The 98,140-nt window shown below is 34.7% G+C and carries 88 protein-coding genes, 1 tRNA gene and 5 pseudogenes; 22 read left to right on the top strand and 72 right to left on the bottom strand.

The annotated features are described in order from the left end of the window. Positions 1 to 164: 164 nt before the first annotated feature. Both rarD and SBL15_RS11015 read right to left on the bottom strand, forming a co-directional pair. Entirely contained in the window at positions 165 to 1,070 is a 906-nt protein-coding gene (gene rarD, locus SBL15_RS11020; protein ID WP_016930561.1) for an EamA family transporter RarD, read from the bottom strand. A 247-nt stretch (positions 1,071 to 1,317) separates the two neighbouring features. Beyond that, entirely contained in the window at positions 1,318 to 1,533 is a 216-nt protein-coding gene (locus SBL15_RS11015; RefSeq protein ID WP_037537490.1) for a zinc ribbon domain-containing protein, read from the bottom strand. A gap of 334 nt (positions 1,534 to 1,867) precedes the next feature. Here SBL15_RS11015 and SBL15_RS11010 point away from each other — a divergent pair, with 334 nt between their 5' ends. From SBL15_RS11010 to SBL15_RS10990, 5 genes are all read left to right on the top strand, one after another. Further along, positions 1,868 to 3,427: a PTS mannitol transporter subunit IICB gene (locus SBL15_RS11010; protein ID WP_317955972.1), complete on the top strand. Its 1,560-nt coding sequence runs from the start codon at positions 1,868 to 1,870 to the stop codon at positions 3,425 to 3,427. Positions 3,428 to 3,499: 72 nt separating this feature from the next. Continuing rightward, on the top strand, positions 3,500 to 5,536 hold the full coding sequence (locus SBL15_RS11005; protein ID WP_317955970.1) for a BglG family transcription antiterminator: 2,037 nt from the start codon (positions 3,500 to 3,502) through the stop codon (positions 5,534 to 5,536). An 11-nt stretch (positions 5,537 to 5,547) separates the two neighbouring features. After that, the gene (locus SBL15_RS11000; RefSeq protein ID WP_107612462.1) at positions 5,548 to 5,982 is read left to right on the top strand and encodes a PTS sugar transporter subunit IIA; all 435 of its coding nucleotides are present in this window, start codon (positions 5,548 to 5,550) and stop codon (positions 5,980 to 5,982) included. Continuing rightward, positions 5,982 to 7,085, top strand: a complete 1,104-nt coding sequence (locus SBL15_RS10995; protein ID WP_107612460.1) for a mannitol-1-phosphate 5-dehydrogenase — start codon at positions 5,982 to 5,984, stop codon at positions 7,083 to 7,085. Before SBL15_RS11000 ends, SBL15_RS10995 begins: the two co-directional genes overlap by 1 nt. 531 nt (positions 7,086 to 7,616) lie before the next feature. Continuing rightward, positions 7,617 to 8,375 (top strand): SDR family NAD(P)-dependent oxidoreductase, encoded by a 759-nt coding sequence (locus tag SBL15_RS10990; RefSeq protein WP_107613963.1) that lies wholly within the window; start codon positions 7,617 to 7,619, stop codon positions 8,373 to 8,375. Positions 8,376 to 8,460: 85 nt separating this feature from the next. Here SBL15_RS10990 and SBL15_RS10985 read toward each other — a convergent pair whose 3' ends face one another. From SBL15_RS10985 to SBL15_RS10950, 8 genes and pseudogenes are all read right to left on the bottom strand, one after another. Next, complete coding sequence (locus SBL15_RS10985; protein WP_107612456.1) at positions 8,461 to 9,240, bottom strand: hypothetical protein; 780 nt, start codon at positions 9,238 to 9,240, stop codon at positions 8,461 to 8,463. Further along, positions 9,230 to 9,568 (bottom strand): PadR family transcriptional regulator, encoded by a 339-nt coding sequence (locus SBL15_RS10980; protein WP_033079817.1) that lies wholly within the window; start codon positions 9,566 to 9,568, stop codon positions 9,230 to 9,232. The genes SBL15_RS10985 and SBL15_RS10980 overlap by 11 nt, the downstream gene beginning before the upstream one ends. Positions 9,569 to 9,976: 408 nt before the next feature. Continuing rightward, positions 9,977 to 11,337: pseudogene (gene lpdA / locus SBL15_RS10975) on the bottom strand (dihydrolipoyl dehydrogenase). Positions 11,338 to 11,618: 281 nt separating this feature from the next. Beyond that, positions 11,619 to 12,917, bottom strand: coding sequence for a dihydrolipoamide acetyltransferase family protein (locus SBL15_RS10970; protein ID WP_107612453.1), 1,299 nt, complete (start codon positions 12,915 to 12,917; stop codon positions 11,619 to 11,621). Between the two features lie 18 nt (positions 12,918 to 12,935). Beyond that, on the bottom strand, positions 12,936 to 13,976 hold the full coding sequence (locus SBL15_RS10965) for an alpha-ketoacid dehydrogenase subunit beta (RefSeq protein ID WP_317955968.1): 1,041 nt from the start codon (positions 13,974 to 13,976) through the stop codon (positions 12,936 to 12,938). A gap of 15 nt (positions 13,977 to 13,991) precedes the next feature. Next, positions 13,992 to 14,939 carry a thiamine pyrophosphate-dependent dehydrogenase E1 component subunit alpha gene (locus tag SBL15_RS10960; RefSeq protein WP_011274553.1) on the bottom strand — a complete coding sequence of 316 codons (948 nt, stop codon included), beginning with the start codon at positions 14,937 to 14,939 and terminating at the stop codon, positions 13,992 to 13,994. Between the two features lie 38 nt (positions 14,940 to 14,977). Further along, positions 14,978 to 16,330, bottom strand: a complete 1,353-nt coding sequence (gene lpdA / locus SBL15_RS10955) for a dihydrolipoyl dehydrogenase (RefSeq protein ID WP_107612451.1) — start codon at positions 16,328 to 16,330, stop codon at positions 14,978 to 14,980. A gap of 273 nt (positions 16,331 to 16,603) precedes the next feature. After that, a complete protein-coding gene (locus SBL15_RS10950; RefSeq protein ID WP_107612012.1) occupies positions 16,604 to 17,011 on the bottom strand; it encodes a carboxymuconolactone decarboxylase family protein in 408 nt (135 codons plus the stop codon). A gap of 106 nt (positions 17,012 to 17,117) precedes the next feature. Between SBL15_RS10950 and SBL15_RS10945 the strand changes: the two genes are divergently transcribed. Continuing rightward, complete coding sequence (locus tag SBL15_RS10945; protein WP_107612011.1) at positions 17,118 to 17,528, top strand: Lrp/AsnC family transcriptional regulator; 411 nt, start codon at positions 17,118 to 17,120, stop codon at positions 17,526 to 17,528. A gap of 5 nt (positions 17,529 to 17,533) precedes the next feature. Here the strand turns inward: SBL15_RS10945 and SBL15_RS10940 are convergent, their stop codons facing one another. The 4 genes from SBL15_RS10940 to SBL15_RS10925 form a co-directional block, all read right to left on the bottom strand. After that, entirely contained in the window at positions 17,534 to 17,836 is a 303-nt protein-coding gene (locus SBL15_RS10940) for a hypothetical protein (RefSeq protein WP_313770320.1), read from the bottom strand. A 2-nt stretch (positions 17,837 to 17,838) separates the two neighbouring features. Continuing rightward, positions 17,839 to 18,135 carry a DUF2089 family protein gene (locus SBL15_RS10935; RefSeq protein WP_053016180.1) on the bottom strand — a complete coding sequence of 99 codons (297 nt, stop codon included), beginning with the start codon at positions 18,133 to 18,135 and terminating at the stop codon, positions 17,839 to 17,841. A 184-nt stretch (positions 18,136 to 18,319) separates the two neighbouring features. Next, the gene (locus tag SBL15_RS10930; protein ID WP_107612010.1) at positions 18,320 to 19,516 is read right to left on the bottom strand and encodes a 3M3SH-releasing C-S lyase; all 1,197 of its coding nucleotides are present in this window, start codon (positions 19,514 to 19,516) and stop codon (positions 18,320 to 18,322) included. 95 nt (positions 19,517 to 19,611) lie between these two features. Next, complete coding sequence (locus SBL15_RS10925) at positions 19,612 to 20,124, bottom strand: DUF308 domain-containing protein (RefSeq protein ID WP_107612009.1); 513 nt, start codon at positions 20,122 to 20,124, stop codon at positions 19,612 to 19,614. A 186-nt stretch (positions 20,125 to 20,310) separates the two neighbouring features. Here SBL15_RS10925 and SBL15_RS10920 point away from each other — a divergent pair, with 186 nt between their 5' ends. After that, positions 20,311 to 20,997 (top strand): type 1 glutamine amidotransferase domain-containing protein, encoded by a 687-nt coding sequence (locus SBL15_RS10920; protein WP_011274547.1) that lies wholly within the window; start codon positions 20,311 to 20,313, stop codon positions 20,995 to 20,997. Positions 20,998 to 21,101: 104 nt separating this feature from the next. Here SBL15_RS10920 and SBL15_RS10915 read toward each other — a convergent pair whose 3' ends face one another. From SBL15_RS10915 to SBL15_RS10900, 4 genes are all read right to left on the bottom strand, one after another. Further along, positions 21,102 to 22,445, bottom strand: a complete 1,344-nt coding sequence (locus SBL15_RS10915; RefSeq protein ID WP_317955967.1) for an NAD(P)/FAD-dependent oxidoreductase — start codon at positions 22,443 to 22,445, stop codon at positions 21,102 to 21,104. A 16-nt stretch (positions 22,446 to 22,461) separates the two neighbouring features. Then, positions 22,462 to 22,902, bottom strand: a complete 441-nt coding sequence (locus SBL15_RS10910; protein ID WP_053041693.1) for a MarR family winged helix-turn-helix transcriptional regulator — start codon at positions 22,900 to 22,902, stop codon at positions 22,462 to 22,464. A gap of 178 nt (positions 22,903 to 23,080) precedes the next feature. Next, entirely contained in the window at positions 23,081 to 24,154 is a 1,074-nt protein-coding gene (locus SBL15_RS10905; RefSeq protein ID WP_317955965.1) for an NAD(P)-dependent alcohol dehydrogenase, read from the bottom strand. A 170-nt stretch (positions 24,155 to 24,324) separates the two neighbouring features. Then, positions 24,325 to 25,707: an NAD-dependent succinate-semialdehyde dehydrogenase gene (locus tag SBL15_RS10900; protein WP_107613573.1), complete on the bottom strand. Its 1,383-nt coding sequence runs from the start codon at positions 25,705 to 25,707 to the stop codon at positions 24,325 to 24,327. A gap of 160 nt (positions 25,708 to 25,867) precedes the next feature. Here SBL15_RS10900 and SBL15_RS10895 point away from each other — a divergent pair. Together SBL15_RS10895 and SBL15_RS10890 are read left to right on the top strand one after the other, a co-directional pair. Further along, a pseudogene (locus SBL15_RS10895) lies at positions 25,868 to 27,526 on the top strand (FAD-binding dehydrogenase). Positions 27,527 to 27,676: 150 nt separating this feature from the next. Then, positions 27,677 to 28,075, top strand: a complete 399-nt coding sequence (locus tag SBL15_RS10890; protein ID WP_011274541.1) for a hypothetical protein — start codon at positions 27,677 to 27,679, stop codon at positions 28,073 to 28,075. Positions 28,076 to 28,127: 52 nt separating this feature from the next. On the opposite strand, the gene SBL15_RS10885 is transcribed toward SBL15_RS10890, so the two are convergent. The 11 genes from SBL15_RS10885 to arsB form a co-directional block, all read right to left on the bottom strand. Continuing rightward, positions 28,128 to 29,831, bottom strand: a complete 1,704-nt coding sequence (locus tag SBL15_RS10885; RefSeq protein ID WP_107612004.1) for an ABC-ATPase domain-containing protein — start codon at positions 29,829 to 29,831, stop codon at positions 28,128 to 28,130. Between the two features lie 229 nt (positions 29,832 to 30,060). After that, positions 30,061 to 30,843: a glucose 1-dehydrogenase gene (locus SBL15_RS10880; protein ID WP_016930546.1), complete on the bottom strand. Its 783-nt coding sequence runs from the start codon at positions 30,841 to 30,843 to the stop codon at positions 30,061 to 30,063. Positions 30,844 to 30,857: 14 nt separating this feature from the next. Continuing rightward, a complete protein-coding gene (locus SBL15_RS10875) occupies positions 30,858 to 32,138 on the bottom strand; it encodes an MFS transporter (protein WP_037537468.1) in 1,281 nt (426 codons plus the stop codon). Positions 32,139 to 32,170: 32 nt separating this feature from the next. Then, positions 32,171 to 33,781, bottom strand: coding sequence for a xylulokinase (locus tag SBL15_RS10870; protein WP_107612003.1), 1,611 nt, complete (start codon positions 33,779 to 33,781; stop codon positions 32,171 to 32,173). Between the two features lie 180 nt (positions 33,782 to 33,961). Further along, the gene (locus tag SBL15_RS10865) at positions 33,962 to 34,996 is read right to left on the bottom strand and encodes an SDR family oxidoreductase (protein ID WP_107612002.1); all 1,035 of its coding nucleotides are present in this window, start codon (positions 34,994 to 34,996) and stop codon (positions 33,962 to 33,964) included. 134 nt (positions 34,997 to 35,130) lie between these two features. Then, a complete protein-coding gene (locus SBL15_RS10860) occupies positions 35,131 to 35,658 on the bottom strand; it encodes a YfiT family bacillithiol transferase (protein WP_107612001.1) in 528 nt (175 codons plus the stop codon). 151 nt (positions 35,659 to 35,809) lie between these two features. Continuing rightward, complete coding sequence (locus tag SBL15_RS10855) at positions 35,810 to 36,049, bottom strand: hypothetical protein (protein ID WP_011274531.1); 240 nt, start codon at positions 36,047 to 36,049, stop codon at positions 35,810 to 35,812. A gap of 239 nt (positions 36,050 to 36,288) precedes the next feature. Continuing rightward, a complete protein-coding gene (locus tag SBL15_RS10850; protein WP_053016167.1) occupies positions 36,289 to 37,068 on the bottom strand; it encodes a (S)-acetoin forming diacetyl reductase in 780 nt (259 codons plus the stop codon). Positions 37,069 to 37,423: 355 nt separating this feature from the next. Then, positions 37,424 to 38,818, bottom strand: a complete 1,395-nt coding sequence (locus SBL15_RS10845; protein WP_317955961.1) for a YfcC family protein — start codon at positions 38,816 to 38,818, stop codon at positions 37,424 to 37,426. A gap of 216 nt (positions 38,819 to 39,034) precedes the next feature. Continuing rightward, complete coding sequence (locus SBL15_RS10840) at positions 39,035 to 39,736, bottom strand: NAD(P)H-dependent oxidoreductase (RefSeq protein ID WP_107611999.1); 702 nt, start codon at positions 39,734 to 39,736, stop codon at positions 39,035 to 39,037. Between the two features lie 495 nt (positions 39,737 to 40,231). Beyond that, positions 40,232 to 41,521, bottom strand: a complete 1,290-nt coding sequence (arsB, locus tag SBL15_RS10835; protein ID WP_317955974.1) for an arsenite efflux transporter membrane subunit ArsB — start codon at positions 41,519 to 41,521, stop codon at positions 40,232 to 40,234. 250 nt (positions 41,522 to 41,771) lie between these two features. On the opposite strand from arsB, the gene SBL15_RS10830 reads away from it, so the two are divergent. Together SBL15_RS10830 and SBL15_RS10825 are read left to right on the top strand one after the other, a co-directional pair. Then, on the top strand, positions 41,772 to 43,379 hold the full coding sequence (locus tag SBL15_RS10830; protein ID WP_107611998.1) for a MutS-related protein: 1,608 nt from the start codon (positions 41,772 to 41,774) through the stop codon (positions 43,377 to 43,379). 165 nt (positions 43,380 to 43,544) lie between these two features. Further along, positions 43,545 to 44,726: a DUF418 domain-containing protein gene (locus tag SBL15_RS10825; RefSeq protein ID WP_107611997.1), complete on the top strand. Its 1,182-nt coding sequence runs from the start codon at positions 43,545 to 43,547 to the stop codon at positions 44,724 to 44,726. Between the two features lie 89 nt (positions 44,727 to 44,815). Here SBL15_RS10825 and SBL15_RS10820 read toward each other — a convergent pair whose 3' ends face one another. Both SBL15_RS10820 and SBL15_RS10815 read right to left on the bottom strand, forming a co-directional pair. Continuing rightward, positions 44,816 to 45,367, bottom strand: coding sequence for a DUF805 domain-containing protein (locus SBL15_RS10820; protein ID WP_107611996.1), 552 nt, complete (start codon positions 45,365 to 45,367; stop codon positions 44,816 to 44,818). Between the two features lie 137 nt (positions 45,368 to 45,504). Continuing rightward, positions 45,505 to 46,371, bottom strand: coding sequence for a hypothetical protein (locus tag SBL15_RS10815; protein ID WP_317955960.1), 867 nt, complete (start codon positions 46,369 to 46,371; stop codon positions 45,505 to 45,507). 270 nt (positions 46,372 to 46,641) lie between these two features. Between SBL15_RS10815 and SBL15_RS10810 the strand changes: the two genes are divergently transcribed. Continuing rightward, positions 46,642 to 47,319 carry a M15 family metallopeptidase gene (locus SBL15_RS10810; RefSeq protein ID WP_317955958.1) on the top strand — a complete coding sequence of 226 codons (678 nt, stop codon included), beginning with the start codon at positions 46,642 to 46,644 and terminating at the stop codon, positions 47,317 to 47,319. A 28-nt stretch (positions 47,320 to 47,347) separates the two neighbouring features. Here SBL15_RS10810 and SBL15_RS10805 read toward each other — a convergent pair whose 3' ends face one another. From SBL15_RS10805 to panB, 4 genes are all read right to left on the bottom strand, one after another. After that, positions 47,348 to 48,250 (bottom strand): hypothetical protein, encoded by a 903-nt coding sequence (locus SBL15_RS10805; protein WP_053041719.1) that lies wholly within the window; start codon positions 48,248 to 48,250, stop codon positions 47,348 to 47,350. A 174-nt stretch (positions 48,251 to 48,424) separates the two neighbouring features. Beyond that, positions 48,425 to 48,808 carry an aspartate 1-decarboxylase gene (gene panD / locus SBL15_RS10800; protein ID WP_011274512.1) on the bottom strand — a complete coding sequence of 128 codons (384 nt, stop codon included), beginning with the start codon at positions 48,806 to 48,808 and terminating at the stop codon, positions 48,425 to 48,427. Between the two features lie 6 nt (positions 48,809 to 48,814). Continuing rightward, on the bottom strand, positions 48,815 to 49,666 hold the full coding sequence (panC, locus tag SBL15_RS10795) for a pantoate--beta-alanine ligase (protein WP_107611994.1): 852 nt from the start codon (positions 49,664 to 49,666) through the stop codon (positions 48,815 to 48,817). Then, a complete protein-coding gene (gene panB / locus SBL15_RS10790; RefSeq protein ID WP_107611993.1) occupies positions 49,659 to 50,477 on the bottom strand; it encodes a 3-methyl-2-oxobutanoate hydroxymethyltransferase in 819 nt (272 codons plus the stop codon). The genes panC and panB overlap by 8 nt, the downstream gene beginning before the upstream one ends. A 269-nt stretch (positions 50,478 to 50,746) precedes the next feature. Between panB and SBL15_RS10785 the strand changes: the two genes are divergently transcribed. Beyond that, positions 50,747 to 51,595: an oxidoreductase gene (locus SBL15_RS10785; RefSeq protein WP_107611992.1), complete on the top strand. Its 849-nt coding sequence runs from the start codon at positions 50,747 to 50,749 to the stop codon at positions 51,593 to 51,595. 53 nt (positions 51,596 to 51,648) lie between these two features. On the opposite strand, the pseudogene SBL15_RS10780 reads toward SBL15_RS10785, so the two are convergent. The 6 genes and pseudogenes from SBL15_RS10780 to SBL15_RS10755 form a co-directional block, all read right to left on the bottom strand. Further along, a pseudogene (locus tag SBL15_RS10780) lies at positions 51,649 to 52,566 on the bottom strand (D-ribose ABC transporter substrate-binding protein). 19 nt (positions 52,567 to 52,585) lie between these two features. Next, a complete protein-coding gene (locus SBL15_RS10775; RefSeq protein WP_011274507.1) occupies positions 52,586 to 53,524 on the bottom strand; it encodes an ABC transporter permease subunit in 939 nt (312 codons plus the stop codon). Further along, a complete protein-coding gene (locus tag SBL15_RS10770; RefSeq protein WP_107611990.1) occupies positions 53,521 to 55,002 on the bottom strand; it encodes a sugar ABC transporter ATP-binding protein in 1,482 nt (493 codons plus the stop codon). The genes SBL15_RS10775 and SBL15_RS10770 overlap by 4 nt, the downstream gene beginning before the upstream one ends. A gap of 12 nt (positions 55,003 to 55,014) precedes the next feature. Then, on the bottom strand, positions 55,015 to 55,404 hold the full coding sequence (rbsD, locus tag SBL15_RS10765) for a D-ribose pyranase (protein WP_107611989.1): 390 nt from the start codon (positions 55,402 to 55,404) through the stop codon (positions 55,015 to 55,017). Next, positions 55,397 to 56,278, bottom strand: a complete 882-nt coding sequence (rbsK, locus tag SBL15_RS10760; protein ID WP_053016146.1) for a ribokinase — start codon at positions 56,276 to 56,278, stop codon at positions 55,397 to 55,399. The genes rbsD and rbsK overlap by 8 nt, the downstream gene beginning before the upstream one ends. Continuing rightward, positions 56,278 to 57,246, bottom strand: coding sequence for a LacI family DNA-binding transcriptional regulator (locus tag SBL15_RS10755; protein ID WP_107611988.1), 969 nt, complete (start codon positions 57,244 to 57,246; stop codon positions 56,278 to 56,280). Before SBL15_RS10755 ends, rbsK begins: the two co-directional genes overlap by 1 nt. Positions 57,247 to 57,487: 241 nt before the next feature. On the opposite strand from SBL15_RS10755, the pseudogene SBL15_RS10750 reads away from it, so the two are divergent. Next, positions 57,488 to 58,349, top strand: a pseudogene (locus tag SBL15_RS10750) (hypothetical protein). A gap of 135 nt (positions 58,350 to 58,484) precedes the next feature. Here the strand turns inward: SBL15_RS10750 and SBL15_RS13025 are convergent. Both SBL15_RS13025 and SBL15_RS10735 read right to left on the bottom strand, forming a co-directional pair. Continuing rightward, positions 58,485 to 59,375, bottom strand: coding sequence for a hypothetical protein (locus SBL15_RS13025; protein WP_390894805.1), 891 nt, complete (start codon positions 59,373 to 59,375; stop codon positions 58,485 to 58,487). Between the two features lie 526 nt (positions 59,376 to 59,901). Then, positions 59,902 to 60,765 carry a serine protease gene (locus SBL15_RS10735; RefSeq protein ID WP_317955952.1) on the bottom strand — a complete coding sequence of 288 codons (864 nt, stop codon included), beginning with the start codon at positions 60,763 to 60,765 and terminating at the stop codon, positions 59,902 to 59,904. 234 nt (positions 60,766 to 60,999) lie between these two features. Between SBL15_RS10735 and SBL15_RS10730 the strand changes: the two genes are divergently transcribed. Then, positions 61,000 to 61,089, top strand: a tRNA-Ile gene (locus SBL15_RS10730). A gap of 370 nt (positions 61,090 to 61,459) precedes the next feature. Further along, the gene (gene lip, locus SBL15_RS10725) at positions 61,460 to 63,709 is read left to right on the top strand and encodes a YSIRK-targeted triacylglycerol lipase (protein WP_107611986.1); all 2,250 of its coding nucleotides are present in this window, start codon (positions 61,460 to 61,462) and stop codon (positions 63,707 to 63,709) included. Between the two features lie 232 nt (positions 63,710 to 63,941). Here lip and SBL15_RS10720 read toward each other — a convergent pair whose 3' ends face one another. The 4 genes from SBL15_RS10720 to SBL15_RS10705 form a co-directional block, all read right to left on the bottom strand. Continuing rightward, the gene (locus SBL15_RS10720; protein ID WP_037537441.1) at positions 63,942 to 64,229 is read right to left on the bottom strand and encodes a hypothetical protein; all 288 of its coding nucleotides are present in this window, start codon (positions 64,227 to 64,229) and stop codon (positions 63,942 to 63,944) included. Between the two features lie 250 nt (positions 64,230 to 64,479). Beyond that, positions 64,480 to 65,016, bottom strand: coding sequence for a VOC family protein (locus tag SBL15_RS10715; RefSeq protein WP_317955949.1), 537 nt, complete (start codon positions 65,014 to 65,016; stop codon positions 64,480 to 64,482). A 38-nt stretch (positions 65,017 to 65,054) separates the two neighbouring features. Next, positions 65,055 to 65,720, bottom strand: coding sequence for an MBL fold metallo-hydrolase (locus SBL15_RS10710; protein ID WP_107611984.1), 666 nt, complete (start codon positions 65,718 to 65,720; stop codon positions 65,055 to 65,057). A gap of 227 nt (positions 65,721 to 65,947) precedes the next feature. Further along, positions 65,948 to 66,571 (bottom strand): nitroreductase family protein, encoded by a 624-nt coding sequence (locus SBL15_RS10705; RefSeq protein ID WP_037550884.1) that lies wholly within the window; start codon positions 66,569 to 66,571, stop codon positions 65,948 to 65,950. Between the two features lie 364 nt (positions 66,572 to 66,935). Here SBL15_RS10705 and SBL15_RS10700 point away from each other — a divergent pair, with 364 nt between their 5' ends. Continuing rightward, the gene (locus tag SBL15_RS10700; RefSeq protein ID WP_107612241.1) at positions 66,936 to 68,345 is read left to right on the top strand and encodes an amino acid permease; all 1,410 of its coding nucleotides are present in this window, start codon (positions 66,936 to 66,938) and stop codon (positions 68,343 to 68,345) included. 98 nt (positions 68,346 to 68,443) lie between these two features. On the opposite strand, the gene SBL15_RS10695 is transcribed toward SBL15_RS10700, so the two are convergent. From SBL15_RS10695 to SBL15_RS10665, 7 genes and pseudogenes are all read right to left on the bottom strand, one after another. Beyond that, positions 68,444 to 69,106, bottom strand: coding sequence for an ABC transporter ATP-binding protein (locus tag SBL15_RS10695; RefSeq protein WP_107612242.1), 663 nt, complete (start codon positions 69,104 to 69,106; stop codon positions 68,444 to 68,446). 12 nt (positions 69,107 to 69,118) lie between these two features. Next, complete coding sequence (locus tag SBL15_RS10690) at positions 69,119 to 70,168, bottom strand: ABC transporter permease (RefSeq protein ID WP_107612243.1); 1,050 nt, start codon at positions 70,166 to 70,168, stop codon at positions 69,119 to 69,121. A gap of 87 nt (positions 70,169 to 70,255) precedes the next feature. Continuing rightward, positions 70,256 to 70,783, bottom strand: a complete 528-nt coding sequence (locus SBL15_RS10685) for a dihydrofolate reductase family protein (RefSeq protein WP_233641214.1) — start codon at positions 70,781 to 70,783, stop codon at positions 70,256 to 70,258. A 133-nt stretch (positions 70,784 to 70,916) separates the two neighbouring features. Beyond that, positions 70,917 to 71,674, bottom strand: a pseudogene (locus SBL15_RS10680) (SDR family NAD(P)-dependent oxidoreductase). 149 nt (positions 71,675 to 71,823) lie between these two features. Further along, positions 71,824 to 72,246, bottom strand: coding sequence for a lipocalin-like domain-containing protein (locus SBL15_RS10675; protein WP_107612244.1), 423 nt, complete (start codon positions 72,244 to 72,246; stop codon positions 71,824 to 71,826). Positions 72,247 to 72,286: 40 nt separating this feature from the next. Continuing rightward, on the bottom strand, positions 72,287 to 73,042 hold the full coding sequence (locus SBL15_RS10670; protein ID WP_107613314.1) for an SDR family NAD(P)-dependent oxidoreductase: 756 nt from the start codon (positions 73,040 to 73,042) through the stop codon (positions 72,287 to 72,289). Positions 73,043 to 73,081: 39 nt separating this feature from the next. After that, on the bottom strand, positions 73,082 to 74,392 hold the full coding sequence (locus SBL15_RS10665; RefSeq protein WP_317955947.1) for a GntP family permease: 1,311 nt from the start codon (positions 74,390 to 74,392) through the stop codon (positions 73,082 to 73,084). Between the two features lie 182 nt (positions 74,393 to 74,574). Between SBL15_RS10665 and SBL15_RS10660 the strand changes: the two genes are divergently transcribed. Continuing rightward, complete coding sequence (locus SBL15_RS10660; RefSeq protein WP_317955946.1) at positions 74,575 to 75,501, top strand: LysR family transcriptional regulator; 927 nt, start codon at positions 74,575 to 74,577, stop codon at positions 75,499 to 75,501. A 132-nt stretch (positions 75,502 to 75,633) separates the two neighbouring features. Here the strand turns inward: SBL15_RS10660 and SBL15_RS10655 are convergent, their stop codons facing one another. The 5 genes from SBL15_RS10655 to SBL15_RS10635 form a co-directional block, all read right to left on the bottom strand. Then, a complete protein-coding gene (locus SBL15_RS10655) occupies positions 75,634 to 76,272 on the bottom strand; it encodes an NAD(P)-dependent oxidoreductase (RefSeq protein ID WP_107612247.1) in 639 nt (212 codons plus the stop codon). Between the two features lie 126 nt (positions 76,273 to 76,398). Continuing rightward, the gene (locus SBL15_RS10650; RefSeq protein ID WP_053016131.1) at positions 76,399 to 76,827 is read right to left on the bottom strand and encodes an Rrf2 family transcriptional regulator; all 429 of its coding nucleotides are present in this window, start codon (positions 76,825 to 76,827) and stop codon (positions 76,399 to 76,401) included. 170 nt (positions 76,828 to 76,997) lie between these two features. Continuing rightward, positions 76,998 to 78,014: a hemolysin family protein gene (locus tag SBL15_RS10645; protein WP_107612248.1), complete on the bottom strand. Its 1,017-nt coding sequence runs from the start codon at positions 78,012 to 78,014 to the stop codon at positions 76,998 to 77,000. Positions 78,015 to 78,171: 157 nt separating this feature from the next. Next, positions 78,172 to 78,603, bottom strand: coding sequence for a 6-pyruvoyl trahydropterin synthase family protein (locus SBL15_RS10640; RefSeq protein WP_107612249.1), 432 nt, complete (start codon positions 78,601 to 78,603; stop codon positions 78,172 to 78,174). Positions 78,604 to 78,621: 18 nt separating this feature from the next. Further along, on the bottom strand, positions 78,622 to 79,053 hold the full coding sequence (locus SBL15_RS10635; RefSeq protein WP_011274485.1) for a MerR family transcriptional regulator: 432 nt from the start codon (positions 79,051 to 79,053) through the stop codon (positions 78,622 to 78,624). A gap of 142 nt (positions 79,054 to 79,195) precedes the next feature. Here SBL15_RS10635 and SBL15_RS10630 point away from each other — a divergent pair, with 142 nt between their 5' ends. Continuing rightward, on the top strand, positions 79,196 to 80,521 hold the full coding sequence (locus tag SBL15_RS10630; RefSeq protein ID WP_107612250.1) for an MFS transporter: 1,326 nt from the start codon (positions 79,196 to 79,198) through the stop codon (positions 80,519 to 80,521). 109 nt (positions 80,522 to 80,630) lie between these two features. Here the strand turns inward: SBL15_RS10630 and SBL15_RS10625 are convergent, their stop codons facing one another. The 11 genes from SBL15_RS10625 to SBL15_RS10575 form a co-directional block, all read right to left on the bottom strand. Beyond that, positions 80,631 to 81,491 carry a patatin-like phospholipase family protein gene (locus tag SBL15_RS10625; protein ID WP_107612251.1) on the bottom strand — a complete coding sequence of 287 codons (861 nt, stop codon included), beginning with the start codon at positions 81,489 to 81,491 and terminating at the stop codon, positions 80,631 to 80,633. A 569-nt stretch (positions 81,492 to 82,060) separates the two neighbouring features. Then, complete coding sequence (locus SBL15_RS10620; RefSeq protein WP_011274482.1) at positions 82,061 to 82,285, bottom strand: hypothetical protein; 225 nt, start codon at positions 82,283 to 82,285, stop codon at positions 82,061 to 82,063. Positions 82,286 to 82,439: 154 nt separating this feature from the next. Next, a complete protein-coding gene (locus tag SBL15_RS10615) occupies positions 82,440 to 83,612 on the bottom strand; it encodes a YbfB/YjiJ family MFS transporter (protein ID WP_317955945.1) in 1,173 nt (390 codons plus the stop codon). A gap of 58 nt (positions 83,613 to 83,670) precedes the next feature. Then, positions 83,671 to 84,306 carry an ABC transporter ATP-binding protein gene (locus SBL15_RS10610; RefSeq protein ID WP_107612253.1) on the bottom strand — a complete coding sequence of 212 codons (636 nt, stop codon included), beginning with the start codon at positions 84,304 to 84,306 and terminating at the stop codon, positions 83,671 to 83,673. Next, positions 84,299 to 85,066 carry an ATP-binding cassette domain-containing protein gene (locus SBL15_RS10605; protein ID WP_107612254.1) on the bottom strand — a complete coding sequence of 256 codons (768 nt, stop codon included), beginning with the start codon at positions 85,064 to 85,066 and terminating at the stop codon, positions 84,299 to 84,301. The genes SBL15_RS10610 and SBL15_RS10605 overlap by 8 nt, the downstream gene beginning before the upstream one ends. Beyond that, complete coding sequence (locus tag SBL15_RS10600; protein ID WP_317955944.1) at positions 85,033 to 85,800, bottom strand: ABC transporter permease; 768 nt, start codon at positions 85,798 to 85,800, stop codon at positions 85,033 to 85,035. The genes SBL15_RS10605 and SBL15_RS10600 overlap by 34 nt, the downstream gene beginning before the upstream one ends. Further along, positions 85,800 to 86,756 carry an ABC transporter permease gene (locus SBL15_RS10595; RefSeq protein ID WP_107613317.1) on the bottom strand — a complete coding sequence of 319 codons (957 nt, stop codon included), beginning with the start codon at positions 86,754 to 86,756 and terminating at the stop codon, positions 85,800 to 85,802. The genes SBL15_RS10600 and SBL15_RS10595 overlap by 1 nt, the downstream gene beginning before the upstream one ends. Before the next feature lie 2 nt (positions 86,757 to 86,758). Continuing rightward, positions 86,759 to 88,312: an ABC transporter substrate-binding protein gene (locus SBL15_RS10590; protein WP_317955941.1), complete on the bottom strand. Its 1,554-nt coding sequence runs from the start codon at positions 88,310 to 88,312 to the stop codon at positions 86,759 to 86,761. Beyond that, on the bottom strand, positions 88,309 to 89,001 hold the full coding sequence (locus tag SBL15_RS10585) for a class I SAM-dependent methyltransferase (RefSeq protein ID WP_011274475.1): 693 nt from the start codon (positions 88,999 to 89,001) through the stop codon (positions 88,309 to 88,311). The genes SBL15_RS10590 and SBL15_RS10585 overlap by 4 nt, the downstream gene beginning before the upstream one ends. Positions 89,002 to 89,248: 247 nt before the next feature. Next, positions 89,249 to 90,610: a branched-chain amino acid transport system II carrier protein gene (gene brnQ / locus SBL15_RS10580; RefSeq protein WP_160380533.1), complete on the bottom strand. Its 1,362-nt coding sequence runs from the start codon at positions 90,608 to 90,610 to the stop codon at positions 89,249 to 89,251. Positions 90,611 to 90,834: 224 nt separating this feature from the next. Next, positions 90,835 to 92,034, bottom strand: coding sequence for a GTP-binding protein (locus SBL15_RS10575; protein WP_107612258.1), 1,200 nt, complete (start codon positions 92,032 to 92,034; stop codon positions 90,835 to 90,837). Positions 92,035 to 92,292: 258 nt separating this feature from the next. Between SBL15_RS10575 and SBL15_RS10570 the strand changes: the two genes are divergently transcribed. From SBL15_RS10570 to mntC, 3 genes are read left to right on the top strand one after another with little or no spacing between them, the layout of a single operon-like run. Then, positions 92,293 to 93,036: a metal ABC transporter ATP-binding protein gene (locus tag SBL15_RS10570; RefSeq protein WP_317955939.1), complete on the top strand. Its 744-nt coding sequence runs from the start codon at positions 92,293 to 92,295 to the stop codon at positions 93,034 to 93,036. Then, positions 93,029 to 93,865, top strand: coding sequence for a metal ABC transporter permease (locus SBL15_RS10565; protein ID WP_317955937.1), 837 nt, complete (start codon positions 93,029 to 93,031; stop codon positions 93,863 to 93,865). The genes SBL15_RS10570 and SBL15_RS10565 overlap by 8 nt, the downstream gene beginning before the upstream one ends. Then, positions 93,862 to 94,791 carry a manganese ABC transporter substrate-binding lipoprotein MntC gene (gene mntC / locus SBL15_RS10560; protein ID WP_107612261.1) on the top strand — a complete coding sequence of 310 codons (930 nt, stop codon included), beginning with the start codon at positions 93,862 to 93,864 and terminating at the stop codon, positions 94,789 to 94,791. Before SBL15_RS10565 ends, mntC begins: the two co-directional genes overlap by 4 nt. Before the next feature lie 101 nt (positions 94,792 to 94,892). On the opposite strand, the gene SBL15_RS10555 is transcribed toward mntC, so the two are convergent. Together SBL15_RS10555 and SBL15_RS10550 are read right to left on the bottom strand one after the other, a co-directional pair. Next, a complete protein-coding gene (locus SBL15_RS10555; protein ID WP_107613320.1) occupies positions 94,893 to 96,788 on the bottom strand; it encodes a DUF5776 domain-containing protein in 1,896 nt (631 codons plus the stop codon). A 14-nt stretch (positions 96,789 to 96,802) separates the two neighbouring features. After that, positions 96,803 to 97,870 carry an acyltransferase family protein gene (locus SBL15_RS10550; RefSeq protein WP_107612263.1) on the bottom strand — a complete coding sequence of 356 codons (1,068 nt, stop codon included), beginning with the start codon at positions 97,868 to 97,870 and terminating at the stop codon, positions 96,803 to 96,805. Between the last annotated feature and the right edge of the window lie 270 nt (positions 97,871 to 98,140).

Raw genomic sequence — 98,140 nt, 5'->3', positions numbered from 1 at the left:
TTGCTTGTAGAATTTCTTGATGAAATTCTCTTTGCTGGGGCCCCGCCCGCAAGGATGACTAGAACTGAGAAAAGCTTAATTTAAGCGACTTCTCAGTTCAGTCATCTACTGTGAATTTGTAAAATAGCATCATTATATTATTTATGTCCCAGGCCTTATTGTAATTATTCAGGTCTAGGGTTACGTTTCATTTTCACGTATTGAGAAATGCTGTACAATACGATACCGAACCAAATGAGCGCGAACGTAACTAATTGTTGCGCATCAAAATGTTCTTTAAATGCAAAGATACCTAAGAAGAACATGATAGTTGGACCAACGTATTGAATGAATCCTGTTAGAGATAACGGAATACGTTTGGCACCGGCTGAGAATAAGATTAATGGAATGGCAGTTACTGCACCTGAGAACATCAACCAGAATGTGTCCATATTCAAACCTACTGATGATGTTCCAGTATTCCATAAATAAATCATATATATTAATCCTGCTGGCGCTGTAACGATACATTCAATCGCGATACTGCTTATGGCTTCAATTTTAACAATCTTCTTCAACAAGCCATAAATACCGAATGAGAATGCTAACATTAATGAGATGACTGGGAATTCTCCAACGCGAATCGTCATATACAGAACTCCGATTGTCGCAAAGATGATTGCTAGCGTTTCAAATTTATTGAATCTCTCTTTTAGGAAAATGAACGCCAATAATATACTTACTAATGGGTTAATATAATAACCTAAACTAGATTGAAGTACGTGTCCATTTGACACAGCCCAGATGAACGTTCCCCAGTTGATTGTGATCACATAACCAGCAATAATAATGACGATTAGTTCAATTGGATGTGAGAATAAATGTTTTAAATCACGTTTGAACGTTTGTGATTTCTTTAAAACTACGATCATTAGTATCATAAAGATCATAGATAATACAATGCGGTAAGCTAAGATTTCAAATGCACTAACGCCACCAATTAATTTCCAATAAATTGGCAAGATACCCCATAATACATAAGCACCTAACGCATATAGAATCCCTTTTTTAAATTCAGTATTGGAATTCATCCTAACCCTCCTAACGATATAACCCTGGAAATATGTTTTAATTAATAAAACTATGCTACCAATAGTTAAGAAAGTTAGGTATATAAACTGCTCAAAATCATTCAAATTCTTAGTAATTTAGGTTGAATTTATTTGATTTTAGACATCCTACCCCCTAACATCACACAACCCGAAGTCTCCCTTTTACAAATGAAAAAGAACCAGCGCCTAGAAAGTCGCTGATTCTGACATAAATATTGATATTCAATTATCCACCAAAGAATAAATCGACAATATCACTCGTTCTATTATTATTTGTTTTGTAAAATTCCGTATAACCACAATTTTTACAAGTTATTGTTTTAAAGTTGTTATGCTGCACATCAAACATCTTAGATAGTCCAGATCCTGTTGCTGATAATGTTCCTTCTTCCACTTCCGTATGTCCACATTTCACACATCCGTTTCCTGTGTTTCCAGTCATAAACAACACTCCTTATATTGTTTCTTACTTGTTCTATAACCTGTTTCCTATCATTTAATCTTTAAATAAGTAATAACTTATTGCGCATTTAAAATATAACTAATGACATTTTTTCATTGCCATATTCAAACATTTTCAATGGAATTTCTCACATAATTATCATAAGTAGAAGGTTTTACATTGGGCTTCAATATAGTTGTGAGACTTTCACCATGACCTTGTCACACCGTTGTCACAATTACTGTGACAAAGTCGCATTTTCTTTGTGTTGTAGACGCTTTCTTGTGCCATTACAATTGAATTATCAAATCAGAATAAAAAAAGAGGTGTAGTTATGGCTCAAACAGAGACACAAGAGAAAAAAGGTCTCGGCCGTAAAGTTCAAGCGTTTGGTTCATTCCTTAGTAGTATGATTATGCCAAACATCGGTGCGTTTATCGCATGGGGCTTTATTGCTGCGATTTTCATTGATAATGGTTGGTTCCCTAACAAAGAATTATCTCAATTAGCAGGACCAATGATCACATACTTAATTCCATTACTGATCGCATTTAGTGGTGGTCGTTTAATTCACGACTTACGTGGTGGTATCGTTGCAGCGACAGCAACTATGGGGGTTATTGTTGCATTACCAGATACACCAATGTTACTTGGTGCAATGATTATGGGACCACTTGTTGGCTGGTTAATGAAGAAAGTTGACCAATTCTTACAACCTAGAACACCACAAGGCTTTGAAATGTTATTCAATAACTTCTCAGCGGGTATTCTAGCATTTATTATGACAATCCTTGGCTTCAAATTATTGGCGCCAATTATGCAATTCATCATGCACATCTTATCTGTAGCAGTTGAATTCTTAGTACACTTACACTTATTACCAATCGTAAGTATCATCGTAGAACCAGCTAAAATTTTATTCCTTAACAACGCGATTAACCATGGTGTATTCACACCTCTTGGTACTGACCAAGCAGCAAGTGCAGGTCAATCAATTTTATTCGCAATCGAATCAAACCCTGGACCAGGTATCGGTATCTTATTAGCGTACATGATCTTCGGTAAAGCCACAGCGAAAGCAACTTCATATGGTGCAGGTATCATCCACTTCTTCGGTGGTATTCATGAAATTTACTTCCCATATGTATTAATGCGTCCATTATTATTCATCGCTGTTATTTTAGGTGGTATGACTGGCGTAGCAACTTACCAAGCAACTGGTTTCGGATTCAAGAGTCCAGCTTCACCAGGTTCATTCATCGTGTATTGTTTAAATGCACCTAAAGGTGAATTCTTACACATGGTATTAGGCGTATTCTTAGCAGCACTTGTTTCATTCGTAGTTGCAGCATTAATTATGAAATTTACTAAAGAACCTAAACAAGATTTAGAAGCAGCAACAGCTAAAATGGAATCTACTAAAGGTAAAAAATCTAGCGTGTCTTCTAAATTAACTGGTGCGACAACTGGTACTGGCGCAGCTGGCGTAGCTGCTAACAAAGCTGATGATGAAGATAAAAAAGAAGCTTCATCAGAGGACGAAGAAGAAGACTTACTTGATAACTACAACACTGAAGACGTAGACGCTCACGACTATAGCAACGTAGACCATGTTATTTTCGCATGTGATGCGGGTATGGGTTCTAGTGCAATGGGTGCAAGTATGTTACGTAATAAATTTAAAAAAGCAGGCATTTCAGACGTTAATGTTACAAATACTGCTATTAACCAATTACCAAATAATGCACAACTTGTTATTACACAAAAAACATTAACAGACCGTGCAATCAAACAAGTTCCAAACGCAATTCATATCTCAGTGGATAACTTCTTAAATTCTCCACGTTATGAAGAATTATTAAACAACTTGAAGAAAGATCAAGATAAAGCATAATTAAATAGTTTGGGAGTCGAACATATTATTTCTATCACTTATGTTCAGACTCCTTTCAAGGGGGGACACACCATGTTAATGAGTACACGTGAAAAGGAAATCATTGAACTGCTAATTAAGTATTACGGTCAATACGTCACGATTTATGAAATTGCTCAACAACTTGGCGTGTCCTCTCGTACTATTCATCGTGAATTAAAAGGCATTGAAACCTACCTCCAAGGCTTCAATATGAAACTTGAACGGGCAAACAAAAAAGGGATTAAGTTATCTTGTGATGATGATCAAATCCAGCTATTAAAACAAGAAATGGCGCAACACGATACCATTGACTTGTCTGTTGAAGAACAAAAGGCAATTATTCTGTATGCGCTTATTCAATCTAAGCATGCTGTTAAGCAATACAGCTTGGCGCAAGAAATTGGCGTATCTGTTCAGTCATTAACCAAATTGCTTGATGACCTAGAGAATGATCTCGCTAGCTATCAACTTATACTTTATCGCAAGCGTGGTGAAGGGGTATATCTTGATGGCCCCGAATCAAAAAAACGTGAATTCTTAAGTCAATTGATGGTCAACAACTTGAATAGTACAAGTGTTTACTCAGTTATCGAGAACCACTTCGTCTATCAATCGATTAATCAATCGCAACAAGCTTTAGTCGACCTTGATAGCATATTTAAGATTGAACGTATTTTAATGGATTACCTAGGCCAATTGCCTTATACCTTAACAGAATCGAGTTATCTGACCTTAACCGTCCATATCGTGTTAAGTATTGCGCGTATTCAAAATGGTGAATATGTATCGATTAATGAAGATATTCATAATTCTGTAAAAGACACATTTGAACATCAAATTGCCACAGAAATTGCGAAACGTATAGAGACACTATACGACATCGACTTTAACCAAGCGGAAGTCACTTTTATAACAATTCATTTACGTGGTGCAAACCGTCGAACAACCTCCAAGATGTTTGAGAATAATGAATTTGACGACCGTAAAATACAAGCATTTGTAAATCGTGTAGAGCGCTTATCAGGCCAATCATTCGAAGACTATGCAACACTAGTTCATGGCTTATCATTGCACATTAATCCAGCGATTAATCGTTTGGAAGCAAACATTGAGACGTACAATCCACTTACCGAGATGATTAAGTACAAGTATCCTCGTCTCTTCGATATTGTACACAAGGCCATCGATCAGACATGGCCGGAGTTAGTCTTCCCGGATAGTGAGATTGCCTTCATCGTCTTGCATTTTGGTGGCTCCTTGAAAAGTCAGTCCACCCAACTTCTACATGTTTTAGTTGTCTGCAGTAGTGGTATTGGAACAAGTCGATTGTTGGCAACACGATTACAACAATCTTTTAATGAAATAGAGAAGATTACACAAGCGTCCGTCAGTGATTTAAAAATGTTAAATCTAGAGGATTATGATGGCATTATTTCAACGGTTAAATTGGATATCACAACGCCATTTATTACCGTTAATCCATTGCTACCAGAATCCGATGTGACGTATGTAGCATCATTTTTAAAGACAACCGAGCATAAAGCGAAACAACATGAAGAGAATGAAATGAAGCATTCGATTCAAGACCCTGATCAAGTGGTCAGGAACATCGAACACGGCTTAACATTGTTGAACTCTATGCAATTTGAATACAAAGATGTAACTATTTGGAATTATTATTTAGCTGACTATCTTGAGGAACATGGCGTCATTGCGCCGAATAGTCAGACGTCATTCGCTGAGCTGTTGCAAGATAAATTAAATCAGAATCCCGGTTGGATATTGCAACCCTATCCTGTTGCAATTCCACATATGAAGGATGATTTAATATTACGCCCTCTCATTTTAATCACGATATTAAATGAAAGTTTGGGCATGCAAAGTACTCAAAATGACCTTTTCAAAATTAAATATATGGTTAGCCTATTCATCCCAAATAATGATGAAATGGCACAACTTGTTGGGGAATTATCTGCTGAATTAGGACATCATCTCGAGCAAATTGATGACTTCATGCAAGACCCTGACGCTATGAAACACACATTGAGAGATAGCTTTTTAAAACGAATTCAAAACCAATTAACTTAGGAGTGTATAAAATGACTGAATTATTTAGTAATGACAATATCTTTTTAAACTTATCTGTAGGAAGCCAAGACGAAGCAATTGAAAAAGCTGGTCGTGCTTTAGTAGATAACGGTTCTGTAAACGAAGCGTATATCCAAGCAATGAAAGAACGTGAACAACTTGTTTCAACATTCATGGGTAACGGTTTAGCAATTCCTCACGGTACTGACGAAGCTAAAGGTGATGTATTAGCATCAGGTTTAACATTACTACAAATTCCTGAAGGCGTAGATTGGAACGGCGAAACAGTTAAAGTTGTTGTTGGTATCGCTGGTAAAGATGGCGAACATTTAGACTTATTATCTAAAATCGCAATTACATTCAGTGAAGAAGAAAATGTTGATCGTATCGTCAACGCTAAATCTGCTGAAGAAATTAAACAAGTCTTCGAGGAGGCTGACGCATAATGAAAGCAGTACACTTCGGAGCTGGAAATATTGGCCGTGGATTCATCGGCTATATTCTTTCAGATAACAACATTGATGTAACATTTGCAGACGTTAATGAGGAAATTATTAACGCATTAGATAATGAAGGCGCGTATAACGTTATTCTTGCTAATGAAGAGAAAACAACAACACGTGTTACTGGTGTTAGTGCGATTAATAGTGGTCAACCTTCAGATGAACTGAAACAAGCAATTCTTGAAGCTGACATTATTACAACTGCAGTTGGTGTGAACATCCTTCCTATCATTGCGAAATCATTCGCACCAGTTTTAAAAGAGAAAGAAAATCACGTTAATATCGTAGCGTGTGAAAATGCGATTATGGCGACTGATACGCTTAAAGAAGCAATCTTAGACATCACTGGTCCATTAGGTGATAACATTCACTTCGCGAACTCTGCAGTTGACCGTATTGTCCCACTTCAAAAGAATGACAATATTTTAGACGTTATGGTTGAACCTTTCTTTGAATGGGTTGTTGAAAAAGATGCTTGGTACGGTGAAGAGTTAGAACATATTAAATATGTTGATGATTTAACACCTTACATCGAACGTAAATTATTAACAGTTAACACTGGTCATGCTTTATTAGCATATGCTGGTCGCTTCTATGGTAGAGATACTGTATTAGATGCTGTTAAAGATGAAGCTATCGTTGCAGATTTACGTCAAGTATTAGGTGAAACAAGCGAGTACATCGTGGATAACTTCAGTTTCACTAAAGAAGAACAAGCGGCTTATGTTGAGAAGATTATTGGTCGTTTCGAAAATCCATACCTATCTGACGAAGTAACACGTGTAGGTCGTGGAACAATTCGTAAAATCGGTCCTAAAGATCGTATTATCAAACCTTTATCTTATTTATATGAAAATAATTTACGTCGCAAAGGCTTATTAAAAGCAGCAGCGTTATTATTAAAATATGATGATATGAACGATAAAGAAACAGTTGAAATGCGTGAATACATTGATGCACATGGTGTGAAAGCATTCTTACAAGAATATGCGAAAATCAATGACCGCTTAGCAGATGAAATTGTAGCTGTTTATGAAGAATTGTAATTCATTACTTTAACAATTTAAGTAATTTAATATGAGTATTTTACACAATACTGCGTATTGTTGCTGCTCGCTTGCTCTAGGCATCGCTGGGAGCGAAACAGAATTTAATTATTAAGAATTCGTTTTTTCGCCCCCACAAAGTTGATTAGATGTTAAGCATATGAATGCTTAATGTCAATCAACCACTGTGAAGCCAAGTTATTTATAATTGAAAAGAGTTAAATCACTTTATAAGCCTTTTTCAAAGTCTTGTAGGTTGTGATTTAACTCTTTTTTTATTTAGGTTTTGTCTCAGTGCTAATGCTATTCCTAGTAGCGTCTCGCAGCCAATACTTCGTATTTTTAGCAACTAAACTTTATTATTCTAGCAATCTACAATAATTTAGTTGAACCTATGTTCTTAATTAATAATCATTCAAAGTCTCATAACTTAAAGTTATGAATGCATAAATAAGTGATATGAATACTTTCACAATTTAAAGGAATAGTTAAATAAAGGGTGTTCATGAATATATCTTGGAGGTATTATTAATGGGAAAATTAGATGGTAAAGTCGCATTTATTACAGGTGCAGGTTCTGGTATGGGTAAAGCACAGGCCATTCTTTATGCATCAGAAGGTGCTAAAGTTATAATCGCTGATATCAATGAAGAAACTGTGAACCAAACAGCTAGTGACATTATAGCGCATGGTGGCGAAGCACTGCCAGTTACAATCGATGTATCTAATAAAGAAAGTGTTGACCACGCTGTTAAACAAGGTGTTGAAGCATTTGGTACGATTAATATCTTAAGTAATACAGCTGGTATTCTAGATGATTATAAACCAACGCTAGAAACGTCAGAGGAATTATGGGATAGAATTATTAATATCAATTTAAAAGGTACGTATCTTGTAACGAATGCAGTGTTGCCACATATGATTGACAATGGCAAAGGTACTGTTATTAATATTGCTTCTATCGGTGCATTTGTAGCTGGCGGTGGCGGTGCAGCTTATACTTCAGCGAAACATGGTATTGCAGGTTATACGAAACAATTATCATTTGATTATGGCCTTAAAGGTATTAAAGCAAACGCCATAGCACCTGGTGCTGTTGATACTGGCATGACACATGCGATGTTTGAAGAAGGTTCTGCAGATGTTATGGAAAAAACAAATTCTGTACCTGCTGGTCGTTATGGTCAACCAGAGGAAATTGCACAATTGTCACTCTTCCTAGCAAGTGATGATTCTGATTTCATCCATAGTTCAATTATTCCAATCGATGGTGGTTGGTTAGTCGATTAATGATGTATTCATATTTCAATGATGCGTCAGTAATAAAAGCGTTGAGTCACTATCAATGAAGTGACTCAACGCTTTTATCAATCATTTAAGAATTACGTTTTTTTTCTTTTCGGTTCGTGTAGTAAGCATGGCCGAAGAATGCAATGTTCATCCCGATTATTAGAACGATATAAAGTACAATTGATATCGTTAAAAATTGCTCGTTAGAATGGCTATGTGCTTTAAAGATTTGTCCTATTATATTAGGTAAGCAAACGATAAATAATACGAGTGCAAATAGTTTTTGTTTAACAATGAAACATAGCAACATGACGATTGCTAATAATATGAGCCCAGTAATGATGCTTTGGGTTTGATTTAGTGTCACAAGTGTATATATTGGGTATCTTTTGGCAATAAACGTACTTAAAACCATCAGTGAGAAAAGAATTATTCCTCCTATAAATGCATAGACATATACACGTTTAGCATCGCCATATTTCATAATAGCTTTCTTTATTAAAAATAATGGTACGACAACACTTAATACGAAGATAAAAATTGTATTTAAAATATATCCTAATGTTAGGGTGACGTCATTTTCAAAGAAATCTGGAATTGTGAATATCGCAAACATAAAAAGCACAAAGTACGTTAAATATTTAGGTAGTCCTTTGGTAAAGCTCATTTCTTTAGAAAAGTTATCCGCATAATCTTTAACTGATGTGTTTAAAATATCACTAACATCGTCGCCATTCTCTTCTGCTGTTTCAAAGTGATCTTCTAATTCATCGCCAATTGCATGTACTTCATCTTCATCCTTACCTCTAAACATTAATTCTGCTTTTAATTTAAATATATAGTCCTCTTGTTCTTTAGTCATCATATTCATCACTCCCGAATAAGTTATTCATTCCTGAGTTAAGATAACTCCATTTCTCTTTGAATCTTTTTAACTCTTCTTGTCCACTTTCAGAAATCGTGTAATACTTCCGTTTAGGTCCACCGTTATCCGATTTGCGCGTGGTTGTGTGAACATATCCTTTCTTGCTTAACCTAAGCAATACAGGATAAATACTACCATCGCTAATTTCAGGAAATTGGTTTTCTTTTAATTTCTCTAAAATTTCGTACCCGTATGTCTCACCCTTAGCTATAAGTCCAAGTATTGCGCCATCTAAAAGCCCCTTCATCATTTGATTAGATACTGACATGTCATCACCTTTTATTAACTATCTTATAATATAAGATAGTGTATTTTAAAAAATAAGTCAACTATCTTACGATAAAAGATAGTGACCGCTTAAGTATTGCTAAATTGCATTTTATTAATTTACTTTAATAATTGCAGTTTAAATAATAATGCGTAATGTTAACGAATGAGGTTTATTACTTAAACAATTTAATTTACTTTAACATTTTAATCGCTACGTTAATTAACGAGTTACATAAATAACACATTAAAACGCCCAGCAATTTTGACGAGCCTGGGGATTTTTCATGCTAGTAACTTATATATTATAATTCGTTTTATGTGTTTTTAATCAAAACGCTAATGCGTTAAAAGGTATAGATTATCAATGTATTTTACTAAGACTTTAAAAGATCATAATCGATTTTACTTAATGATATATTGCTTTTCCAAAAGATGCATCTGCACTTTCACCAATCACTTCCGATAGTGAAGGATGTGGTTGTATAATTCGAGAAATATCGTTTAATGTACCGCCCGAAACCTTAATGCCTAAGATTTCACTAATTAAATCTGTCGCATGAGGTCCAACGACAAATCCACCTAAAATCTTACCATCCTGCTTATTCGCTACTATTTTAACCATTCCTTGTGTTTCACCTTTTAAGATTGCTTTAGGATTCTTCTGAAAGGTGCAGTCGTCACTTCAACCTCATAACCCGCCTCTTGTGCTTGTAATTCTGATAAACCTACTGACGCAGATTCCAATCTTGTATAAATACATCTTGGTATATCCTCTTGATTTATCGGTTCTGGTTGTTTGCCTGCAATATATTCTGCCACATATTTACCGTGTGCACTTGCAGTATGTGCTAACTGATAGCCTGGCACTAAATCACCAATCGCATAGACGTGTGCGTAACTAGTTTCATAATGTTCATTAACTTGTAAGCATTTGCCATTTTGTTCTAAATTAAGCGCCTTAGCAACTTGAACATTGGGTTGTCTCCCTGTCGCAAAGAGCAATGTTTCATATAGAATTTCTTTAGGGCCATCTTTTCCATCAATTTCCAAAGTCTTGGCATTCACTTTCTTAGTTTCTGAATTGGTGATGATGTTAACACCTTGTTGTTGCAAATAGGTGGATAGATGGTCACGTATTTCTTTAATTTCACTAGATAGGATGCTATCGCCCTTTTCCAAAATCGTAACATCTACGTCTAAATCAGCCATTGATGAGGCTATTTCCGAGGCAATAACGCCGCCGCCAATAATCACAAGTTGTTTCGGCAGCTGTTCCATGTCGAAAAATGTATCAGCTGTTTCAAAGTGCGCTTTATCTAGCCCTTCGATTGGTGGTACGAATGGCTTTGTTCCTGTCGCTAAAATAATATCTTTCGCGGTATAAATAGTTTGATCGACTTGAACTTTTAATCCTTCTAATACTTCTGCTTCCCCTTCAATAAAATCAACGTTGTGTTGTCTTAATGCGTCTCGAACATCATCAGTCACTGTCTTAACCACTTGATCTTTACGTTGTACGAGACTAGTTACATCAATGTCTATGTGATTCGTTTTAATTCCCCAATTGTTTGCAGAATGAATATCTCTCACTTTAGCACCATATTCTAAAAATATCTTCGACGGTATACAACCTACATTGAGGCATACACCACCAACGTGCTGTTTCTCAACAATCGCTACATTTTTGCCTAGTTGTGCTGCTCGAATTGCTGCGACATAACCTCCAGGTCCTGCTCCAATAACGATCAAATCATACGATTTAGACATCATTTGTACCCCTTTCACCTTTGAAGTTGTTTTCATCCCTTAATAACCTTTGTTATGAACATAACCACTTGTTTAATGTGTAAGCGCTTTTATACCCTTTCAATTATATATTAGAGTTATATTTTTATAATTTCAAATAAACGTAAGTGACAGAATTTTTACTTTTTCAATATAGGGCTTTGTTTTGTGCGAAAGGATTGGAAGTGTGGTTCGAGACATGAAAATACCCCCAGCACTTTTTTGTGTACTGAGGGTCTTAATCAAATTAAATATATTTGTTATTAAAGAATTAATAGATATGGATTTTCAATATATTTAGTTAATACTTTTAAGAAATCAGCAGCGCTCGCACCATCAAGAATTTGATGATCAAACGTTAAGCTTAACGGTATACGTGATACTTGTTTAACACTATCTCCTTCAAGTACAACTTCTTTAGAAAGTGCACCTACACCTAGGATTCCTGTTTCACCCAGGTTAAGAATTGGTGTGAAATATTCGATGCCACTCGTACCCATGTTGGTGATTGTGAATGTAGCACCTGACAGTTTAACATCATTTGTATTACCATCACGTACCGCTTCTGCTGAAGATTTAATCTCTTTAGCTAAAGCACCAATACTTTTAGTGTCTGCATTATTTATAACTGGTACCATTAACCCTTCGTCGAGTGACGTTGCCACACCTAAATGAACATCATCATATTCTGTAAGTTGACCATTTTCATATCGAGCATTCATTGCACCATAATCTTTAAGTGCTAAGACGATGGCTTTAGCTAGCAATGCTGTGACAGTCAATTTAGTATCTTGATTTGCATTCTCAAGTTCAGCTGATAGTTTGTTTTTGAAATCTAACAAACGGTCAGCATCCACTTTACGATGTAATGTGAGTTGTGCTGTTTCGGCCAAGCTTTGACGCATATTCTGTGCTATACGCTTACGCATTGGATTTAGTCCTTCACCGACATTAGCACTGTTAAATTTAGTGTTCTTATCCTCTTTAGATTGCATATCCTCATTTTTTGCTTCAATATCATATCCTTGCTCTTCTACACGTTGAATATCTAATTTTGTTATACGATTATTACCACCTGTACCTTGAATTCTAGTGATATCAAAGTTTTTATCCTCCGCCATCTTGCGTGCAAGTGGTGATATAAAGATACGTTTACCATTTTGGGGTTTAACATTATTAGACATATTTGTATCTTCATCATGATTACTATCATCTTCATTTACAGAAGTTGTATCGTTGGTTTGTTGCTCTTCATCGTCTGATTGTGAGTTATTGAATTCTTCATTATCAGAATCAGTCGTACTACTTGATTCAGTACTTTCTCCTTCATCACCTATAATACCAAGTACAGATTTAACTTCAGTTTCTTCTCCGGCTTGAACTTTAATTTCGAGTAATGTACCACTAGCCGGTGCCTCAACATCTTGCGTTAGTTTCTCAGAACTGATTGTACAGACGCTTTCCCCTTGTTCGACAGTGTCTCCTTCAGCTTTAAACCATTCTTCGACTGTGCCTTCTTTCATCGTCATACCGAGTTTTGGCATAATAATATTTTCGCTCATCGTTCAACACCTCCTTGCCTATGAATTAACTTTTTTCAAGTCTTCAATTAGTTCAGATGCAACATCTAATACTTTATCTACGTTTGGTATATAGGCTTGTTCAAGGTTTGCTGCGAATGGAACTGGTGTATCCGGTGCAGTGACTTTCTTGATTGGTCCGTCTAAATAATCAAAACCAATATCACCAATAACAGATGCAACATCTCCCGCTACATTACATTGTGGATTTGATTCATCAATCACAATTAAACGACCAGTCTTCTTCACTGATTCTAGAACTGTTTCTTTATCCCATGGTGATACAGAACGTAAATCAATAACTTCAACTGAAACGTTATCCTCTGCTAACTTCTCTGCTGTCTCTTCAGCAACAGCAACCATTTTACCGATTACTACAATTGTTAAATCCTCACCTTCACGTGTCACATTTGCTTTACCAATTTCTATTGTGTAAGGTTCTTCAGGCACATCACCTTTTTGTCCTAATAATGTTTTATCTTCTGAAAAGACTACTAAGTTATCATCTTGTACTGCTGCCATTAACAGTCCTTTAGCATCATAAGGATTAGACGGCACAACCACTTTCACACCTGGAATAGCGGCGAACATGTTATATAACGATTGAGAATGTTGTGCTGCTGCACCTGCACCAGCGCCATGAACTGTACGTACCACAAGTGGGATTTTAGCTTTACCACCAAACATGTAACGCATTTTTGCACCTTGGTTCAAAATAGGATCTAAACCAAATCCAATAAAGTCATTGAACATTAATTCTGCAATAGGACGCATACCGGTAGCTGCCGCACCTACAGCAGAGCTGAGTGTAATATGTTCTGCGATTGGTGTGTCAATAACACGATCTCGACTATATTTTTTCGCAAGTCCTTTAGTTACACCAAAAACGCCACCAAATGTATCGTCATCTTTAATATGTTCTACACCTGCACCACCTGAAACGTCCGTACCAATGAGAATAACATTATCATCTTGTTCCATTGATTGATCGATTGCTTCGTTAATTGCACCCATAAATGTTAACTTGCGTTCTTCACTCATAGTTATGACCTCCTTTTAGGCAAATACATCTTCGTGTAATGAATCTACATCTGGTAATTCACTTTCATCTGCATATTTCACTGCATCTTCTACTGCTTGTTCAGCAGCTCGTTCAATTTCATTTAATTCTTCTTCTGTTAACCAACCTTCTTCAAGTGCTTGACGTTTAAAGTCTTCTGTTGCGTTTTTGTCCGCATTACGATCATTTGGCGATTTAACTTTTTGTTCGTCCCCTTCAAAATGACCATATTTACGATACGTGTCACACTCAATTAGCGTAGGGCCTTCACCATTTTTTGCTCGTTCTACAGCTTCTTGTGCTGCTTTATAAACCTCAACGACATCCATGCCATCCACTCTGACACCTGGCATGTTATAAGCTGAAGCACGCTCTGCAATTGTTTCTGAAGCACTGGCATAATCATGTGTTGTACCTTCACCGAATTGGTTGTTTTCACAAACAAAGATAACTGGAAGGTTTAAGATTGAGGCAAAGTTAAGGCCCTCATGGAAATTACCTTCATTGGCTGCACCATCACCAAAAAAACATACAGCAACATTCTTTTTACCTTGATTTCGAATAGAAATACCTGCACCAGTAGCAAGTCCGAAGCCACCACTTACGATACCATTGGCACCGAGCATTCCTTTATCTATTTCTGCAACGTGCATGGAACCACCTTTACCATGACCAAGTCCATCACGTTTACCCATTATCTCCGCCATCATGCCATTAAGGTCACATCCTTTGGCAATTGCATGTCCGTGTCCACGGTGTGTACTTGTAATATAGTCGTCGTCTTCAAGTTGTGACATTACACCAGTTGCTACAGCTTCTTCGCCTACGTATAAGTGAACAAAACCAGGAATCTTACCGTCACTAAAGATTTTATGCACCTTTTCTTCAAAGTATCGAATTTCATTCATCGTTTTATAAATCCAACGTGCTTGTTCTTTTTCCATCGTTAGTTCCTCCTATCATTCATTGATTTGTTCTGTTATCACATATGAATGGCTTTTCCAAAGTATGCATCCGCGCTCTCGCCAATTGCTTCGGATAGAGAAGGATGTGGTTGAATGATGTTAGATAACTCATTCATTGTACCTTCTGAAGCTTTGACACCTAATACTTCACTGATTAAATCTGTAGCATGTGGACCAACAATAAAAGCACCCAAGACCTCTCCATATGCTTTATCAGTCACAATTTTAATAAAGCCTTGTGCTTCTCCTTTTACGAGTGCCTTTGCATTTCCTTGAAAAGAAGATTGTGTAACAGATACGTCATAACCCGCTTCTTTAGCTTGAGACTCAGATAAACCAACTGATGCTGCTTCAAGACGAGTATAAATACAACGTGTAATATTGTTTGGAGATACTGGCATTGGTTTTAATCCAGCCAAAGTTTCAACAACATGTAATCCATGTGCACTCGCTGAATGTGCAAGTTGATAGCCCTTAACAAGGTCTCCAATAGCATATACATGATTAATTGTTGTTTGATAATGTTCATCGACTTGTACAAATTTACCATCCATATCGATATCTAGATCTTCAGCTACCTTGATGTTCGGTTGTCGACCAGTTGCCACTAATAAAGTATCAAATGACACATCTTCATGATTATCCAAAATCACTTTAGAGGTTGTTACTTTAGATATCTTTGCGCCTGTTAAAATTCTTATACTTTGATTCTTCAAATGGTCCTTTAACAGTTCACGTACTTCTTCAATCTCGGTGAGAAGAATATCTTCATTAACTTCAATCATTGTAACCTCGACTCCTAAGTCAGCCATTGAGGATGCTAACTCAGTAGCGATAACACCGCCACCAATAATTGCGAGTTGTTTAGGCAACGTTTCTATATCAAAAAATGTGTCTGTCGTTTCATACTTTATGTCATTTAATCCCTCAATAGGTGGAATAAAAGGTTTACTACCAGTTGCTAGAATAATATCTTTCGCTTGATATGTTTGATTATTAACTTTAACTTCTAAATCTTTTGTTACAGTAGCTTCACCCTTAATGAAAGTAACTTTGTTTTTCTTTAATAATTGCTTCACACCACCTGTGAGCGTGCTAACAATGTGTTGTTTACGTTGCACTAATTTAGAGAAATTCACTTTCATCGCTTGCGTCTCAATTCCCCAATCATTAGCCTTACGTATATCATGTGCTTTCGTTCCATGTTCGAGTAGTGTTTTAGAAGGTATGCAACCTACGTTTAAACAAGTCCCCCCTGCGTTTGTTTTCTCTACAATTGCAACCTTTTGACCTAATTGTGCAGCGCGAATAGCGGCAACATATCCACCAGGTCCTGCACCAACCACAATCAAATCATATGAGTCCGTCATCACTATCACCCACTTCCGTAAGATCATATCGTTGTGCATCCCAAAACATTCTGTAAAAACATAGAAATGAGATATGCCATATTCTTAATGTAAGCGTTTTCTCATTTCTTTAATTACATTCTATACTCATGATTTTGAATTTTCAAATAATTGTAAAATTAAATTTTTATATACTTATTTCTATTATTTCATATAAGTTTTATAAGATTTGGAAGATTATCTTGCTACTCACTCAAATAAAAAAACCTCTAACCAAGTTGGCTAGAGGTTTTTTTATGGCTGCAATTTCATTATTGCGCCAAAGTTTTGTTGTGCGTTTGTGAATGTAATAAATGCAATGAGTTCAACAATTTCTTCTGTTGTTAAACTGTCTTTAAGTACGTTAATAATATTGTCCGGAATTTGGTCACCCATCTTAATAAACACTTCTGTAAATCCTATGCAAACGGACGATTTTTCATCTTTAAGACTGCCGGTAGGTTGACCTTTAGCTTTACAGTACTGACAACCGTTCTTTTGCGCTAACATTCTTCTTAACTCTTCTTTTAATTCTTTGTTAAGTGCGCCGTCATTTTCTAACACATCACTTAGCTGTGTCCATGATTGCATTAATTCTTCTTGATGACCTAATAATTTTTGAAAAGGCGTGTTACCTATACTTGAATCATTAATAATAGACATTATCATTCCTCCTTAACCTATATTTTATTGCTAAATTTTCATTTTAGACTTAATATTTATAAGGAATTTAATTCAATTATTTTAAATTTTTAAGGAGTTAGTGTAGGTGGACCAAACAAATCAAAAGCTGTTAGAAATTTTATTGAAAAATAGTAAAACATCACTTAATGAAATTAGCCAAAAAGTAAATCTATCCGTACCTGCAACAAGGGATCGTATACATAGATTAATTGATATGCGCATTATCAAAAGTTATACAATTGAAATTGATTATGCATTGTTGGGATATGATATTGAAGCACTCATCGAATTGACGATTAAAAATAATTTATACAAAGACTTTAAAGATTATATTGCTCAACAAAAGAATGTTGAATTTTGTTATAGAATCTCTGGAGATAGTTGTTTTATGTTTAAAGCTCGCTTTGAAAACATGAAAAAAGCAGAGAATTCCATCGATTCTCTGCAAACATATGGTCATAGTAAAACACATTTTATCTTTTCAAAAGTGATTTAATAGAACTATTTTAAATCTTTACTTTTCATTTTATTCATTTCATTTTTAGCTTTTTTTTCATTATCTTTCTGGGCTCTATCCCATTCAACATATAAGAATAATAGGAGGATAACGGTTAATATAATTGTTCCAATAAGTTTCAGTTGAAGAAAACCTGTAATATGTAAATAAGTTATTACTATCACGGCTATTACTGGAATAATTGAGCCTATAAATTTATTACCTGTTCTTGAAAGAAAATATTGTGTCGCTACGACAACTGCAAAAAATAGTGCCGGTAGAAACATTTTAATAATTTCCAAGTTCACTTTCATCCTTTCCGTTCTTTGTTATACAAATCTAGAATGGTTTTCGCATCATTTAATTCAAGCTTTTCTTCAATTGCTAAGGTTCTAACGAAACTAACTAAGGAGCTATCTTCTTGTTGCTCTGACATTTTGACTTTTTCAATGACATTGTTCAAACGTTGTCTAACAGTTGGATATGAAACTTCATAATACTTCGCTAACTGTTTTAAAGATCCAGAGTATAGAACTAAATTTTTGATAAATTCTATATCACCCTTATCTAGGTTTAAAATCCAACTTGGTATTTCATTTTGATTCACAATTGCTCCTCCTCACCAATAACTATAACAAATACTTTAATAATATTCAAATTTATTTAAATAATCTTAAATTTTACTTAAATTTATTTAATTATAATTGACTTTTTATTAATGTCTAATTTCTAATTTAACATAAAAATGGTCTATTAAGATGAATTTTTCATCCCAATAGACATTATGATTTTTAAACTAATGCGTCTTTAATCTTTTGCAGTCCTTTTATCATGATTTCACGTGGAACAGCGATGTTTATTCTGATATGTCCTTCTGCATTATGAACGAATTGTTCTTGTCCTTCAATGATAACGCCGGCGTGTTTGATGAAATATTTAGCGATTGGTTCATCTATGTGTTTTGCTTTAATGTAATAGCTTAGATCAACCCATGCGAGGTAGGTTGCTTCTGGAATTTTAAATTCTGCATGTGGCAGTTCTTGTTCTAAAAATTGTGCTAGGTATTTAAAGTTATCGTCTAGATAATCATTCATAGCAGCTAACCACTCTTCGCCCTTTTCATAAGCAGCCTGTGTCGCAACGATACTTAATGGATTCTCAGAACTAAAGTGATGTAACTTCCATGTCTTTAATAATCTTCTATTCGGAATAATAATGTTTGAGAACATTAAGCCTGCTATATTAAATGCCTTACTTTGAGACATTGCGGTAACAATCTTATCGTAATCTGGCACTGCTTTAGCAAAAGGTACATGTGTTTGACCGGCCCGTTTAATGTCGCAGTGAATTTCATCTGAGATGATCCATACGTCATTATCGACCATAATTTGTCCCAATTGCTTTAATTCATCTTCAGACCATACACGACCTGTTGGATTATGTGGATTAGCAAAGATACATACTTTAATATTTTCTGTTTCCACTTTTTGACGGACATCTTCAAAGTCGATTTCATAGTATCCATTATGATTAATCATCGGAGAATATACCGTCTTAATATTATTTTTATCACAAGCCATTTTAAAAGGACCGTAGCTTGGTGTTAAAATCAACGCTTTGTCGTCGTTGTCACAAATATAGCTTACAAGTTCAATTAACCCTGCAACAATCCCATGAGAAAATACAAGGTGATCTTGCGGAAATGTATAACCAAATCGTCGTTCTGTCCATGACACAAAAGCCTCATAATAATCTGTGCCAAATATGTTGGTATAACCTAAAATCTTTTTATCGAGTCTTTCTCTTATCGCATCTAACACAACTTCAGGTGTCGCGAAATCCATATCAGCTACCCACATACGAATCAGTTCATCATGTTCTTCTAAATCTGAAGTATCTGCGTCTCCAAATAAATAGCCTTTATAACCTTCTACATTCATCGCATTTGTAGAACGACGGTCTATGATCTCATCAAAATTGTACGTCACATGAATGCCTCCTAGAATCAATATTTAATATGTTTTATTGTAATACCTCTAATTAATGAATTCACTTTCTCTGATTTCACTTTTAATAATTAAACTTACGCAAGTCCATCAATAACGTAAGTCACACCTAGAATTGCAAATGTGATGGCTATCATCGTTGATACTAGAATCATCCCCATCATAGGGTTAAATAGTAAAATAATTCCTAATAGTAAGCCTAAAGCGTTAACAATGATAGATAGTCCCTTCAAACGGCTTTGTTTTGAAATGGTCATTAGTCCAATAACTGAACTTACAATAAACCATGCGGCAAACATAAATATGAAGAAGGTTGAACTTGCCCCAACGTTAAATATCACAAGTAGTCCAAATATAATATCAATAATTCCTATGACAACAATTAATCCTGAACTGCTACCGGCAAGCGCTCTCGCAGCACGACGGAATAATAGTTGAATCACTCCATTAATAAGAATAAATAAGCCAATAAGCCAAGTAAGTGTGTAGAAATTTTTAACAGGATAACTGAAAATGATAACTGCAACAATTAAGAGTAACGTTCCCATAATTAAGCTTGACCATTTTAATTTTCCTTTGTTTTGTGCCATTCAAATTCCTCCTCTCATTAAAAAATAGTTATTATATAAAGTATATTGAAGTTGCGTTGGACTAACAACGAATACATCTTACATCGTTTTACATGAAACATATTATATTTAATTCACGACCTCTTCAGTTTCTTACTTTTCCGAAAAGGGTAGACTGAACGTAGTATAAAATTAGGAGGCGTATCAATGAATACAAAAAGAGCATTAGTTGTAGTAACAAGTGTAACGAAATATCCTGATATGAATCGTCCAACTGGATTATGGTTTGGTGAGGTTGTTCATTTCGCGGATGTCTTATATAAAAATGGTTATAAAGTACATTATATCAGTCCAGAAGGTGGATATACTGCCATTGACCCTCAAAGTTTACAAGAAGATATGATGACAGATTTAGACTGGGAATATTATCAGAATAAGGACTTTATGACACGTCTTGGTCATACAGTTACACCTGACGCAGTTAAAGCTGAAAATTATGATGTCATTTATTTTGCTGGTGGTCATGGTACAATTTGGGACTTCAAAGATAATGAAGATTTACAAAAGCTAACTCAAGAAATTTATGAAAATAACGATGTTGTTGCTTCTGTTTGCCATGGTGCAATTGGCTTATTAAATGTAAAAGATGCTGAAGGTAAACATATTATCGATGGCAAAACGGTTACTGGCTTCTCAAATAGTGAAGAACAAGCAGTTGGCTTAGCCGACGTTGTTCCTTACCTTACTGAAGATGAACTTAAAAATCGTGGTGCAAACTATGAACAAGGTGATAACTGGACTGAGTTTGCAGTCGCTGATGGTCGCATTATTACTGGCCAAAATCCACAATCTGGTAAAGCCGTAGCAGAAAAATTCTTAGAATCTCAAAAGTAAAATCTTAGTCTACCCGCATAGTAAAATTTATAAAGATGCCTACATGATTGGAACAATAACGCTTTGATTCCAATATGTAGGCATCTTTATTTATCTATATTAAATTACAGCATATTCACTTTTAACATATCAATGACACCGCTAGAGGCACCAGGGAAAGCAAAGATTAATTGATTTAAATCTTGTGCTGTCATGCGTTGATTAATAATAAATACGAGTAAGTTTACTAAATCAGCTGCATCGACGCCATATATATCTGCGCCAACAAGTCGTTTCTCTTCATCTAAAACGACATACATTTCTGCATCCGTTTCATTTTTATATTCAAATACCATTTGTTTACCAAACGGAATGTGTTTAACTGTGTAACGTTCATTTTGCTCAGCTTCTTGAACACTAACACCAATTTGAGAAAGACGTGGTAACGAGTACAATACTGAAGGAATCGCTGGGTATTGTATTTCATCTTGCGTCATTCCTAAAATATGAGCCGCAATATAATTTGATTCAAATGTCGCTGTTGGTGTTAATTTAGGTATAGCTTTATCTAAGACATCGCCACTTGCATAAATATTGCTCACATTTGTTCTTAAATGACCATCTACTGAAATACCTTTCTTACTATATTCAATACCTACTTGATCTAATCCAATACCTTCTACATTTGGATTTCTACCTGTCGCATCTAAGACATAATCTGTTTCAATCGTTAAGCCAGATTCAGTTGTAACTTTGTATCCATCGCCTGCTATTTCTACTTTTTGCGTCTCTTCATTAAAGTAGAAATGTACGCCTTCGTCTTCTAATTTTTTAATAAGTTGTGTTACGTGTGTTTGATTAAAACCTTTAAGTGGTTTATCAGAGTGGTGAATCATAGTCACTTCTATGCCTGATTTGATCATTATTGATGCAAATTCCACACTTATTATACCGACACCTATAAATGTCATACGTTTTGGAAGTTCATCCATAGATAAGAAGTCACGACTATCATGAGTTAATTCTTTACCTTCAATATCTAATTTATTACTATGTTGACCTGTCGCAATGACGATATTTTCAGTTTGTAATTCCTCATCGTTCACTGTCACTGTGTGCTCATCTTTAATTACACCAGCACCCATATAAACATCGATACCTTGTTGTTCAAACATCCCTTTTAACATACCATTCATTGGATTAATCACTTGCTTTTTATAATCCATTAAATTTTCCCAGTTCACATGCAAGTCTTGTGATTGAATAATACCGTTATATTGTGCTGATTCTTCTAACACTTCGTAAGGTCCTTCAAGTAAGATTTTAGCGTTACAACCATAATTTGTACATGTACCTGCAATCGTATCTTTTTCAATAATGGCAACATCTTTACCTGCATGTTTAAGTGTTAGTGCTGCATGCCATGCTGCGTGTCCGCTTCCTATAAATACAACATCGTATTGTTTCATTTAACTCATCCTCTTTTTATTTATTCGTGAGTGCTTTTAAGGACTGTTCTAATTTGCTTAAGACTGCTTTCGTTTCGTTATATTGCGTTTCATCAAATTCTGGAGGTAAACATTGTGCGACTGCTTCAAAGACTGCTTCTTGTTGCTCATACCCCTTTTGCGTTAAAGAGACGACTAATTGACGTTTATCCGCCTCTGAACGTTGTCGTTTAACCCACCCTGACTGCTCTAATCTCTTTAAAAGTGGGGTCAATGTATTACTCGACAAATCCAACTGTTTACCTACTTCATGTAAGGGTTGATTATCGTGTTCCCATAAAGCGAGTAAAACCAAATATTGAGAATACGTTAATCCAAATGGTTTCAATTGTTGTTCATAGAATTTCGCAAATAGACGACTCACATTATAAGCAGAAAAACAAAGCTGATTTGCGAGTTTCATATCTTCGTTATTCATGACATCACCTCTTTTCAATCGTGTGCGATTAATTAAAGTGTAAACAATCGTGCACGATTAATCAAACAATCTGTTTAAACTGACATAAAATAACCTCCATACCTTTGAACGGTAGGAGGCTATGGGGTAATACATATTTATCTTAACTTTAAGATGTAATAAAGTGTATTTAAATTTATTATTTATCTAAGAAACCGTTTGGATACACCATTACTTTCAAGGCATCACCTTTACTTGTACGCGTTAATTCCATGGCTTCTCTCGTATCATTTAATTCGAATTGATGTGTGAATAATGAATCAATATCAGCATCTGTTGTACTTAAAATTTGAATACCTTGAGGGTACGTATTCGCATATCTGAAGACACCCACAATATTAATTTCATGGTTCGCAATAAATGGCACATTGATTTCGTTCATATCTTCTTGAGGTAAACCAACAATAGCTAAAGTACCGCCATCTTTTAATGAATTTAATGCACTTCTTAAGGCGATCGGGTTACCTGCTGTTTCGATTGCATAGTTAACACCTTGACCGTCTGTTAATTCTTTAATGCGTTCCACGACGTCTTCATTTTTAATATTAATTGCTGTTGTTGCGCCTAAACGTTTAGCCGCTTCTAAACGATTATCTTCTAAGTCTGAAACGATAATGTTTGTTGCGCCATAAGCTTTAGTAGCTACAACTGCCATTAAACCAACTGGACCCATACCCATAATCACAACAGTTGATCCTGGCTTAATATCCGCACGTTTACATGCCTGTAAACCTACTGAGAATGGTTCAACAAGGGTTGCTTGTTCATAAGTCACTGAGTCTGGTAAATGATAAAGGAAGTCTGCCGGATGGCTTACATATTCACAGAACGCACCATCGTATGGTGGTGTCGCCATAAATTCCATATGTGGACATAAATTATATTGTCCTGATTTACAGTATTCACATTCACGGCAAGGTTCACCTGGTTCGATAGCAACACGATCTCCTACTTTAAAGTCTATTACTTCATCCCCAACTTGTGCTACCATACCAGCACATTCATGTCCTAATACGATTGGTTTTTCGACTACGAATTCACCAACACGACCATGTGCATAATAGTGAACGTCAGAACCACAAACGCCTACTGCCATCATCTTGATTAAGACATCTTTGGGTCCTACTTTTGGCATATCTCTTTCGACAATTTCAATATCATAAGGTTCATGCATTAATGCAACGTTCATTTTCTCCGGAATAGTTTCACTCATAAATAACATCCTCCTAAGTTTATGTATCTTATATTATTCTTTCACTGAAAAAGATTCATGTAAACGATTTCATAAAAATTTATATAGTAATTTTAAACAAAAATACTGAATTCACAAGAATTTTTCTATAAAAAATGCGCTTCCCTAAAAAGAGAAGCGCACATCATCTACTACATATTACCTATTGATAAATATTTCGTTTCTAAGTATGGTTCGATACCCTCTGTACCACCTTCACGACCATAACCACTTTCTTTCATACCGCCAAATGGTGCGTGAGCTGCTGATGGACCGCCATCATTCCAACCAATGACACCATAATCAAGTGAGTTATACAGATGGAAGCCAGTACGATAATCATTTGTGAAGAAGTAAGCAGCTAAGCCAAATTGTGTATCATTCGCCATTTGAATCGCATCTTCTAAATCTGAATATGTTGCAATCGGTACGATAGGTCCAAATGTTTCTTCTTGCATTGCAAGCATATCTTGATTCGCATTTGAAACGACGACAGGTTTTAAGAAATTGCCACCCATTTCTTGTGCTTCATCTAATGAGCGTGATAATTTAGCGCCCTTAGATTCTGCATCTTTCAATTGATTAACCACTTTCTTCACGCCATCTTCGTTAATCAATGGGCCAATAGTCACGTCTTCATCCATACCATTTCCGACCTTTAATTCGTGGACTTTTTGCGTTAATTGTTTAACAAATTCTGCTTCAACCGCTTCGTGCACGTAAACTCGGTTCGCACAAATACAAGTTTGTCCTGCATTACGGAATTTTGAGGCAATTGTTTGATCTACGGCATATTCAATATCCGCATCTTCGTGAACGATTAATGGCGCTAGCCCACCTAGTTCCATTGTGACATTTTCAACTGATTCAGCAGCTTGTGCGATGAGTTTCTTGCCGACATTTGTTGAACCGGTAAAGGTAACTTTCTGCATTACAAGATGTTTCGTGAATAATTCACCTGCATCTTTACCAGACATAATGACATACTGAACGGCATCTTCTGGGATTCCCGCTTCATGCGCCAATTCAATGAGACGAATAGTAGTTAATGGTGTTTGTGTCGCGGGTTTACACACAATCGTACAACCTGCAGCTAATGCTGGCGCAATCTTACGCGTAATCATTGCGGCTGGAAAGTTCCAAGGTGTTATTGCTCCCACTACGCCTACTGGAAATTTTTTCACAATAATATTTTTATTAGGTGTATTTGCTGGAATTGTACGACCGTAAATACGTTTAGCTTCTTCGGCATACCAAGAAACGTATGAATTCGCATAATCCACTTCACCTTGTGCCTCTTTTAAAGGTTTACCACCCTCTTTAGTAATCAACTCTGCCAATTCATCTTTATGTTCATTAATTAAAGAGAACCATTTATACAACTTATCTGCACGTTCATGTGCATCTACTTCTCTCCAAGATTTGAACGCTTTATGCGCTTTCTCAATTTGTTGTTTGGCTGTTGTTTCACTTGTATATTCTAATGTTTCAATTACTTCGTTCGTCGCTGGATTTAAGACTTCTAATGATGCCATATTCATCCACCCCTTTTAGAATTATTGATATAAGTATATACCCCTAGAAATAGATTATCTATCAAACCGTTTTCTATCATTACTAGTTTCACTTTCCTGTACCTACTTTACTTGATAAAATATGTAGACTACATATAACAATTGATACGAGGAGTTTTTTATGAATAAAAAGATATTTGTCATTGGATCTGGTTTAAGTGGTTTAGTTGCAGCGACAGAACTATTAAAGAAAGGCTATCACGTAACGATGTTAGATCAAGAACCTCGTCAAGCGATTGGTGGACAAGCTTATTGGTCATTCGGTGGGCTATTTCTAGTTAACTCTAAAATTCAACAACGCCTGGGTGTTAAGGATTCATACGAACTTGCACTGAATGATTGGTTAGGATCTGCACAATTTGACCGTCCAGATGATGAGGACTATTGGGCGAAACAATGGGCTGAAGCGTACGTGCGATTTGCCACTTTTGAAAAGGAAAACTATCTAAAAGAGATGGGCGTTCGCTTAACACCTATCTTAGGTTGGGCTGAACGTGGTGGCGCATCAGCTTCTGGTCATGGCAACTCTGTACCACGTTTCCATATTACTTGGGGTACAGGTCCAGGATTAGTGGAACCCTTTAATCGTTTCGTACTTGAAAAAGAACTAGAAGGTCAATTTAAATTCTTGCCACGTCACCAAGTGACTGACATTGGCATTGAACATAATCAAGTCACTCACATTTCTGGCAACATTTTAGAGCCAAGTGACGTTGAACGCGGAGAGAAATCATCTCGTACCGTAATAGATACGTTCCAATATGATGTCGATGAGTTGTTAATTACATCAGGCGGCATTGGTGCCAACATGCCACTTATTCGAAAATATTGGCCTAAACGTTTAGGTAATCCTCCTAAGACAATGATACAAGGCGTACCTGATTCAACTGACGGTCGTTTAATTCAAGTCACAGAAGATGCCGGCGCCAACATCGTGAATAAAGATCGCATGTAGCACTATACTGAAGGCATTCAAAACCATAGTCCCATTTGGTCTAATCATGGTATTCGTATCATTCCTGGGCCATCATCAATGTGGTTCGATGCGACCGGTAAACGTATGGCTGCACCAGATTACCCTGGATTTGATACTTTGCATACGCTAGAAACAATCATGAAGACAGGTTACGATTATTCATGGTTTATATTAACGGAAGATATTATAAAGAAAGAATTTGTACTTTCTGGCTCTGAGCAGAATCCAGATTTAACTGATAAAGATATCAAATTATTACTTCAAGAGCGTTTAGGTAGTAAAGCAACGTCTCCAGTAGAATCCTTTATGGATAAGGGACCTGACTTCATACTTGCCGATGATTTAGGTACGCTAGTTCGAAAAATGAATGACTTAGCAGGTAATGACTTACTTGACTATGAAACAATCAAACATGAAATTAAAGCTCGCGACTTACAAATTGATAATCCATTTACTAAAGATCCACAAGTCGCATTTATCAATAATGCACGTCAATTCTTAGGTGATAAACTCGTTCGCACTGCTAAACCTCATAAAATATTAAGTGGAAGAAACGGACGTTTAATTGCCGTAAAATTAAATATTATTAGTCGTAAAACGCTCGGTGGTATTCAAACGAATCTCGATGGCCAAGCACTTAATCCAAGCATGCAACCAATTCAAGGACTATACGCTGCTGGAGAAGCATCTGGTTTTGGTGGTGGCGGTGTTCATGGATATCGTGCATTAGAAGGCACTTTCCTAGGTGGTTGTATCTTTAGTGGTATTCGTGCAGCTGAAGGCATCCATCATCATATACAGTGAATTTCATAAATATACACTTCTAAAATAAAGTATTTTCAAAATGTATATCCCACCACTTTTTATGCATTTTCTTGTAAAATTATATTAAATATTATTTTTTTTAAGTAATAGTTATCAATTTTACAATTTTTTGCAAAAGAAGGTGATGGTATGCCTCGCGATAGCTTGAAATCTTTGAAAAATAAAACTGTAACCGTAATAGGTCGAATTGAACATATTACTATAACACCTAAAGTAAAAATTCCAAACAAGCCTATTTTCTCAAAAATTTTATTAATAGATGTTAATATCGGCGGTCAGTATTTCGATCATGTTTGGGTTTATGCATCAAAGAGATACTTTCATAACCAAGAACCCTTTTTACAACAAGTTGTAAAGTTTAAGTCTAAAGTAACGCCTTATGTTAAACATGGCCAACGTGGCTACGTCGAAGATTATGGTATTGATTATGTCAAAAGCCTAAGCATTCTGCCGAATACGTCGATGGAAGAATATGACGAAAGATATTATGATGATGATATTACTGTAGACTTTTTCTTAACGAATTAAAAGCACATTGCAAAGCTTGATTAACTATCAAGTGCAATGTGCTTTTGTTATTTTATTTTACTTTTAAACCACGATAACGGTTCAATGTTCCGATAAATTCTTGCTTACGAGGAAGCGCTAAATTACCAGGATGTCCATCAAAGTTAGATATCGCTTCGATGCCTTCTTCGTCAATTAAGTCGTACATTTGATTCGTTGCCTCAATAAGACTCTTATGATTATCTATAAGGTGATGTCTAAAGTAATTCATCATAACGGTCAACGCATTGGTTTGACTGTCATCCACTAATTGTTCTAAACCAGATATATCTATTGCATCTTTGCCGTACATCACTGTGTGTAGCCCTTTGGCTTTCATTCGATCATCTTTCCCTTTTTTAGAGAATGAAGCATCTAAAGGGACACGAGATGGAATCACACCAAATTGTGTACCTGCCTGTAAGTCACGTTGGTATCCATCTGATTGAGCAATGTCTTTCGCCTCAGCAGTTACATCTTTCAAATGATACTCATCCATCATCATGACTTGATCAGCAACGTCAAAATAATCACCAGACCCACCAACAATTAGAATAGTTGAAACTTGATGCGCTTCAAAAAGTGGTCTCACTTTATTAGAAAATGGTGTTATTGGTTCTTTATCAGGCGCAATTAACTTCTGCATACGTCCATCACGAATCATAAAGTTCGTCGCCGATGTATCTTCATCAATAAGTAGCGTTGACGTTTGTGTTTCTAATGCTTCCATGACATTAGCTGCTTGTGATGTGCTGCCACTCGCATTGTCAGTCGAAAAGTGCGTTGTATCTTTCTTGCCAGGCAAGTTATCTATAAATGGACTAATGTTAACATTTTGAATTCCACGTCCATCTTCAGCTCGTATCTTCATAGCGTCATGACGCGTAATAACAAATTCACGACCATCATTTGGAATATGGTCATAGACACTACGTTCAAGCGCTTCTAATAGGGTCGATTTACCGTGATAACCACCACCAACAATCAATGTTATGCCTTCAGGAATAGACATCCCTGTGACTGCCCGACCACTTGGCAAATTGAATGTTGTTTCGAAAGCGTGTGGGCTCGTAAATTGAATGGCACCTTTCATTGGCTTATCAGATACACCGCTTTTTCGTGGTAAAATGGCGTTATTTGCGACAAAAGCGACTAAGTGTTGTTGTTCAAGTTGTTTCCTAATATATGTTTGGTCTAATTTTAATGTTACTTGATGTTGAAGTGCTTGTTGGTCAATATTTTGATACATGATGGCTTGATCTACTATCTTTGATAAGCCATTTATAAGTGTATGGGCCGCAGCTTTTCCAAGAATCTTACGTCCTGCTGCTGGCATACCAACTTCAATGCGCACTTCAATTTCTTTATCATTAATTACGACTGATGTACGTTCTAACATTTCTTGACCACAATGATCGATGAAAATTTTACCGTTTTTACCTGAACCTTTAACGGTACGATTAAATGCCGAAGCTTGATGGCCAAATGCTCTAGTTAAGAAATCTGATACCGCAATACGTTTATCTTTCTCATCTAATAAATCACTTGGAATTTTGGCGATATCACGTTGAATGATAAGACGCATTTTTGAAGGTGGCGCAAAAGGATCCACCTGTACATGATCGATTGCTAAGTGAAATTGATCAAAGGCATATATACCTTTTGTTCGTTTATACGCTCCATATTTTTGTCCATCTAACGATTTTAATGTCTTTCCGAGATCTATTGAGCGCTTCATCATTATTCCTCCGTTTAATAAGTGTCTATTCACAGTTTACCCAACCTAACCGGCACGCATAACTTCATTCAAGAAATTTTTGATTTGAATATAAAAAATGCATCTCAAGCATTGGATTTTCATCCTACAGCTGAGATGCATATCATCGAATTATTAAAACTTCTCAAAAAATTTTTTCACTAATAATGAAAAAGTGCATAGACACATCTCTGCACTTTTCCAAACATAATTATAATGCAGTGTATCCACCATCAATTGTAAATACGCTACCTTGTGCGAATGATGAAGCGTCAGATGCAAGGTATACAACAATGCCACCTAATTCTTCTGGTTCACCTGGACGACCCATTGGTGTCGCACCCATCCAATAATCGATCATTTCGCCTCCAGTATTAAACATTGGTTCAGTTAATGCTGTTTTCATGTATCCTGGCGCAATTGTGTTTACTTTGATGCCATATTTTGACCATTCCATTGCTAAACTTTTCGTTAACATGATAACGCCTGCTTTAGATGCATTGTAAGATGCTTGTTCTTGTGGTTTATTGGCAATTAATCCTGACATTGATGATGTATTAATGATTGAACCATAGCCTTGTTTTATCATTTGACGTCCTACTGCTTGTGCTACTAAGAAGACACCATTTAAGTTTAAGTTAATTACTTTTAACCAGTTTTCGTAAGATACGTCTTCTGCTTTTTCATTAATTGTCATACCAGCATTATTTACTAAGATATCAACTTTACCGTACTCATTCACGACGTCGTCTACCATTTTGCTAACGTCTTCTGGATTTGTAACATCTACTTTTAATGCTGTCGTTTTAACGCCTTCATTATCTGCAATTGCTTTTGCTGTTTCTTGAGCTAAATCTAATTTAATGTCTGCAATAACAATATCTGCACCTGCTTGTGCTAATGCTTCTGCCATAGCTTTACCTAGTCCCATGGCACCACCTGTTACGATTGCTACTTTACCGTTTACTTTAAATTGTTCAATAATGTTTGTCATTTTTATCATCCTTTTTAATTTGATTGTGTATTAACTGTTGTTTTTACTTGTCTTCCAGGCTGTTGTACTTTCATAAAGAATGTAAGAACAAAGCCTAATACATAAATCACTGCATATGCCCAAATCGTTACTTCAGCTGAGGCGAATATAAGCATGACACTTGCAAGTCCATAACCTAGGAAATTACTTAGACCAGCTGCTAAGTTATGTACGGACACTGCCGCCCCTTTATGTTCAGGTACCAACGTTGGGAAGATAGCTGACATTGGAACGAATGCAGCAACAGCGAAGCCGAACATCAGTGCAATTAAAGTTGTCACGAATATATTAGGTCCACTCCATGCAGGGAAATAATAGAACGCTAACGTAGAAACGGCCATACCAATACAGCCAAACCAGCGTACTTGGCGTACCCAACCAATTTTATCTCCCATAATACCCCAGAATAAATTAGTGAAGATTGTAATAATGTACATTAAGCCCCAAACACGTAACCATTCTGACGTAGTGAATCCGAAATCTGCCGTATAAACGTGTGGTAAGAATACAACCAATCCGAATAATGACAGTTGGTTGATGATTCTTACGACAAAGGCAACTGCAACGTTCTTATTCTTAAGAATTGTGATACCTCGGCCAAATTCTCTTAACATTTCTTTCTTAGTCATACGTTGTGCTTCGACATCTTCGCCTTTTTTATCTTTAACTAAGAACATTGCGATTAATCCACCAATTAAGATGAAGATTAATGATGACCATAAAGTACCCATTTCACCAATGATTGGAATTGAAAAGCTTGGTAAATATGAACCTAGTACTCCAATACCGATTGAATACATTGCCCAGAACCAACCCATTGCTGAAGCTAGTTTGTAACTTGGTGAAGAATATGTAATCCATACGACAAAGCTATAAATAAACATTGGATATGCTAAACCACGAATACCATACATAATCATCATCATGGCATAGTTTTGTTGTTCTAGACCAAAGACTAAAAATCCAACATGAAAGATCATCCAAATAATAAACGCGAATGTCATCACACGTCTTGGACTGAAAATCTCAGCCATCACACCTGATAACCATGAAGCGATAGCTACGACTAAACCGTAAACGGTTAAGACATTGCCGGCTTCAGAATTATCAAAGCCAAGACTCATAATATATTTAGATAAAAATGCTTGTTCCATACCGTCACCGGTCATAAAGATCGCTACGGCAATGTATCCCCATATTAATACCATAGGCAATCCTAGAAATTGACGTTCTCGTTTTTCTATCTCGTTCGCCATTTTAATCCCTCTTTCTACCTTTGTTTTATTCATTATTTTTGTTCTGAATTAAATTGTTCATGTGCAAGACGTTCAAGTGGAATGCCTTGTTTAAAACGTTCTGTATATTGCTCAAAGCTTGCAACTTCATCTTTAGTTGGTTCGATTGTCATTGATTCTGTTCCTTTAAACGCAAAGTCATTCAAATATGTTGCTAAATTTGATGTCTCTGTCTCAATCATGTATCTCGCCAATACTGCGATACCCCAAGCGCCACCTTCACTTGCAGTTTGCATAACACGAACAGGACTGTCTAAAGCAGCTGCTAAGAATGATTGCGCAACTTTTTCAGTTTTAAAGATGCCACCATGACCAAACATTGAATCAATATGAATATTTTCTCTTTCTTTTAATAAATCAATACCAATCTTCAACGTACTGAAAGCACTGTAAATATGTGTTTTCATTAAGTTAGCTAAGTTAAAGTTACTGTCTACTGATCGTACAAGCATTGGATAACCATGTTGTACATCTGTGATAAATTCACCAGAAATATAACCATATGACAATAACTTACCTAAATCTTCGTCACCTTTTAAGGCACGTTCAAATAATTTGGTGAACAATTCACCTTTATCGTATTTAACTCCCATTGTTTCAAATACTTCTCCAAACAAATCGACCCAAGCGTTTATATCTGATGTACAGTTATTCGCATGAATCATTGCTACTTCGTAACCGTCTGGTGTTGTAACTATATCTACCTCTGGATAGACATCTTTGATTGGCTTTTCAAGGACAATCATCGAGAAGATACTTGTACCTGCTGAAATATTACCAGTTCTTGGTGCAACACTATTTGTAGCTACCATTCCTGTAGCTGCATCCGCTTCAGGTGCACATAATGGACATCCGGCTTGTAGCTCACCGTTTGGATCAACTAATTTCGCACCCGTGTCAGTAAGACGTCCGGCATACTCCCCTGCTAAAACTACTTTAGGTAAGATATCTCTAACATCTTGTGTGTAACCCTTTTCAGAAAACTTCTTATTAAAGCGTTCAATAATATCGTCACGATAGTCTTGTGTCTCACTATCAATTGGGAACATACCAGACGCATCTCCAATACCTAATACTTTCTCATCGGTTAGATACCAATGTATGTATCCCGCAAGTGTCGTCATATAGCTTACTTTCTCAACGTGTGCTTCTTGATCTAATGCAGATTGATAAAGTTGTGCAATACTCCAACGTTCAGGAATATTCACTTGGAAGTCCTCTCGTAAGATTTCAGCTGCTTTATTAGCATTGTTATTACGCCACGTTCTAAATGGAACGAGTAAATCGTCATTGTCATCAAACGGTAAATAGCCATGCATCATGCCACTAATACCTAAAGAAGCAAGTTGTTTCACGGTTGCATCGTATTTCTCTTTTAACTCTTGAGTCATTGCGCCATATGCTTTTTGAATGCCTACCCATGCATCGTTCACCGAATACGTCCAATAACCATTACGGTAACTGTTCTCCCATTCGAATGAACCTGTTGCGAGGGTTTGACATTGGTCATCAATCGCAATTGCTTTAATACGCGTTGAACCGAATTCAATACCCACTGTTAAATGACCATCTTCAATAAATTGTTTGATTTGTGTATTATTCATCGTTTCACCTTACTTTTTATTATGAAAACGTTATCATAGATTTATCCTAGCATATGTATTTTTCATGAAACAAGAGAAAAGTAAGCGTTTTCTAAATTTTGTAAGTAAAAAGACACCTTTATCTTCTATTTACAACAATGAAGATAAAGGTGTTTGCTTAAATGTATTATTCAATTATGTTTATTTTAAAATGTGATAGTCTCTCATACAGTCAACAGATGCTAGAATGGCTTCTTCTTGAGTGTAACTTGGCGTCCAACCTAAAACATTTCGTGCTTGCTGATTACTAACATTTCTATTCATTTCAAGTAATAACTTACCTTCTTGTGCTTCGCTATTAAATCTAGCGCCTAGCTTAATTGCGAAATCTGGAATGGTCTTAGTTGAAACTTTACTTGCTAATTCAGGGCGTTCTTTTTTAATTAATTGTGCGATTTCAGGCATAGAGATTTGTCCATCTGCAGTGGCGATAAAACGTTTACCATTTGCTTCTGGCGTTTTCATTGCCAAAACATGTAATTGTGCAACGTCTCTGACATCCACGATATTCATTGGTATATTAGGGATTCGTTTCATTTTGCCACTAGCAATATTTTCTACAAATTGAAAACTTAATGACATATGTTGATTTAATGATGGTCCAAGTATAGCAACAGGATTGATTGTCGCAAACTCAATGTGATTTTCAGTAGCATTCACAAAGTCCCACGCTGCTCGCTCAGCAATTAATTTAGACTTCTCATAAACAGAAAGTCCTTTTTCATTTGGATTAGTCCAATGTTCTTCTGTTGTCACACTAGATTTATCTTTATTACTAAATCCTACTGCGCCAAAGTTTGCAGTCATTATTACACGCTTCACATTCGTTTTCTCGGCAGCTCTCAAGATACGCTGAATACCTTCAATGGCTTGTTTATTGATCGATTGTTCATCAGTTAAGCTGACACTACCCATCACTACAGGCGATGCTACACTCATCACATAGGTGCAATCTTCCATAGCATCTTCCCAGTTATCATCTTTAGATAAATCCGCTTCAACAAATGCTAAATTTTGCGTATCAATATTTTGTGACTTTAATGTTTCTAAAATAGTATCTTTCTTAGATAACGAACGAATTGTTGCACGTACACCATAATCTTGCTTTAATAATTCCGCGACAATACGTAAACCTAAAAAACCTGTCCCTCCAGTTACTAAAACTTGTTCCTTCATGAAACTTCCTCCCCTATCTTTCTCTTGGTAGGTACAGATTATAACAGTTTTATCATATTAGTTTGATGAATTACACTTGCTTTTGACAAAGTTCATTCTTAAGTTGTAGACGCTCAACTTTATAACTGTATTTACTACTCTTTTGATATGCCTTGGTCGGATAATGCAATCTTAATGTGCTCTAAATGATGACGCTCATGCCATGATAATTTCGCAAGTAATTCTGAAACCGGTACATTGCTACCATCTGATAGCTTGATAGAATGATTTAATTCACCTTCAGTAACATGATTTCCCATCTCTACAATGCGTTGGTTGAGTCCCTCTAAAATAGTAATTGAAACTTGCATAGGTAATTTAGAGTCTGGCAACTCTGCCCACCGTTCTTGATTAAACATGAACGCCGTTACGTCATCTTCAGTCAATGCCATTTTCAATCTTTCATACAAATTAATCTGAGAATCTGCAATATGATGTACTAATTGTCTAACCGTCCAACTTCCTTTTCGATAACGACGTTCTAACTGCTCATCACTCAATTGATGAACCGTTTTCTTCAACTGATCACTATATGCTTCAATTTCACTCATCCATTGTTTCACATCAACTAATGTTGAATTCGTTGGCGCTTCAAATTCTCCTATTGGAAATCTTACATCCATTATAAATCCCCCTTAGCTATCTTTATCTATACCTTCTATCTACCCTTATTAAGGATAAATAAAAAAGAAGCGAGCACAGAAATTAATCATTACATTAATTTCTATCCCACTTCCTCTGGAAATTTAAGATATATATAATTTTCTCAAAATATTAAGCTAATAATAAAGGACTTGAGAAAATAACTAAAAATACAATATTTAAAATTAACATTGTAATATTTATGGCTTTATTGCCTTTCAAGATGCCTAAGACATTTGCAATAATAGCTAATAACATCACAAACAATCCTGGAAGAAACCAGAACATGCTCGTAAACATGATAGAAACTACTAATAAAAATGATAATAAGCATAAAATACCTGAAACTAAATTAATACTATTTAAGTTCATAAGTTGCTCCTTTCAATTGGTGTTACACAGTATTATATACTAAAACTATTTTGAATTGAGCAAAATTTTTATAACAAAATTGACACATCTTTTTAACTAAAGTTAAAAGCGGCTCACACTTATGCTAGTGCAAACCACTTCAAAATGTTTTATGCTATTGTCTTATGCTAAAAGTAATGGGCTTGATAAAATAATAAATTAAACAATCGGTAAATACTTACTGATTTTGTCGCCTATTCTTAGTGGAATCTCATACCACCATCAACGATAATTGTTTGTCCAGTGATGTAATCAGAATCACTACCTGCTAAGAAACTTACCACATTAGCAACGTCTTCTGGTTTAGACAAACGTTTTAATGTAATTTGATCAGTAAATTGTTTCCAACCCCATTCTTCAGGTTGATTATTTTCTTTAGCTAATTTAATCGCAATACCTTCCATCATTGGAGTTTCAACAATACCTGGTGCATATGCATTAACTGTGATACCTTTTTCTGCTAAATCACGCGCAGCAACTTGAGTTAAACCACGCACTGCAAATTTAGTACTGCTGTATAAAGATAAACCTTTGTTGCCTTCAACCCCTGCTTGAGAAGTAGCGTTAATGATTTTACCACCATGACCCAATTTTTCAAATTGTTCTAATGCAGCTTGGATTCCCCAGAAGACACCACCAATGTTAACGCCAATAACTTGGCTAAATTGCTCAGGTGTTACCGTGTCGATAGGTGTCATTGGTCCTAGACCAGCATTATTAACTAATACATTAAATTCACCGAAATATTCTACAACGCTACGTAATACATTAAAAACATTTTCACGGTCTGAAACGTCTGCTTTAAATGCTATCGCTTCTTGTCCTTCTGCTTTTAATGAAGCAGCCGCTTTTTTAGCTCCTTCTTCATTAAAGTCTACAAGTGCAACACTAAAACCATCTTTAAATAAACGTTCTGCTATTTTGAGTCCAATCCCTTGAGCTGCGCCTGTAACTACTGCAACTTTTTTAGTATTACTCATAAAAAACACCTCTTAAATATTATTCATTTATTATATTATCACTTTTATATATTAACGATTTGAACATTTTATGAATAATAATTGGTGCTTTTATAAGATCGATTTGATTCAGATATTAAATAAATAATTAATACTAATATATTGTTTTCATTGTTTTTTCCTTATGAATTATTGTTGCAAAACATGAAGATTAATAAAAAGTATCCCATAAAGGTATCATCCCTATCAATTTAGAAACCCGCCTTTTCATTGTTATGACAGCGTTTATTAGACGTACTTCCTACTAACTTCAGACAAGCGTCAGTCTTACCCGTCAAGCCTTTAAACAAATTTCCAAGTGCTTCTTGAGAAATTTTTAATAGCCAATTATAAGCGCAATCGACATCGCCACTGCACAAATGATTACCCATAATAGTATCAACTTCCACACAAATTTAATCCATTGAGTATAAGTAATTCGTCCAACAGCTAATGCTCCCATTAAGATTGCTGAAGTTGGGAATAAAATGTTACTGATTGAATCACCATATTGGAAAGCGAGTACCGTTAACTGACGATTAATATGCAGTAAATCTGATATTGGTACCATTAATGGCATTGTTGTTAATGCTTGACCCGATCCAGATGGTATAAAGAAATTAAGTAAGAACTGTAATATAAACATAGCAATAATTACAAATGAAGCTGGTATATCTGATAGCAATGTTGTCATGCCATGAACAATCGTATCGATGATTTTACCATTTTCCAAAATAACGACGATTCCTTTAGCGAATCCAACAATCATTGCGCCAAATAAAATGTTCTGCATTCCTTCAATTAATGCGTCAAATGTACCATTTAATCCAAGTCCGCTTACTAAACCTGCAACAATACCAGCAAGTAAGAAATTGGCGCTCATCTCATTAAACGTCCAATCGAATACAAATATGCCAAATACGTTAAATAGAATTGTAGCAACTATGATAAGTAAGCTAGCTGCTTGTCTCTTACTAAAATGTTGATAGGTGATTTCTTGAGTAATATGACCTTCTTCTTTTTCTAGCTCATACACAATACTTTTTGACTTATCTTTCTTCACTTTACGTGCATATAACATAACTGTAGAAATGGCTGCAGTTAAGATAAATAAATAGATAATTTTACGTAAACCCCAGCCTGAGAACATTGGTAATTCAGCAACGGTTTGTGCCACACCAACTGTAAAGGGATTTAACATACCTCCACTGAAACCACTGGCAGCACCTAAAATAACCATTGCAGCACCTGTTAAGGCGTCGTAACCTAATGTCCGAGCGATTATAATGCCAATCGGAACAAAGATAATTGTTTCTTCTGCTAATCCAATTGTAAATCCTAATATAGAGAATATTGTCATCGTCAATGGAATCATTAGGAAATTGGCCTTTCTTAACATTCTCATTGCTTTGTTTACACCATTTTCGAAAGCACCTGTCTTATGAATAATGCCAAAGGCACCACCTACTAGAAATATATAGAATACGATTTCTCCGCCACTGATTAGTCCTTCAGGAATTGACCTGAATATTTCGAGGAAGTTGACGTTTGCCGATTCCACAGTATGGTAAGTCCCTGAAACGACAAGTGTTTGATCTCCTTTCTTTTCACGCGCATATTCACCAGCTGGAATAATGTAAGTTAATAACCAAGCTAGAAAAATAACAAACATTAATAAAGCATATGTATGAGGCGTCTTAAACTTAAATTTCTTATGCTTCTTTTCTTCCATAACTCATCAACACCTTAAATAGAATAGAATGTATCTCATCAGATGATTATATACATCATACCCTATTTATCAGCTGATATACGATTACAATTTAAATTACATTTGTTATTTTCGTCATTTCAACGATGTGCTAGACCTATAAATACTTACAATTAAAAAAGCATCACCAAAATGAATAAATGATTCATTTTGATGATGCTTGTATTTCAAAAATGTCTATTTTAATTGTCCGTTATCATCGAAATCTTCTAATTTATGATATTGAATTCTAGGAATGTCATCGATATGTTTTAATTTCTCAGCTAATTGTTCAAGATAGTCACGTCTTACCTCTTCGCTATGGCTAACTTGATAAGCAATAAATGGTTCTAATGGTGTCATACCAGAGAAATAAATCATACCATGGTTAATATGGAATAATACTTGCTCATAAATATCTCCTGAAAAACCATTTGCAGCATAGCTTCCTTCGGGTGAGCCAGTCGTAGTTGAAATCATGGCTATTTTATCTGTTAATCGTGCTTTGTCATAACGGTCATATTCTCCGCCATAAATGCCACCAAACATAAAGATTTTATCAAACCAACCTTTAAGTATAGCTGGAACACTAAACCACCATAGTGGAAATTGGAAAATAACTAAGTCTGCCCATAACAGTTTTTCAAATTCTTCCTTAATCACTGATGTTAATTCATCGTTATCATATGCATTTTTTTGTTCTATTGCGTATTTGAAGAATTCAGAATCTGTTAAGTTTTTGAAATCTTCTTTTCTAGCAACTGGATCAAAATCCATTGCGTATAAATCCGAAACTTTAACTTCATAACCTTGTGCTTCTAATGTTTCTACAGCTTTATCTTTTAATGCACCATTGAATGACTTTGGTTCAGGATGGGCATATACAATTAATGCTTTCACATTCTCACCTCAATAGAATTGGAATACTTATACGTTCAAGATACTATGAATTTCTTTTATCACAAACATATATGCTCGTTTAAATGTAATTAGCATATTGTCCTTACAAATCCACTCTATAAACGTAAAAAAGTGAGATAGACGAATCATAGACGAAATATCCGTTACCTCACTTAAGTTATTCTCGCTAAACTAATCAATTATCTTTAAAGAGTATACTTCCAATTAATAGTGGCGAAATATGTATATTCAACTATGTATATATCTAAGCCTTATATTACAAGGAGGTTAGACTGCACGGTGTATAAAAGTTAGCAATTAACTGTTTGAATGGTCGATTTATACATTAACATTTTGGGATGGTGAGCAATCTAACTTTTCTTGAATATACTTTAAAATAGTATCAAAAAATTTAAACCCTATGTTTGTCTATTCTCAAAAGATACGTATGAATGCCTAACTGTTATTCCCATTGCGGATTATGATTTTCTCCTTTTAAAAAATGAGTAATGTAAGAAATAGTCCTAACAACGTGAAAAAGAGTACTGGAATCGTAATGACTATTCCTGTTTTAAAGTAAACGCCCCATGATATTTTGACATCTTTTTGAGCTAAAACGTGAAGCCATAATAAAGTGGCTAATGAACCTATAGGTGTAATCTTCGGACCTAAGTCAGACCCTATTACATTCGCATAAATCATACCTTCTCTAAGGATACCTGTCACTTGTGATTGATGTATTGCTATCGCATCAATTAAAACGGTCGGTAAGTTATTCATGATAGATGATAAAATTGCAGAAATAAAACCTACGCCCATAATACTAGTAAATAAGCCATGCGCAGATATAGATGCAAATATATGACCTAATATGGTTGTAATGCCAACATTTTTAAGTCCAAATACAACTAAATACATACCTAATGAAAAAATCACGATATTCCATGGCGCACCTTTGATTACTTTTCCAGTAGAAACAACATCTGATTGGCGTGCCAAGAGTAGGAAGATAATAGCGACAATTCCAGCAATCAGAGACACTGGTACGTGTATAAACTCACTGACAAGATAACCTATTAATAGTATTGCTAAAACAAGCCAAGATATGCGAAATAGTTTCTGATCTTTAATCGCGGCACCAGGAGTTTGAACCTTTCGAATATCAATGGTCTTTGGAATCGATGTTCGAAAATAAATCCATAATACAATGATACTTGCTAGAAGTGAGAATATATTTGGTATTAGCATACGACTCAAATATTCTACAAATCCAATGTTGAAGTAATCCGCAGAAACAATATTCACTAAGTTACTTACCGTAAAAGGTAACGACGTTGTATCAGCGATAAAGCCACTTGCGATAATGAAAGGAAAGATCACTTTCTTACTAAATCCAAGATGACGTACCATCGCTAAAACGATTGGCGTCAAGATAAGTGCAGCACCATCATTCGCAAAAAATGCTGCCACTATCGCACCGAGGAGCATAATGTAAACAAACATTCTGAAACCGTCACCTTTAGATGCTCGAACCATATGTAATGCAGCCCATTCAAAGAAACCAATTTCATCCAGAATAAGTGAAATCAAGATGACAGCTACAAATGTTAAAGTCGCGTTCCAAACGATATCTGTTACTTCCACGATGTCAGACCAACCAACAACTCCAGTAATAAGCGCTAAAACTGCACCTACAACAGCAGTAATTCCTATATCTAGTCCTTTAGGTTGCCAAACAACAAAAATCAAAGTAATAACAAAAATGAGAATGGCTAAAAAAGTCATCATAAACGTTCACCTACAAAATGTCGTTGATGACGATGTGAAAAATGAGTTATAGATGATATATATTTGTCTTTCATATCAGTCAAATCCTCCTATGTCATCAATAAGCATATCATGAGCTATGATGTGAAATCTATGTGGCAAAGTTACAATGTATGAAGTGAATTTTTTTATCTTATCTACTTTTGTTAATTGCATAAAATTATGAAATAATTGTGTAGATGATTTAATTTTTATAAGGAGTTTAGTTATGAATATTTATCAGACTTATGCATTATTGGTAATTGGTATTATCATTTTAGGCTTGATTGTAAATGTTGTTGTGACAATAGTAGACAAGAGGAAATTGATCAACCACATACATACACTTTGGCGTAATAAGAAGCCTATTGAGAACTTCATACGCCCAAATTCCCGCTTCGATTATCAATTCAAACTCAAACGTGACCAACATAACAACCTCATCGATGATAAAACATGGTCGGATTTAAATATGGAAGAAATCTTCCATCGTAGTAACTTTAACTTCACGGCTATTGGAGAGATGCGTTGGTTTGCCACATTACGCAATATGTTTAAGGTTAATAACAAACAACTATTAGACCAATTTAATAATGATGAAACATTTAGGGTCAATGTATCTTATCATCTCGCTTCTATTGGTAAAGTGGTGTACCCTATCTTCCCTGATCAACTTAAAGCAATAAAGCGAAATAATTTATTTATGATTTGTCCATTTCTACCATTTATTGGACTCATTATTTGTTTCATTTCTCCATCAACTGGAGTACTTATAACTTTATTTTCGATTCTACTAAACATTGTATTATCCGGTACCTTGAAACGTACTTATGATCAAGATTTAAAGTCATTATTCTATACAGCGAAAGTCCTTAAGGAAGGTTATCATCTCGACCAAATTAAAGGCACACCAGAAGTTAATACGAACTTTAGTCACTTTAAAGGGGCACGTTTATTTAGTGGTCTACTAGGTAAAGTGGGCGATCAAGATATCGGCGGCGCATTTATTATGTTACTCAAGATGGCATTCATGGTGGATTATTTCCTCTTCCATATCATCCAGCATACGTATTATCGATATCAAGACGAGGTAATGGCTTGCTATGACTATGTAAGCACCTTAGATAATCACTATTCATTAGCCATGTATCGACGCACATTAGACACTTATTGTGAGCCGACTGCCTTTTCAAATGAGCAAACATTAACATTCACAAATTTGATTCATCCTTTACTGGAAAATGCAGTCCCAAACGATCTCGACATTAACCACAATATTCTACTAACGGGGTCGAATGCATCAGGAAAATCAACATTTATGAAAGCCGTAGCAATTAACCTTATTCTTGCACAAACGATAGAAACTGCGACGGCGGATGCGTTTAGCTATCGTCCCGGCTTAGTTTATACGTCAATGGCTAATGCCGATGATGTTCTGTCGGGTGATAGTTACTTCATGGCTGAGTTGAAATCTATTCGTCGTCTATTCGATATAGAGACGCATATGCCAGTGTACTGCTTCATAGATGAAATCTTTAAAGGCACGAATACAACTGAACGTATTGCAGCATCAGAATCTGTATTATCATATTTGAATCATCAACCAGAGTACAGAATTGTAGCAGCAACACATGATATCGAACTTTCAGAATTATTAAAGGACAATTATCAAAACTATCACTTTAATGAAACGATTGAAAACGATGAAATCCACTTTGATTACAAGATTAAAAAAGGGAAAGCGAATACGAGAAATGCAATTGAATTGTTGCGAATTACTAACTTCCCTAACAAAATTTACAAAAGAGCCAAGGATCAGGTTAAAGATTTGGATTAACATTGTTTCATGTAAAACATTATCAATATAAGTGGGATGATGAGATCCATTTATGATTTTGTCATCCCGCTTCTTTATAGTTTAGTTGATGATTTAAGATAGATTTAAGACGAAATTATGATAGATTTTATCATTATTGTTTACTGTGAGTATTGAGGTGACATTATGAAACGAATTACAATTGCTGATAGTTTAAGAGGTTTCAGCTTATTAGGCATATTTCTTGCTAATCTACTTATATTTCAATTTAGTTTATCTGGCAAAGACTACATCGAACATTTCCATTTAAGTCCTGTAAACCAAGGAATATTCAACCTTATCATCATACTTGTTGAAGAAAGTTTTTTACCTATTTTTGCAATACTGTTTGGCTTTTCGATGGATAAACTGTATCAGTCTATGAAATTAAAAGGATTGCCACGGCCTAGATTACAATTATTACGTCGTGCCATTTTCTTACTTATCTTAGGCTTTATCCATGCAAGTTACATATGGGAAGGCGATATATTAACAGCTTATAGTTTAGCTATGTTATGTGTGATACCCTTTATTTCACTAAGTACGAAAGCTTTCAAATGGTTTAATGTTGTAATTATTTCTCTCATGCTCGTGATGGGTATTTGGTCTATGTTTGATGATTCTCAAGCGTCTACATCATCTGACAAATATGATTCAGCTTCATATATTCATAAAGTGCAAAAGATTTATACAGAAGGTAGTTATAACGATATCCATCACGTAGATGATATAGCGACATCTCCTAAATTTGCAGAATTAGAAGATCAATTAGGCGATAATAAAGGTGCAATCTTCTTGGTAGCTATACTTTTTGAAGTACCATTATTCACTTTAGGAATCTTTCTTTCTAGATGTGGTTGGTTCGAGAAAGATGCAAGGCACTTTTGGTCGTCGAAACTATTTATATACCTTATTCCAGTATCTATTATTGCCAAATCAACCCTACTCTGGTTGGATAACGAGGCTATTTCAGGTACGCTTGTAGCTATATTTGGACCGATTTTATCCTTAGGTTACATGAGTTTATTTAAATATTTATACCAACGTTATGAGACGCATCCAATTTTTAAAGGTTTGGAAAATGCTGGCAAAATATCTCTTACCGTTTACATTACACAAAGTATCATTGGTACACTCGTCTTCTATAGTTACGGTCTAGGGTTATTTGGCAAAGATATACTCATTTACACAAGCATTTTATTCGTAATTATCTATATTCTTTTAGTGTTATTAGCAACATTGCATCAAAGATACTTCCGATACGGTCCATTAGAATATCTCCTGCGCATGTTCACATATTGGAAATGGCATGTAGGTAAACGTAAATAGACATACTAAAAAGGTTCAACGTGGTTAATCATTAACTGCACGTTGAACCTTAATTTATGTTGCTAAGCATATTGAATTAGCACATTGAATTATTCATAATGTCCTTTGAATTTAGGGCTTTCTCCATATTTATTTTTATTAAATTTACTATTTAAGCATGTGATTACTATTTGGTAGATTGAAACAGCAAATTGTACTAGGGAAAATAGGAGAATAAATAACAATGCCCATCCATTTTCACCATTAGGGTCATTAATATTCCAGATTAATTGCACAATAAAAGATATCACACCTAATACAACTGATAAGATAGGAATAAACATCGTACGATCAGTGTCATGGAAGCGTCTGACTGTCATCGCTAAATTAGGAATGAATGTAATAATTGCGTATAAAACCATATAAATGATTGTGATAACTAACATAACTACGCTTAAAATTGATAAGCCTTCAGATTGAAACCCTGCTGCGAACATAATCATGATTAATGCCATAATATAAAGAATCAGAGCGGGTCCATAAAAGATTAAATGCCATAATTGCATAAACCAGAATTCACTTCGTCTTGAACGACCTTTGAAATTAAAATAATTTTTCCAAAACAACTTAAATGCTTCGCCAAAACCTACTTTTGGATTCATAAGCATAAACTCCTTTGCGTAATTTTAATTACCGTCTTTCCCTTACCTTTATCGTATCATACTGGCATAATTATAAAACCCTATAAAAAAAGTTCTCAAGCTAATTTAATTAACCTGAGAACTTGAGTATGAACTTATTAATTTTCTTGCTTAATGACTTTACCATTAGCATCTAACTTAATAATTTTATTATTTTTAGTTTTATATGTACCTAAAATTTCGCCATCTTTATTTCGATAATTCACAATCCAATCGCCACTATGACCGACCATTTTAACATCGTCCCATAAATAGTTTGTCTTACCTACTGCAATACCTTCGAAATCCGAAATCATTTGATACACTTGGTTACGGAAATGCGTATTAACTGTTCCTGATTTCTCTAAGTATTCTGCAGATAATGGATTGTTATTTTCTTTATCTTTTTTAGATAAATTATCTACAATATTTATCTTATCAGTTAATTCTGGTAAAGCTTTGTTGTCTTTATTCGCTTTATAGACATCAATTAATTTTACTTCTTTACCTTTTCCTAATAAATCTTTGTAATCTAATGAACCAGATTGCATGCGTCCGATAAAGATTTTATCGTTACTAACTCCGATTAATGCTTCAAAGTTCCCTTTATTAGGTGATACATTATAGAAATTCATACCTTTTGGAGCATTTTTGATGCTATCATCGTACTTCACAAATTTGAAATCAACTAGTTTAAAGTTTTTATTTCCAGTCGCAAGTTTGTATTCATAAATTCCAGTTAGAATTTCATTCTTAGTCAATGTATATCGGTCAACATCCTCCACACAGAAGGCAAGTGCTAATTTTTGTTTTTCAGAAAGCTTTGCTACTTCCTTTTCCAGCTTTTGGTCTTTTTTAGACTTCTTAGATTTTGTTTGTTCCGCGTTAGATTTCGTTTTAGCACTATCTTCTTTGGAACCATCATTAGAACCACAAGCTGCAAGTAAAAGTAAAAACACCCCACACATAAATAATAGTTTCTTCATATCTTACCCCCCTTAAACACATATTTAATCTCTATTAAAAAATGTAAATGTTTCCTTCGTACCGAATTATTATACTATAAAATAATTATATGTTGTTCATATATTTTTACAAGTTACACTATAAAATTGGGATTGTTGTAATAACCATGTATTTAATTAAACTATTAAACAATTTTACTGTTTTTCATCTTATTTCATTTGTTTTTTATGCTAATCTTACATTGTAATGAATAATATGATATTAAAATATTTTTGGAAAGGAATTATATTGTGAAGAAGTTTCTTACAATTTTAATTTTGAGTACCTTAATTTTATGTGCATGTAGCTTTGAACAAGACATAGAAAATAAGAATAATCGTAATGCATCGACTAAAACTACTGGCAATGAACAACAGAAGAAGGAAGTCATAAACGGTAAAACATACTATGACGGCATTTTAATCGTTAATAAAACAACTAAACTACCATCTGATTACAATCCTGGTGAGAAGCCTAAAGCACAACGTGCATTACAACAAATGTTTACTGATGCTGAAAGAGATGGTGTGAGTCTTTATAAGATTAGTGGATTTAGAAGTTACGAAACACAAGTGAATTTATATAATCAATATGTTGCGCGTGATGGTGAAGAAAATGCAGACCGTTATAGTACACGTCCTGGCACTTCTGAACATCAAAGTGGGTTAAGTTATGATGTGGGTGCTATTGAATCAGATGCTAATTTACGCGAATGTTTTGGAGCAACAAAGGAAGGACAATGGATTGCGCGAAATGCGCATCGTTATGGTTTTATCGTGCGTTATCCAAAAGGTAAAGAACAGATCACAGGCTACCAATATGAACCGTGGCATTTGCGTTACCTAGTAAAAAACAATGCGACTAAAGTACAACACTCTGGTCAATCCTTAGAGGAATATGTTAAATATAAAGATCGCTCAGAAAGCTAATATATTGCACTCTGAGCGTTTTTATATACTATTCAACCTTTTTTTCTTTAACTACATTTCCATTAGCATCGAGCTTTTGAATTTTGTCATTCATATTTCTATAAGAACCAACGATTTCTCCATCTTGATTGCGATATCGTACCGACCAATCTCCATTTGAATTAAGTAGCTTCACATCTTCCCATAAATAACCTGAATCTTTTAAGCTAATACCTTCAAAGTCTGCAATAATTTGATAGATTTGATTTCTAAGATGTAAACCTACTACACCCGATCGTTCTAGCTCTTTATTAGACATTCCATTCTCGTCATAACTTATTTCAGGATACTTATTATCAATATGCATTTTACTTACTAATTCTGGCAAGGCTTTATTATTTTTATTTTTTAAATAGACATCTTTTAAATTTACTTCTCTTCCATGTTGCATTAATTCATTATAATCAATGATTGCAGCTTGCGTTCCTCCTAAGAATATCTTCTCATTATTCACACCGATGATGGCAGCGAAACTTCTTTTGTCAGGATATACGGTGTAAAAATGCATATCTTTTGGCGCATTTGCAATAGGTTTATCATATTTAACTAACGTAAAATCAACTAATTTATAGTGTTCCTCTCCAGCTGGAGCTATAGCTAAATAAAATCCAGTTAAAATTTCATTTTTCGTTAATGTATATTGGTCAACATGGTCGACACAAAAAGCTAAAGCCAATTTTTCCTTTTCAGAAAAGTTAGGTATAATATCTTTGTTTTTTTCTTCATCCTTCTTTTTATTATCATCCTTGTTTTGCTTTTTATTGTCTTTTGTTGTTTTAGTATCCGTTTGTTTCGTGTGAGATTCCGTTTTATTTTCTTTAGATGGTTCATGTGTACTGCAGGCTGTTAACACTAACATAAATGTGATACTAAGTGATAGAAATTTTTTCATTAACGATCCCTCTAATCTTATAACAATTTTTGTATAATATTATTATACTATACAAATGTTATAATTTTAGGTGATGTTTATATCACTATGATACACAGTCCACACAAAAATCCGATAGCTTTTAAGCTACCGGATAAAATCAATTTTACTATTTTAGACTGCCGTCACACTTAATTATTTGATTATTGTTCCTTCTTTCTCATGAATCATTTGAATAATTTCATTCTTTTCATTCATAACAGCCACTTTAGGCGCATGGTCAACTAATTCACGTTCATCTAATTGGACATAGGTCATAATAATCACCACATCGTCAACTTCAACTAATCGAGATGCTGCACCATTAAGACAAATCTTGCCACTACCTCGTTCACCAGCAATAACATATGTTTCAAAGCGGGCACCATTATTGTTATTTACGATGGCTACCTTTTCATTAGGTAAAATATCGACTGCGTCTAAGATATCGGCATCAATCGTAATACTTCCAACATAATTTAAATTTGATTCAGTCACACGTGCTCTATGGATCTTACCGTTCATCATCGTTCTAATCATAACTTACTATTCACTTCCTAAAATTATATTATCTATCAATCGTGCTTTCGAAAACTTAACAGCTAATGATATAAAAATTTGTCCTTGTATTTCTGTCGCAACTTCTAAATCAGGGTAACTATAAATTGCAACTTCATCAATATGACCACTTGTATGTTCCGATAAATATGTCTTAATCTCACCAACAATAATATGGCTACGTCGCTCTCCTTGTTTATACAATGTTTGAGCTATTTCCAAACTTTTACTCAAGTGAACAGCTTCTTGTCTCTCGTCGTCAGTTAAATATACATTTCGCGAACTACGTGCAAGTCCATCCGCTTCACGTACAATATCAATACCTACAATTTCAATTGGATGATTAAAATCTTCTACCATTTTTTCAACAATTGCGAGCTGTTGTGCATCTTTCTTACCAAAGTATGCTTTATTAGGACTCACAATATTAAATAACTTGTTTACGACCGTAACTACACCATCGAAATGACCTGGACGTTGTGCACCTTCTAAGACTTCCGCTAGACGTCCTACCTTTAACGTGACACTTAGCTCGTTTGGGTACATTTCTTCTACTGCTGGATGGAATACATAATCAACATTAATTGCCTCAACTAAGGCTACATCTTGATCAATTTGACGTGGATAGGCATCGAAATCTTCGTTTGGACCAAATTGTAGAGGATTTACAAATACACTAATTACAGTAATATCATTCTCTTCAACTGAGCGACGCATCATACTCAAATGACCTTCATGTAAGGCTCCCATCGTTGGAACGAAGCCAATCGTTTTACCTGTACGCTTCAATTCCTGTGTAATTTGTTGCATCTCAGATACAGTTTGAATCACTTTAGTCATTGCTGTTTACCTCATTCAATATCTTTTTCTTATATGTGTGGGCTTCAGCTGGAAAAGTCCCTGCCTTAACTTCTTCATCATAATGTTTGATGGCATCAATTCCTACTGAAAAATCGCCAAATTGTTGTACAAATTTAGCATAGCGATCAACGCCATAATTTAACATATCGTGATAAACCAATACTTGACCGTCTGTGTCTTTTCCTGCGCCAATACCAATAACGGGTATATCTAATTGCTCACTAATTAAACCAGCTAAGTCACTTGGAATCGCTTCTAATACTAAAGCAACTGCGCCTGCTTCTTGAACTGCATGTGCCTCTTGAATTAACTGTTTAGCCGCATCTTTCGTGCTACCTTGTAATCGATATCCCATAACACCAACGCTTTGTGGCATTAATCCTAGATGCGCTACGATTGGAATTCCAATTTGTGTTGATTTCTTAATGAAATTAACTAAATGTGCACCTTCTGCTTTTAACGCATTGGCATTTGTTTCCTGATAAAGTGTTATCGCATTTTTCAAATCATGTTCATCACTTACACCAACTGCGCCAATTGGTAAGTCCACTACTACAAAAGTATCATTAGCACCTCTACGTACCGCTTTGCCGTGATGAATCATGTCTTCTAATGTCACTTGTGTTGTTGTTTCATAACCTAGTACCGTCATTCCAAGTGAATCACCAACTAAAATCATATCTATATTTGCATCCTGTGCTTGTTTGGCACTTGGAAAGTCATATGCTGTAATCATCGAAATTTTCGTTTTGTCTTGTTTCATTTCAACTAATTTTGCTAAATTTTTCATTTTAAATTAACTCCTATTATTTATGTCCACATTTTTAAACAAAACTTTATAAGTTGCTATCCCATTATTTCAACTCAATATTATATATCAACTTCCATATAAAATCATATCATTTTCTGTTCTAATATTTATCTTTGCTTATCCATCTTTTTAATTAAAAGATTAATTTACATATAAAAGTAAAATGATTATACTATATGATTATATTTATAGTGCATAGATACTTCTATACATATATGTTTGATTCTAATCAGAAAGGAAAGTTTAAAATGAAAATTGCTGTTATTGGACCTGGTGCGGTTGGTACGACGATTGCTTATGAACTGCAACAATCACTGCCAAACGTTACATTAATCGGTCGTTCTAATAAGATAATGACCCTCCAACCTGCAAATGAAACTATCAAAGTCAAAAGTATTGATGACATAAATACGCAATTTGATGTTATTATCATTGCGGTTAAAACGCACCAACTTAATTCACTAATTCCAAAATTACATCACTTCGCACATAATGAAACGTGCTTTATTTTAGCTCAAAATGGTTATGGCTTATTGCCGCAACTTCCTTTCAATCACAAATATCAGGCAGTCGTATACATAAGCGGCCAAAAATCCGAAAGCGAAGTCGTTCATTTTCGAGATTATCGTTTACATTTGCAGAAAGATGATACCACAACGCATCTAAAATCCTTATTCGATACAACCAAAATAGAAATGGTTTTAGAAGACAATATTGAAGAAAAAATTTGGTATAAATTATTAGTGAATTTAGGTATTAATTCTATAACTGCACTTGGTCACAATACTGCTCAAATCTTAAAAATTAACGAAGTCAAACATCTATGTCGTCAACTATTAAAAGAAGGACATCAAGTAGCCGAAGCATCAGGTATACAGTTTCCAAATACAATCGTCGATGACATTATGCAAATTTATGCTGGCTATCCTGATCATATGGGCACGAGTATGTATTACGATATAATCAATCATCAGCCATTAGAAGTCGAAGCAATACAAGGATTTATCTTTAGACAGGCAAAATCTCATAACGTGAACACACCACATCTAGATACAGTTTATGCATTGTTACGTTCTCATCAATCACTTATTAATTAAAAAAGATTCTGAGATGATTTACCGTCTCAGAATCTTTATTATTTCAAGCATATTTAGTTCTTACTTTGTTTCAATTTTAATGGTACTTTGATTTGTTTATTTACAGAGTCGCCTTTCATTAATCCATTGACCACTTTAATTGCTTCTTTACCCATAAGTTCAGGTTGTTGAGCTATTGTCGCATCTAGTTTGCCATTTTTTATTGATTTCATTGCATCTTCGTTGCCATCAAATCCAATGACTTGAATATCCTTATCCCCAATTGCTTCGATTGCACCAAGTGCCATTTCATCATTTTGAGCAAAGATGGCTTTAATGTCAGGATGTGCTTCAAGCATATTTTGCGTCACGTTTAATCCTTCTGCTCTATCAAACTTCGCACTTTATTTAGCAATTACTTTTAACTGTTTATCTGCAATTTCATGGAACCCTTTACCTCTTTCTCTCGTTGCACTTGCACCTGGAACACCTTCAAGTTCTCCAACTTTTGCATTTTTACCCACTTTATCAACTAAGTAGTTGCCAGCCATTTTACCGCCTTCAACGTTATCTGATGCAATAAATGACGCAACTTCGCCTTTATCTACAGATCTATCTAACGTGATTACTGGAATACCCTCATTGTTCGCTGACTCCACAGCACTTGAAATCGCACTTGAATCTGTTGGGTTAACAATTAAGTAATCAACTTGTTGTTGAATTAAATCTTCAATGTCATTCGTTTGTTTAGCTGAATCATCTCGAGCATCTACAACTTTAACTTTCATACCTTGTGCTTTAGCATCTTTTTCAATTCCATTTTTAATTTTAACGAAGAATGGATTATTTAAAGTTGAAATACTTACGCCTATTGTAATTTCTGATTTTTTCTTATTTGTTTTACCATTTTTATCATTTTTCAAGGGTGATTCTAAGGAACATGCTGCTAAAAATAGGACAAGTGCTAATGTAATGGCTAATAATTTTTTCATATTGTTATCCTGCTTTCTCTTATTTTTTACGATCAATTAATACCGCAATTAAAATAACTACACCTTTAACGACTTGTTGGTAAAATGAAGAAACACCAAGTAAATTTAATCCATTATTTAAAACACCTATAATAAGTACACCTATTAATGTTCCAACAATTCGTCCTTTACCACCTGTTAATGACGTACCACCAAGTACTACGGCAGCAATGGCATCTAACTCATAAGAAGTACCTGCTGTTGGTTGTGCAGAATTTAAACGTGATGTTAATATGCCTCCAGCTAACGCTGACATTAGCCCTGAAATTCCATAAATTAAAATTTTAATTTTATTAACTTTAATACCTGAAATTTTAGCAGCTACCTCATTCCCACCAATCGCATATGTATGACGTCCAAATGTTGTTTTTTGAAGAATAATAAGCAAAATCACAAACACGATAATCATTGTTACTGCTGGTACTGGAATACCGATAAAGTAGCCTTTACCAAATAATTGGAATAAATAACTATCACCTAAATTTGTTATTGGATTTCCGTCAGTAATAACTAATGTTAATCCACGGAAAATCGTCATTGTCGCAAGTGTTGCAATAAATGGCGCCATATTTCCTTTAGTAACTAATAAACCATTTACTGCACCTAAAACAAAACCAATCAGTACGCCAATAATTAATGCAATTATTGGGTCAACACCACTCGTAATCATTAATGCAATAAACGCCGATGATAATGCAAGAATTGAACCAACTGATAAGTCTATACCGCCAGTTAAGATAATGAATGTCATACCAAAGGCAATCAGACCATTGATAGAAATTTGTCTTAATAAATTGAGTAAATTAGATAAATCTAAAAATGATGGGTTTAAAATACTCACTACAATAATTAATAAAATCAGACCAATAAATGGAATAATCTTTTCCATGAACGATGTTTTAGCTGTTAACTGTTTCATTTAAAGTTCCCCCCTGTAGCTAAAGTCATAATATTTTCTTCTGTAATTTCATTTCCTGTAAGATCCCCTTTGATATTACCTTCGTGAACGACCATCACTCTATCGCTCATACCAATGACTTCAGGCAATTCAGATGAGACCATAATAATAGACACACCACGATCCGTAAGTTCATTCATAAGTTGATAAATTTCCCTTTTTGCTCCGACATCAATACCTCGTGTAGGCTCATCTAAAATAATGATTTGCGCGCCGGTACCAATCCACTTTGCTAATACGACCTTTTGTTGATTACCACCTGATAATGAGCCGGCCGGCAGTCTACCTGGAGATTTAATATTGAGTCTTTTACGCATCGTATCAACAAATTGCTCAGAACTTTTATCGTCTACGATGCCATGTTTTGAAAAGCTAAATAATGAAGGTAATACCATATTATCTTGAATGGAGAAGTCTAAAATTAACCCTTCTTCTTTACGATTCTCAGTTATAAAAGCAAGTCCATGTTTCATCGCTTCGATTGGAGACGTTATAGATACTGTTTGTCCTTTAATTTCAATTTCATTATCTGCTTTATCGACACCGAACAAACTTCTCATCATCTCAGTACGACCTGCCCCCATTAGACCACTCACGCCTAATATTTCACCTTCTTTAAGATAAAATGATTGATTCTCAATATGATGTAGCGGATTATTGAGACGTTTTACGTTTAAAACAACATCTTGTGGTTCATACGTTCTATGTGGGAACTGTTCATCTAATTCACGTCCAACCATTGCTTTAACAATTTGGTTGTATGTTAGATTTGCCGTTTCATCATACATAACAGAAACGCCATCACGCATCACCGTTATTTCATCCGAAATCTCAAAAATTTCAGCCATTCTATGTGAAATGTATACAAATGCCACACCTTTAGCTTTTAAATTAAGAATCATGTCGAACAAACGTCGAATTTCTTTATCTGTTAATGTTGCTGTTGGTTCATCCATAATAATGATTTGTGCTTTAGTCATCATCGCTTTAGCTATTTCTATCATTTGTTGCTCACCAATTGAGCAATCTTTGACCACTTTGTTTAATGGAATATAGAAATCTAATTCTTTAAACACTTGCTCAGCTTGTTGCTTCATTTCTTTTTTATTTAGTATTCCTATTTTGTTTCTGATTTCTTTTCCAACGAATAAATTATCAAGCACTGTTAATTCTGGATATAAATTCAATTCTTGGTGAATAAATGTTAATCCTTTTTCTTCCGCTTCTTTAGGATTGTTATAGTCGATCTCAATATCAGAATTAGTGATAACACCTTGATCTTTTTTATGAATCCCGACTAGAATTTTCATGAGTGTTGATTTACCAGCCCCGTTTTCTCCCATTAGTGCATGCACTGTACCTGGCTTTAGAGTAAAATCAACACCCTTTAGAACCTCGTTGTCCCCGAAGGCTTTATGGATATTAGTCATTTGAATCATTAATTTCACCCCTTAAAATATGACACCACTTTGAAGTATGATGTTTGCATATGGCGTTGCTTCCCCTGTGCGAATAATTGCTTTAGCGTTTTTAGTTAATGCTTTAAATGTTTCGTGGTTAACTTGTTCTAATTCTGAAAAGTCCTTTGTCACTTGTTCAAAGATAGGTGCATTGTCTACTTCCATTTCTTTAGCTATCGTTACGTGTTCAATTTCCATGTGTTGCTTAAGTACTTCATAAACTTCTAGAAAACTTGGCTGTCCTAATGTTAAAGCAAGGTCAATCTTCTTAACGTCTTTAGGAACGGGTAACCCACAATCAGCTATTACAATTTGATCTGTATGTCCTAAATCACTGAGTACTTTTGAAATGTCGCTGTTTAATATGCCTGTTTTATACATCTAATTCACCTGCAATTTCTGAAAAGGTTGGCATGCCACCTTGAGCGCCCATACCTGTTACTGAATGACTTGCTGCTAAATTCGCAAGTTTAAGTGCTTGTGCAATTGAATATCCTTTTTGTAATCCTACTGCGAAAGCACCATTGAATGTATCCCCAGCACCTGTTGTATCTTTAACTTCTCGCTTAAATCCATCAATTTGAATCTTTTCAGTGCCGTTATGATACATAGCACCTTTATCTCCTAATGTAATTATTAACTTGTTAGGGTAACGCTCTAATGCTTTATCAATGTCAGTCTGGAACATCGCATTGCTTTCTGTTTCATTAGGTGTAATGTACGTCGCTTTTTCAATAACATCTGCCTCTACTTCTCGGAATGGCGCTGGGTTAAGAATTGATATCATATCGTGTTCATCGCAATATAATACGACATCTCTTACTGTTTCAGCGGGAATTTCTTGTTGAATTAAAACAATGTCACCTGCTTGAGCTTGACTTAAAGCTTCCAACGCGTAATCTGACGTAACATAGTTATTAGCTGAAGGTACAACGATGATACTATTATCATTGTCAGATAAAGTGATATGTGCCGTACCAGATGCAGAATGTGTAACGGGTTTCAGAAATGTCGTTAAAACATGATTGTCTTCTAAGTTTGTAAAAATTTGATTCCCGAAATCATCATCACCGATGCGTCCTACCATGTAAACATCATCACCGAGTCTTGCAGCTGCTACTGCTTGGTTTGCCCCTTTTCCACCAGGTGTTGTAAAGAATGACTCACCTAGAACGGTTTCACCTTTACTTGGTACTTTATTTGTAGAAACTACTAAATCAATAGATAAACTTCCAACTACATATATACTTGTCATTATTTCTTCCTCCTTGTAGATTCTCTATGTATGACATCAACATCTAATACGACTTTCGTTGTTACGTCATTGTGTTCTAATTGATTTATCAAACCTAATGCTGCTTGTTTCCCAATTTCATACGCAGGTTGTTCTATCGTTGTCAGACTTGGATAAAATAACTTAGCTAATGGAATATCATCATATCCAATGACTTGTACATCATCTGGAATATGGAAGTGTAAATCATGTAACCATTTCATGATTTTAAGCGCAGATACGTCGTTACTACATATCACACTATCGATATGGTTATGGTTGACATATGCTTTCAGTTTATCAATTGTGATGTCATGCTCATCCTCAACCCATAATTGAATGTCATGATTCTTTAGAGTAGTCCTTGCACCATTAAATCGTTCTTCAAAAGAGCGATAATTCAAGTCTTGATGCAACAATAGTACACGCTGTGCATTTCCTTTAATAATTGTCTCAGCTTGTAGTTTCCCACCTTTATAATGGTCCGCTTCTATACATTGCTGATTATCTGTTACACGGTCAATTAGTACATAGGGTAATTGATATGAATTAAACTGATCAAAGGCAAATTGAGTTGATAACTGTGAAGCAATGACGCCACTACAATTATTCACTTTAAAAGTGGTTAGATAGTTTAGTTCTTTATGTTCTCGCATTTCACCATTGCCAATCATGACGTGGTACCCTTTTTGAATTGCTGTGTCTTCTACACCTTTAGCAACAATCGTAAAGAACGGGTTACTCATATCTGGTAAAAGCAGTCCAATTGTTTTTGATTTTTTAGTAAATAAAGTTCTTGCAGTCTCATTAGGATAATAATCTAATTCTTTGATGACTTGCTCAATTCTTTTACGTGTTGCTTCTTTCACATAACCACTTTTATTAATCACTCTTGAGACTGTGGCTACTGACACATTTGCTTGTCGAGCCACTTCTTTAATCGTTCTCACTTTGCCACTCCTTTTGTGTAACCGCTTACATAAAAATTTATCACTTTTTTCTTTTAAATGCAATATTAAATAAAACATTTATAAATTAACTCTTTTGTGAATGGACGTCGTCCTAATATTTATGTTTATTGATATATCGCTACTTTTTAATTTTGGAATTATACACATCGTAAAAAGAATATGATGCTATATAATTAATTTTCAAAGTAAATATAGAATTGATGCAAAGGGGACCCAATTCTTGGATAAATCAACTCGTATACTAAATATTTTAACTTTGCTTCTTAAAGGTCACGTTGTTACGCAACACGACTTAAATCAATTTACTGATGTGAGTAAGAAATCGATACAGCGTGATATTAATACTATTAACACATTCTTTTATGAAAATGAGTTTTGGAGTCATAGTAATACTAGAGTCGTTTATAATCATCAATTGGCAGGATATGAACTTAAGCAGAAAACACAAAGTAAACACAGTTTAGGCATTCTTAGTTTACTCATTAAACTTCAAAGTTTAACACCCATATTGCATCACGATATTCACAAATTTTTACTTAGCTCAATTAGTTCAATGAAGGTTTCAGATAAACACGTTTTAATGAGTACGTTAAATCAATTTAAAATTAGACAGGAATTATTGCCCGGGAAAAATCTTATGATTTTACAAAAAGCGATTGTGAATAAAGATATTGTTCGCATCGAGCTTGAAGATAAAAAGATAGTCATTAAACCATTATCTATTTTGTATATGCATTATGATTATTGGTTTACGTACGAAGAGGATCATGAAATTGAGACGATACTACTTCGTGATATCTTGTCTGTGAAAGTTTTAAATTTGAAATTCAAGAAGGATGGCACTTGTAATCCTGTTTTATTCCAAATACACACACTTTTGGAACCAATTCCAACAGCAATTTTCTATTAAAGAAGTTGTTGAACGAAGTGAGGATTATATTACAGTATGGGTGAATTGTACGCGTTTCGATGCGTACTATATCGCTTATCAATTAGCGCCACATGCTAAGATTCTGAAACCACAATCATATATTGATAGTTTTGTAGAAAGATTAGATGAGATTAAAGGTATTTATAAATAATGAAAGTGTTCGATAAAGTAGTTCATCTATGTATCTACAAAATACAATAAAATTAGGCACCTCGTTAATTTATTGAACATCACTAAGCTAAATTAACGAGGTGCCTTATACATTGTTATCGTTTATTTTAAAGGTTTATTCTTCTTCGCCGTTTTCATCATATTTCGTAACGCTACCGTCTGAGGTTACAATATATGATCCAGCTAATTCACCATTTTTATCAGTAAATGAGAAGCCCCAATCTCCGTCAGAATTTTTTTCTGGTTCTTTATATGTGTATGTGTCCGTATCTAAAGTATGCCCTTCGTATTCTTCAACTTTATCAATGACATTATCACGTGTCACCGTTTCGTCACTTGAACTACTATCAGAGTCTTCTGAGCTACTGTCATCTGAATTTGAACTATCATAATGTTCAGGTTGTCTAGGCGTATCAGATGTAATGTAACTTGCTACTTTTTCAATATTTGAATCTGAAGCATTCTTAATCTTCTTCGTTTGACCATTTTTCAAAATTCGAGCTGTTTCTTGTTTAGAGTAGCCATCTTCGGTCCAACGATGGTCTTGGAAATGACTTGGTACATCGTAAAATGTGACTGTCCCATCATTATTATCTTTAAAAGTAATGTGACCTAACGCATTAACAGACGGTGCTAATACTATCGTTCCCTCAGGGTACACTTCTGATGCATCTTCATTATACGAATTAATCGGTTTACCCGACATATCTACAGGTTCATACGTATGGTCGTCTCCGTTAAATATGTCATCTGCGTCATTTCGTGCTGTCAGCCATATTTTAGCAAAGTATTCTTTCGTATTTTTATCATTACTATTAGCAGAATGTGCACTATTAGAACCACCACTAATAGAAATTTGTTTTGCGACTTTTTTATAATCTGAATCTTTGCCATATTTATGATATAAATCTTTAACATCAAGTTCATGTCCTAAGTCAGATTGAATAAATTGTCGATATTTGCCTGTATTTTGCGTACCTATTACTGCTACTTTATCATCACTCACACCGATTAACGTCGCAAAAGATCCTTTGCCAGGTGAAGCACTATAAAATGTCATCCCTTCTGGTGCGTCTTCAACTGCTTCTCCAGTTGCTTCTAATTCGTATTTATCTATACTTTGTTGCCTTTTCCCAGTATTACTATTTTCAATGTATGAATGACGCTTTAAATCATCGGCAGTTATAGTTACATTAGATACACTGTCATCACTTAGCGCTAATGCGACTTTCTCAGCTTGATTTAAATCTTTAACACTGTTTACTGAATTCGCATCATTATTTTTCTTATTATTAGTACTATTATCAGATTTCGAATTACTATCTTTATTCGATTTATCCGTTTGTGATGATTTGTTATTATCGTCGGATGTTCCATTTCCAAGTCCAAAGTCACTTAAACTACAACCAGCTAATAACATTGTTCCAGTAAGCACACCAATAATTAAATAATTTCTCTTCATTTCTCTCCACCCTTTATTCCCTTTGTAAAATAAATTGCGAAACGCTTGTAATTCAATTTATTCAATCAAATTACTTAATATGTTGACGAACAAATTTACCAGCATATCCTTTGAAAGACTCTCCTCCAGAAGCTTCTTGCTTAGCATACATATCGGTCGCAGTACCACCTAAATTGTGTCCATACGTTCTCATACCGTACATTGTAGTATATTTGCTATTTAACATAGGCGAACCTGACGCACCTGATCTAAAAATGTCTTTCGTTTGAATTTCTGAACCATTAGGAGAAAATTGTGTTACGCGAAATTTACTAAGATATGGTTTCGTATTGTCACCATTAATTTTTGAGTAACCTAATGAATATAGAGGTGTATTAAATTTCAATTTCTTAATTTCAGAATCTGTCGCAATACGCATTGGTTTAGCATACTTCGACATATTTTCTTTAGTGTGGACTATCGCAATATCATATTGCGGTACCTTAATGACTTCATTTGCATGAAAAGTATAAGGTATTGATTTACCATTACGATTCAATTGAAATTTTATATATTTTGGTGCTGCAGCTTTACCATATTTATCATCAATAACATGTCCATTTGTGACAAAGGTATGCGCACCAATAACCGTACCAGTACCCACTGAGTCTTGACCTTTATATTCTGGAATCCCCACTTTCCAACCATTTAAATTCGAAACACGACCAATAGATTTCAAATTACTTTGAGATGCATTTGGATAATATTTGTTTGAAATTGAACTGTTACTGATCTTTTTAGCTTTTAAATATCCTGAGTACTCACCTGCATGTAAGCCATCATAATAATAGTTACCAACAGCTTGCGCTTCATCATGATGACCGGCATAACCAAACATCGTTGTTCCAATCACTACACTTGCAATAAATGTTTTACCAAATTTTGATTTCCACATATTATTCTCCTCAATACCTTTCTTTTATAAAGCTATGTCACGACATACATCGCTCAATATAATAATTTTTCAATATTATTATATAATATTAGTCGGACAATATACGTCTTTAGACGTATTAATTAATAAAACTTTAGACTTATTTTTTAATTTAATAACAAAAGTAAAGTATTTTTTGTTTACAAAATAAATTGTTAGAGGTAAACTGTAAAACATATTAAAAAAATATTTTATGGAGGGGTACTCAAGCCTGGCTAAAGAGGCCAATCATTTATGATTGGTAGGAGCTTTTTGCTCGCGTTGGTTCAAATCCTTCCCTCTCCGCTATTTTACGACTGGAACGATTATCGTTTCAGTCTTTTTTATGATTTAAAGACCGTCCCAACTCGTTGCCATATAAAAACGATTCCTACTAAGTCATTGACATTTGCTAGTGAGCAAGGTTACTATTTGTTTAAATTACTTTGAAAGAGATACGTTTTTTCACTTAAGGTATCCTCGCAATACATATTTTTTTACCTAATTTTGTAAACGCTTTCTCTTTTAAAATGAAAGGGAGGTCATTATGGAAGCTATTAAAGCGATCTTTAGCAAATTGTTTGAATTCTTGCCACGAGCAATCATTAATTTATTTATCTAATATGGATTCATAGATTTTCATTTTCAAAAATTAAATAAAATAGAGGTGCTGTTTATGAAAACAAGAGAGAACAGATTTAGTATTCGTAAATTGAGCGTAGGCGCGTCATCAGTTGTAGTAGCAACGTTGCTATTCATGGGAGGTGGCTCAGCACAGGCAGCCGAGAAACAACAGGGGGTGGGAACTCCTGAAACGGCGTCAGCACAATCTATTGGGGATAAAGACACACACGCGACTCAAAAGGGACAAGTTCAATCAACTGAACAAGATAAGTCGCAAGCGTCTCAAACTGAAAATAATACAAATAATTCACAAACTAGCTTACATAATGAACATAATCAAACAGACGATGCATCTACAACGAATGAAACTACTTCAACTTCAGATGAGACGCATCAAAGTACCACTGTAAAATCTGAGAAGCCAACTTCAAATAGCGATAACCAACAAACTGAAGCTAAACAAACTTCTCAACAATCACTTTCAACTGATACACAAACTTCTAAACCAACTACTAACGACGGCATAACAACGCAACAATCTGAATCATCTAAACAGGAAAAACCGTCAACACAATCAACTGATACAGCTTCTAAAGAAGACGACACAACTAAGAAAACAACTGCACATACGCAATCACAAACTGATGAAACGTCTGATAATAAAAAAGAAGCATTAAATCAACCACATTCAAATGTTGTTAAATCTGAAGATGCAAATACTTCTTCAAATGAAATTAATCCAAACACACTTAAATCAACTGAACAACAACAGTCAACAGAATCAAATACGTCAGATAAACCAAAAGTCGACAATCAACAAGCACAATCACAACCAAAGGATAATGACGACAATCAAGGTGACGCACTTAAAACCGCAACACAAGCTCAGCAACAAACGTTAACTAAGAAGGAAGCGACAACTTCTGAAGTAACGAATCGTCTTAATACACAAAATAGCGATAATAGTAATATTTCAATTGATGGGCAAACTAACCCTACTTTAGATAGTGATAAGTCTTCTAAACAAAATAAAGATGCACAATCTGGGTTAAATACACTTAAAAATAACGCAGTCGCAACGACAAACACTCAATCTAAATCACAAGCTGCAACTGGAACGAAAGATCAAACCAATAAAGTTGCGAAACAAGCTCAGTATAAAAATCAAGACCCTATTATTTTAGTTCACGGATTTAATGGTTTTACTGATGACATAAACCCATCCGTACTAGCACACTATTGGGGTGGCGATAAATTAAACATACGCCAAGATTTAGAAGAGAACGGCTATGAATCTTATGAAGCGAGTATTAGTGCGTTTGGTAGTAACTACGATCGTGCTGTCGAACTTTATTACTATATTAAAGGCGGAACTGTGGATTATGGTGCTGCACACGCTGCCAAATATGGTCATGAACGTTACGGTAAAACTTATGAAGGCGTATATAAAGATTGGCAACCAGGCCAAAAAGTACATCTTGTCGGACATAGTATGGGCGGTCAAACGATTCGCCAATTAGAATCCTTATTAAGAAATGGTAATCCAGAAGAACAAGAATATCAACGTGTACATGGTGGCGATATTTCACCTTTATATCAAGGTCAAAACGATAATATGATTTCATCAATTACGACACTTGGAACGCCACATAACGGCACACATGCGTCAGATTTATTAGGTAACGAAGCGCTTATTCGTCAAGTTGTCTTTGACGCAGGAAAAGTACTTGGCAATAAAGATTCACGTGTAGACTTCGGTCTGTCTCAATGGGGTCTAAAACAACAGCCTAACGAGTCTTACGTTGACTATGTCAAACGTGTTAAAGATTCAAAACTATGGCAAACCAAAGACAATGGCTTTTATGATTTAACACGTGAAGGTGCGACAAACCTTAATCGTCAAACATCATTAAACCCTAACATTGTGTATAAAACTTACACAGGAGAATCAACACATGCATCGTTGTTCGGACGTCAAAAATCTGATTTAAATTTATTCTTCCCATTCACCCTTACTGCTAATGTAATTGGTAAGGCAGCTGAAAAAGAATGGCGAGAAAATGATGGCTTAGTGTCTGTTATTTCATCACAACATCCATTTAATCAAGCTTATACACAAGCAACGGATACAAATCAAAAAGGTATTTGGCAAGTAACACAAACAAAACATGATTGGGATCATGTAGATTTTGTCGGCCAAGATAGTACTGACACAAAACGTACTAGAGCTGAATTACAACAATTTTGGCATGACTTAGCAGATGATTTAGTCCAAAGTGAGAATTTAACACGAAACGCTTAATACATTTCAAGTTTAATCAAGAGGAGGTCTCGTTATGTCTGGTACTTTTCTTCAATTAATAGGTTCTCTATTTAACATCTTAAAAGTATTATTCTCATAAATGCGTCATAACATGATAAGCACCACCTATTAAAAGCATTCGCTTTTCATAATAGGTGGTGCTTATTTTTATTCGTATATTGCTGTTGAAATCAAAAGTTCTTGCGCTAACATTTTTAATAATCACTAACGTTTATTCCGCGCCTTTATTAACAAATTGCGAGCTACTGGAGGCACTGCCTGCAGCAGATAAGGTCACTTTAATTGCGTCATTTGATTCATCGACTTCGTGCTGCAACTCACTATTAAGTCCTAACAAGTTATTCGCTTGTGTTTCATCACTATTAAGCTCTTCCAAACCATTTACAATCTCAGTCGCTAAAAATTCACATGCATCGTCACTTTCAACATACACTTTTTCTTTTACAATACTTTCAATTACATCGATTAATTCTGATTTTTCAATTTGAATATCAATCATGAAAATTACTCCCTTAAATTGTTGTTGACATAAACAAAATTTTATGTCTTTAATTTTATACCCTTTTTAAGCATAGATATTCAAAATTGCATACATCTAATAACCCTAAACCCCTTATAATATCTAGCTTAACAAGCTACTTGGAAGGCTTGTTAAAGGCATTATACATTAATTTAAAAGGAGAAAATACTTAATTTTTTTAATATGACAAATGTGTCATATTAATGAATAATAATATGTTTAAATTACTTTAATTGTCGACCTTTTTCGGCATAAAAACTTCTGCCTCACTATCATCCGGATAGTAAAATCCATTAGGAACCGTTTGTAATTCAATTAAGCTTTCCCACGGACTTTTTACATAAATAGTTCGATTACCTTCAGTGTCTTCATATTTCGTATTCGCATGCGGCTCTGAAATAGGTTGACCTCCAGCTTGCGTCAACTGTTTAACGGCCTCATCGAAGTATTCTGCCTCGATATAAAATGAAATATGCGTAAAACCAATGTCTTGTAACGTTTGCGCTTGACCTTGATGCGCATCTTTAAATTCAAACATTTCAATATTCGGTCCATTACCAAAGACCATCATACGTTTATGAATAATGGATGCCCCTTTTTCTAAACCAAGAATGTGTTCAACTGTTTCCCCACCACGAGGTTCATCCGTCTTTCGTTGACTATCATAAGCAATCTTGCCGTTGAGACCTTCTTTGAAAAAGGCTGTCGCCGCTTCAATATCCGGTACTGTGAGTCCGATATGATTGATTCCTCGATTTATATTCATGCACCATCACCTCTAATAAGAATATTTTAATATGCGAGTTACGTATGTTCACCACGACGGACGCGATTTATAATTTTTTGTAGTCTCTTACGTTTATCTTCCTCATTTTCAACAAAAAAGACAGCACCTTCTCCTTCAATCGCAACCCAAGGTACAATAGCATCGAAATCTAAGTCTTGAATCAATTCGAGGCTTTTAATGGATGCTTCTCGGTCACTTGAATTGAGTATAACTGTACGCCATTCCCCATCATCCACACATAAAAAGTCGCCTGTAAAAAGGAAACGATGTTCACCGTTATCCCATAGAAACATCGTCGTACCTGGCGTATGTCCTGGAGTAGGAATGACTTCTAAATCATCAGCAAGCATTTCACGTTGTTCAAACTGTCCATCAATCGGTACCGTTCGATTGATTGCTGCTACATCATCACGATGAATCCAAAATGGTATATCTATACTAGGCGTTCCACCTAAGGATTCATGCTCATGATTCATTAAAACGCGTGAAGCACCACCTAATAATTGAATATCTGTCACTGCTTCATTTAAACCTGGTGAATGATAAATGACTATATTGCTTTTTGGTCGTTCTAGCAAAAATGACTTAATACGGTAGCGTTTATCAAATGGCAAGACTGCCTTTGTTGTTTCATATAATCCTTTCTGAATACGCGTTAATGTGTTTAATTGTTTATTATCCATAAATGGATCACCCTTTTCCCAATTTGATATCTTAAGCTATACCCTTTTTCTTCATCATAAATATGAATAGCACTGACTCAATACATCTCTTCATTTAAAAAGCGGAACAGTATTCATAATGAACACATTGTCCCGCCCCACCGCATGAGTGACTTTAACTAAAAAACTTGATATAAGCGTCTTATTATTTCAGTCAGTTACGCGTTTTTCATTATTAAATTGAAGTATTATTTATAATCGATTACACGATCAACTGGCATTCTAAATGATGTGTGTGCCTCTTTAGCTTTCTTACCTATTGCGACAATCATCACTGGAACATAACGTTCTAAATCATAGCCAAAGGCTTTACCGATTTCTTCATGTTCAAATCCACCAATTGGATTAGTATCATAACCGTGTTGTTTAGCAACTAACATCAATTGCATAGCAGCTAAACTACTGTCTACTTTAACAATGTCATTCATTGATTGGCGTGTGCGATTTTTATAATTTTCTAAAACAATCGGTAACATTTGTTCTTTAACTTCTTGTGGCATGTGACCATTGACAACCGCTTGTTCATAAATATATTCGCCTTCTTCATAGCATTGTAAATCCCCAAAAATGACAATCATTGCTGATGATGTATCATTTTGGTTTGTATTAAATTGAATTAATGGACGCAATTTAGCTTTCGCTTCATCACTTTCAACCACAACAAAACGCCAAGGTTGCATATTCACTGATGAAGGTGCTTTCGTTGCCTTTGCAATCATTTCATTCATTTCTTCATGAGGAATTTTATAATCTGGGTCGAAACCTTTAACTGATTTACGACCTTCTAATATTTCATTAAAATCATTAAGCATGATTAGCCCACTTTCTATCTTTTTTCTATAGTTATAATTTAAATGCAATTGACAACTATGTAAAATTATATGTTTTTAAAAACTTTATATTTAGACAGTAGGCAGTCTTAATTATAGGAATTATAGCCGAAGAAACGCCTATTTCACGCATGATTATGACATCATATACCTCTCTTATTTCCACTTATTATTAATACGAAAATTTGTATAATTCATTGATTAAAAATTAATAAATAGGGTATCATTAATTTTAACAAAAAAATTAATTACATAATTTAATACAATTAATTAACTAATTATACAGAGTATTCGTAGTCAGTCATAATTTTAAGTCACATGTATACTCATGAAGGGGACGAACATTATGGCAGATAAACTGCAAAGGGAATTAAGCAATAGGCATATACAACTTATTGCAATTGGTGGTGCGATTGGTACCGGATTATTCCTAGGTGCAGGTGAATCCATTCACTTAGCAGGTCCATCGATTTTACTTACATATATTATCGTTGGTTTCGTATTATTTATGTTTATGCGAGCAATGGGAGAAATCTTATTGTCTAATCTAGGATTTAAATCATTTGGTGATATTGCTCATCATCATATTGGTCCAATGGCAGGCTTTATGGTCGGTTGGACATACTGGCTAACTTGGATTATTTCAGGTATGGCTGAAGTAACTGCCGTTGCTAAATACGTTGAATTTTGGTATCCAGCAATACCTAACTGGTTAACAGTTGCATTTACGATTCTCGTACTTGTAGGTATGAACTTATTTAGCGCCAAATTATTTGGTGAACTTGAATTCTGGTTATCACTAATTAAAGTTATTACGATTATCGCATTAATTGTTGTAGGTATTGTTATGGTCATCTTCGCAATGAAGACTGATTATGGTACAGCAAGTGTAGCGAATATTTGGAGTCATGGTGGATTCTTCCCTAATGGCATATCTGGATTCTTAATGGCATTCCAAATGGCAATCTTCTCATTTATTGGTATTGAGTTAATCGGTATCACTGCAGGGGAAACTAAAAATCCATATAAAACTATTCCTCAAGCAATTAACAATGTACCCTTCCGTATATTAATATTCTACATTGGTTCATTAGCTGTTATTATGTCAGTTGTACCTTGGAATCAATTAGATCCTGCGGAAAGTCCATATGTAAAACTATTTGGTTTAGTTGGTATTCCATTCGCAGCGGGAATCATTAACTTTGTAGTTTTAACAGCAGCTGCATCTTCATGTAATAGTGGTATCTTCGCTAACAGTCGTACACTATTCGGTTTAGCGGGAAGAAAGCAAGGCCCACCATTCTTACATAAGACGAATAAACATGGTGTTCCATATTACGCTATCTTACTTACTTGTGGTTTATTAAGTATTGCGATTATTTTAAACGCAGTATTTAAAGATGCTACGAAGGTATTCGTTCAAATCACAACGTTCTCAACAGTGCTCAATATTATGATTTGGACATGTATTATGATTGCGTATCTAGGTTTCGTGAAGAGAAACCCTGAATTACACAATGATAGTAAATTTAAAATGCCTGGTGGCAAATACATGGCATATGCCATTCTTGCCTTCTTTGCATTTATCTTTATCGTTTTACTTATTAATAGTACGACACGTTTTGCAGTACTATTCGCACCAGTTTGGGCAATCGTACTTGTCATCATGTATCAAAAGTATCGAAAAGAATCTGAAAAAGCGACAATCGCTATGGAAGATGAAAAAGATTTAGAAAGAGAATTAGAAGATAAATAGATATTAATTAACTTTATCTAGTAATATCAAGTCATATAATTAACTCCCTCTAAGTAGCCATGATTTTCAAAGCTTACTTGGAGGGAGTTTTAATTTGTTTATTTTTCTTTTAAACGTCCATCTTCCATATGGAAGACTTTATCACAGAACTTAGTTAAACGTTCATCATGCGTAACGATAATACACGTTTTATGACGTTGTTTAGATTGTTCTTTTAAGATTTCCATAACTGCCATCGCATTTTCAGTATCGAGCGATGCAGTTGGCTCATCAGCTAAAATAATAGAAGGCTGTGTATAAATTGCCTTAGCAATCGCAACACGTTGTTTTTGTCCTCCTGACACTTCAGAAGGTAATTTGTTCTCAATTTCTTTTAAGCCTAAATCGTTCAACAATTTATCATATTCTTCAGTACTTAACACATCTTTTTTATAACTCTTCAATAAATGGAATTGTTGTTTGATTGTTAAGAAGGGAACTAAGTTCGTCGCTTGTAAGATAAAGCCAATTTCTTTCATTCTCATTTTAGCTAATTGCTTTTGACTCATTTTTGAGATTTTCTTATCATTTATATATATTTCACCGGCTGTTGGTGTTTGTAACGCTCCAGCCATTGTTAAGAACGTACTCTTACCGGAACCAGAAGGGCCAACAATAGCTATGAGTTCACCTTTTTCAAAAGATAAAGATGTCGGTTTTACTGCTTCAATTGTATGATTACCATCTTGGAATTCTTTAGTTACTTCATCAAATTTTAACATGGTGGCACCTCCTTACCCGATCGCCTTGAGTGGGTCTATTTTTCTAATGGATAATACTGAGAATAAGCTACCAACAAGAGATGTTAGTATTAAAACGATACCAAAGATAATGAGTGTACCGATATTAAATTGGACAGGTACCGCTTCAGGTAAGACTAAACTTGTCAGTAATGTCAGTATTAAGCCAATCAAAGTACCGATTAAGGCTAATATAAAGGTTTGTGCTAACACCATCTTCATTAAGAACCCATTCGTAAATCCTTGAGCTTTTAGTACTCCGAATAAATTCTTTTTCTGCAACGTGATGACATATAAGAATACGCCAATGACTGTAGCAGAAATAACAAATAAGAATGTAATCATAAAGTTCATTGTTAAGTTTTGTGGTTTGTATCCTGGTAGGTTCTCTACAAAGTCATCTATTCCTATAACTTCTAAATCTTTATCAACATTTTTATCTTTCCATTTACTGTCTTTTACAACTACTGCACTGGTTTTATCTGATGATAATGCTGGATTAATTTTTTCAATGGTTTTGTCATTTGCGAAAATAACGGGAGAAGCATTATATTTAGCACTTTCTGAAACGCCAACGATATGTAGTTTCTCATCAGATTGAGATAACGTGATGGTGTCACCAACCTTGAACCCTTTATCTTTCAATGATTGATCGATTACGACATCATTATCTTTATTAAATTTTTTGCCTTCCTCAATCTTTGGAATCAAGAATGAGTTTGATGTTACGCCAAAGAGTAATGCATTCTCTTCACTATCTCCATTCGATGCAATTACGCCAATTTGTTTTAACGGTGCCTCTTCTTTAAATTTGCCTTCAACGTCAGATGATTTAAAGACAGATTGTTGAACCGTTTGGTTGGCATCTTTATTTAAAACAATCGCATCTGCTTTCCATTTTTTGATGCCTTCAGTGTTCATATTAATTAAACCACTTGCTAACCCGGATAGTAAAAAGAGTAAGTAACTAATTAATACTAGAATGCCTATAATTAATCCGAATTTAAGCTTGTTGCGTTTAATTTCGTTCCATGCAAGAAACATTTAATTCCCTCCTTTATATGTATTATTAACAAGTATAGCAATACTTATATTAAAAATTACAATGAATTGACCTAAACTATTTAAATATTAGTCATATTGAACATCATAAGAAAGTTCTACAAATTGGTTATATTGTGTCACGTCTTTTAAATTCAATTGAACTTGGTCAGCAATATCATTAAATAAGTTAACGCCTTGACCTAGTAATTTAGGAGCAAATGTTAAACGCATTGATGTTAAAATGTTTAAATTTATTAACTCAGAAATCAAGGCACCACCGCCTACAATCCATACAAATTCGTCATTGCCAAATCTATTAAATAAAGTATTTAAATCTCCACTATAAAATTCAATATCCCAGTCTATCGCAACATTCTTCGACGTAATCACTATTACTTTTTTGCCTTCGTATGGATTCTCTTTAACATTATTATCTAATAACCATCTAAACGTATTTCCACCCATAATAACAACGTCTACATTGTCATAGAACTGGGCATAGCCATTATCTCCTTCACCTTCTACATCTTCTAAAAATTGTACGCTTTCATATCGGTCCGCTATGTATCCATCTACTGAAACACCTAAATATGCACAAATATTTGCTGTCATCATTATCCACTCTCATTTCTCTATAATGTAACTTGAACCTATTATACCGATTATTACAAAGAATATAAAGAAAAAGACGGAACCGAATTCAAATTGAATTCGCGATTCCGCCTAGACAATAAAATGAGTCATAAAATTAGTGAGCTGTTTGACCACCATCAACAAGATAAACTTGAGCAGTCATGAATTTTGCTGAATCAGATGATAAGAATAATACGATGTCAGCAATATCATCAGGTTGTGCTGCTTTAGCCATTGGCACACCTGAAATCATTTGTTGCCATTTTTCATCGTCATCTTTCCAAGCTTTAGTCATATCTGTTTCAGTAGTCCAGGTGCAACTGCGTTGATACGTACACCGTCAGTCGCATGGTCGAAGCCTGCTGATTTTGTCATACCAATCACTGCGTGTTTTGCAGCAATGTATGGTCCCATTTGAGGGTCAGCAATTAATCCAGCAACTGATGCTGTATTAACAATTGTGCCACCGCCACTTTGAAGCATACTTTCCAATTCATATTTCATTGATAAGAAGACACCTTTAACGTCAACATTCATTACTTTATCAAATGTTTCAGGGTCAATATCTGCGAATTTAGCTGGTTGATTTAATATACCTGCATTGTTAAATGCGTGATCAACACTACCAAATTCATTAAGTGCTTTTTGCATTAATGCTTGCACTTGGTCTGGATTAGAAACGTCTGTTTTAACGAATAATGCATGGCCACCGTTATCATTGATTTCTTGTGCTGTTTGTTGTGCACGTTCATCAACGTCTCCGATAACGATATTTGCTTTTTCTTGTGCGAATTTTAATGCTGTAGCTTTCCCAATTCCTGATGCTGCGCCTGTGATAACAACTGTTTTCCCTTCAAACTCATTGTATCTCATGATTAACATCTCCCTTTGATTTTTTCTCCGTGTGCTATGTGCAATTCTATCGCTTTGAAAGCCATACCTACTATTTATTCGTTAAAGTGACTTTCATAACGTTTCTACCTTTAAAGTGTATTTTTTAATCATTTTGCTAAAGCGTAACTTTATTTCACACGTTGCCATACTAATTTTTGGTTAGGCACATTGCCGTTTACAATACTAAGTGTATCGCCTTCTAATTCAAATAAACGTGGCTGTGTATCGCCTAACCAAGTTGGATTCATACTGACTTCCATAGTGTGATAAACTGTTGAATTTTCTTCATCTAATTCAAAACGACCTGAATATGCAACATAACCATGTGCAGCTTCAGCCATTTCATCTTTCGTACCTGTGTGTAAATCGCCTGATTCATAGGCTTTACGACCTTGTTGCATTAATTGTGCTGACATATAACCATCTGGGTTATACATAATGAAACCTGTCGCATCTTTACCTAGTGGAAAGAAGATGTTGCCATCTTTATCTTCATCTTGATATCTTACTAATTTCCAAGTTCCGATTAATTGTTCTTTAAGTTCTGCCATTTTGAATACATCCTTTCTTAATTTTTGAATACATTTATTATTATGCGTTTGAACCGCCAGAAACACTGATTGTTTCACCAGTAATTGCTGTAGCACCCTCAGAAGCTAAGAATACAACTGTTGCTGCAATCTCTGAAGGTTCTAATAAACGGTTCATAGGCATTTTACCTGTGATATATTTTTCCATTGCTTCTTGTTCAGTTGAACCGTCTTGTTGTGCAAGATGTGCTAATTGGTTTTCAATTAATGACGTACGTACAGGTCCAGGTAATACTGCATTAGCTGTAATACCATCTTTCACTGTTTCAAGTGCAACAGTTTTCGTGAAACCAATTTGTGCGAATTTAGAAGCAACATAAGCTGATTTAAATGGATCCGCCATTTCACCATGTGCAGATGAAATCGTAACAATGCGACCACTTTGTTGTTGTTTCATTGAAGGTAACACGTGTTTTGTCATTAGGAATGTACCTGTTTGAATGACACCAATCACTTTGTTCCATTGAGCTAATGGGAAATCTTCTACTTTATCAATATGTTGAATACCTGCATTGTTAACTAACACGTCGATTGCACCATATTTATTATTCACATCTTCAATCGCTTGTGAAACTTCATCTTCATTTGTAATGTCTACTTTGTATGCAACGCCATTGTTTAATTCACTTGCAGCTTTATCTGCCGCTTCTTGATTCATGTCGAAGATAAAGACACGATCTTGTTCTTTATCAAATGCTTGCGCGATTGCAAATCCTATTCCTTGTGCTGAACCTGTTACGATTACATTTCTTGTCATAATTAATTACCTCCTGTAAGTGTTTGGTGCTGCATTTTCTTAAAAAATAATAACGCCTAATAATATAACAATTAGCGCTAAAAGATTGGCACCTGTGTTTGTTATAAATAAATATTTAAAGCCGTTTTTATGTGTTAATCCTGTAATTGCAAAGAATGTTAATACCACGCCTGTATGAGGCATTACTGTAAATATTGATGATGATATCGTTGCAACTCTGTGAATGACTTCAGGATCAATGCCCATATCAACATAGTGTTTACCGAATGCTTGTAACACAATACCAAGTGAACCTGATGCTGAGCCTGTAATCACACCAAATAGTGCTGATGCAACAGCTAAACTAATTAATGGATTACCAGGAATATTTAATATTAATGAGCGAATTGTTTCGAATCCTGGTGCCAATGTAATAACCGTTCCAAATGCAATTGCTGAACCAGTAAGGAACATTGGCATTAATGAATTAGATGCACCTTCATTGATCACTTTCTTTTGTACTGGAATGTATTTAAAGAATAGCAGTGCTGAAAGTATCACAGATGTCGTTAAACTAATAAGTATGATATTTGAGATACCCATTGCACTACCAATAATGTTCATTACTATGAGCACTAATATTGGTAATATACTGAGTAAAAAGTTTGGTGTTTTTTCTTTCGTTTCCAAGTTCTTATCCTCAATATCATAGTCCGTAAATGATTCACCTTTGGCGATACTCTTGTTTAATGCATGTTTCATATACCAAAGTCCAAATGCAATTGCGACGACCGTTCCAACTATCCCTAGTAACGGTGCTGCTGTTAAAGTTGTGTCTAAATACTTAGTTGGTACAACATTCTGTACTGAAGGTGTACCAGGTAGCATTGTCATTGTAAACGTACCCAAACCAAGCATAACTGGTATACCGATTAAGTTCCAAGCTAAGTCCATTTCTTTGAAAAGTGGTTTCGCTAATGGAATTAATACGAATACAACGACATATAGACTAATACCGCCATATGTCAATATCGCTGTAATAATAAATATGGCAACTAAAATAGCATATGGACTATTCGTACCAGTCTTAGAAACAATCTTTTCAGCGATAGATTGAGCGGCACCACTTTCGTCCATAAATTTCGCTAATAACGAACCGAGTATAAAAACGCCAAAGAAGCTAACGATGAAGTCCGCTAAACCAGTCATATAAGACGCTTTCGTTCCAATTAGTGAGTCGAAAAATGGTAATTTATTCGTCAAAATGACTATAATAGATGCCACAGGCCCTATAACTAAAATAGAATAGTTTTTGACGGACATATATATAATAAAAATAATTGCTAATACAATTCCTATCGTTCCGATCATGTCGATAACGTCACCCCCAACGGTATGAAAATAACAATACGCATTCTGGAAAATGTGTCTGTTTTATGTCTAAATCTATTATCTGACCATATGACCTGAAAGTAAAAGACGTATTTAACTATCAAATATATAACTAAATAGTTATAGCTATATATAAATCCAACTGAAAGGAGGACATCGATATGACCTATAAAAATAAAATTCAATATTTAGAAGCCATTCAACGTTACGGCAGTATTTCACATGCAGCGAAACACCTTTATATTTCTCAACCCTATTTAAGCCGTTATATTAAAGACGTTGAGAATGACTTAGGTGTGACATTAATTAACCGGGACAGCAACCCGCTAGAACTTACGTATTCAGCTGAGCGATTTCTAGATTATTTACATGAAATTGAGGATATTGATACTCAAATGCGCGATGAATTGCAGACGATTTCTAATTTGAAAAAGGGGCGTATCCGTATAGGTGTTAATCCTATTTTAGCTACACATACGCTTTATAGTATCTTGCCAAAGTTTATAGAACATTACCCGGGCGTGGAGATTGAATTAGTAGAAGAAGTGGCACATCGAATTGAACAAATCGTTTCCGATCAAAAAGTGGATATAGGTGTGACGATTTTACCGTTATATACCGAGGATTTATCTTATGATATTTTATATACAGAAAATTTATATTTAGCGTTACCTCCTGGACATCAGCTTATCGAACAAGCTAGAGCACACGCTGACGATGGTGAATTTCCATTTCATTTGTTAGATAATGAGAAATTTATCTTGCTTAAGCCTGAAATGACATTACGCCAATTATCTAATCAAAACTTAAATGATTATAATGTTGTACCTGATGTGATGATGGAAACGGTTAGTGTCGAGAATGCGCTTCGTCTCGTCAATGAAGGCATCGCGATCACATTTGTCCCTAAGAGTGTTAAAGATATGACGTCTCATCGTTTTAATGGCGCGTTTGTCCAATTGAACCCACACCACTATTACAATCGAGTCGTATTAGCATACAAAGAAAATGATAAAAAACCACTATCTAGAGCAGCTAAGACATTTATCCAAATGGCGAAATCCGGAATGAAGCAAGATATGAATTAACAACTACTTGATTAGACATAGAAAAGACGAAGGACGTGGAACAATGAATTCATAAAGAATTCTGTTCCACGTCCTTCGTTTGCTTATTCTCAGACAATAATCATTTAGCCTTAAAATTTATCGTTCAATATATTATGCTTGTTCGCCAACGACTGTGAATCGCTCGTTAATGTGAGCTGCATTTTCAGCTTCATCTACAATTGCAATAGCGTAATCTGCATAGCTAATGTAGCTATTACCTTGACTATTTACAAGCAATTCATCTTTACCTAATGTATAAGAACCTGTACGTTTACCTTCTGCATCGAACTCTGCTGATGGACTAACAAATGTCCAAGTAATGCCCTCGCTATCTTGAAGATCTTGGAGATTACGTCCTTGACCTTTAGCAGTTGGTTTAAACATATCTGGGAAATCTGGTGTTTCAAGTACACGTGTTGTATGCGCCTCATCTACGAATAAGCTACCTGCACCACCTACTACAATCACTCTTGTATCTACCTCTTTAAGCAATTTAATTAGAGCGCGTCCCGCTTCTACATGGGCTTCTTCCTCACCTAATGGCGCACCAAAAGCATTTACAACAACATCAAGATCTTTGATGTCATCTACTGTTAAACTGAAAATATCTTTTTCAAGCACTTTCACATCTTGATCATTTAGTTTGCTCGCATTTCTAACAATTGCAGTGACTTCATGACCACGTGCTTGTGCTTCTGTTAATACTTTATTTCCAACTTTACCTGTTGCTCCGATAATACCGATTTTCATGATTTATTCCTCCACATTTTTATATTTATGGTGATGTCAGTCAATTAGGTCGTTGTGAGACAGCTTCATTATCGCACTTGTACTTGTAACTATAATAGTTACATGCAAGATATAACGGATGACGACTTATCCGTTTCGTTGCAAGATGCCTGTAACAATATCATCCATTGTGACATTAGCCAAGACACCTTCCATCGCATCTTGTGCACGTATGAGAATGATTTCAAGCACACTCTGGATATTGGCACCTACAACACAATTTATATTCGTGTCTTCATGCATTTGGAATAATTCACCTTCGTCAACGACTTCCACCGCTTGATACACATCAAGTAATGTAATGTCTGTTAAAGGCTTTCTCAGTTGAATGCCACCACTTCCTTGCTGTGTTTCGATTAAATTCGCTTGTTTCAATTTACCTACTAATCTTCTAATTACTACAGCATTGGTGTTCACACTACTAGCAATCCAAGAGGACGTTAGTGGTTGCGACTGTTCAACTTTGACTAATGCTAGAATATGCACAGCCACAGTGAAACGACTACTAATTTTCAATCTTCTCACCTCATGTAACCATTATAGTTACAAGTTAATTAGTAAGTCAATGTTTTTGAATTTACTTAATTTTGATTTTAAAAAAGACCCTATCATCAAGATTTTTAAAATCTCAATAATAGGGTCATAATAAGACATAATAATATTAATTATATAAGACTAAATTCACATTAATTATATTCATCTTCGATATCGCCAACGATTTCTTCAAGAATATTTTCTAATGTAATGATTCCCTTGAAATCAGCGTCATTATAAACAGCTGCGATATGCACTTTTCTCTTTTTCATCATTTCTAAAATGTGTTTCAATGGTGTATTCATTTTAACGTTAATAATTGGATTAACGAACGTCTCTAGTTTAGATGGTTGTTCCACATTGAACAATGATTTGGAATGTATGAAACCAACAATTTGATCATCTTTAACAGCTGGATATCTTGTAAACGCATCTACTTTAATTTGTTGAATTGCATCATCAAAACTCGTATTTAAGTTTAGCGTTTTAACATGTTTTTCATCAATCATAATATCTTTTGCGACTAAATTATCAAACTTAAATGCTTGGTTAATATGATGTAACTCACTATCATTAATTTCGCCACCTTCATGGCTATCGTGGATTAATTGTTTCAGTTCTTCCTCAGAATGGAAGACTTCACTTTCTTTAGCAGGTTTCATATTGAACATTTTTAATATCAAACGTGCTGCACCATTTAATATCCAAATAAATGGATACATTATTTTATAGAAAAAGATAATCGGTTTCGCAAAAAGCAATGTAATATATTCTGCCTTTTGGATAGCAATCGTCTTAGGTGCCATTTCACCTACAACAACGTGTAAAAATGTCGCGATAACAAATGCGCCACCAATTGTAAATGGATGTATCCAAGCTTCAGGAATACCAATACTGCTGAATAAAGGATGTAATATAAATTCAAATGTAGATTCTCCTACCATACCGATACCTAGTGCGGTAATGGTAATACCTAATTGGCAGGCAGCTAAGTATTCATCAAGATGATCGACAACCTTTTTTGCGGCAATCGCTTTCTTCTCACCTGCATTAGACAATTGTGCAATTCTTGTTTCTCTGACTTTAACAATAGCGAACTCTGTCGCCACGAAAAAAGCCGTTAGGACTAATAATAATATAAAAGTAATAAGACTAAGTGTGGTCCCCAAATATGTTCCTCCAAAATAAAAAATTGTAGACTTGCTACTATACTAATTATATCAATAATACATATATAATCAAAATATTTAAATTTTGATTAATTATATAAATAGTACTTAATTCAAAAGGTAAAATTGAGAACCCCTCTTTTTTATAAGTAGTGACTTAAGACTTCATAATGGAACGATTTAGACTTACCCCATGGCGGTCAGTCTCAAATAGCTGTAACGCATACATACAATGTTCACCCGGAAGATGTTGTTCAAATTCATCCCAAATCCACATTGCAATATTTTCAGCAGTCGTATTCATATCAGGCAACGTTTCGTTAATGAGTTGATGATTTAATTTAGGTTCGATCACTTTATTATAAATCGCATCTACTTCATTAAAGTCTAATCCAAGACCATAATCACCAATTGGTGAAAGTACGTCTACATACAAGCGATATGAATGATCATGCAAATCTCGAAATATATCTTCACTAAAATAAATTCGATTATCACACTTGAAATCATATTGTTGTTTTAAAACAGTTCGGCCCTCTCTATATTTGAATTGATTGGGTGGTTGGATATGATCGAAATGATTAGACATGATTTCTTCCTCCTTAATTTATCTATTCACTATTTCAGGTTTTTCCCACAGTTTATCCACATTATCCTTTGATAGTTCACCTGCATTAAATTGAGCTAAATGACTATCATAGGTATCTATCTTATATTTCAATAAATTTCTAGCTTTGTGCATTACTTCTAATTTGGCATCTAGTTCACTTAATTGTTCATTAAGTATCTCTTTTTGACGTTGCTGCGTGTCTTCATTTGAAGGTAATTGCCCTAGTTTACAAAACTCTATAAGCAATTCAATTTTCACACCAGCAAGACGTAAGTTTTTTACTAAATATATCCAGTTCAAGTCGTTTGTTCTATAATCACGATAGCCATTTTGATTTCGTTCAACTGGTGGTATAGCGCCTACTTTCTCATAATATCTCAATGTATCTTGAGATAATCCCATAAATTCTACAACTTCTTTCGTATTCATAGCACATTCACTCCTTATCGTTCCCTAAGTTATACCATAATTTAAAAATTTTAGTCATTGGAAATTTTTAAAAATTAATACTTGCTATGGAGTTCACTCCATAGTTTAGACTATTACTATTCTTCTAAAGGGACGTGTCAATATGTTTAAAAAGACAAATCAAATTATACTCTTCATCATTTTATTTAGTTATTTTTTAATATTAATGGATAACTCAATTATATTTACAAGTACTGTCAAGATCGCTCAAAGCCTACATATGGATAAAGCGTCCTTATCTTGGGTATCAAATGCTTATACAATTACATTCGGTGGTTTCTTATTGTTAGCAGGTAGACTAGGTGATTTATTAGGGCGTAAACGTATATTTTTAAGTGGTTTAGTGTTATTTGGGATATCAAGTTTATGTATCGGGCTTGCACAAAATAGTATACAAATTATTACTTTTAGAGCAATACAAGGTATTGGTTCGGCGATTATTGCACCTACAACACTCGCTTTACTTATGGACCATTTCGAAGGTAAGGAAAGAAGTAAAGCCATTAGTTACTACGGCGCCACTGCTGGTATTGGTTCAAGCATTGGTTTACTTCTCGGTGGTTGGTTAACAAGTACAATCAGTTGGCGATCTGGCTTCCTGATTAATGTTCCTTTCACTATTATTTTAATTATCTTAACGTTGCTTTTTGTAAAATCTACTAAGGTTCATCGTGTACGAATTGACTTTATTGGTGCAATACTTTCAGTTATTGCGATAATGACACTTGTATATGGCATGACAAATGAATCTATCATTGCAGTCATTATTGGGTTCATTTTATTAATTATATTCGTAATATTTGAACGCAAATTACCATTTGCATTAATGCCAATGTCATTATTTAAGAATAAGGTGCGCACAGGCGCTTATGTCGGTCGTTTTATATTTATGATGGCAATGTTATCTTATTGGTTTATCTTGCCACAAATGATGCAACATTTATATCATTATACACCGTTACAAGCTGGTATGGCTTTCTTACCTTTAACCATTGTTAATTTTGTTGCGGCATTGTATCTTCCTTACTTTACTGAAAAATTAGGCAATACAAATGTGCTATTACTCGGTCAAATTATACTGACTTTAGGATTAATTATTACAGCTAGTTTGAATCCATTACATGGATATTGGCTTGCGATAGGTATTCCGATGTTACTCGTAGGTCTTGGTCAAGGTTGGTTACTGGCTCCTATTACAAGTGCCGGCATTCATGAAGTAGATGCTAGTTTATCAGGTGCTGCAAGTGGAATGACTAATACCATGCACCAATTAGGTGGCCCAATCGGCTTATCAATTATCGTCTTTTTCACATCAAATATAACGCATATTATTCATTATTATCACGTTGTGATGTGGCTAATTGTTATTTATATGATTATCGGCTTCATTGTGTTATGGATGACTCAACGCCAAACAAAGTCAATTTAAATGGAAAAAAGGAGATGGACAGAATTTTATTAAATTCATAGTCCAAGTCTCCTTTTTATAGTCAATATTCAATAACAATGTCACTTTGATCTAAACTTAAAAGTCACTTTTATTCATTCCAAAAGTTTCTAATTATCTCTACATCTTCAAGTGCCTGAGCTTCTCCAGCTTTGAAAATGTCAGGTCGAATTGATGGATCTACTGTATTACCGCCTAGTTCATTTAATTTATCAAATACTGCTTTACTAGGTGTAATTAATTTGACTTTAGCGCCACTTTCTTCGAGTTCTTTAATGGCATCTTCTAATTTATATGGTGTTGAAACAGGTAGATTCGTCGCAAAGATAAGTACTTTCTTAGCACCTTTAGCTAAATCTGCATTCTCCATGGAATGACATCCACCATCAAAATGTTTGACACCATCAATCGTCGTAGCCGGCCAAACACCTGGTAACGAACCACTTGAAGCCATAGCTCTGTGTAAATTCACTTGACTATCAGACGTTAATGCGACACGCTCTGACTTACGCGCATTAATAGCAGTAATCATCAAATTAGATGGCCATTCAGTACCTTTAATTCTATGCTCTAAGCGAGTAATATGTACGCTCTCATTAAATTTATGATCTTCTAGTGCGTAGATACTATAATTCTCAATCCATTCTTTAGGTGAATTCGAGTGCTCTTGTATTTGAGCATATCTTTCAAAAATCCCTGACATATCTTTAACTGGCGGCATTTCATTTGATTTAGGTGCAATTTGCTCATCATAAATGACATCAAAACTCTTGTCAGATGTTAAACCTGTAGCAGCTTGCGCGCCACCCGATGTACCTATCATTAAATCTGCATGACGGACATCTATACCTTGATTAGATAATGTTAACAGATAGCCTAACTCCCAACCTATGGCTAGCGAACCACCACCGCCAAGTACAATTGCATGTTCTAAATTGTCTTTTTTATTCATATTACATATCTCCTTTAGTCAATTACATTGAATATAATCTCTTTTTATTCATATTACAAAAAAGAAGGGAGGCTGGGATATATTTCCCAGATAAATAGCCAGTAAATAAGGGAGTGGGACAGAATTCTTTTTAAATTCGTCGTCCCACCCCCGCAAGGATGACTAGAACTGAAAAAAGCTTGATTTAAGCGCATTTTCAGTTCAGTCAGCTACTGCGAATTTGCAAAATAGCATCATCATATTATTTATGTCCCAGGCTCTTTTTATAATTATTCAAGAACTTAATGTTCCAGCCTCTACAAATATATATTAGCAGTAGTTGACTGGTGAGCGAGGCCCCCCAGCAAAGAGAATTTCCTGAAGGAATTCTACAAGCTAGGCAAGCTGGGGTTTGGGGACCTAGCAAAGAGAATTTCCTGAAGAAATTCTACAAGCTAAGCAAGCTGGGGTTCGGGGCCCCAGCAAAGAGAATTTCCTGAAGGAATTCTACAAGCTAAGCAAGCTGGGGTACAACGAAATTAATATTGGAAAATATTATTTCTGACCCACTCCCCGACCGATAATTCATATTAATCTAAATAATTTTCAGCATGCTCAAGACCGAAATGTTCATCTTTAGCTTTTTCTTTTTCGTATTCTTCTTGAGAGATTTGTGTAATACTCTCAACTGCATAACTTACTTTTTTCGCGAATTGTTCAACTTCTTCTTCATTTTTAGCCAATACAAATACTGTTAAGATATTATCATCAACAATATCTTTATAATGTTGATAACGTAATTTATAAATATTCATGTGACAATCCCCCTATAAATTAAAAACCTCATGCCGTTTCATTTTTCATGAAAGGTTTAATTAGTAAAATATGCCCTATTTTTATGACTTCCAAACTTCTATATTGCTTACGATTTAAAAAATTCTTAACCAAACCATGTATTTCCACATGTTCTTATTTATATGCATTAAATCTATAGCTTATTACACTAAATATGAAACCTAGTATAAGTAATATCATTGCGAAGGTTAACGCCAACTGATAATTATTTGAGTCTCCGATGAGTACTCCCGCAATCATTGGCGCTATCATTTGTCCGACACTATAAATGACTGTTAATAACGATACAAGATTTAACTTTTGATTTGTATGATACATAAGTTCTTGGCTTTTCGACATAAATAATGTTGTTAAACCTAAGAAGGTTGCACCAAATAGCATCGAAGCAATGATTAATCCTAGCATATGATGTGAAAAGATAGGCAATCCTACACTAATAATTTGTAATATTAATGCACTATATATCGCCTTTTTGTACCCAAACTTTTCAGCAAATAATGACCAAATTAACGTGGCCGGCATAGCGCCTAGTCCTACAAACATCCAACTTAATGCAGCGTAATCTGCGTATGCAGGTATAGTCTTAATAAGTGCGACTAAAAATGTTCCTGTAACAATATAGCCTGCTCCCTCAAAAAAATAGGCAATCGAGAATGGAATAATAAATGCACGATTTAATGCCTTTCCTTGATTCTGATTTGATGACGTTGTATGTATAGAGATTGAAGGGTTGTCTTTCATGCTGGTTAGTATAATGATACCTGCCATTAAAGCCACAACACCTAATATAATCCATGTTGCTTTCCAAGTCTGACCTTGTGTATAAAGAAAGATAAAAATACTACTAGAAAATATCACTATTCCTACTGCACTATATAAAATTCCCGAAATACTTTGTTTATTAGCCATTCTTAATGCTTCTAACGCCACGTTAGATGCTAAAACAAAGATCGTACCACTCGTTATCCCGGCAATTATTCGCAGTACTGACCAGATAAGAAAGTGCTCTGAAAATCCCATTAAAATAACAGAAATTACATTAATCATGACATACAACTTTAAATCAAAGACTTTAGATTTTATCGTAATAAACATAGGTATGATAGCACCGATTAGATAACCTAAATAATTGAATGTCGCTAACAGACCTGCATTCTGGTTATTCATCGAGGTATCTTGTTGCATAAATGGCAAAATCGGCGTATATGCAAAACGGCTAATTGACATTGCAATCATTAATGCTAGCATGCTTAATACCAATTGTTTATAAGCTTGTTTAGGTATCATAAAAAACCTCCCGTCCAGTATGTACCATTAAGTATATACCTTATCAGGAGGTTTGACTCTAATTATTCAATTGTTTGAGTTGTAACTGAACGCCTTTAAAGCGACTCAAGACGTACGCATCATGTGAAATAATGATTAATTGCGTTTGCTTTAATGCGATTAACATTTGAAGTATTTCTTCCTCGTTAATCACATCTAAGTTTGTCGTTGCTTCATCTAATATCAATATCTCTGGTTCTAGAATTAGTGCCTTCGCTATCCAGACACGTTGAAATTGCCCACCACTTAGCGTTGAAATGCTTTGATTGAGTATGCTTTGTGGTAACTTACATTGTCTAAGTACCGCTTCTATTCTTGATGTGTAACTTTGCTTATCAAATTTGTAATTCTTAAGTGGTTCTAATAACGTAGATAATACGGTTTTACGCTGATTTAATGTGTCACGTTGATACTGAGGAACATATTGGATGTGTTTCATCCATTCTTTTGCCGTATATGACTTACGCAATTGGCCATTAAAGTATAAGTCACCTTGATAATTCATATCTAATCCGGCGATAATCTTGGCTAACGTAGACTTACCACAGCCACTTTCACCACTTATAAGTAAATGTTGGTCATTAATTGCACATGATATATCTTTGAAGATAAGTTTCCCATTAATGTATTTAGTTAATCTTTCAATTTTAAGCATAGGCCTGTCTCCGATGTGCGATAGCAATTAAATTTTTCGTATAGCTATGTGTGGGGTTAGCTAAAATGGATGATGCCTCACCACTCTCAATCAATTGACCTTGCTGCATAATACTAATATGAGTGGCATAATCCTTAACTAAGTTAATATCATGTGTAATAAAGATAATTGTCATTTGATAATGTTCCTGTGCCTTAATCAAATAGTGCATAAACTTTTTAACATTCTCTTGATCTAGCGCACTCGTCGGTTCATCTAAAAATAAGTAGTCCGGACGTCTAATTAATGACATTATAAAGGCTACACGTTGTGCCATACCTCCACTAAGTTCAAAGGGATATCGTTTAAGTAATTGTTCACCTTGATTTAAACCGAGTAATTGCATTTTATCTAAGACGTCTTTCTTGATATCTTGTTTAGATAGTTGTGAATGGTTAGCTTCATAAATATATTGGAAATGTTTAGCCAAGGTCACGTTTTGAAACATATTACTTTGAACATCTTGAAAAACGGCATCCGCCTTATTCAAATCAATCCTGATAGCTCCTTGATAGCTTAGTTGTGATGGCTTCATTCCAAGAATAGTTCTCGTCAATAATGACTTCCCACTACCACTCTCACCTATAATGCAATGAAATGCACCTTTAGTTATTGTCAAATTCACATCGTTTAACAATGACCGATTATGATCTAAGATGGATAATTGATTGACTTTAACTACAGGCGTCATTGTGTTATTTTTTTGTTGATCATTTGACATAATAAGGCGAAACCTCCTAACAGTACACCAGGGAAGAAGAAGAGCCAAGGTGCACCATTGAAATAACTTTTCCCGTCAAAGAGAATGGTTCCTAACTCAGGCGTCGGTGGTTTAATACCCAGGCCTAAAAAGGCAAGTCCAGATATACTTAGCATCATTTTGCCAAAGTCAGCCGTGACCAAAGCAAATATATTACTTAGTAAATGCGGAATCACGTGCGCCACTGTCGTTTTAAACGTTGAGTTACCACTTAGTCTTGCATAACTGACAAAGGGACGTTTTTGAATATCTCGTGTTAAATTTCTGAAATAACGTAAATAACGGCCTATCCATCCAATCGTTAAAGCTAGTATCAAACCTAGCATTGAATTACTTACTAAGCTTAAGATGACTAATGCAATAATAAACGAAGGAATTGCCAATAGCATATCAGCAATAAACATGATGATTTGGTCTAACCATTTTCTTTCTATACCTGCAATTAACCCAAAGACCAGTCCAATGCAAACACTTAACAGAATTACCACGCTAGTTAAACTTAATGTGACTAGGCTACCTACAATCATTCTGACTAAGAAATCTCTGCCTAATTGATCCGTGCCTAACCAATGTTGGCTATTAGGTGATTGAAGTGGGTCCAAGTTTTGTGTGTCTTGCATAAAGCAATATACAATTAGTACAAACATCACACTTAATATTGTACTTATGGAGATGTAAGTTTGATATTTTTTCATCACGACACACCTCTTTTCTCATGGGCTTGGCGTTTGGTATGTCGTCGTCGAAGTCTAGGTTCATTGTTTAAAATGATAATGTCGCCTAAATAATTAATGAACATAATTAAGACGATGATAAAGACCACAATGCCTTGAATAAGTGGATAATCTCGTTGATTGATAGCATTAATTAATAATTTCCCTATACCAGACATGCTGAAGATTACTTCAAGTATGACTACTTTTCCTATTAAATGAATCACACTGTTAATTGAAATGGTCATGAGTGGTGCAAATATCTCTTTAATCTGGACAATGATACGCGCCTTTAATGAATAATGTCTTAACTGAGCAAGTTGATACGCATCGTTATCTAATGTTTGCGCAATAAGGTGCGATGTCATCAATAAGATATGACATCCTTCTATAACAACAATGGTGAAGATGGGTAGCACGAAATGTTGCCAGGAATCGCTACCTACAAAAGGTAGCAACTGCCAACGTACTCCTAAATAATATATAAACAAAATGGCTAACCAATATTCCGGCATAGAAGTCATCACTTGAGCGAATCCACGAATACCATTCGCGTATCGAGTATGTGGGCGCGTTCCAATAAAATAACCAACCATATAACCAAATGGCAACATGATACAACTTGAAACAACGATTAATATTAATGTTGGAATGATGGCCTCCATAATCATAGTTGTTACTGGCTCATTTGTACTAAAACTGTATCCCAAGTTACCAGTAAGTGCATGTCCAACCCAATCGATATATCTTAATAAAAAATGCTGGCCCAAACCAAGTTTATGTTGTGCTGCTTCAATATATTCCTGGGTAATCGACGTATAACCATGACGTTGTAAGTATAGTATCGCTGGATTACCTGATGTCTTCTCGACTAAAACGAATATAATAAACGAACTCACGATTAAGTAAAGTATTAATTTAATTGTTCGTTTAAGCATTGTTACTCATTAACTTTCAACGCTTTATAATCAATAGGAGCATCAGTAAGTCCAGAGAATTTGAATTGCTTCACTTTATCACTAACGACAAAGGTTTCATTTGGATAAGCAATAGGCACACCATAATATTGTTGATTAAAGTGTTTAAATATTTCATCAAATGAACGCTGTTGTTCTTTTTTAGATACAGTTGTTGGGAAATCATCTAGTTGCTGAGTCAATGTTTTATCATTAGCTAATACACCTGACTTGCCATCATTATTTTTAAATACTGAACTCATGAAATTATATGGCATTAAGGCATCTGAATACGTTCTATAGAAGATGAGGTCATAATCTTTTTTCGTCCATAACGTATCATAGTATGATTGTGAATCTAACGTTTTCACATTTAACTTAATGCCAGCTTTTTTAAGTTGACGTTGCACTTTTTCTGCTTTATCTTTCCAACTTGAGAATTCTGCAGTTTGAATAACCAAATTAAATGTTAATGATTTACCGTCTTTTTCAAAAATGCCGTCCCTGTTCTTGTGATAACCTTCTTCTTTAAGTAATTTCTCAGCCTCTTTTACATCATAGTCATGTGCCTGTTGATTATCTTTGTTTACAAATTCTACGTTCTTCTGGAATAAACCATTTACAGATTTACCCGCAATATCTTTTGTATCGATGCTCTTACTAATGGCTTCACGGATTGTACGTTGTTTTAATACATCATTATCCGGATTAAATGCCATGAAATGACTTACTGTACTTGGTTTATCTTCAACAGTTAAGTTTTTATTTTTCTTGTCTTGCTTAATTTGCTGATCTGACAGCATTCCTAAAGCGCCACCAGAAATATCTACAGAACCACTTTGAACTGCTGAGTTTCTTGAATCTCCATCTTCAATTGTTTGGAACGCAAGATTATAGTTAACTGGATGGCTGTCGTTGAAATACTTATTTGGCTTCATCGTCGTTTTTTCTTTGCCAGTTTTATCAACGACAAAGGCACCTGTTCCAATCGCTTTTTCAAATTTGCCATTTACTTTACCATTTTCAACGGAATGTGGACTCATAATACGTAATGGTCTCACTTGTGTTAATTCATTCAACACTTGATTTGATGGTGACTTCAATCTAATTTGGACAACATGATCATTTTTAACAACGACCTTATCCAATTTTTTTAACGTTTCTACAGTCGTATCTTTGTTCATCGCTTTCGCACGCTCAATCGAGAATTTCACTGCTTTAGCATCTAAAGCCGAGCCATCTGAGAATTTAACGTTCTTTTTCAAATGGAATTCATAAACTTTTCCTGAGTCATCAACATTCCATTTTTCTGCTAAACCAGCTTTCACACCTTTGTCTTTATCATATTTAACTAATGCATCATATATTGCACTATAGACTGGCATTGCGGCGTCATAACCTTGTGCGTCAAGTTTATCTGCTTTCGCTTCAGTAGGTAGCGATACTGTGATATTTTTATCTTCTTTTTGGTCATTCCCACAACCTGCTAATAAGAGCGTTGCGCTTGCTGCCATTGTAATTAATACACGTTTTTTCATTTCCCGATACCTTCTTTCACGCTTGCTTTAATTAAAAATGATTCCTCATAAAGTGTTTGTAGATAATCATTTGGTGATAGATAAAAATCACTATAATGTGTTAAATCAATCACGTCAGGCACAGGTTCTTTCATTACTGCAACTTCAAACCCTGCATCAACAAAACTATCAACGATATGTTTTAAAGAATGGTTCTGAGAAGGTGTTGCGCCGTATTGATTAATCGTGTCATCCATAAATTGACGACTAGGATTATTGGTTAAATCGGCGAATGAAGCATAGTAAACGCCTCCCGGTTTCAACACTTCTTTTAAATCTTGTGCATGTTGTGGAATGTCTTCGATTAAGTACAGGACAGATGTACTTACAGCAGTATCAAATGTTCTATTTGTCTCTTGTGGTTTATCGGTTAAATAATATGTAAGTGGACGTTCGCCTTTTAAAGTTTCTGCCTTTTCTAAAGATAAACGTGCTAAATCGATGCCGACACCTTCTTTAAATGGCGTTGTGTCATATAATTTTCTTAAAAAGCCACCTTGATTACATCCCACATCTAAAATTGTCTTCCCTTTGATATCCGATGTATCAAGCATTTCTATAGTTCTCTCCCAAGCTTCTTGATGGTCACGCGCCATATCATCATCTGATTCTTGGCCTTTTTGCCACCAAACATCATAACTCTTAGTCATCTAATTCTCCTCGCTCGTTTTAAATCGTAATAATTACGTTTTAAATAGTACTACACTATGTACAATTACACAATAAGAATTTTAAAAGTTATGATTGAATGCAAAAAAATAAGCTATGGGGAAGGTTGACTAGAATTAAAAAGATGCTTGTTACAAGTGCATTTTAATTCAGTCAACGACTGCCAATATATATTTTTAGCCTGAGACATTGATTTATGTCCCAGGCTTACATGTTATTATTTAATATTTATTGTGTTTGAGTTTGTCTACGAGAACGAATTAAATAAACGATAAGTCCTATTACAAATCCTATGATTGCCGGAACAATCCAACCCATTCCAATTGTGAAGAACGGTAAATAACGTTCAGCGAAACTTATTAATGCTTGTGCAAATGATGTCTTTGCAAAGAATTCTGGGCTTGCGTTTACACCATCAAAGAACGCTGCAAACATTGTAAAGAACGTTGTAAATTTATAAACAATTGTCGAATGATTAAATAATGGACTGACAAGCGTTAATAAAATCAGTGTAATCGCTAGCGGATAGATAAACATCAATACTGGCGTTGAATACATAATAATTTTAGTTAACCCGACATTAGCGAAGATACAAGCGAGTAATGCTACACCTGTTGCTAACCAAAGGTAATTCATTTTCGGGAATAGTTCTGTAAATGTCTCTGAAAATGCAGTAATTAAACCAATTGCCGTCTTCAAACATGCGACAATAATAATTAGAGATAAAATGATAATACCGTAATCTCCAAGATAGTGCTGCGCAATTTGAGCCAGTGCGATACCACCATTTTCACTCACTTTAAAATGACCTAAACTCATTGTACCCATTAAAGCGAGTAACGTATAAATAATGCCCATTCCTACGATACTTATAAAACCTGACTTGAAAGTTTCTTTAGCGATCCCATTTGGATTAGTAATACCTAATTTCTTAATTGTTGTCACAATGATAATACCGAAAGCGAGTGATGCAAGTGCATCTAGCGTATTATAACCGTCTATAAACCCTTTCAATAAGACACTATCACTATAATTTGCACTTACTGGGGCATGACTAATACCGCCCATTGGTTTAATAAATGCTAAGACAACTACGATACCTAGTAATACTAAAAATACTGGATTTAAGAATTTACCTATGTAATCTAAAATTTTAGATGGCTTTCTTGAGAAAAACCATGCTATAAGAAAGAATAAAATACTAAATATCGGTAATACAACTTTTCCAGTACCTGCCGAAATAAATGGTGAAAATGCAATTTCATACGATGTTGTTGCAAGCCTTGGTAAAGCAAAGAATGGTCCAATGACCAAATATAAGGCAATCGTAAATGCGTACGCATAGCCTTTACTCACTCGAGATGAAATATCGAAGACGCCATTTGTTTTAGAGATACCAATCGCTACTATACCTAGAAAAGGTAGTCCAATGGCTGTAATTAGAAAACCTAAATTCGCAAGCCAAACATTTGAACCTGCTGTTTGTCCAAGATGAATAGGAAAGATTAAATTTCCTGCACCAAAGAATAAGCCAAACAACATCGAACCAATAAATATATTTTCTTTGATTGAAAGTTTTTGTTTCATCATGTGTCATATCTCTCCTATTATATGTTTACTAGCTATTATACATAAATTTAGTGTCGATTTGTTCAAAATATTCAATAAATTTAAATCATCAACCATTTGAGTTGTTCTTTCATAAAAAAGACACCTCGCCACAGAGCGTTAACTTACTTTAACGCAATGTGCAAGGTGTTAAAGCCATCTTAAGTCTTACTTTTAAAAAATTATTGCTTTACTATGTCGTGAGTTTAAGCTTTTCGAATTTGCCAATGATATGGATCTTCTAATTGTTTCCAATCGCTATCAATTTCATCACCATTGACTAAGCACTGGTCTAATTCTTTCACAATTTTTTCTTGATCTAATTCAGTACCTATAATCACAAATTGTGTATTTCTGTCACCATATTCTATGTCCCAACTTTGCGCAACATCAGGTCGCTGATTTAAAATTTGTTCTCGTTGTTCTTTGGACATCGCAGCCACCCAATAGGTTACCGGACTAATATTACAAGATGAACCTGCTTGTGATAGTAGACATGCAACTTGATTATATTGTGCCAACCAGACGATACCTTTAGCACGAACAATATTATTAGGCATTTGTTCTAACCAATCGTTGAAACGTTTCGCGTGAAACGGTAATCGTCTTGAATAAACGAAAGAACCGATCCCATACTCTTCTGTTTCAGGTGTATGTTCCGCGTGACCACCTTCAGTTAATTCTTTTATCCATCCTGCAGAGTTACTCGCTTGTTCAAAGTCAAAGCGACCTGTATCTAATACGTCGTTAATATCAACTTCGGCATTTGTTGTTTTAATTAGATGTGCATCTGGTTGTAACTTTCTTAAGATATTTTCTAATTTTGTTAATTCTGCTTCGGTTACTAAATCTGTCTTATTTAGCACTAAAACATCACAGAATTCCACTTGATCAATAAGTAAATCCGCAATTGAGCGCTCATCTGTTTGATCTGCACCTTGATCACGATCCACAAGTAAATCTTCGGAATTAATGTCGTTAATAAATCGATTAGCATCCACAACAGTTACCATCGTATCGAGTTTACAGATTGACGTTAAATCGATACCTAATGCTTCGTCAATATAAGAGAATGTTTGAGCAACAGGTACCGGTTCAGATATACCTGTAGATTCAATCACGATATAATCAATATTTCCCTTTTCTACTAAGCGCTCAACTTCTTGTAATAAATCGTCCCTTAACGTACAGCAAATACAACCATTTGACAGTTCTACTAGTTTTTCATCCGTTCTTGATAGTCCACCCCCATCTGCAACTAAGTCTTTATCAATATTGACCTCGCTCATATCATTAACAATAACCGCAATTCGACGACCTTCCCGATTATTTAAAATGTGGTTAAGTAATGTTGTTTTACCTGATCCAAGGTAACCACTCAATACCGTTACAGGTATCTTGCCCATAAAATCATACCTTTCTTTTTATAAATCGTAATAATTACGTTTTATATTTTACATTTAATTATTTAATTGTCAATCGAGCCACGTTTCATTAAATACAGCAATATCAATAATTAACGCCCACTTTAGACCTTACTTTCGGAAACAAATTTATACTATTACCACATTTTTATTGACTATCTCGACTTGACACAAACTGTTTTCGGTGTTTATTATAAAATAAATTAGGTTAACCTAAACTTTTATTTAGGAGGTAATTGATTGATAGACATTAGCAACATGAATTTGCATTTAAATCATAAACATGTGCTTAAAGATATTACTTTAAAGATTCCAATTTCTGGAGAAATTATTGGTATTATGGGGCCTAACGGTGCTGGTAAATCCTCTTTATTAAAAAGTTTAATTGGATCGTTTAACGCGAGTGGCGAGATGAATTTATATGGCAAATCCATACATAAACAATTGCAATATATTACATATATTCCTCAAAAAGCACAATTAGATTTGGACTTTCCAATCAATGTTGAAAAAGTCATCTTGTCTGGTTGTTACCAAACCATCGGCTGGTTCAGACGCGTCGATCACGCGTCAAAAATGAAGTTTCATAAATTATTAAGAGACTTAGACTTGGAATCATTACAATACAAACAAATTTCTGAGCTTAGTGGTGGGCAGCTGCAACGTGTACTTGTGGCACGAGCTTTGATGTCTGATAGTACCGTCTATCTATTGGACGAACCATTTGTGGGCATTGACTTTAATAGTGAACAACTCATTATGGAAAAGCTTCAACATTTAAAAAACCAGGGCAAACTTATTCTCATTGTGCATCATGATTTGTCGAAAGCTGAACAATATTTTGATCGAATTCTTTTACTTAATCATACAGTTAGATTTTTCGGTCCTAGTCATCAAGGGATGCAGCCACAATATTTAAACCGGACATTTCTATTTAATGTGACTTCTACTCTTAAAGAAGGGAGTGACATATCTAATGACTGATTTCATTCAACATTTATTCGATTATCAATTTTTAAATCGAGCTTTAATTACATCTATTGTCGTAGGTATTGTGTGTGGAACTGTAGGAAGTTTGATTATCCTCCGTGGATTGTCGTTGATGGGAGATGCGATGAGTCATGCTGTTTTACCTGGTGTGGCGTTGTCATTCTTATTCAATATTCCAATGTTCATCGGCGCATTAGTCACTGGCATGATCGCAAGTTTATTAATTGGCTACATTTCAAATAATAGTAAAACGAAACCTGATGCAGCTATTGGTATTAGTTTCACTGCGTTTCTCGCAACGGGTGTCATCATTATTAGTCTTATTAATAGTACGACGGATTTGCATCATATTTTATTTGGAAATTTACTCGCTATTACCCGAAAAACATTTTGGACAACCATCATTATTGGCGTCATTGTGATACTACTCATTGTCATACTTTATCGTCCATTAATGATTTCAACTTTTGATGCGACATTCAGTCGTGTGAGCGGATTGAATACAACAATGATTCATTATTTTGTAATGCTGTTACTCGCCTTAGTAACCGTCGCGAGTATTCAAACTGTCGGCATTATCTTAGTCGTTGCATTACTTGTTACATCGGCGTCGACTGCCTTTTTAATCACAAAGAATCTATATTCAATGATGATCGTAGCAAGTTTAATAGGCATAGTAAGCTCTATCATAGGATTATACTTTAGCTTTATTTACAATCTACCGAGTGGTGCAACGATTGTTATTGCAACATTTAGTATTTATATCTTGACTCTTCTCTTTTCAAAAATAAAAACAAAGTATAGAGGTGTACAAACAACATGAAAAAATTTATTCCATTACTTATCGCATTAATCTTAGTACTCGCAGCTTGTGGTTCAAATTCAAGTGATCAACACTCTAAAGGTCATGACAAATTAAAGGTCGTAACAACTAATTCTATTATTTATGACATGGTTAAACAGGTTGGTGGAGACAAGGTTGACGTTCATAGCATTGTGCCTGTCGGACAAGACCCGCATGAATATGAAGTTAAACCGAAAGATATTAAACAACTTACTGACGCAGATGTTATCTTCTACAATGGTTTCAATTTAGAATCTGGTAACGGTTGGTTTGAGAAGGCTTTAGAACAAGCGGGTAAATCTACTGATGACAAGTCAGTCTTCGCGGTGTCTAAAGGAGTTAAGCCAATTTATTTAAACGGGGAAACTGGTAATAAAGATAAGATTGATCCACATGCGTGGTTAAGTCTGGATAATGGTATTCAATATGTTAAGAATATTCAAGAACAACTCGTTAAAGCAGATTCATCACATAAAGCTGATTATCACAAACAAGGTGATGCTTATCTTGCTCAACTTGAAAAGTTAAATAAAGACAGTAAAGATAAATTCAATGATATTCCGAAACAAGAACGTGCCATGATTACAAGTGAGGGTGCTTTCAAATACTTCTCAAAAGCCTTCGATATTAAACCAGGGTATATTTGGGAGATTAATACTGAAAAACAAGGTACACCATCACAAATGAAACAAGCTATCAAGTTTGTTAAAGACAATCACATCAAACATTTATTAGTTGAAACAAGTGTTGATAAAAAATCTATGAATAGCCTATCTGAGGAAACAGGTAAAAGTATTTACGGAGAAGTATTTACAGATTCAATTGGAGAAAAAGGATCGAAAGGAGATTCATATTATAAAATGATGAAGCATAATATTAAAACAATCCATGGCAGCATGGAATAGAATGTAGTCATTCATGTAGTAAGTCCATGGAAATCATCCTCCTATTAAAATGGCCAGTAAATGAGTTTTAACAACTTCATTTACTGGCTTCTTTAGTTTCATTACTTAATTATCTCAATAAAATCTTTATTTGCTGTTAGGAATAAACCTTCTTGTGTTACTAAGCGTGGTGTTGAGTTAGTCGTATAAATGATGTCTCTGATAGGTAATACATCACCTTTTTTAAGTTTACGTACTGTATTGTCTTTAAACTCACGTGAATCATAGAGTTTACACGCTTTTATAACTTTAACTTTCTTAGGCACCTCAGTAATATACTTGTTTAATCCTGATGTGTTGATTAAGGTTATAAAATCCTTATTCGCTGTGATTATACTACCATTCTTTAATATCAGACGAGGTGTGCCTTTCGATGTATATTGAATATCTGACGCTTCAACTCTAGTACCCGCTTCTAGACTACCTACTTCTTCTTTAAATGATACATCTTTGTATATTTTAATTTTTTTCAGTGTCATCATCGGATTCGTTATTCTCGTGAAATATTCACTTTTACGGTTTGTTATTTGCTGTGTTTTATTCTCATTCTTTTTATGCACAAATTCAACTTTGAAATTTTGGCGTTTCATTTTAAATACATCGTTGAAACTTGGGTATGAAGCATACACCAATGAGCGTCCTGACTCACCATAATTCACATTAAAATTAATATTGATATCTTTATTTAACTTTTCAAATTCCTCATGTGGAACATAAATTCTATCGTCACTATATTTATACGTCACTTCATATTCATTCGCTGCATTGTTGATTTCAATGAGACTCACTGATTGAATGCTTATATCGTCTGGTTTCATGACACGAATGACTTCGTATTTGTTTTCTCCCATCATTTGCGTACCTTCGTAAACTGGGTAGCAATCAACAACAGTAGGTTTAATCATGTCATATTGATGAACGAAATCTCTAAAGACAATGCCATCTTGAATAATATAGCGCCATTGGTCATTAACGACATCCTTTGTAAAATTAACAAATACTGATTCATCTGCATGATGATATAACGTGTAGATTTGCTTGAATACTGGATTCGTAATCAATGTATTGATATCAATACCTTGCTCTTTTATTTTTTGTTCAACCTTTTCAATTACTGCATAAAATTTCTCTTTATCTGCAGATTTAATAAATGTCTTCGTACGAAGGAATCTCGAAATAAAGTCTACTTCAACTATTCTAGCTAAAGCCATATGCTTTAATTCTGAAGACATATCCATATCACAGGTTCTATCCAGAACTTCTAAATTTGAGTTTGCTTTTTCTAACATAGATGTTTGCTGAACTAGCGATTTGTTTTCATCGTAACGATTTACGTGATACATAGGTATTGTGGACATTGTGATATCGTCCACTTTTCCAAATAGTTGAAAGAAAAACAACTTATCCTCGCCATATTTCATATGTTCAAATTCAATATGATTATCCATGACTAGACTTCGTTTAAATACCTTTCCTGGTGGTCCTACTGCTCTAAAAATCTTACTAATATCTTGTGGTTTTAAATGTGATGCTTCTTTATAAGAAGTAAACTTAGCATGATACTTCACGTTTTTAGACTTATGTTTATAACTTTGTCCAAAACCAAGGTCGGCATCATCTGCATTCACTTTCTCAATTACTTGAGGGAACCCTTCCTTATCTAACCAATCATCCGCATCAAGTAACGTAATATATTTACCTTGTGCCTGTCTCATTCCAATGTTTCTTGGTTCAGAAGGACTACCTGTATTTTCAGGTAATTGAATTAATTTTATAAAGTCATAGTCCTTTTCATAATGCTTGATAATGTTAACCGACTCATCAGTTGAACAATCATCTACAAATATCGCTTCAATATTATTCTTGTCCATCTTTAAATCAATTAAAGACTCTATGCACTTTTCTAAAAACTGCTCCTTATTGTAAACAGATACAATAATTGAAACTAATTTAGCCATGCTTCTCCCACCTTTTAATCCACTAAATTTTGTTTATAACTTTGATAATACGTTTCATACTTCATTTTCCCTATACCGCCAACAATATACTTACCAAATTTACTTAAATTCATTACATAAGCGATACATATTGAGAATGTCACAGTTAATGTAAACGTAAATAGGATGTTTAACAACGGATGATCGTGTAGCGCTCCTAATCTATGCACAAAGAAGTAATGAATTAAATAAATTGAAAATGAATAATTACTAATGAAAATAATAAATCTTGGAACGTATTTGAAATAAGATGCAATTAAAAAGAATAATAAAATAACCAGTGTCACATAAATAGGTGTATCAAAACGTTTAGAGTCGACTAAAGTTAAAATTCCAAATAGATAATTGCAAACCACAAAAATGGTAACAATTATCGTTCCGCTCACAATATGGATTGTGTATTTTTGAATATGGTTCATTAGTTTCTCATAATGATAACCCATATAGAAACCTAATAGGAAGTAACTCAACCATCCAATAAATATCATCCAGCCTTCTCTTTGCCACAACCAATTAAAATAAATTGATTCTGGTGCGGGTATGAAGTTTCTCATAGCCCAGAATAAAGTGGTAATTATTAATGAGTAGATAACTAATTTGATTGGATTAAGTTTGACCAAATGTTTAGCAAATATTATATGTAGTAAATAGAACTGAAAAATAATTACAATAAAATAAGTTAATGTCCCACCATGGAACATCATAAATACAACAGAATCCATATAATCCTCAAAATTCTTAGGATGTCCATACACATACGCAAGTCCTAAATTAATGATGACATATGGAATGCCTAACGTTAGTAGCTTTTGCTTAAAGAATCCATCTTTCACTTTCGTTTTATACTGCTTAGCTAACAAGAACTCTGAAATAAAAACAAACATTGGTGTCGCGTATAGCAATAACAATTGAAAAATTCTTAACAAGTAGCCTTCATTAGGCATGTCGAATTTATAAAAAGTCGTTGTTATTGTATGTATCATTACAACACTTAAACACGCGATTGTGCTCATCCAGAAAATAATCGATGTATAAACTCTCATTTGTATCTCCCTTTTACATACTAAACTAAGATTGCTTTATGTTTGAATTTTTAAAAAAATCGCAATCAACCCTCATTGTACAATAGTCATTTATATAACTTCAAAAGAATACAAATGAATTATTTTGATTTTTACAAATAAGTTGTTAAACATACTAAGATTAGCTGTGAAGAAATCTATGACGATAGATTTCTTCACAGCTATTTTTTATAGTTGTAGAGAGAAGTAGACTGTAGGCTCCCTTGGATTTTAAATCCGTATTATAAACTA

It is taken from the genome of Staphylococcus sp. NWU MKU2 (genome assembly GCF_033283605.1).
In the GTDB taxonomy this organism is placed as follows: domain Bacteria; phylum Bacillota; class Bacilli; order Staphylococcales; family Staphylococcaceae; genus Staphylococcus; species Staphylococcus haemolyticus.
This window is presented reverse-complemented; position numbering and strand designations above follow the sequence as displayed.

Coding starts and splice junctions, on each gene's coding strand:
- rarD (WP_016930561.1), bottom strand. CDS start 1,070: ATGAATTCCAATACTGAATTTAAAAAAGGGATTCTATATGCGTTAGGT.
- SBL15_RS11015 (WP_037537490.1), bottom strand. CDS start 1,533: ATGACTGGAAACACAGGAAACGGATGTGTGAAATGTGGACATACGGAA.
- SBL15_RS11010 (WP_317955972.1), top strand. CDS start 1,868: ATGGCTCAAACAGAGACACAAGAGAAAAAAGGTCTCGGCCGTAAAGTT.
- SBL15_RS11005 (WP_317955970.1), top strand. CDS start 3,500: ATGTTAATGAGTACACGTGAAAAGGAAATCATTGAACTGCTAATTAAG.
- SBL15_RS11000 (WP_107612462.1), top strand. CDS start 5,548: ATGACTGAATTATTTAGTAATGACAATATCTTTTTAAACTTATCTGTA.
- SBL15_RS10995 (WP_107612460.1), top strand. CDS start 5,982: ATGAAAGCAGTACACTTCGGAGCTGGAAATATTGGCCGTGGATTCATC.
- SBL15_RS10990 (WP_107613963.1), top strand. CDS start 7,617: ATGGGAAAATTAGATGGTAAAGTCGCATTTATTACAGGTGCAGGTTCT.
- SBL15_RS10985 (WP_107612456.1), bottom strand. CDS start 9,240: ATGATGACTAAAGAACAAGAGGACTATATATTTAAATTAAAAGCAGAA.
- SBL15_RS10980 (WP_033079817.1), bottom strand. CDS start 9,568: ATGTCAGTATCTAATCAAATGATGAAGGGGCTTTTAGATGGCGCAATA.
- SBL15_RS10970 (WP_107612453.1), bottom strand. CDS start 12,917: ATGAGCGAAAATATTATTATGCCAAAACTCGGTATGACGATGAAAGAA.
- SBL15_RS10965 (WP_317955968.1), bottom strand. CDS start 13,976: ATGAGTGAAGAACGCAAGTTAACATTTATGGGTGCAATTAACGAAGCA.
- SBL15_RS10960 (WP_011274553.1), bottom strand. CDS start 14,939: ATGGAAAAAGAACAAGCACGTTGGATTTATAAAACGATGAATGAAATT.
- lpdA (WP_107612451.1), bottom strand. CDS start 16,330: ATGACGGACTCATATGATTTGATTGTGGTTGGTGCAGGACCTGGTGGA.
- SBL15_RS10950 (WP_107612012.1), bottom strand. CDS start 17,011: ATGTCTATTATTAATGATTCAAGTATAGGTAACACGCCTTTTCAAAAA.
- SBL15_RS10925 (WP_107612009.1), bottom strand. CDS start 20,124: ATGGCACAAAACAAAGGAAAATTAAAATGGTCAAGCTTAATTATGGGA.
- SBL15_RS10920 (WP_011274547.1), top strand. CDS start 20,311: ATGAATACAAAAAGAGCATTAGTTGTAGTAACAAGTGTAACGAAATAT.
- SBL15_RS10915 (WP_317955967.1), bottom strand. CDS start 22,445: ATGAAACAATACGATGTTGTATTTATAGGAAGCGGACACGCAGCATGG.
- SBL15_RS10910 (WP_053041693.1), bottom strand. CDS start 22,902: ATGAATAACGAAGATATGAAACTCGCAAATCAGCTTTGTTTTTCTGCT.
- SBL15_RS10905 (WP_317955965.1), bottom strand. CDS start 24,154: ATGAGTGAAACTATTCCGGAGAAAATGAACGTTGCATTAATGCATGAA.
- SBL15_RS10900 (WP_107613573.1), bottom strand. CDS start 25,707: ATGGCATCATTAGAAGTCTTAAATCCAGCGACGAACGAAGTAATTGAA.
- SBL15_RS10890 (WP_011274541.1), top strand. CDS start 27,677: ATGCCTCGCGATAGCTTGAAATCTTTGAAAAATAAAACTGTAACCGTA.
- SBL15_RS10885 (WP_107612004.1), bottom strand. CDS start 29,831: ATGAAGCGCTCAATAGATCTCGGAAAGACATTAAAATCGTTAGATGGA.
- SBL15_RS10880 (WP_016930546.1), bottom strand. CDS start 30,843: ATGACAAACATTATTGAACAATTTAAAGTAAACGGTAAAGTAGCAATC.
- SBL15_RS10875 (WP_037537468.1), bottom strand. CDS start 32,138: ATGGCGAACGAGATAGAAAAACGAGAACGTCAATTTCTAGGATTGCCT.
- SBL15_RS10870 (WP_107612003.1), bottom strand. CDS start 33,781: ATGAATAATACACAAATCAAACAATTTATTGAAGATGGTCATTTAACA.
- SBL15_RS10865 (WP_107612002.1), bottom strand. CDS start 34,996: ATGAAGGAACAAGTTTTAGTAACTGGAGGGACAGGTTTTTTAGGTTTA.
- SBL15_RS10860 (WP_107612001.1), bottom strand. CDS start 35,658: ATGGATGTAAGATTTCCAATAGGAGAATTTGAAGCGCCAACGAATTCA.
- SBL15_RS10855 (WP_011274531.1), bottom strand. CDS start 36,049: ATGAACTTAAATAGTATTAATTTAGTTTCAGGTATTTTATGCTTATTA.
- SBL15_RS10850 (WP_053016167.1), bottom strand. CDS start 37,068: ATGAGTAATACTAAAAAAGTTGCAGTAGTTACAGGCGCAGCTCAAGGG.
- SBL15_RS10845 (WP_317955961.1), bottom strand. CDS start 38,818: ATGGAAGAAAAGAAGCATAAGAAATTTAAGTTTAAGACGCCTCATACA.
- arsB (WP_317955974.1), bottom strand. CDS start 41,521: ATGACTTTTTTAGCCATTCTCATTTTTGTTATTACTTTGATTTTTGTT.
- SBL15_RS10830 (WP_107611998.1), top strand. CDS start 41,772: ATGAATATTTATCAGACTTATGCATTATTGGTAATTGGTATTATCATT.
- SBL15_RS10825 (WP_107611997.1), top strand. CDS start 43,545: ATGAAACGAATTACAATTGCTGATAGTTTAAGAGGTTTCAGCTTATTA.
- SBL15_RS10820 (WP_107611996.1), bottom strand. CDS start 45,367: ATGAATCCAAAAGTAGGTTTTGGCGAAGCATTTAAGTTGTTTTGGAAA.
- SBL15_RS10815 (WP_317955960.1), bottom strand. CDS start 46,371: ATGAAGAAACTATTATTTATGTGTGGGGTGTTTTTACTTTTACTTGCA.
- SBL15_RS10805 (WP_053041719.1), bottom strand. CDS start 48,250: ATGAAAAAATTTCTATCACTTAGTATCACATTTATGTTAGTGTTAACA.
- panD (WP_011274512.1), bottom strand. CDS start 48,808: ATGATTAGAACGATGATGAACGGTAAGATCCATAGAGCACGTGTGACT.
- panC (WP_107611994.1), bottom strand. CDS start 49,666: ATGACTAAAGTGATTCAAACTGTATCTGAGATGCAACAAATTACACAG.
- panB (WP_107611993.1), bottom strand. CDS start 50,477: ATGAAAAATTTAGCAAAATTAGTTGAAATGAAACAAGACAAAACGAAA.
- SBL15_RS10785 (WP_107611992.1), top strand. CDS start 50,747: ATGAAAATTGCTGTTATTGGACCTGGTGCGGTTGGTACGACGATTGCT.
- SBL15_RS10775 (WP_011274507.1), bottom strand. CDS start 53,524: ATGAAACAGTTAACAGCTAAAACATCGTTCATGGAAAAGATTATTCCA.
- SBL15_RS10770 (WP_107611990.1), bottom strand. CDS start 55,002: ATGATTCAAATGACTAATATCCATAAAGCCTTCGGGGACAACGAGGTT.
- rbsD (WP_107611989.1), bottom strand. CDS start 55,404: ATGTATAAAACAGGCATATTAAACAGCGACATTTCAAAAGTACTCAGT.
- rbsK (WP_053016146.1), bottom strand. CDS start 56,278: ATGACAAGTATATATGTAGTTGGAAGTTTATCTATTGATTTAGTAGTT.
- SBL15_RS10735 (WP_317955952.1), bottom strand. CDS start 60,765: ATGTGGAAATCAAAATTTGGTAAAACATTTATTGCAAGTGTAGTGATT.
- lip (WP_107611986.1), top strand. CDS start 61,460: ATGAAAACAAGAGAGAACAGATTTAGTATTCGTAAATTGAGCGTAGGC.
- SBL15_RS10720 (WP_037537441.1), bottom strand. CDS start 64,229: ATGATTGATATTCAAATTGAAAAATCAGAATTAATCGATGTAATTGAA.
- SBL15_RS10715 (WP_317955949.1), bottom strand. CDS start 65,016: ATGAATATAAATCGAGGAATCAATCATATCGGACTCACAGTACCGGAT.
- SBL15_RS10710 (WP_107611984.1), bottom strand. CDS start 65,720: ATGGATAATAAACAATTAAACACATTAACGCGTATTCAGAAAGGATTA.
- SBL15_RS10705 (WP_037550884.1), bottom strand. CDS start 66,571: ATGCTTAATGATTTTAATGAAATATTAGAAGGTCGTAAATCAGTTAAA.
- SBL15_RS10700 (WP_107612241.1), top strand. CDS start 66,936: ATGGCAGATAAACTGCAAAGGGAATTAAGCAATAGGCATATACAACTT.
- SBL15_RS10695 (WP_107612242.1), bottom strand. CDS start 69,106: ATGTTAAAATTTGATGAAGTAACTAAAGAATTCCAAGATGGTAATCAT.
- SBL15_RS10690 (WP_107612243.1), bottom strand. CDS start 70,168: ATGTTTCTTGCATGGAACGAAATTAAACGCAACAAGCTTAAATTCGGA.
- SBL15_RS10685 (WP_233641214.1), bottom strand. CDS start 70,783: ATGATGACAGCAAATATTTGTGCATATTTAGGTGTTTCAGTAGATGGA.
- SBL15_RS10675 (WP_107612244.1), bottom strand. CDS start 72,246: ATGGCAGAACTTAAAGAACAATTAATCGGAACTTGGAAATTAGTAAGA.
- SBL15_RS10670 (WP_107613314.1), bottom strand. CDS start 73,042: ATGACAAGAAATGTAATCGTAACAGGTTCAGCACAAGGAATAGGATTT.
- SBL15_RS10665 (WP_317955947.1), bottom strand. CDS start 74,392: ATGATCGGAACGATAGGAATTGTATTAGCAATTATTTTTATTATATAT.
- SBL15_RS10660 (WP_317955946.1), top strand. CDS start 74,575: ATGACCTATAAAAATAAAATTCAATATTTAGAAGCCATTCAACGTTAC.
- SBL15_RS10655 (WP_107612247.1), bottom strand. CDS start 76,272: ATGAAAATCGGTATTATCGGAGCAACAGGTAAAGTTGGAAATAAAGTA.
- SBL15_RS10640 (WP_107612249.1), bottom strand. CDS start 78,603: ATGTCTAATCATTTCGATCATATCCAACCACCCAATCAATTCAAATAT.
- SBL15_RS10635 (WP_011274485.1), bottom strand. CDS start 79,053: ATGAATACGAAAGAAGTTGTAGAATTTATGGGATTATCTCAAGATACA.
- SBL15_RS10630 (WP_107612250.1), top strand. CDS start 79,196: ATGTTTAAAAAGACAAATCAAATTATACTCTTCATCATTTTATTTAGT.
- SBL15_RS10625 (WP_107612251.1), bottom strand. CDS start 81,491: ATGAATAAAAAAGACAATTTAGAACATGCAATTGTACTTGGCGGTGGT.
- SBL15_RS10620 (WP_011274482.1), bottom strand. CDS start 82,285: ATGAATATTTATAAATTACGTTATCAACATTATAAAGATATTGTTGAT.
- SBL15_RS10615 (WP_317955945.1), bottom strand. CDS start 83,612: ATGATACCTAAACAAGCTTATAAACAATTGGTATTAAGCATGCTAGCA.
- SBL15_RS10610 (WP_107612253.1), bottom strand. CDS start 84,306: ATGCTTAAAATTGAAAGATTAACTAAATACATTAATGGGAAACTTATC.
- SBL15_RS10605 (WP_107612254.1), bottom strand. CDS start 85,066: ATGTCAAATGATCAACAAAAAAATAACACAATGACGCCTGTAGTTAAA.
- SBL15_RS10600 (WP_317955944.1), bottom strand. CDS start 85,800: ATGAAAAAATATCAAACTTACATCTCCATAAGTACAATATTAAGTGTG.
- SBL15_RS10595 (WP_107613317.1), bottom strand. CDS start 86,756: ATGCTTAAACGAACAATTAAATTAATACTTTACTTAATCGTGAGTTCG.
- SBL15_RS10590 (WP_317955941.1), bottom strand. CDS start 88,312: ATGAAAAAACGTGTATTAATTACAATGGCAGCAAGCGCAACGCTCTTA.
- SBL15_RS10585 (WP_011274475.1), bottom strand. CDS start 89,001: ATGACTAAGAGTTATGATGTTTGGTGGCAAAAAGGCCAAGAATCAGAT.
- brnQ (WP_160380533.1), bottom strand. CDS start 90,610: ATGATGAAACAAAAACTTTCAATCAAAGAAAATATATTTATTGGTTCG.
- SBL15_RS10575 (WP_107612258.1), bottom strand. CDS start 92,034: ATGGGCAAGATACCTGTAACGGTATTGAGTGGTTACCTTGGATCAGGT.
- SBL15_RS10565 (WP_317955937.1), top strand. CDS start 93,029: ATGACTGATTTCATTCAACATTTATTCGATTATCAATTTTTAAATCGA.
- mntC (WP_107612261.1), top strand. CDS start 93,862: ATGAAAAAATTTATTCCATTACTTATCGCATTAATCTTAGTACTCGCA.
- SBL15_RS10555 (WP_107613320.1), bottom strand. CDS start 96,788: ATGGCTAAATTAGTTTCAATTATTGTATCTGTTTACAATAAGGAGCAG.
- SBL15_RS10550 (WP_107612263.1), bottom strand. CDS start 97,870: ATGAGAGTTTATACATCGATTATTTTCTGGATGAGCACAATCGCGTGT.